Here is a 115,343-nt window from a genome sequence, read left to right as displayed (position 1 = left end):
CGAAACGCTGCGCCTCGTCCATGTAGGCGGTCGCCACGATCACGCTCATGCCGCGCCGCTGCGCGCGAATCTCGTTGATCAGATCCCAGAACTGCGCGCGCGCCAGCGGGTCCACGCCGGTCGTGGGCTCGTCCAGGATGAGCAGGTCCGGATCGTGGATCAGCGCGCAGCACAGCCCCAGCTTCTGCTTCATGCCCCCGGACAGCTTGCCCGCGGGCCGGGACAGGAAGGCCGACAGGCCGGTGCTGCGGGTCAGGCTGTCGATGCGGCGGCGGCGCTCGGCCGCGTCATGGCCGAACAGGCGGCCAAAGAACTGCAGGTTTTCTTCCACGGACAAGGTGGGGTAGAGATTTTTGCCCAAGCCCTGCGGCATGTAGGCGATGCGCGGGCAGACGGTCTCGCGGTGCCTTCGGCTGGCCATGTCGCCGCCCAGCACCATAACCTTGCCCTGCTGCACGGCCCGCGCGCCCGCCACCAGCGCGAGCAGGCTGGACTTGCCCACGCCGTCCGGGCCGATCAGTCCCACCATGCGTCCGGCGGGAATATCCAGCGTGATGCCGTCCAGCGCCTGGGTCTTGCCATAGCGCAGGCCGACATCGGACAGCGAGGCGACGGGCGGGACGGCCGGGGACATCAGGGCACCTTGACGTCAAGATAGCCGGGCCATTGGGCATCCGGGTCCAGTTTCAGCCAGGCCACGCCGGGCAGCCCTGTCTTGACCTGCGTCAGGTGGCGGCGCAGCAGGTCGGGGCTGATCTGCGCCTTGACGCGGAACATCAGCTTCTGGCGTTCGCTGGCGGTCTCGACGGTCTTGGGCGTGAATTGCGCGGTGCTGGCCACGAACGACACCGTGGCGGGGATGACGTATTCCGGCGCGGCATCCAGGATGATGCGCACGTCCTGGCCCAGCGCGACGCGGCCCGCGGCCTGCTCGGGCAGGAAGAACGTCATGTAGACGTCGGCCAGGTCGACCATGTTCAGCACCTTGCCGCCCGCGCCCAGCACTTCGCCCGGCTGCGCCACGCGGTACTGCACGCGGCCGGCGCGCGGGGCCCGTAACTCGCTGTCGGCGATGTCGGCATCGATGCGCGCAACCGTGGCCTGCGCGGCCGCAATCGCCGATTGGGCGCCGACCTGGGCGGCGCGCGCGGCGTCGATGGCCGCGGCGGCCGCCGTGACTTGAGCACGGGCCGCGTTCACCGCCGCCTGCATGCTGCGCACCCGGGCGCGGTCATCGTCCAGTTCCTGGATCGACGAGGCGCCTTCCTTGGACAGCGTTTCCGAGCGGGCCAGGCGCCGGCGCGCCGCGTCCAGCTCGCTTTCCCGCTGCACCACGACGGCTTCGGCGGCCCGCTTGTCGCTCTCGCGCTGCGCCACCTGCGCCGCCGCGCTGGCCGCGCCATTGACCGCCTGCTGATGCTGCGCCCGCGCTTCCTCGCGCTGCGCCTGCAGCGTGTCGATCTGCATGCGCGCCAGCGGCTGGCCCGCCGCGACGAAGTCGCCCTCCGTGACCAGCACTTCCTGCACGCGGCCCGCCAGCTTCGTGGCCACGTCGATCTCGGTGGCTTCGATCCGGCCGTTGCCGCTGACAAAGCCAGGCCCCGGCCCGGTGTCCGCCAACATGCGCCAGCCGTAGTAGCCAGCGGCTGCGGCAACCACAAGGGCAATCAGCAAGACCAGTTTTCGTTTGGGTAGAGGCATGTCGGCGTGTCCTTGATCTTTGGGCTTTTCAGCGTCGGGCCCGTCAGCGTTGGGCCGTGCCGGCGTCAGGCGCTTCAGGCGCCAGCGACCCGCCGCCCAGCGCGGCATACAGGCCGATGCGGCTGGACAGGAGCGCGCGGCGCGTTTCCACCAGCTGCTGCTGCGCGGCCAGCAAATCGCGCTTGGCGTCGAGCACTTCCAGGTACGGAGAGGCGCCATGGTCGTAGCGCAACTGCGCCAGACGGGTCCGCTCGGCCTGCGCCGCCACGGTGGCGCGCAGCACGTCCACCTGTTCGGCCAGCCAGCGGCGCGACGCCAGCGAGTCGGACACGTCCCTGAATGCGCTTTGTATGGTTTGTTCGTAGCTGGCGACGGCCAGATCCCGGCGCGCTTCGGTCAGGTCCAGCGTGGACTGCCGGCGGCCGGCATCGAAGATCGGCAGGTTGATGCTGGGCGCGAAATTCCAGGCGCGGCTTCCCCCCGCGAACAGTCCGTCCAGTTCGGCGCTGGCGGTGCCGAAGGCCCCGGTCAGCGTAATGCTGGGCAGAAAGGCGGCGCGAGCCGCGCCGATGTTGGCGTTGGCGGCCTTTAGCCGATGCTCCGCGGCCAGGATGTCGGGCCGGTCGGTCAGCAGGTCGGACGGCAACCCCGCTGGCAGGTCGCGCATCACGGCCTCGTCATTGAGCCGCGCCGGACCGGCGGGCAGATCCAGCGGCGCACCCACCAGCAATTCCAGGGTGTGCGCCTGTGCGGCGCGCGAACGTTCCAGTTCCGTGCCCAACGCCTTGGCCTGCTGCCACAGCGTCTCGACCTGCGTCAGGTCCAGCTTCGAGATGGCGCCTTCCTCGAAGCGGCGGCGGAAGATGCGCAGCGATTCCGCGCGCGAGTCGATGGTCTCGCGGGTGAGCTCCAGGCGTTCGTCCAGTTCGCGCAGCCGCAGGTAGCCGTCCGCCACCTGGGCGATGAGGCTCAGCGTGGCCGCCTGCGCTGCCGCCTGCGTCGATAGATAGTTTTCCAGCGCCGCATCGCTGAGGCTGCGCACCCGTCCCCAGAAATCCAGTTCCCAGGTCGCCATGCCCAGGCCCACCTGATACTGGCTGGAAACCTGCGGCTGGCCCGTCACATTCAGGTCGCCCGGCACGCGCGCCCGCGAGCCTTGCGCCTGCACGCCCACGGTGGGGAACTGGTCGGACCGTTGGATGCCGTACAGCGCCTGCGCTTCCTCGACCCGCAGCAACGCCGCGCGCAGGTCGCGGCTGTTTTCCAACGCGGTGGCGATCAGGCCTTGCAGCGCGGGGTCGGGAAAGTAGGACTGCCAGGCGATGCGGGCGGCGGCGGGCGCGGCGATGGACGCGGGCGCCGCCGCGGGCTGGGCGGCGTCCAGCTGTCCGACTGGAGGCTGGCTGTCGCGGGGATATGCCTGCGGCACCGGCAAGGCAGGGCGTTGGTATTCGGGCGCGAGCGAGGTGCAGCCGGCGGCCATCAGCAGCGTCAGGGCGGCGGCGGCTAGACGAGGAGGTATCGAAGCGGAAAACGCGGTTGCTGTCATGCGGCGGGTCTCCGGCTCGGGGGGCGGAAGCGTCTCGCGCGCGGCAGGCTTTTGGCCTTGCGGCACGGACGGTTCCGGCGCCAGGGCGTGTGCCTATTGTGCCCATCCGGCCGCAAAATTCCTTGACGCGAATCAATTTAGCGACTGACTGGTCGGTATGTAATGGGCGCATCGTGACCCTGGAGCAATCAGACATGGACAGGCCGCGCACTCGCCTGCCGCCGCCGGTACGGATCGGCCAGATCCTGGACGCCGCGCTGCGGGAATTCTCGCGGGCGGGCTACTCGGGCACGCGCATGGACGACATCGCGTTGCGCGCCGGCGTGTCCAAGGGCGGGCTGTACGCGCATTTCGCAAGCAAGGAAGCCATCTTCGAGGCGCTGCTCGAACGCCACCTCGCGCCCGCGCCCCTCGATATCCCGGCCATCGTCGACAGCGCCACCTCGGTGCAGGCATTGGCCCAGCGCATTGCCGATCATCTGCATGAAAGCCTCGCCAATCCCGCCATGATCAGCACGCTGCGGCTGCTGCTTGCCGAAAGCGGCAGGGTGCCGCATCTGGCGGCGCGCTGGCGCCACGAAACCGCCGAGGCGCATCTTGCCGACCTGGGCCGTCTGCTGGCGCTGGCCCGCCGGCGGGGGCTGTGCCGCGACGGCGTTGCGCTGCGCGAACCCTGGCTGCTGCTGGCGCCGGTGGTGCACACCGTCGTCATGGCCGCGCTGCTTGGGCCGCACGACGAGCTCGGCCTCGCGGCGCGTCGCGAGGCCCACGTGGCGATGATCGTCGAACTGTTGGCCCCGGGGGCCCGGCAGCGGCGGGCTGCACGCAGTTCTTGACGCCGCGCCGCGCATGGTGTCCCATCGCATCGATGCACCCGCACTAATGGCCCCTTTACTGCCGCGGAGACCCCTTGCCGACATCAGGCCTGATGGAACGCGTACCGTCGTGGCGTTATCTGCCCGTGGCCCTGGCGTTGGTCTTGCCGGTGATCGCCTGCGTGGCCTGGACCTGGTGGCATGCGCAGAAGGAACAGCGCCATGACGCCGAGTCGGCCGCGCGCATCGTTCAAGTCCAGACGCAACTCATCCTGACGCAGTCCTGGGAACTTCTGGACCGCGTGGCGCCGCTGACCGCCCTTTCCTGCGACGAGGCACTGCCCGATCTGCAACGCTGGGGTTCGCTGAACCCGTATGTCCGGTCCCTGGTGCTGGTCCGCGGCGAGCGCATGTATTGTTCGTCGGCGGTCGGCAAGGTCGATTACGCGGTGTCGGAATTTCGCAGATGGTCGGTGGGCGGTTCCCCGGACCGCTGGCTCATCACGGTGGCCGGGACTCCGCTGGCGCCGGAACGTCCCGCCGTGCTGTTGGGCCGGCCCGGGGTCGAAGGCCACAGCGCGGTCGTGGTGGTCGACGGCCGGTACGTGCAGGATCTGTTGAACGCGCTATCCAATCTGCGCGATTACCAGATCGACGTGCAAGTGGGAGAGGGCGGCGTGCCCATCCACAACGATCGCAAGGGGGCAGCGGGCGCGCCCCGCGAAGTGATCTACACCGAGACGACGAACCCCGACTGCCGCGCGCCGGTCACCCTCAGTGTCAGCGCGCCGGCCGAAGCGGTCGTGCAGGCGTGGCAGCAACTGCTGATGACCTACCTGCCCGCCGCGGCGCTGCTTGGCCTCGGCCTGGCCGTGGCGGCGTTTCGCCAGCAGGTCAACCGCCAGTCCTTCAAGGAACAGTTGCGCCGCGCCATCGTTGCCGACGAATTCCGGGTGCATTACCAGCCGGTATACGGCCATGCGGTGGGCCAGTGCAGCGGGGTCGAGGCCTTGTTGCGCTGGGACCGGCCGGGCGTGGGCGCCGTGCGGCCCGACGTCTTCATCGCCGCCGCCGAAACCAATGGCATGATCGTCCCGCTGACGCGCCATCTGTTCGCGCTGATCGAACGGGACATGCGCGACTGGGATACGCCGCCCGGCTTTCATGTGGGCGTGAACATTGCCGCCGCGCATTTGTCCTGCCCCGAATTCACCGGCGACATCGAGCGCTTTGCCGCCAACATCGCCCAGCGTGAACCGACCCTGGTGCTGGAGATCACCGAGCGCAGTCTGGTCACCGACGACGGGCAGGCCCGGCGCAACATCGAGGCCCTGCGCGCGCAGGGCGTGCGCGTGGCCATCGACGATTTCGGCACCGGCCATTGTTCGCTGTCGTATCTGCAGCGGTTTCCGGTGGATTACCTGAAGATCGACAAGGGGTTCGTGCATGCCATCGAACCCACGGGCGAAGACGCGCCGGTGCTGGACGTCATCATCACACTCGCGCACCGGCTGGGTCTGGCGGTGCTGGCCGAAGGCGTCGAAACCGACCTGCAGTTCCGCTATCTCAGCGGCCGCGGCGTGGCGTTCATCCAGGGTTACCTGTTTGCGCGGCCCATGCCGTCGGATCAATTCGTGGCGTGGTATGCGCGGCACGCGCCGTTGGGCGAGCCGCAGCTGCGGTCAAGCGGGCTTGGCGTCGGTTGATGGCTTGGCGAAGAACAGGTCGGTGATGGCCTGGCTGTCCATTGGCTCGCCGTTGATCGCGCGGGTCAGCATTTCCGCGCCCAGCAGTTGCACCGAAAACACCAGGTCGGGCTGCACCCGGCGGATCTTTTCGAGGTGCTTGCTGGTATTGACCAGCGCCACGGTCTTGGCGCCGTCCGCGCCGGTTGCTTCCTTGGCGGCCAGCACGATGAACGCATTCTCGGCGTCGTCGTCGCGCAGCGCCAGCACATAGCGCGCCCGCGCCACGCCCGCTACGTGCAGCACGTCCACGCTCGAGGGGTCGCCTTCGATCAGGTCGGTGGCGGCCGGGTAGTCGTGCGCCACGCCGGTCGGGACGATGACGGTGACTTCTTCGTTGCGGCTGCGCAGGCCCTGGTAGACGCTCAACGCGAGGGGCGTGGCGCCGGCGATGATGATGTGGTTCTTTCTCATGGCCGAGGAAAACCTGCCTTTGACGAGCCGTTTCAGGTTGCCGCCGATCACCGGGCCGGCGATCGCGCTGACGGAGGTTGCGAAGACGGTGATGCCGAGGATGATAATCGACGCGGTGAACAGCCGCGCCGTGCCGCTGTGCGGCGTGATGTCGCCATAGCCCACCGTGGACATCGAGACGATCGAAAAGTAGAGCGCGGTGCCGGCATCCAGGATCGGCGGATTGAATTCATTGCCCAGATATAGCGTGCCGAACACGGCGTAGATCATCAGCGACAGCACGCTCACCAGGGCGAAGAGCGACCCGGCCGTCACGCTGGCGCGGTCGAAACGGCGCCAGTACGCCACCAGCGCGATCACCAGCACCAAGGTATAGATGCCCAGCCCCGCGCGGCCGCCATCGCCCAGGATGGCGAACGTGCCGATGCCGATCAGCAGCACCAGCGAGAACGCCCACGCAATGCGCGCTTTCAGGATCAGGCCCAGCGCAATCACCTGCAGGCCCACGCCAAGCACCAGGCGCGGAATCTCCAGCAACCCGACCACGCGCATGATCTCGTGCCAGTTGTCCAGCGCAAGCCAGAACGAATATTCGCGTGCGCGGACTTCGCGCAGCACCGGGTGCATGAAGGCGTATCCGTCCAGCGCCACCAGGAAGGCGAGGCACCAGTTCGGCGGGAAGAACGCCAGTATCTTACGGAGCCGATGGCGCAGGGGAGGCTGGGGCAGGGGCATCGAGGGCACAAGCTTCCTATATCAATATGGTATGGAAGACTATCAACAAAGAATTACTGCAAACGCGTCCGAGGTCATAAACTTTCCTCATCAGGCGGCTATCCGGAAGGAACCCCGCCGATATGGCAGTAAAGCCTACCAGTAGTCAGGGTGGACGAATTGCCAGGCGTTGATCACGTTGCAGCCAGTGCAGGGACTAGAGACCCGGCGCGGGCCACGGTTGGACCGTGCGTGAGTAGTATGAGGCACGAATGTTGGAATCGCGTGATCCAGGTAGAAGGCATCGGTGCCGGCCGATGACTCCGGGTTCACGTGTTGTTTTAGCGCGGCGTCTTACCCTTCGGGGGCAGCGCCGCGTTTTTTTCGCCCGGCGATTCGCGCCGGGCCACCCTTGCAGCCACGCGTGGCGCGTCCGCTGCTGCGGTTACACGGACGCGTTCGCGTCCGCTTCTTCGCTGCGCCAGGCGTCTCGCCCGTCGGCGCGCGGGGTCGGCGCCGTGACCCGGTATTCCAGATCCAGCGTGATGTCGGCCGCAAACATGTAGCCCCATCCGTGCACCGCGCGGATCGGCAGCGTCATCTGGTTGGCCGCGGCCTTGCGCCGCAATCGGCTGATCATCACATCCACGAAGCGCCGGCGCGTGATGCCGCTGTCGGCTTCGTCTGCCCCATCGGCAAGAAATGCGTCGCGGCTGACCTTGCGGTCCGGCGCGTTGACCAGTCTGGACAGGAAGTCGCGTTCCCCCGTCGTCAGCCCCAGCGTCCTGCCCTTGGGACTGATGAGTGTCCACCCCTTGTTCGCCAGCCGCCAGCCTTCCTGGGCCGACTCCTCGGCCGTGTGCGGATCCGCGCCCGTCTCCAGACCATCCAGCCCGACCGCGCGACGCACCAGCGCCTGCAGGACGGCTGCGAGTTCCAGCCCCGTGACATCCGGCGGCAGACACGCGTCCGCCCCGCACAACAGCGTGCGGATGCGGCTTTCGGCGTCGAGGAATGGAGCGATGGCCACGATGCCCAGGCTGCGGTCGATCGCGCGCAGGCGCACGGCGGCGTTGTGGACATCGGGAAGCGGCGCTTCCAGGACCACCAGCGGGCTGGGCCGGCGGGAAAATCTGTCGTAGACGTCCACCAGATCGGGGCAGCGGCGGACGTTGAATCCCAGATGGGACAGGGACTCGACCAGTCTGGCATGCCTGGCGTCGTCGCTGCCAAGAAAAATGACATCCAGCGTGTTGTTCATTGATGCTTCCAATGAGGCGGCGCGGGCAGGCCGTGGGCGCCAGGAAAATGCCGGACGCCTGGCTCATGCCATGCCGTTGCCGGCCGTTGTGGGCGCGAGTCCTCATGGGAGGCACGCCTGTGTTTCATTTAAACACGGGCGTGTTTTTTTGTGAAGATACGTTTCTATGGTTTCGGACAGTAACAGTCCGTCCGGGGAGGAATTCGCCTGCAGCCATTGAAACGGCGTTTGATCCCCAATTTGCATCAGAAAAGTATTATGTATTACCGATACATTATTTTCTCTTCCGCCAGCGGCTGCGCTCATAAACTCATGCGTCTTTTTTGCTCACTGCGCTTGTCGCGGGCTCGCTCATGGGGCCGGCGCGATGACTGGTGAAGTATTGCAAGCCGATGAAATATATGAATTTTTTAAGGGCTGCTTGCATCGGAAGGGGCGCGTACGCAGCAGCTTGTACGCGGGGCCAGGGGGGCCTCACGGCGATTTATGGATTAGCCCGGAAATAGGGGCCTAATCCGTTTATTTGGCCGCGGAACTGAAATGCTTTAATCAAATAAAACCAAACAATTAATGTCTCGGGTTGATCGATTGGACACGTTTAGCCATCGTCTGCGCAACGCAAGAATGCTTCAGGGATGGACTCAAAAAGACTTGGCGGTCGCAAGCAACCTGTCGCAAAGCGCCATCGGCAACTACGAAAGCGGGCAGCGCCAGCAGCCTTCCAGCGATGCGCTGATCAAGCTGACGCGCGCGCTGCGCGTCAATCCCATGTGGCTGAGTACCGGCGAAGGCCCCATGGTGGACACCCCGCACGGGCACACTGCCGCGGGTTCCGCCGCCGAGACCCCCAACCCTGCCGCCTGGCCTTTCGAGACGATCTCGTATTCGGCCTACGCCCGCCTCAGCCAACAGGAAAAGCGGCAGATCGAGCTGGTGCTCAGCGCCTACATCAAGGCACGCGGTGAATAGTCCCTATCGGCTGCGCGGGCGCTTGCGGGCGCCGCGAGGCGTCCGCGGGCGCGGTGCCGCCCGCCGGATCGGCACGTAGACGGCTGCGCAGGCGCTCCACCGGATCCGCGATCAGGTAGTTCAAGACGGCCGAGAATCCGATGCAACCCGTGATCGACATGGCCGCAAACAGCATGGGCTGGTGTTCCTGCACGTCGTGCATCAGCCAGCTGAACGCCATGATCACCAGCATGTGACAGATGTAGAGCGGATAGCTCAACTCGCCGATTGCCTTGTCCAGCCGGTGGCGCGACTGGAACAGGAACGCCAGCGGCAGCAGCGCCGCAAACAGCAGGACAGCCAGGCCATCGCGCACGGTCGGATTGATGCCGATCGAGAAATGTGCCACGACGTAGAGGAACAGGATGCCCGTGCCCAGCTCGGGCAGGCGCTTGACGCGCTGTGTCCACGCCTTCATTCGCGGCAACACCACCTGGTGCGACAGCGAGCCGATCAGGAACAGCGCCAGCTCGGTGGGGAAGAACCGGTAGGTCCAGGGATCGGAACGCCCGACCCCGGTCCAGATCAAGATGGCGCGCAGGGCGAGCGATGCCGCCAGCAACGCCAGCAGCTTGCGCGGCGACCGCAGGATGAACGGGGCCACCAGGTAGAAACTCATTTCGACGCCCAGCGTCCAGGCCTGCGGCACCAGCAGGCCCTTGTACAGCGGCACGTCGCTATTCGCGAAGCTGCCCGTGAAGGCCAGGGCCGAGTCGCGGATGCCGAAGAACATCAGCCAGTCCTGGCCGAAGATGAAAAGGTTCGACAGGAACAGGAAGACTTCGGCGCTGAAGGGCAGGGCTTCGTAGATGCGGAAGAACGAGCCGCCGCTCACGATGTGGGCCGTGAGCGTCAACGCCGCCACCGACAGGTAGATGGGGAAAAGCCGCAGGAAGCGGTTTGCGTAGAATTTGCCGGTGGCGCCCTGGTAGTGGTCCGTGGCCGTCAGCACGTACGAGATCAGGAAGCCGGAGATGACATAGAAGAGCTGCACGGCAAGCCTGCCGCCGACCAACTGGTCGGCGTAGCCGCCACCCAGATGGTCCAGCACCACTGACAGTGCCAGTAAGGTTCTCAAAAAGCCCATCGCGCATCTCCCCGGTGGATATTGTTCTCAGGCCCGATGGCCGGACACTGCGCATGCGGTCGTCGCGGGCTCCGCTCCTCTTTCCCTGTATTACTTTTTAGGCCGGAGTCATCAACTGTCATCGATTCTGCGCGTCGGCCTGACCCCCCGCCATGCGGCATTCGATGCAGAACCGGAGATCATCAGCGTTAGAACCTCCGGCTCAATCGTGCATCTTTTGGATACCGCTGTCGGACGGAGAAAATCGCGTCTCTGGGCGAGGCCGGTTACAGTACGACGGTACGAACCATTGGAGTCCCGTCCATGCCCACCATCCTGTCCCCGCACGGCAGATTGCTCTGCCTCGCGCTGCTTACTGCGGCGTTGGCCGGTTGCGCCGGCACCGGCGGTGCGCGCCCTGAAGGCGCCGCAGCCGCCAGCGCCGCCACCAGCAAGGATTCGCTGGCGCAGACGAGTTGGGAACTGGTCCGCTGGGCGCAGCCCGGCGGCGCGCTGCGCGACATTCCGCACGGCGACAACGGCGAACCCATTCGCCTGACCTTTCTCGCGCAGGGCAAGCAGTACCAGGTCAACGGATTCTCCGGCTGCAACCGTTACACCGGCACGTACAAGCTCGAGCGCAACAAGCTCGTCATCGACGCGCCTGCCTCCACGCGCATGGCGTGCGTGCCCGCCGAGCGCGCGAAGCTGGAAGCCGATTACCTGCGCGCGCTGCGCGCCATCGACACGTTCACGCTGGATAGCGGTGGCGCGCCCCGCCACCTGACGTTCAATCTGCGTGGCGGCGACGTGCTGGAGTTCGAGCGCCGCCAGGATCCGCCGACACCCTGACCCGACGCCCAGGCGCGATTCGAGAACCTGCATGCGCAACCCAACTTTTCTGCGCCGCCTGGCGCCCGGCCTGCTGTGCGCGAGTCTCGTGGCCTGCTCGTCGCCGCCGATGCGCGCGGCCGATGGCCAGGATCCACGGTTCCAGCCGGCCTCGGCATCCGACGTTCTGGTGCAGACGAACTGGGAGCTGGCGCGCTGGACGCTGCCTGGGGGCGCGCTGCGCCCCGTGCCGCATCCTTCGGCATCGCAACGCCCCATCACGGCCGCGTTCATCCATGACCAGGGCTCGCCGCGCCTCATGGGTTTTGCCGGCTGCAATACCTACAACGCTCCCTACACCATTGCCAACGGACTGTTGATCGTGCGCGCCGATGCCGTATCCACCCGGATGGTCTGCGCCCCAAACGTCATGCAGATCGAGCACGCGTATCTGGCGGCGCTCACCCGCATCACCGCCACGTCGTTCGATAACACCAATAACCCGCAGCGCATGACGTGGAAGCTCAGCACCGGCGACACGCTGGATTTCGGACGGCGCGTGGATCCGGTCGCGGGTGGCCAGCTGGGCGCCGCCAAACTGGTCTATGTGAACGCCGAGCGCGTGCCTTGCCAGACCGGCGCTGGCCGCGCCCTGTGCTATCAGGTCCGCGACAGCGCATCGCAACCCTGGCAGGTCTGGCACGGCGAGATCACCGGTTTCAACTTCCAGCCCGGGGTGCGCTATCGCCTGCGTGTGGTGGAAATCGAGGATCCGAATCCGCCGATGGGGGCGTCCCCCCTGCGCTGGGTGCTGGACGCCGTCGTGGAGCAGCAGGTCGTCAGCCCTTGAGTGCTGCGGCCGGGCAGCGGCCGGGAAGGCGTGCGCCGCCCAGCGATTACTATTACGGTCTTCATCGCCCATCTTCACTGCTTTGCCATGACTGCCGTCGTCAATATCGCCGCTTACAAATTCGTTTCGCTGGATGACCTGCCCGACCTTCGCGCACGCTTGCTCGCCGAGGCCGCCGCCGCCGGGCTCAAGGGAACGATCCTGCTGGCCGAGGAAGGCATCAACCTGTTCCTCGCGGGGGCGGCCAACGGCATCGACGCCTTTTTGCGGGGTCTGCGTGCCGATCCGCGCTTCGCGGACCTGGAGGTCAAGTTCAGCCACAGCACCGACGTTCCGTTCCGCAAGCTGCTGGTCAAGATCAAGCGCGAGATCATCCGCATGAACCACCCCGCCATCCGTCCGGCGGCGGGCCGCGCGCCCGGTGTCGACGCCCACACGCTGGCGCGCTGGCTGGAGGCCGGCGTGGACGACGAGGGCCGTCCCGTGGTCATGCTGGACACGCGCAACGCCTTCGAGGTGGACGAGGGCACGTTCAAGAACGCCATCGACTGGCGCATCGACCGATTCACGCAGTTTCCTGCGGCGGTGCAGGCGAACCGCGCCCAGCTCGAGGGCAAGACCGTCGTCAGTTTCTGCACGGGCGGCATCCGCTGCGAAAAGGCCGCCATCTTCATGAACGAGGCCGGTATCGAAAACGTCTACCAGCTCGACGGCGGCATTCTCAAGTATTTCGAGGAAACGGGCGGACCCGGCTACGAAGGCAAGTGCTTCGTTTTCGACGAGCGCATCTCGCTGGATCCGGCGCTGGCGCCCAGCAACGCCTGATCCGATCCGGCGCTGCAAGGAAAAAGAGCCCGCATTTGCGGGCTCTTTGCATGGGGGGCGCCGCTTAGCGCACGCGCATGCCGGGCTTCGCGCCGGGGAACGGTTCCAGCACGTAGATGCCGGCGTCCACGGCTTCATCCGCATGGCTGGCAGCCAGCACCATGCCTTCGGACACGCCGAACTTCATCTTGCGCGGGGCCAGGTTGGCGACCATGACGGTCAGCTTGCCAATCAGGTCTTCGGGCTTGTAGGCCGACTTGATGCCCGAGAACACGTTGCGGTGGCGGCCTTCGCCCACGTCCAGCGTCAGGCGCAACAGCTTGGTCGAGCCTTCGACGTGTTCGCAATTGACGATCTGCGCGATGCGCAGGTCGACGCGCGCGAAGTCGTCGATGGAGATGGTCTCGGCCACCGGCTCGCCGCCGGGCACCACGACGGGCGCGGCGGGCGGCTCGAACAGGTCTTCCAGCATCTGCGGCTCGACACGCTGCATCAGATGCTTGAACGGCGCGACGCGCTGCGGCAGCACCGCGGCATCGGCCCACGTGAACGGCGCCTGCGCGCCAAACAATTCCAGCGCAACGCGTTCGGCGAGCTGGGGCAGCACGGGGGCCAGCATCACCGACAGGGCCTTGAAGCCGGCCAGCGAGCGCGAGCAGATGTCCTGCAGCGCGGCCTTCTGCGCGTCTTCGGCCGTGGCCAGACCCTTGGCCAGCACCCACGGCTGCGCCGTGTCGAACGCCTGGTTGATGCGGTCAGCGTAGGCCATGATCTCGCGGATGGCGCGGTTGTATTCGCGAGCCTCGAACGCGGCGCGGATCGACTCGGCCTGCTCGGCGTATTCGGCGGACAGCGCGGCCGTGTCGCCCGAATAACCCAGCACGCCGTCAAAGTGCTTGGTGATGAAGCTGGCGGCGCGGCTGGCGATGTTGACGTACTTGCCGACCAGGTCGCTATTCACGCGCGCGATGAAGTCCTCGGGATTGAAGTCCACGTCTTCGACGCGCGCGTTCAGCTTGGCGGCGATGTAGTAGCGCATCCATTCGGCATTCATGCCGAGTTCCAGGTAGCGCAGCGGCGAAATGCCGGTGCCGCGGCTCTTGGACATCTTTTCGCCGCTGACGGTGATGAAGCCGTGCACGTTGACGGCGTCCGGCGTCTTGCGGCCGGCGAACTTCAGCATGGCGGGCCAGAACAGCGCGTGGAAGTACACGATGTCCTTGCCGATGAAGTGAACCTGTTCGGTGTCGCCGTTGGGGTCGAGCAGGGCGTCGAAGTCCATGCCCTTGACCGCGCAATACGACTTGAGCGACGCCAGGTAGCCCACCGGCGCGTCCAGCCAGACGTAGAAATACTTGCCCGGCGCGTCGGGGATCTCGATGCCGAAGTAGGGCGCATCGCGGGAAATATCCCAGTCGCCCAGCTTGGCCTCGCCGTCTTCGCCACCCAGCCACTCGCGCGTCTTCGCCAGCATTTCGGGCTGCAGATGCTTGCCGCCGTGCCGGTTCGCGCCCGTGGTCCACTGCTGCAGGAATTCAACGCAGCGCGGGTCGGATAGCTTGAAGAAGAAATGGTCGGACGACTTCAGGACGGGCGTGGCGCCCGTCAGCGCCGAGTACGGGTTGATCAGGTCGGTGGGCGCGTAAACCGCGCCGCAGACCTCGCAGGAGTCGCCGTACTGGTCCTTGGCGTGGCACTTGGGGCATTCGCCCTTGATGTAGCGGTCGGCCAGGAACATGCCCTTGACCGGATCGTAGAACTGCTCGATGGAGCGCGTTTCGATCAGGTCCTGGGCTTTCAGGGCGCGGTAGATGTCCTGCGACAGCGCAACGTTTTCCGCCGAGTCGGTCGAGTGCCAGTGGTCAAAGCGGATGTGAAAGCCGTTCAGATACTGGGGGCGCTCGGCCGCGTAGCGCGCAACCAGCGCCTGCGGCGTGATGCCTTCCTTTTCGGCCTTCAGCATGATCGGCGCGCCGTGCGCATCGTCCGCGCCCACAAAATGCACCGTGTGGCCCGCCATTCGCATCGAACGAACCCAGATATCGGCCTGGATGTACTCCATGATGTGGCCGATGTGGAAGGATCCGTTGGCGTAGGGCAGCGCAGTGGTGACAAAGAGGGTGCGAGACATGGTTGTCGACTGAGGTTGAGGGGAAAAGGGATTTGGCGGCCATTTTAGGGCAAGCGCGCAGGCCTGCCCGCGGCGGGGCCCCGGAAAGCACACAACCCGCCCATCGCATCGATGCGAATCAGGCGGGTTGAGGGAAGAGTGGCCGTGGCGTCTGGTGCGACCTTGCGCAACACGAAACGGCCAGCTTGCGCGCAATGACGCGCAAGCCAGTGGAAAACCGCCGTCAGCGGATTTCGCGGGCCTCGACGTCGATCACGTCGCCACGCGGTTGCGTGGCAAACGGAGCGGTGGCGGACTGGAAGGGTCCAGGGCGGGCGCCTTGGCGCTGGCTCCAATAGGCGCGAACGCCGAAGGGCTTGCCGCGCACCTTGGCGACCACATAAAGGATCGCCACGGCGAATGCCGTGGAAAGCATGAACACCAGCGCCATCGCCATGCCGATCAAGGCCAGGGCGGCGAATAGGACGGCACGAAAGAAGCGGATAAGTGTGTTGGTCATGAATGTCGGATGCAAAACGCAGCGAAAGGTTCCCGTGTATCCGCTATCCTTTAGGGGATGGCGGCCCGCAGACGCCGCGCTGCCTACGGAACCATAGTGACATGAGTATAACGATAGAAAACATCCGCGCCGCACTGCGCGCCGCGCAAGACCCGAATACCGGTTTGGATTTGGGCGTTTCTGTAAAAGATCGTGACATTCAATTGGCTGGCGGCCGTGTCGCGTTGACGCTCGAGCTGGGATATCCCGCCGACGCCGTCCGCGAACAGGTCCGCGACATCGCCGTGCGCGCGCTGGCGCAAGCCGGCGCGCCCGATGCGCAGGTCACCGTCACCTGGAAGGTAGCCGCCCACGCGGTGCAGAAGGGCCTGAAGCCGCTGCCCAACGTGCGCAACATTATTGCGGTCGCTTCCGGCAAGGGCGGCGTGGGCAAGAGCACCACCGCCGTGAACCTGGCCCTGGCCCTGGCGGCCGAGGGCGCAAAGGTCGGCCTGCTGGACGCCGATATCTACGGCCCCAGCGTGCCGACGATGCTGGGCATCTCCGGGCGTCCCGAAAGCCTGGACAACAAGAGCATGGAGCCCCTGACCGGTCACGGCCTGCAGGCCAACTCCATCGGTTTCCTGATCGACGCCGATTCCCCCGCCATCTGGCGCGGTCCGATGGTCACGCAGGCGCTGGAGCAACTGCTGCGCCAGACCAACTGGCGCGATCTGGATTACCTGATCGTCGACATGCCGCCCGGCACGGGCGACGTGGCCCTGACGCTGGCGCAGAAGGTGCCGGTCGTGGGCGCGGTCATCGTCACCACGCCGCAGGACGTGGCGCTGCTGGACGCGCGCAAGGGCCTGAAAATGTTCCAGAAGGTCGAAGTGCCGATTCTGGGCGTGGTCGAGAACATGGCCATTCATATCTGCTCGCAGTGCGGCCACGCCGAGCACATCTTCGGTGAAGGCGGCGGCCAGCGCATGGCTGAGCAATATCAGACGCCGTGGCTGGGCAGCCTGCCGCTGACGCTTGCGATTCGCGAGCAGACCGACGCCGGCACGCCGACGGTGGTGTCCGACGCCGGCAGCGAGGCCGCGTCTCTGTACCGCGCGATCGCTCGGAAGCTGGCCGCGGGCGTTGCGGCACTTCCGCGCGACATGGCCGGAAAGTTTCCTTCCATCGTCGTCCAGCAACCGACCTGAAGCATGCGGTGGGCTGCCCGCGCCTTTTTGGCAGGACTGTGCATGCTGGCGGGCGAGGCGTTGGCCAAGCGCCCCGAAGTCATTGTGGACCCGGGGGGTGTGCCCCCGGCCGCGCTGCAGGCGATCACCCAGGCGGTCGATGCGATTGCGCGGCTGGCCGAAGACCAGGACGGCGGTGAAATCAACCGCCTGCGCCGGCGCGCGCGCGATGCGACGCTGGCGGCGCTGGCCACCCAGGGCTATTTTTCGCCCAAGGTCACGCTCGAGGCCGGCACCGATATCGGCGGCGAAACCTGGGACATCGCCATCGTGCCCGGCAAGCGCACGACCGTCGAATCCGTGGACCTGGCGTTCACGGGCCGCATCACGCGTCCCGAGTACGCGCAGCGCGTGCAGCGGCTGCGCGACGACTGGAGCTTGCGCAAAGGGCAGCCCTTCATCAATAGCGACTGGAACCGCGCCAAGGCCACGCTGCTGGACGAAATTTCCACGCGCGATTTCCTGCTGGCGCGCATGACGTCCTCGCGCGCCGACATCGATGCCGACAACGCGGTCGCGCATCTGCATGTCACCATCGACAGCGGGCCGCAGGTGCGCATGGGCGAACTGAACACGCAGGGCTTGAAGCGGGTGCCCGAAACGCTGATCGATCGCTACGTCCGCTACAACGTGGGGGCCGCGTTCGACCAGAACCGGCTCGATCAGTGGCAGCAGGACCTGCAATCGACCGCCTTCTTCCGCGGCGCGTTCGTTTCGCTGCAGGAGCCGCCCAGCCAGACCGATCAGCCCACGGACCCGATCTCTGACCGCGCCCGCGGGCCGGGCGCCGAAGACGCCGCCGCGGCCGCGCCGGCAGGCGATCCCACGGTGTCGGGCGGCCTGCCCCCGCCGCCCGCGCAGTTCGATTCGGACGGCGAAATCACGCTGCCCGTGCAGGTGCGCGTGGTCGAGGCCCCGCCCAAGCGCTTTTCCGCGTCGATCGGCGTGGACGACGAGGCCGGCGTGCGGGTGGAGTCCCTGTATCGGCAGAACGTCGTGTTCGGCCAGCCGGTCACGATGGAAACCGGCTTTGGCGTGGACCGGCTGCGCCAGCGCGCCTTCATGGATATCCTGCTGCCGCCGTCCGAGCGCGGCTACCGCGATTCGTTCGGGATCCTGGCGGACCGCTCCGACATCCAGGGGCTGGAGGTGACCCGCTACGCGCTGGGCGCCACGCGAACGCAGGAGCGCAAGGGCGCGGGCGACAGCCGGGTCGAATACGAAACGCGCTACGGCGTGCTGCTGGCGCAGGACCACGTCAAGATCGACGGCGGCGACAGCTACACGCTGCCCACCGTGACCACCACGGCCGAATGGCTGCGGCGCGACGTGGACAACAAATACGATCCGCGCGAAGGCAACCTGATCGCCGTGGGTGGCGGCGTGGGTATTACGCTGGATACGGGCGAGCCCTACACGCGCCTGCGGCTGCGCGGCCAGAAGTGGTGGCCGATCGGCAAGCTGGACGTGCTGACGATCCGCGGCGAAGTCGGCCGCGTGTGGTCCAACGGCGACGTGCAGGTTCCGGACGACTTTGGCTTTCGGACGGGCGGGGCGCGCACTATCCGCGGCTACCGTTACCAGAGCATTGGCGTGCACCGCGACAACGCCGTGGTGGGCGCGCCCACGCTGCTGGTGGGCAGCATTGAATACGACCACTATTTTGACGAGCGCTGGGGCATGGGCGTGTTCGTGGATGCGGGCGATGCCGCCGAATCGTTCGGCGACATGAAGATGTCCGTGGGCTACGGCGTCGGCGCGCGCGTGCGCACGCCGGCCGGCCCGTTGTTCCTGGACGTGGCCTACGGCCAGCGCGAACGCGACCTGCGCCTGCATTTCTCGTTGGGGATCGCGTTTTGAAGTTCGTGCGTAAATTCCTGCGCCATGTGCTGGTGTGGTGGCTGCCCGGGCTTGCCATGCTGGCCGCATTGGCGGCCGGATTCATCTTCTGGCTCGTGGCCTCGCAGAACGGCACGCGCCTCTTGCTGACGACGGCCGCGCAGCAGCTGGACGGTCAGGCGCTGGACGTGAATGGCTCGCTCTTGCGCGGGGTGACCGTGGGCCAGTTGACGTTGACGGCCGGCGGCACGCACGTCGATATCCATGATCTGGACCTGGCCGTGCATTGGCGCGCCCTGGGCGACCGGCTGCTGCACGTGCGCAATCTGTCGGCCAGTTCTGTGCGCGTGGACATGGTGTCCTCGCCCGAGGCGCCGCCTGCCGAAGACAACGGCGAACCCTTCACCCTGCCCAAGCTGCCGGTGGCCATCGCCGTGGACCGGCTGGCGTTGGGCGATTTCCAGTTCACTCAGGATGGCCAGCCGCTGCCCGTCACCTTGAACGACCTGAACGCCACGTTCGCCGCGGGCCAGCAAGGCGCGCAGTTGCGTATCGCCAGCTTGCGGGTCGGACACGAAGTGGGCGAGGCCGACGTGACGGGCCAGGCCCAATTGCAGGACCTGGCCGACCCGTGGCCGTTCGCGGCGCGCCTGGACGTGACGGCGCGCGGCGCGGGCCCCGATTCCCCTTTGTGCCAGGCCGACCGGTTGAGCGGCGTGTTCGGGCCGGTGGCGGGGCCGGCGCAGCCCGGCGCCAAGGCCAGCGAACCGGTGAAAAAGGTGGAAGCGCCCAAGGCCCAGAACGGCGCGAAGCGCGCAGGCGCGCGTGCGGCGGAGGCGGGGGGCAAGGGCGCGAAGGGCGCAACTGCCGTCAAGCCGGCAGCGGCGGCCAAGTCCCCTGCCGACGCCGCGGAAGGCGACAAGGGCAACAAGGACAATACCGCGCCCGCGCCGCCGGCGATGGGCCCGCCCGCGCCCACGTGCCTTGTCGTGCTGCGCGCCGACGCCGCTGGATCGCTCGACGGCATTCAGGCGAAGGTGGACGGCACGGGTTCGAATTTGGTGCTGGATGTGGTGGCCGATCTGGCGCCGCGCACGGCGCTGGTGCTGCGCAGCGCCCGGGCGCGCGCGCAACTGCCGGACAAGTCCACGCTGGCCGCGCAGTTCGACCTGCAGGCGGGCGACGCGCCGGGGCGCAACCGGATCGTCGGCTCGCTGGACGCGCAGCGGCTGGACCTTGCGCCGTGGACGGGCCCTGCCATTCCGCCGGCGCTCCTTACCGTACGCGCCGATGTACAGGCCGATATCGAGAACCTGAGCGAACTGCGCCATGCTGCCGTCAGCCTGCGGTTTGAAGAAGGCAGCCGCTGGAACCGACAAGCGCTGAGCGGGAATCTGAAGGCGCAGGTGGACGTCGCTGCGGCAGCAGGTGCTGCGGCAGCCGGTGCTGCGGCGGCCGATACCGCGGCAGCCCCTGCTGCGACCAATGCCGCGGCGACAGGCGCCCCGCCGGCGCCTGCCCGCAGCGCCGCGCCGGATCCGTCGGTAGACCCGCTGGCCGGCCTGCGGATCCACGACCTGGACGTGGATTTGCGGCTGGGCCGCAACCGCGTGCGCGCGACGGGTGAATTGGGGGCGGCAAACGGCGCGATCACGCTGGACGCCCAGGCCCCGCAGCTAGACGCCTTCTGGCCGGATGTGCCGGGCGGTGCGGAGGTGCGCGCCCGCATCGACGGCACGGTGGCCGCGCACCGCGGCGAGATCACCGCCAGCTACACGCCGCCCCGGCCCCGGCCGGGCATCATCGGGCAATCGCGCGCGCAGGCCAACCTGACCTTCAACGGCGGTTGGGGCAGGGGACCTGCCGGCCAGCCGGATGCGGCGCTGGTGGGCTGGCGCGGCACGTTCTCGCGGCTGGGCGCGGATACCGCCGGGTTCGCCGTCTCCTTGGACCGGCCGGTTACGTTGTCCTTCCTGCCTGCGGCGGTGGCGCCGCAGTGGCAATGGCAGGTGGGCCAGACCGCGCTGAGCCTCGTCCTGCCGGGCAAGGAGCGCCTCACCGTGGCGCACCAGGGTTCGCGCGGCGGCGGCAAGCGCTGGGAAACCGCCGGGCAGTCCGACAATCTGGTCATCACCGCGACCGTGGCGCGCCAGGTGATCGGCGCATTCGACCCGGAAGCCGCGGCCAAGCTGGGCCGCAATGCCGGCCGCGTGAACGCGATGGTGCCCGACGGCCAGCGCCGCATTGCGCTCGACCTGCTGTGGGATCTGAAATTTGACGGGCGCCTGGCGGGCCGCGCCCGGATCGCGCGCCGTACGGGCGATCTGCTGATTCCGGGCGACCCGCCCATCCCCTTGGGAGTGAAGACGCTGGTCGTCGACGTGACAGCCACGCCCACGTCGGCCAACGCCAGCCGGCTGGATGCCCGCCTGGATCTGTCGACGGACAAGATGGGCTCGATCAACGGCACCGGCACGGCGGTATTGCTGGTGAACGCCCAAGGCGGTATGGCGCTGGATACGCGCCAGCCGCTGCGGGCGCGGCTGAACGCGGATATCGCTGACCTCGCCTGGGTGGGCCTCTTCGTGGGCGACGCCATGGAGGTCGGCGGCACGCTCAAGGCCAACATCGACGTGCAGGGCACGCTGGCGGGCCAATGGGGCGCGACGGGCACCATCCGGGGCGACAAGCTGCGGCTGGTCCGCATCGACGACGGCGTGCGGCTGATCGACGGCACGCTGTCCGCGCGTCTGGACGGCCAGCGGCTGATCCTGGACAGCCTGCGCTTTCCGGCGTCGCTGCGCGTCATGCCGGCCGAATGGCGCACCAAGGAATGGATCACCACGAACCCGGGCGCGAAGGGCGGGTACGCGGAAGCCAAGGGCGACTGGAACATCATGGACGGCGGCGGCGCCATCCGGCTGACGCTGTTCCGCTTCCCGGCATTGCAGCGCTCGGACCGCTACGCCATGGTGTCCGGCACGGTCGACGTGCGGGCGGCCATGCCGCGTCTGGAAATCGTGGGTGACCTGAGCGCCGATGCCGGCTGGTTCAGCCTGGAAATCCTGCAGGGCGTGCCCACGCTGGACGATGACGTGCGCGTGATCCGCGCGGGCGACGAACCCGGCAAGGTGTCCACGCCCCTGCAGACCAGCATGGACCTGAAGTTCGACATGGGGCCGCGCTTTTATATCACCGGCATGGGGCTGGACGCCGGTCTGCTCGGCTCCATCCAGATCCGCCTGAATGAGGGCCGGCTGACGGGCTGGGGCCAGTTGCGCACGCGCGGCGGCGGCATCGAGGCCTATGGCCAGCGGCTGCGACTGAGCCGCGGCACGCTGACCTTCCAGGGCCGGCTGGACAATCCCATCCTGGACATCGAGGCCCTGCGCACGGGCGAACTGGTCGAGGCCGGCGTGCGGGTGGTGGGCACGGCCCAGCGGCCGCGCATCGACCTGGTGTCCTATCCCGAAGTCAGCGACGTCGAAAAGCTGTCGTGGCTGCTACTGGGGCGGGGGCCGGACGAAAGCGGCGGCGACGCGGCCCTGCTCGTGTCGATCGGCACGGCGTTGCTGGGCGGCGGGCAGCCGTTCTACAAGCAGTTCGGCCTGGACGACGTGGCCGTGCGCACCGGCAACATGGGCAGCTCGGGCAGCATCCTGCCCGACCGCACGGTGGCCGGCAACGTGAACCGCGATATCGGCAGCGATCTGTCCACGCAATTCCTGGTGGCCAGCAAGAACTTCGCCAATGGCATCACGCTGAGCGTCGAGCAGGCGCTCTCGGGCAGCGACACCGTGGGCCGGGCAAGTTACCGGCTGGCGCGTGGTCTGTCCCTGGATTTGAAGGGCGGCTCGGTCAACGGGATTTCGCTGGTCTATCGCACGCTGTTTGGCAATTAAGCGGGTGCTTGCGCTTGAGGCGGGACAAGCCTGTCCCGCCTTGGGCCGGGGGATCCGGCGCGGTCGGGATAAAATGACGCCCATTCAAATCCCTAGCACCACACCCACCATGAGCATCAAAAGCGACCGCTGGATCCGCCGCCAGGCCGAAGCCGGCATGATCGAACCCTTCGAACCGGGTCAGGTCCGGACGGCCAATGGCGGGCGTATCGTCAGCTACGGCACCAGCAGCTACGGCTACGACGTGCGCTGCGCCGACGAATTCAAGATCTTCACCAACATCAATTCCACGATCGTCGATCCCAAGAATTTCGACGAAGGCTCGTTTGTGGATTTCAAGGGCGACGTCTGCATCATTCCGCCCAACTCGTTCGCGCTGGCGCGCACGGTGGAGTACTTTCGCATTCCGCGCAGCGTCCTGACGGTCTGCCTGGGCAAGAGCACCTACGCGCGCTGCGGCATCATCGTCAACGTGACGCCGCTGGAACCCGAATGGGAAGGCCACGTCACGCTCGAGTTCTCCAACACCACGCCGCTGCCTGCCAAGATCTACGCCGGCGAAGGCTGCGCGCAGATGCTGTTCCTGGAAAGCGACGAGGTCTGCGAGACCTCGTACCGCGATCGTGGCGGCAAGTATCAGGGCCAGCGCGGCGTCACGCTGCCGCGCACCTGATCCCTCAGCCTGCGGCCGGCGGCCGCAGGTATTCGATGTCCCATTCTCCTTCGCCGGTCTGCACGAAGCCGTGCCGGCGATAGAAGCGGTTTGAATCGCTGCCCCGCAACGCGCTCAGGGTCACTGCCTGGCGGTCGCGGTCGGCGTCCCGCAAGATCCGGCGCAGCACCTGGCCGCCCACGCCTCGTCCTTGCGCACAGGGATGCACGTACAGATGATCCAGCCGCAACCCTTCGCCGTCCGGGCGCAGGCAATAAAACCCGATGCGATCGCCGTCTGCCTCGATGTGCCAGGTGCACTCGGGGCGGAAGGTGCCGCGCAGCCGCTCACGCGCCCGGTCCGGATCGAAGCGGCCCAGCCGCTCCAGGCTGTCCCGCATGGCGGCAATCCTCAGCGCCAGCAGCGCCTCGAAATCCGCCTGCGTTGCGGGCGTAAAGCGCAGCGGGGCGGCGCCAGCCTGTGCTTCGCTGGCCAGTTCGTCGTAGCCGCGCCCCAGGAATTGCAGGATGCAGATGCCGTGGCCGTAAGGGTCCGCCAGATGCGCGATGCGGCCCCAGGCGTGCGTGGCGGGCGGATCCTCCAGGCGCGCGCCGGCGGCCACCGCGCGGGCGACCGCGCTGTCCACGTCGTCCACCACCACGTCCAGATGCACGGGCGTCCAGTGCCGCGCATAGTCGCGCGGCTGGCGCACTGCGCCGGCCGCCGGTGTGCCTGCGGCTTTCTCGAGCAGGTAGATGGGGGCGTCGGCGCCCAGCATTTCGGCGCCCGTCGCGCCCAGCCGGCGGTTCAGCGTCAAACCGAAGGCGGCCTGATAAAAGCCGATGGCGTGTTCGAGATCAGGAACATCGATATTGACCAGGATTCTCATGGAGGCCTTGTGATGGTGGAGCGCCGCGTCGTTACGCGGCCTGCGCTAAAGAACCTCCCGCCGCGTCCGTAAAAAGATTACATGTGTTTGCCGATTTGGCGACGTCATTTCTGCAAGCGTTAGCAAGGCCCAATCCGTGCGTTACCCCCACATCCCCTGGCTGCCCCTGTTGTTCTATCCCGCGTTGCCGGTGGCCGCCGCGATCGGACTGCTGTTCTGGCGGGAATGGCCGCCGGCGGTGAGCCTGATCGTGCCGTTCGTGCCGTGGGTGATGGCGCTGATCGGCTCGGCAATCTGCCTGATGTATCAGCGCTCTCAAACGATGGCGCTGATGCTGTGCGTGCTGGCCGTCACGGCGGCATGGCCCACGCTGGTTCGGGACGCGCCCTGGGCGATGGGGCCTGTGCTGGCCTGGTGGTCGCTCGTCTACACCATCAACGCCATGTGGTCCGAACGGTCCAGCATGCTGATCGACGTGGCGCTGCGCGTCGGCCTGATGGCCGCGGGCGCGGCGATCATCGCGCTGGCCGGCAAGGACGGCGTGGACGAGCTGTTCAGCACCATTGCGCTGCAGGGCACGCTGGCGCGCATGGGCGTGCCGGCCGAGGCGCTGATTGCGCTGCTGGCCACCGGCCTGACATTGACGCTGTTGCTGTTGCGCTATGGACGTCCGCAGCAGGCGGGGCAGTGGCTGGGCTTTGTCTGCATGGCGTGGGCGCTGCCCCGCGGGGCGGCCCAGCCGCTCGAACTGGCCCTCATGTCCGCCGCGGCGCTGACGTCCCTGTGCATCTCGCTGGCGCATGAAGGCTTTCACATGGCGTTTCGCGACGAGCTCACCGGCCTGCCGGGCCGACGCGCGCTGAACGAACGGCTGCAGCGCATGGGCCGCGTCTACACGCTGGCGATGGCCGACGTCGACCATTTCAAGGCGTTCAACGACACGCACGGCCACGACGTGGGCGACCAGGTGCTGCGCATGGTGGCCTCGCAGCTGCGGCGCGTGCCGGGCGGCGGCCAAGCCTATCGTTACGGCGGCGAGGAATTCACGCTGGTGTTTCCCGGCAAGACCGCGGCCGAAGCCATGCCGCATCTGGAAACGGTCCGGCGCGCCATCGAGGCCTACCAGATGCGCCTGCGCGACAAGCCGGCCCGTCCCAAGGCGGACCAGATCGGCCAGCGCCGGCGTGGCGGCCGGGCTGGGCGCGGCGCCCGGCCCCTGCGCGTCACGGTCAGCATCGGCGTGGCCGAGCGCAGCGATGCCCTGCGCGCGCCGGACGCCGTCATCAAGGCGGCCGACCAGGCGCTCTACAAGGCCAAGGACGGCGGGCGCAATCAGGTATGCGCGTTCGGCGCGCGGCGCCGGGCAGGCGCGGGCTGACCCGCCGGGTCAGCCGTCCGACAACGGCATCGCCATCAGCGTTTCATCGTAGAGCTGTCCGTTCACGCAAAGCGCGTCGGGTTCGTGGCCATATACCGTGAACCCCAGGCTGGCGTACAGCGCGGACGCCGCGGTGTTGTTGGCGGTCACGCTCAGCTGCACCTGCCGGATGCCGCGCATGGTTGCCGCGTGGTCGATCGCCGCGCGCATGAGCAGCCGGCCGAGCCCTTGTCCGCGATGGGCGGGCGCCACATACATGCTCCAGATGTGCGCCTTGTGGCGCAGCTTCAGCTTGCGCTGGCGGCTGACGCCGACGATGCCGGCCAGCGTGTCCCCCAGGAACACGCCATACATGGCGCCGTCGTCGGCCGGCGAGATCCACGCGCGGATGTCCGCCAATGTCAGCGTGTGTTCCTCTTCGTAACTCGATCCGAAGGACTCGGGCGTTTCGACCAACGCGTTCAGACGCAATTGCCGCAGGGCGGCGGCATCGGGGGCGGTCAGGCGGCGGACGGCAGGGGCGTTCATGGCGGAATCAAAGTGTTGGGAATAGGGAACGTTTGGGCAGTATAGGAGGACGGGCTTGCCTATAATGGCCCCATCGCCGCTTGCGGTTTTGAACAAGGGGCCACTGATGTTCGGTTTCCTCAAGACAAACCAGGATGCGACGCGCCATGAGGTGCAGGAAGAGTTCGTGGCACGTGTCGCGGGTGCCGCGCAGGACTTTGTAGAGGCAGCCGGTTCCACCGGCGCCGTGCTGGACTACTCCCCGTCCAGCGTCCATGCGCTGGACGACGCGCTGGAGGCCGCCCATCTGGGCACGCTGCCTCTGACCCCCATGCAAACCGTCGGCGCCGCCGCCTATCTCTACGAAGTCGGCCGCCGCGCGCACGGCGGACTGTACGAGGTCTGCGACGACGAAGATCCGGTGGTTCTCGTCTGCGGAGAACCGGGCTCGGAAGTCTGCTTTGGCGCCATCGCCAAGGTCGAACGGCGCATCCGCTACGGGGCCGCCGAAGCCATCCCCGCCTACTTTGAAATGTTCATGACAGCCCTGCAAACGGGCGAAGCCCGGACCATCCGATAGGCCGATCCGGCGCTTCTGGGGATTTCCCTTAGGGCTGTAAGAAAAACAGCCCTACAATTCCGCAATTCCCGCCGCCGGCGGGTGCTCGCGCCGTCTGACTTCGGACGGTTTTTTACTCGCAGTACATTCGCGCCGCGATACGCGTCCGATTCGCCATGCCCCCAGGAGCGCCTGCATGAAATTCCGCTTCCCCATTTTCATCATCGACGAGGACTACCGTTCCGAGAACGCGTCCGGTTTGGGTATCCGTGCCTTGTCCGCAGCAATCGAGGCCGAGGGCGTCGAGGTGATCGGGGTGACCAGTTACGGCGACCTGAGCTCGTTCGCGCAGCAGCAAAGCCGCGCCAGCGCCTTCATCCTGTCGATCGACGATGAAGAGTTCGACGTGGACTCGCCCGAGGACGTGGCCAGCGCGATCAAGAACCTGCGCGCCTTCATCGGCGAACTGCGCTTTCGCAACGCGGACATTCCCATCTACCTGTACGGCGAAACCCGCACGTCGGAACACATTCCGAACGACATCCTGCGCGAGCTGCACGGCTTCATCCACATGTTCGAGGACACGCCCGAGTTCGTGGCGCGCCACATCATCCGCGAGGCCCGCAGCTACGTCGACAGCCTGCCGCCGCCGTTCTTCCGCGAGCTGGTGAAGTACGCGCAAGATGGTTCGTATTCGTGGCACTGCCCGGGGCACTCGGGCGGGGTGGCGTTCCTGAAGAGCCCGGTCGGCCAGATGTTCCACCAGTTCTTTGGCGAGAACATGCTGCGCGCCGACGTCTGCAATGCCGTGGACGAACTGGGCCAGCTGCTGGACCACACCGGCCCGGTGGCCGAGTCCGAGCTGAACGCCGCGCGCATCTTCCACGCGGACCACTGTTTCTTCGTGACCAACGGCACGTCGACCTCGAACAAGGTTGTGTGGCACGCCAACGTTGCGGCCGGCGACGTGGTGGTGGTGGACCGCAACTGCCACAAGTCGATCCTGCACGCCATCACGATGACGGGCGCGATCCCCGTGTTCCTGCGCCCCACGCGCAACCACCTGGGCATCATCGGGCCGATCCCGCTGGAAGAGTTCCACCCGGACAACATCCGCAAGAAGATCGAAGCCAACCCCTTCGCGCGCGAAGCGGTCAACAAGAATCCGCGCATCCTGACGCTGACGCAAAGCACGTACGACGGCGTCATCTACAACGTCGAAATGATCAAGCAGCAGCTTGGCAGCTACGTCGACACGCTGCACTTTGACGAAGCCTGGCTGCCGCACGCGTCGTTCCACGAGTTTTATCAGGACATGCACGCCATCGGCCAGGATCGCCCGCGCAGCCAGGACGCCATGGTTTTCGCCACGCACTCCACGCACAAGCTGCTGGCCGGCATTTCGCAGGCCTCGCAAATCATCGTGCAGGAGTCCGAGACCCGCAAGCTGGACCGCAACGTCTTCAACGAGGCGTACCTGATGCACACGTCCACCTCGCCCCAGTACGCGATCATCGCGTCCTGCGACGTGGCGGCCGCCATGATGGAGCCGCCGGGCGGCACCGCGCTGGTCGAGGAAAGCATCCGCGAAGCCCTGGACTTCCGCCGTGCCATGCGCAAGGTGGAATCCGAGTTCGGCAAGAACGACTGGTGGTTCAAGGTCTGGGGCCCGAACCGCCTGGTGTCCGAAGGCATCGGCAACCGCGACGAATGGATCCTGGAAGCCAACGACCACTGGCACGGCTTCGGCGAAATGGCCGAAGGCTTCAACATGCTGGACCCGATCAAGGCCACGGTCATCACGCCGGGGCTGGACATGTCGGGCAGCTTCGGTGAAACCGGCATTCCCGCGGCGCTGGTCTCCAAGTACCTGACCGAGCACGGCGTGGTGGTTGAAAAGACCGGCCTGTATTCGTTCTTCATCCTGTTCACCATCGGCATCACCAAGGGCCGCTGGAACACGCTGTTGACCGCCTTGCAGCAATTCAAGGACGACTACGACCGCAACCAGCCGCTGTGGCGCATCCTGCCGGAGTTCTGCCGCGACCATCGCCGCTACGAGCGCATGGGCCTGCGTGACCTCTGCCAGCAGATCCACGAAGCCTACCGCGAGCGCGACGTGGCCCGCCTGACGACCGAGATGTACCTGAGCGACATGGTGCCCGCGCTCAAGCCGTCGGACGCGTTTGCCCGCATGGCGCACCGCGAGGTCGAGCGCGTCGACATCGACAAGCTCGAAGGCCGCGTGACGGGCGTGCTGCTGACGCCGTACCCCCCGGGCATTCCGCTGCTGATCCCGGGCGAACGCTTCAACCGCACCATCGTGCAGTACCTGCAGTTCGCGCGCGAGTTCAACGAACGCTTCCCCGGTTTCGAAACCTACATCCACGGCCTGGCCGACGAAGTGGGTCCGGACGGCGAAAAGCGTTACTACGTTGACTGCCTGATCGAAGAGTAAGCACGGGCGGGCCGGAAATCTTGATGTTCGATGTTGCAGTGCTTGGCGCGGGCGCCGCGGGCATGATGTGCGCGGCGGTCGCTGGTCAACGCGGCCTGCGCGTGGTGCTGGTCGACCACGCGCAGCGCCTGGCCGAGAAGATCCGCATCTCCGGCGGCGGGCGCTGCAACTTCACGAACATCGGCGCCGGCCCCGCCAATTTCCTGTCGGAAAACCCGCATTTTTGCCGTTCGGCGCTGTCGGCCTACACGCCGCAGGACTTCCTGGCGCTCATCAAGCGCCACCGCATCGCCTGGCACGAAAAACATCGCGGCCAGTTGTTCTGCGACGACTCCAGCGAAAACATCATCGACATGCTGCGCGCCGAGTGCGGCGCGGGCAATGTCCAATGGCGCATGGGCTGTTCGGTGGCCGAGATCGCGCAGGGCGAGGCCGGCTTCGAACTGCGAACCAGCCAGGGTGTCATCCGGGCCGCCAAGCTGGTCATTGCGACGGGCGGCATGGCGATTCCCCAGTTGGGCGCAACGGACTTCGGGCTGAAGATTGCCCGCCAGTTCGGCCTGAAGGTCGTTGAGCCGCGCCCGGCGCTCGTTCCGCTGACCTTCGACCCCGTGCAATGGCAGCCGCTGTCGGAACTGTCCGGCGTGGCGCTGGAAGTAAACCTGCAAACCGGGCAGGGCAAGGCGCGCGGCGAGTTCCTGGAAGACCTGTTGTTCACGCACCGGGGGCTGTCCGGTCCGGCGATCCTGCAGATCTCCAGCTACTGGAAGCCGGGCGAACCCATCGTGATCGACCTGGCGCCGGGACGCGACCTGGCGCAGGAACTGCTGGCCTCCAAGTCCGGCAACCGCCAGCAGTTGCACACGGTGCTGGGGGGATTGTGGCCCAAGCGACTGGCCGACAGCTGGCTGCACCTGACCGAGCAGGGCGGCAAGCCCGGCCTGGCGGCCCTGCGCCTGGCCGACGCGCCCGACAAGACGCTGCGCGCACTGGCGCAGGATATTCATCAGTGGACGCTCGTGCCCAGCGGCACGGCGGGCTACAAGAAGGCCGAAGTCATGCGCGGCGGCGTGGACACGCGCGGCCTCGATCAGAAGTCGATGCAGGCCAAGTCGGTTCCGGGGTTGTACTTCATCGGCGAAGCCGTGGACGTCACCGGCTGGCTGGGCGGCTACAACTTCCAATGGGCGTGGGCGTCGGGCGTCGCCTGCGGACAGGCGCTTTGATTTCGCGGCGCGCTTAGCGCCAATCTGCGACGCGCATTCCGCTTTTGCGGACACCGCTGCGGCACGCATCGCCAATCCGGCATTGTGATATCAAATAAAAATACATATCATTTATGTTTTGATCTTTATCAAGCTCGTCCCGCCCGGGACGGATCAGCCGGAGACTCGCATGGCCTACACCCTTCCTCCCTTGCCGTACGCCTATGACGCGCTGGAACCCCATATCGACGCGATGACGATGGAGATCCACTACACCAAGCATCACCAGACGTACGTCAACGGCCTGAACGCCGCGCTGGAAGGCGCCGGCATCAACACGGACGAGCCGGTCGAGGCGCTGGTCGCCCGCATCAAGGAATTGCCCGACGCCGTGCGCGGCGCGGTGCGCAACCATGGCGGCGGCCACGCCAACCACAGCCTTTTCTGGTCCGTCATGTCGCCGCAGGGTGGCGGCGAGCCGAACGGCGCGCTGGCCGCGGCCATCGACGCCGACCTGGGCGGACTGCCCGCCTTCAAGGAAGCCTTCACCAAGGCGGCCCTGACGCGCTTTGGCAGCGGGTGGGCCTGGCTGAGCGTGACGCCCGCGGGCAAGCTGGTGGTCGAGAGCAGCGCCAACCAGGACAGCCCGCTGATGGACGGCAACACGCCCATTCTGGGGCTGGATGTCTGGGAACACGCTTATTATCTGAAGTACCAGAACCGCCGGCCGGAATACATCGGCGCTTTCTACAACGTGGTGAACTGGGCCGAGGTCTCGCGCCGCTACGCCGCAGCACGGGGCTGAGCGCATCTTCACGAAGGAGCGCAGCCGCCTATGAATACCTTCAGCCGTCATCGCGTACGGCCGGCAGCCACCAGCATCAGCGTCTGGACGCTGGCTGTGATGGTGTCCTGCCTGGCCCTGTACCAGCTCTGGGTTTACCTGGACGTGCGGGCGCCGCACGTGGCGGACGCGCTGCTTGGCGGGCTTGTCGCGGCCGGCGCCACCGCGCTCGGCACGTTGCCCATTCTCTTTGCCCGCACCATTCCGCAAAAGGCGCAGGACAGCATGTTCGGCTTTGGCGCCGGCGTCATGCTGGCCGCCAGCGCGTTTTCGCTGGTGGCGCCGGGCATCGCCGCGGGCGAGGACCTGGGTTACGGCCCGTGGGGCGCGGGCCTGACCGTGGGCGCCGCGATCCTGCTGGGCGCAGGCGTGCTGCTGCTCATGGACCGGACGTTGCCGCACGAGCATTTCATCAAGGGCAGGGAAGGGATGGAGGCGCACCGTCTGCGCCGCACCTGGCTGTTCGTGTTCGCGATCATGCTGCACAACCTGCCCGAGGGGCTGGCGATCGGCGTGGGCTATGCCGCGGGCGACCCAGTGCGCGGCACGGCGCTGGCCACCGGCATCGCCATCCAGGACATCCCCGAAGGACTGGTGGTGGCGGTCGCCTTGCTGGCCGCCGGCTACAAACGGACCTTCGCCGTGGCGCTGGGCATGCTGTCCGGGCTGATCGAGCCCGTGGGCGCGGTGCTGGGCGCCGCGGTCGTCGGGTGGTCCGCGCCGCTGCTGCCATGGGGGTTGGGCTTTGCCGCGGGCGCCATGCTGTTCGTCATCAGCCACGAGATCATCCCGGAATCGCACCGCAAGGGGCACGAGGTCTACGCCACCTGCGGGTTGATGCTGGGTTTCGTCCTGATGATGCTGCTGGACACGGCGCTGGGATAGCGCCGCCCCGCGCGCGACAGGCCTAGGCTTACCCCGGGCTTTCGTTGTATGCTTTCGGCGCTGTCACGCATGCTGCGGGAGAGAGTGGCCGAAGGCATCAAGCCCGGCCGCCGCCGAAGGCGCAATTCGCCCAGAATCGCTCAGGTAACCGATACCGCGCAGGCTTGCCCCGTCCCGCATTTGTTGCCTCATGGCCATGCGGATGCGGCAAAACAGTACTCTGGAGAGACCTGGCGCCGCCCCTGAAACAGGGACATGGCGAGCAGCCCAGGCGCCGAAGGTGCAAACCCGCCACGCGGGGCAACTCTCAGGCAAAAGGACAGAGGGGCGGAAGATTCAGCCGTTGCGCGGGCGCCATCCGCCCGCAATCAGCGGCATTCCGTAACCCTGGCATCACGCCGTCCCGGAGTTCCCCGCATGTCCGCACCCCTCAAACGCACCCCGCTGGCCGAAGAACACATCGCCGCCGGCGCCCGCATGGTCGATTTCGGCGGCTGGGACATGCCGCTTGCCTACGGCTCGCAGCTTGACGAGCATCACGCGGTGCGCCAGGACGCCGGCATGTTCGACGTGTCGCACATGCTCAACGTCGACGTGAAGGGTCCCGACGCGTTCGCCTTCCTGCAGCGCTTGGTCGCCAACGACGTGTCCAAGCTGACGGTGCCGGGCAAGGCCCTCTACAGCTGCATGCTGAATCCGCAGGGCGGCGTCATCGACGACCTCATCATCTATTTCTTCGCCGCCGACGAATGGCGCGTGGTGGTCAACGCCGGCACCGCGGACAAGGACGTGGCCTGGATGCAGCGCGTCAAGCAGGCCGGCGCGTTCGACGTCGCCATCACGCCGCGCCGCGATCTGGCCATGGTGGCCGTGCAAGGCCCCAACGCCCGCGCCAAAGTCTGGGCGGCCCGCCCGGCCTGGCAAGCCGCCACCGAACTGCTGACGCCCTTCGTCGCCGCCCGCCTGGGCGACGACACGCTGGTCGCCCGCACGGGCTATACCGGCGAGGACGGTTTCGAAATCGTCCTGCCCGCCGCCGACGTGGTCCAGCTCTGGCGCGACCTGACCGCCCAGGGCGTGCGTCCGGCAGGTCTGGGCGCGCGCGACACGCTGCGCCTGGAAGCCGGCATGAACCTGTACGGCCAGGACATGGACGAACTGACCCAGCCCGGCCAGGCCGGCCTGACCTGGACCGTGTCCTTCAAGAACGCCGAGCGCCGCTTCATCGGCCGCGATGCGCTTGAGCAATTCGCCACGCCCGCCACGTTCATTGGCTTGAAGCTCAAGGACCGTGGCGTCATGCGCGCGCACATGGCCGTGCGCACCCCGCAAGGGATGGGCGAACTCACCAGCGGCACCATGTCGCCCACGCTGGGCGTGTCGATCGGCTTTGCCCGCCTGCCGCAAGGCGTGGCCCCGGGCGATACGGTCGAGGTCGACATCCGCGGCAAGTGGGTGCCCGCCGTGGCGTGCAAGCTGCCCTTCGTGCGTAACGGCAAAGCCGTCGAACACTCGTAAACTCGAAGCTTCGCGCGTGCGCCGCCCCTGTCTGGGCGACGGCCGCCCGCGCGAGGCGCGCAACACCATTCATCTACCCGTATTCCCCTCAGGAGTTCCCATGAGTCTGCCCACCGATCGCAAGTACACCGAGTCCCATGAATGGGTCAAAGCCGAGGGCGACGTGTTCGTCGTCGGCATCACCGACACCGCCCAGGATCAGCTGGGCGATCTGGTCTTCGTCGGCGACGTGAACGTCGGCGCGAAGCTGAACGCGGGCGAAACCGCTGGCGTGGTCGAGTCGGTCAAGGCCGCCTCGGACATCTACGCGCCCGTGTCCGGCGAAATCGTTGCCTTCAACGAAGAACTGGAAAGCAACCCCAACCTGATCAACGAATCGGCCTTCACCGCCTGGATCTTCAAGATCAAGCCGGACAATGCGGCCGACGCCGACAAGCTGCTGGACGCCGCCGGCTACGAAGCCGTCGCCAACGGCTGATGCCGCCCGCGAGGGAGGCGGGCCGCCTCGGCGCCGCCGCCCTCGCCAGACGCAATACCGTCCGTCTCCAGGACGACACCCGCTACCCCGAGATCTCCCCATGTCGCGCGCCCTAGACACCCATACCGACTTCATTCCCCGCCACATCGGCCCCTCCGACGCCGACCAGGCCGCCATGCTTGCCGTGATCGGCAGCGACAGCCTGGACGCCCTGATCGAAGAAGTCGTGCCTCCCAAGATCCGCAGCCAGGCGCCGCTGGCGCTGCCCGCCTCGCGCAGCGAAGCCGACGTGCTGGCCGAACTGAAGCAGGTCGCGGGCCGCAACAAGGTCTACCGCAGCTACATCGGGCAGGGGTACTACGGCACGCAGACGCCCAACGTGGTGTTGCGCAACATTCTTGAAAATCCCGCCTGGTACACGGCCTACACGCCGTACCAGCCCGAGATCTCGCAGGGCCGCTTGGAGGCCCTGCTGAACTACCAGACCATGGTCGCCGACCTGACCGGCCTGGACATCTCCAACGCCTCGCTGCTGGACGAAAGCACGGCCGCCGCCGAAGCGATGACGCTCGCGCGCCGCAGCGCCAAGTCCAAGAGCCCGGTGTTCTTCATCTCGCGCCACGTGCATCCGCAGACCATCGAAGTCGTGCGCACGCGCGCCGAAGGCCTGGACATCGAGATCCGCATCGGCGACGAAGCCGAAGGCCTGCCCGAGTGCTTTGGCGTGCTGCTGCAATACCCGCACAGCACGGGCGCCGTGTCCGACTACCGCAAGCTGGCCGAAACCGCCCACGCGCAAGGCGCCGTGGTGGCGTGCGCGACGGACCTGCTGGCGCTGGCCGTGCTGGCCGCCCCGGGCGAGTGGGGCGCCGACATCGCCGTCGGTTCGGCCCAGCGCTTTGGCGTGCCGTTCGGCTTTGGCGGCCCGCACGCGGGCTTCATGGCCTGCAAGGACGCCTTCAAGCGCAACATGGCCGGCCGCCTGGTCGGCGTGTCCAAGGACGCGCAGGGCAACCCCGCGCTGCGCCTGGCGCTGCAGACGCGCGAACAGCACATCCGCCGCGAGAAGGCCACCTCCAACATCTGCACGGCGCAAGTGCTGCTGGCCGTGATGGCCGGCATGTACGCCGTGTGGCACGGTCCCGCCGGCATCCGCCGCATCGCCGAGCGCGTGCAGCGCGCCACCGCGATCCTGCGCGCCGAACTCATCAAGCTGGACATCAAGGTCGTCAACGACACCTTCTTCGACACGCTGCTGCTGGAAACCGGCGCCGCAACGCCTGCCATCCTGACGGCCGCCGACTGCGCCCACATCAACCTGCGCCGCGTCGACGGCGCGCGCCTTGCGGTTTCGTTGGACGAAACCGTGACCGTGGCCGACCTGCAGGCGCTGGTCAACGTCTTCGCCGCCGGCCTGGAGCGCGATGACGTCGAACTCGACATCGACGCGCTCGATGCCGCGGCCCCCAGTGGCATCCCCGCCGCGGTGGCCCGCGAAAGCGCCATCCTGACGCATCCCATCTTCTCCAGCGTCCAGTCCGAAACCGACATGCTGCGCTATCTGCGCAAGCTGGCCGACAAGGACCTAGCCCTGGACCGCACGATGATCCCGCTGGGTTCGTGCACCATGAAGCTGAACGCCACGGCCGAGATGATCCCCATCACCTGGCCCGAATTCGCGCTGATCCACCCGTTCGCGCCCGCCTCGCAAAGCCAGGGTTACGTCGAACTGATCGACCGCCTGTCGGCCGCGCTGTGCGAAATCACCGGCTACGACAACATCAGCCTGCAGCCCAACTCGGGCGCGCAGGGCGAATACGCCGGCCTGCTCGCCATTCGCGGTTACCACCAGGCCAACGGCCAGCACCAGCGCAACATCTGCCTGATCCCGTCGTCGGCGCACGGCACCAACCCCGCCTCGGCGCAGCTGGCCGGCATGGATGTGGTGGTGGTGGCCTCGGACGCCAATGGCAACGTGGACCTCACGGACCTGCGCGCCAAGATCGCGCACGTCGGCGACAAGCTGGCCGCGCTGATGATCACGTACCCGTCCACGCACGGCGTGTTCGAAGAAGCCGTGACCGAAATCTGCGATCTGGTGCATCAGGCCGGCGGCCAGGTTTACCTGGACGGCGCCAACATGAACGCAATGGTCGGCGTGGCCAAGCCCGGCAAGTTCGGCTCGGACGTGTCCCACCTGAACCTGCACAAGACCTTCTGCATTCCGCACGGCGGCGGCGGCCCCGGCGTGGGCCCCGTGGCGGTGCGCGCGCACCTGGCGCCGTATCTGCCGGGGGTCGTGAACGAACAGGGCAAGCTGCCCGGCGACGCCAAGGTCGGCCCGGTCTCGGCCGCCCCGTTCGGCTCGGCCGGCATCCTGCCGATCCCGTTCGTGTACATCGCGCTGATGGGCGCGGACGGCCTGCGCCGCGCCACCGAAGTCGCCATCCTGAACGCGAACTACATTGCTACCCGCCTGCGCGACCACTACCCGGTCCTGTACGCGGGCCGCAACGGCCGCGTGGCGCACGAGTGCATCCTGGACGTGCGCCCGCTCAAGGAAACCAGCGGCATCAGCGCCGAAGACATCGCCAAGCGCCTGATGGATTACGGCTTCCATGCGCCCACGATGAGCTTCCCGGTGGCCGGCACGCTGATGGTCGAGCCGACCGAATCCGAAGGCGTGGCCGAACTGGACCGCTTCATCGACGCGATGATCGCCATCCGCGAAGAGATCGCGCAGGTCGAACGCGGCGAACGCGACCGTGACGACAACGTCCTGAAGAACGCGCCGCACACCGCCCAGATGCTGCTGGCCGAGGAATGGCTGCACGACTACCCGCGCCAGCAGGCCGCCTACCCGGTGGCCACGCTGCGCGACGGCAAGTACTGGCCGCCGGTCGCCCGCGTCGACAACGCCTACGGCGATCGCAACCTGGTCTGCGCCTGCCTGCCGATCGAAGCGTACGCATAGTTTTTGGCAGCAGGATGAAAAAAGCCCCCGTCCTTCACAGGCGGGGGCTTTTGTCTGGGGCCGGCGTCAGGCCGGCCGCGCATTACTTCGCGGGCGCTTTCGCCGCTGCGCCGAAGTCTTCGGCGATGCTGATGAAGGTGTTGAGCAGGATTTGCAGGTTGTCCTTGCCCAGCCCGCCTTCGGCGTTCATGTCCATCTGCAGCACGGCCTGGTTCTTGTCATCCAGGTAGGCGCGGCTCCAGCGGTATTCCTGGTTCCAGGCGTTGATGGCCTTGAGCGACATCGGCTTCTTGGTGGCATACGTGGCGGTTGCCACGAGGTCCAGGCACTTTTCCGTGAAGTCGTTGCACAGGAACTCCAGGCGCAGATCCGTGGCGCCGGTGGTGCCCGGGTTCAGGACCAGCACGGGGCCGTCGGTGCCATCGGTGCGGGTGACGGTGTAGCCCATGTCGTCCAGCATGTTGGCGACGTCTTCCAGGTTGAAGTCCTGCATGACGCCCGCCACCGGTGCGGCGGCGGTGGATTCCTCGTCGGAATCCATGCCGATGCCCGACAGCTCATCGTCGTCGTCCATGCCGTTCATGCCGGTGGCGCCCAGCAGGCCGCTGAACAGTTCATCGGCGGGGATCTTCTGCCCGTTCAGGTCGCCCATGCCATCGGCGAACGTGAACTTGCCGACGATATTGTCGCCGTCGTTCTTGCCGACGTTCATCATTTCGGCCATGCCGGCCATCTGGCGGATGCTCTCATCGGCGTCGGCCGCGGCCTTCTCGGCGGTCAGGCCTTCCTTCTTCATGGCGTACTGCACCATCAGGTCCTGCACCATCGGCTTGGAGATCACCAGCGAGGCGTCGATCTTCTTGATCGCCTGCACCGCGATTTCCTGCGGGGTCAGGTCCTTGGCGTTGGCCGGGTTGGCCATTTCAAGCGTGAACGTCAGCTTGCTTTCGCCCTTGGCCGTTTTCCAGCTCAGCGGATCGATGCTGAACGACGGATTGCCGGCCAGCAGCTTGCCGGCGTTGTCCAGCAGGACGTCGAACTGTTCGTCCTTCAGGCCTTCGTCGCTGGCGCCCAGCATGTACTGGCGCATGAGCTGGTTGTAGGTGTCCGACAATTGCTTGACGGCCTGGCCGTCCAGGCGGGCAAGCTTCACCACGGCCTGGCCGTTGCCCAGCACGACGTCGTTCACGGTAAGGTCGCCCGTCTGATAGGCGGCCTGCACGTTGATCGCCTTGTCGTCCTCGGACAGCTTCACGCCATAGCTAAAGTTGTCCAGCGCCACCTTCATGTCGTCGGTGGGGCGCAGGACGTCCACGCGCTTGATCTTCAGGTCCGAATTGCCCATGGAAATGCCGAACTTGCCCATGCGGCTGTCGACGTCCATGGTCAGGCCCGCCACGGTCATCTTCACCGGGTCGCTGCTCTTGGTGCCGTCGACGGCCAGCTTGTCCATCACGCCGTGCGCGGTGACCGCCTGGGTGGCGCGGTCGAAGGTGCCTTCGATGCGCATGCCGCTGAAGTCGAGCGCGTTGCCGTCGTGCGTGACGGTAACGGGAGCGACCGCGGCGGTCGTCACCGCATTGCCGCTGTAGCTGACGATCGCGTCGCTCATCAGCGGGGACACGTCCTTGGTCAGCTCGAAGACGGGCTTGATGTTGTCCGTCTTGGCGATTTCGGTGTGGATGAACGCCAGCTTGGGCGCAATGGCGCCGCGCGCCAGGGCGCTCTTGGGGAAGGGGCCGTGCTCGACGTTTGCGTCGAACTCGATCATGCCGCCGGGCAGGTCGTCCAGGCCCTTGTCGTTCTTGATGAACGACACGCCATAGCGCGCCTGCGTGGAGAACAGGCCGCGCTCGTACTTGAGCTGGTCGATGCGCAGACCGAACAGGGGCGTGACCTTAGCCAGCTTCTCGTTGGCCTGCGCCAGGTAACGCTGCGCGTCTTCTTCGATGCGCTTGCCGGTGTACCACGTGGCGCCGACCCAGCTTCCCGCTCCCACTATGACCACGCCCAGGGTGATCGCTACGCTCTTTTTCATCGCTCTGCTTATATCGTTGATTGTCGAGTCATATCCGGCAGCGGCGGTCAACTGCGCCACTCGCGTCCGCGCGAGCGGAACCGTTCCTGGATACGCGTGTTCATCGGCCTGTCAGGCCCGCGGCGGAGTATACCGAGACACGTGTCCCGCCAAGCAGGCGCGCAGTTACCGAAGATTTCAAAATGAAAGCCGGCGCGGGTGCGCCGGCTTTTTTGTCGACAAAGTGCCTGGATTCAGATGGGGTCCAGCGGATAGATCGGTCGCCGAACGTGCTTGAAATCAAGCTGGGCATAGTCGGAGGTCGTGACGCCCACGCCGGTGCATTCGATGATCTCGGTGGCCATGTCCGAGAATCCCGCGCGCCAGTGGATGCGGCTCTTGAGCACCACATACCGCTTTTGCAGCGGATCGATGCCAGCCGACAGCAGGCAGTTGATGTCGAAGGGCTCCTGGTGGCGGGACACCACCACGATCTCCACCCGGCCGGTGTCGATGACCACCGTCAGCCCCGTGTCGTTGCGCACGCCGCGATACATGGGGCCCCGGTTCAGGTAGACGCCGTCGAACACCAGCTTGACGCGGCCGGTGACCTCCAGCGGTTCACTGGGCTGCTTGATGGCCGGCATGGGCAGCTTGCCGCCCAGCTTGAGCGTGATGGTGTTGCCCACGCCCGCGGCGGCGGCTTCGCGCGCGGCTTGCGGATCGCAGATGGCGTAGAAGACGACGTTGTCCAGTTCCTGGCGCAGGACCTCGGCCAGCACCGCCGTCGTGTCCATCGTGCCGCCCGAGCCCGTGTTGTCGTAGTGGTCCAGCAGCACGACCGGGCCCTGTTCGATGGCCTTGGCGCGCGCGATGGTGGGCGCCAGCGGCTCGGAATGGAACACCCAGTCGGCGCGGCCGCGCCACGCGCGGTCCAGCAATTCGTCGCGATGCTGTTCGGCTTCGGCCAGGTTGCCATCGGTACAGACGACGGCGCTCAGGCCCGCCTCGCGGATGTCCGCGTGGGGAAAGCCCACGAAAACCGAGGCCGCCAGCACGCCGCCGGCCTCCAGTTCCTTGCACCGCTCCTGCAGCGGCTTGTTGGGCGCGGCATGCGTGCCCTGGCACATGATGTGCGGCAGCATGGGCTTGTTGGCCCAGGTCATCACCGGCTTGATCTCGCCCTTGAGCGTGCGGACGATGACGTTCGCCGCGCGCACGCCCGCATCGCGGATGTCCACGTGCGGATACGTATGAAAGCCGCTGATCACCGTGGCGTTGCGCACGATGTCGTCGTAGATGTTGGCGTGCATGTCCAGAGTCACGGCGACGGGCGTCGTGGGATCGATCTCGCGCAGGCGGCGCAGCAGGTCGCCCTCGGCATCCTCGACGCCCTCGGCGACCATCGCGCCGTGCAGGTCCAGCAGGATGGCGTCGAAACCGCCGCGCTTGACCTCGTCCAGGATCAGCGTGCACAGGCGCTCATGCGTCTGCGCGCTGGCGGGACCGCTGGGCCAGGACTCGGCCGCGACCGGCACGACCATTTCCGCGCCTTCGCGGCGGGCGACCTCGATGTAGCCGCCCAGGCCGCTGTCGGTGTTCTCGTAGGCCTTGATGGCGCGCTCGCCGGCCAGGATTTCGGGGCTGCCGCGAAAGAAGCGCTCAAGGGGGGTGGGCACGGGCGAAAACGTGTTCGTCTCGTGCTTGATCATTGCCAAAAGCCAACGCATGGGATGTTCCTGTGGGTTGCCGTGGAAAGTCAGTGGGCCGACACCGGCTGCGGCCAGGGCCGCTGCGCGGGACGCATCCGTTCCCACGCGCGCGCCACGCGCAGCACGCCCAGATCGTCAAAGCGCGCGCCGGCGATCTGCAGGCCGATCGGCAGACCCGCCTTCGTGTAGCCGCAATTGACCGAAGCCGCGGGCTGTTCGCTCATGTTGAAGGGCAGCGTGAACCCGATGTGGTGCATCGTGGTGGCGACCTCGTTGGTGGGCGAGGGCCACTCGGCGTTGTAGGCCACCACCGGCGCCACCGGCGACAGCACGTAATCGAACGGCGCGCAGGCGGCGACCGTGCGCGCCCGCACGTTCAGCGTTTCGTAGTAGCTGCGAAACACGTCTTCACCGCTGTGGCCGCCGCCGCTTTCGGCCCAGGCGCGGATGAAGGGCAGAATCTTCGCGCGGCGTTCTTCGGACAGCGCAGCCAGGTCGATGGCCGAACGGGTGCGCCAGAAGCGGTCCACGCCGTCCAGCATGCCGGGCGTCATCCAGGGTTGCATGGGCGTGACGATGGCGCCCGCCGCTTCGAAGGCGCGCGCGGCGGCTTCGACCGCATCGCGGGTTTCCGGATCCAGCGGCAGTCCGCAGCCCGCGTCCAGCAAGAGGCCGATGCGCAGGCCGCGCACGTCCTGGTCCAGGTTCAACCAGTCGATCTCCTGGAAGGGCAGGCTCATGTGGTCGCGGGCGTCCGGCTGCGACAGCACGCCCATCATCAGGGCCGTGTCGGTGATGGTGCGCGTCATGGGGCCGGCGCAGCGGCCCATGAAGGGCGGATCGATGGGAATGCGGCCCAGGCTGGGCTTGAGCGTGGCGATGCCGCACCAGGCGGCGGGCAGGCGCACCGAGCCGCCGATGTCGGTGCCGATATGCAGGGGACCATAACCGGCGGCGGCCGCCGCCCCGGCGCCCGCGCTGGAGCCGCCCGGATTCTTGGTCAGGTCCCAGGGGTTGCGCGTCAGTTCATGAAAGCTCGACAGGCCGGAGGACAGCATGCCGTAGTCGGGCATGGTGGTCTTGCCCAGCAGGACGGCGCCCGCCTCGCGCATGCGCGCCGCCGGCGGGGCGTCGGCCGCCGCCGGGGTGAGGTCGGTGGCCGCGGTGCCCAGCGGCACGGGCACGCCGCGGGTGGCGATGTTTTCCTTGATGGTGGCGGGCACGCCATCGAGCGAAAACCCGCCGCAGGACTGCGGCTCGCCCTTCATCCAGCGGGCTTCCGAGGCACGGGCCATGGCCAGCGCGCCTTCCGGATCCAGCGCGTAGGTTGCGTGCAGCCGGGGCTCCCAGCGCTCGATGTGATCGAGCACGGCACGCGTGGCCTCGACGGGCGACAGGGTCTTGCTGCGATACGCCTGCAGGAGTTCCTGGGCGGACATTTCATGCGGTTGCGGCATCTCGGTTCCAGTGATGCGAAAAAGGCGTCAGGCGGCCGGGGAGTCGGCGGGGGGAGCGACGGGCAAGAGGCCAGGCGCGATCGGCCGGAAGTTGCGGAAGTCCCAGTCGCGCCCCGGGGCGGCATCGATCAGGGCGCGGGTATACGGGTGGCGGGGCTCGGTCAGCACGGTTTCGGCCGAGCCGGTTTCCACCACCTGCCCGCGCTGCATCACCATGATGGTGTCGCAGATCTGCGCGGCCACGCGCAGGTCGTGCGTGATGAACAGCACGCCCACGCCGGTGCGCTCGCGCACCTGTTCCAGCAGCTCCAGCACCTGGGCCTGCACCGACACGTCCAGCGCCGAGACGGCTTCGTCGGCCACCAGGATTTCCGGATCCATGACCAGGGCGCGCGCGATGCAGATGCGCTGGCGCTGGCCGCCGGAGAACTGGTGGGGATAGCGCCGCATCGCGTCGGGGCTCAGCCCCACCACGCTGAGGGTTTCGCTGGCGCGCTTTAGCGCCTCGTCGCGCGGCACGCCGAAATTCAGCAGGCCTTCGATGATGGACTCGCCGACCGTGCGGCGCGGATTGAGCGACCGGTACGGGTCCTGGAACACGATCTGGATGCGGCGGCGCACGGGACGCAGCGCCGATCCGGACAGCGTGCTGAGGTCTTCGCCGCCCATCATCATGTGGCCGGCGGTGGGCTCGATGAGCCGCACGATGCAGCGCGCGACCGTCGACTTTCCCGACCCCGATTCGCCGACGATGCCCAGGATCTCGCCCTTGCGCAATGTCAGGTTGACGTCGGTGGCGGCAATGACGTGCTGCGCCGCCTTGCGCGAGAACAGCGAGCCCTTGGCGCCATAAGTGCGGCCCAGACCCTTGACGTGCAGCACCGGCGTGCCGCCGGGCGGCTCGCGGCGCGAGGGCACCAGGCTGGGCACCGAGGACACCAGCCGGCGTGTGTAGGACTGCTTGGGTTCGGCCAGGATCTCGTGGCGCGAGCCGCTTTCGATCAGGTCGCCGCGGTTCATGACCACGATGCGGTCCGCGATCTCGGCCACCACGCCGAAGTCGTGCGTGATGAACAGCACTGCCGTCCGGTGCTTGACCTGCAGCTCCTTGATGAGCGCAAGAATCTGCTTTTGCGTGGTGACGTCCAGCGCCGTGGTCGGCTCGTCGGCGATCAGCAGCTTGGGTTCAAGGATCAGCGCCATCGCGATGACGATGCGCTGGCGCTGCCCGCCCGACAGCTGGTGCGGGTAGGCGTCGTAGATGCGCTCGATGTCGGGCAGGTGCACCGACTGGAACATGTCCAGCACCTTGGCCCGGCGCTCGGCCGCCGACATGTTCTTGCGGTGCAGGCGCAGCACCTCGTCGACCTGCTTGCCCACCGTGTGCACGGGATTCAGCGCGGTCATGGGTTCCTGAAAGACCATCGCCATGCGCGTGGCCCGCAGCTCGCGCAGCCGGCGTTGCGTGGCCGTGGCGACGTCCTCGCCTTCGACGCGGATCGAGCCCGCGCTGATGCCCAGGATGCCTTGCGGCAAGAGGCCCATGACGGCCAGCGACGTGACGGACTTGCCCGAACCGGACTCGCCGACCACGCACACCGTTTCGCCGGCATGCACGTCCAGGCTCAGGTTGCGCACGACGCGGTTGCCCGCGCCGGCGACTTCGACCGACAGATTGCGGATGGCCAGGATGGCGGACGAGGTATCGCCCGCGGGGGGATTGGGGGAATAGTTCATCGGCATCAGATCCTGCGCACCATTTTCGGGTCCAGCGCGTCGCGCAAGGCGTCGCCCAGGATGTTCACGCTGAGCACGGTCAGCGACAGGAACAGTCCGGGGAACAGGATCAGGCCCGGCAGCATGCGGAAGTACATGCGGCCTTCGGACATGATGTTGCCCCAGGACGCGATCTCGGGCGGGATGCCCGCGCCCAGGAAGCTCAGGATGGCCTCGGTCAGCATGGCGGACGCAAAGACGTAGGTGCCCTGCACCGTCAGCGGCGCGATCGTGCTGGGCACCATGTGCCGCCACAAGAGCAGCGGTAGCGGCGTGCCCAGCGCCAGCGCGGCCTCGACGTAGGGCTCGCCGCGCACGCTGAGGATCTGGCCGCGCACCAGGCGCACCACCCGCGGGATTTCCGGGATGGTGATGGCCACGAGCACGGTCGTGATGCTGGCGCCCGTGACCGACACCAGCGCGATCGCCAGCAGAATGCCGGGGATCGCCATGATGGCGTCCATGGTGCGCATGATCGGACCGTCCAGCGACCGGAACCAGCCGGCGATGACGCCGATGACCAGTCCGATGACCACGCTGACCACGGCGGCGCCCAGCCCCGCGATCAGCGAGATGCGCGCGCCGTAGGCGACGCGCGACCACACGTCGCGGCCGAACGCGTCCGTGCCCAGCAGATAGTCGGTGAAGGGCTGCTTCAGGCGCGCGCCCGGATTGAGGAGGGTGGGATCGACCGTGCCCAGGAGAGGCGCGAACACGGCGACGAAGACGATCGCCGCCAGCACCACCAGCGCGAGCATGACGGGCCAGCTCTTGAGCCCCTGGCGGATCTGCCGCCAGGCGGTGGTGTGCGGGGTGCCGCCTCCGGGGAGGTCGGCGGCCGCCTGCGCGGCGGCGTCGGTTGGCGTTTGCATGCTCATGGTGTCAGTACCTGATCCGCGGGTCGAACACCGTATAGGCGCAATCGACAACAAGATTGATGAACACGTAGACGAACGCGAAGAAAAGCGTCAGGCCCTGGATGACGGGGTAGTCGCGCGCCAGCACGGCTTCGACCACCAGCCGGCCGAGGCCCGGGATGTTGAACACCGACTCGGTGACGACGACGCCGCTGATCAGGAGCGCGATGCCCACGCCTACGACGGTGGCGATGGGCACGGCCGCGTTACGCAGCGCATGGCCAAGCAGCACCCCGGTTTCGCCCAGCCCCTTGGAGCGCGCCGTGCGGATGAAGTCCTCGCCCATGACCTCGATGACGCTGGTGCGCGTGATGCGCGCGATCAGCGCCACGTAGACCGTGGAGAGCGCCAGCGAAGGCAGGATGAGCCGGTGCAGGAACGGCCAGAATCCCTTTTCCAGGGGCACATAGCCCTGCACGTTGAACCAGCCCAGCTTGATGGCGAAGGCCCAGATCAGCAGGTAGCCGGTCACGAACACCGGCACGGAAAATCCCAGCACCGAGAAGCCCATGACGGCGCGGTCCAGCAGCTTGCCCTGGCGCCATGCCGCCAGCACGCCAAGCGGAATGGCGACGAGCAGCGTGAACACCAGCGTGAGCACGGCCAGGCTGAGCGACGGTTCAAGGCGTTGCGCGATGAGCTTGGTGACCGGCACGCCGGACATCAGCGAAGTGCCCAGGTCGCCCTGCAGGAGCTTGCCGCCCCAGATGAAGAACTGCTTGACCACCGGCTGGTCCAGGCCCATCGTCTGCCGTATCTGAACGATACGTTCGGGCGTGGCGCCGTCGCCCGCCATGATGATGGCCGGATCTCCGGGGCTGAAACGCAATATCGCAAAGACCACCACCGCGACCATCACCAGGACTGGGATGGTCGCGAGGAGCCGGCGTGAGACAAATGCCAGCATGTATTTCCCCCTGTACCAATTAGGCCTGCGCGGACTGCTTGCTGCGGCGCGCAGGCCCGGAGCCCATCAAGGGGCCTTTTTGACGTTCCAGAACGCGAAGACCGGCGCGTGCACCAGGCCCGACAGCTTGGTCGAGTAGACGGTGGGCACGGACATCTGGCCCAGCGGCACGTACAGGCCTTCGTCGATGCCGATGCGCTGCACTTCCTCGGAGATCTTCTTTTGTTCCGCCGGGTCCGAGGTCAGCGCCATCTTCGTGCGCAGTTCTTCGATCTGCGGGAAGTCGGGCCAGCCGAACCACGCGTTGTCGCCGTTGGCGGCCGCGGGGGCGGAGCGCACCGGGTCCATCACGTCGGTGGCGTACCAGTTGGTGTTGTGGATGTTCCAGCCGCCTTCGGCCGGTGCGGCCTTGGAGGCGCGGCGCGTGGCCACGCTTTGCCAGTCCATCGCCGCCAGGTTGACGTTGAAGCCCGCCTTGCGCAGCGCCGCGGCCATCACGACCGGTTGCGCCGACAGCGTGCCAACATCAGTGGCGTGCATGACCAGGATGGGCGTGTTGTCGTAACCCGCTTCCTTGAGCAGCGCCTTGGCCTTCTCGATGTTCGACGGGACGATCATGTCCTTGCCGATATCGCTTTCCAGCGGCGTGCCGCAGCCCCACAGCGAGGCGCAGGTCTTCCAGTACTTGGGATTGCCGACCAGCGCCTTCATCACGTCTTCCTGGCCGATCGCGTACATGGCGGCCTGGCGGATCTTCTTGTTGTTGAAGGGCGGGTACTTGAAGTTGAAGCGGTACATCGTGAAGTAGCCGACCGGGCTGAGCGACTCTTCCTTCAGGTCCGGGTTGCCTTCGATCATCGGCAAGAGGTCATACGGGAACTGCTCGACGAAATCGATCTCGCCGCCCAGCAGCGCGTTGGCGGTGGTCAGGGCGTCGGGCATCACGTCCCACTCGACCTTGTCCACGTGCACGACCTTGCCGCCAGCCAGGCCGCTGACGGGCTCCTTGCGCGGCACGTAATCGGTGTTCTTGACGTAGACGGTCTTTACGCCCGGCTTGAACTCGGCGACCTTGAACGGGCCAGAGCCCGTCATGTCGGTGATGGGCTTGCCGATGGCTTGTTCGGCGATGCGCTTGGGCATCATGAACGGCGCGGTGCCGGTGGGCTTGGACAGGGCGCGCAGCGCCAGGTCCGTGGGTTCCTTCATGACGATGCGAAAGCTCTTGTCGTCGATGACTTCGATCTTGTCGGTGAACTTGAGCAGCGTGCGGCCCATGCCGTCGCCGGCGGCCCAGCGCTTGATCGACGCCACGCAGTCCTCGGCGGTCACCGGCTGGCCGTCATGCCATTTTTGACCCGGGCGCAGCGTCATGGTGTAGGTCTTGCCGTCGGGCGAGACTTCCCACTTCTCAAGCATCTGCGGCTGCACCTTGTTGTCGGCGTCGGTGGCCAGCAAGGTGTCGTAGATCATGTAGCCGTGCCACGTCGTGATGTAGGCGGTGGTGGCGTGCGGATCGGTCAGGCGCAGTGGCGAGTGCATCACCGTCTTGATGACGGTCTCGGCGTAGGCGCCGTGAGCCATCGCGAGAGTGACGCCGGCCAGCGCGGCCGCTCGGACAAACTTGAGCATGTATTTCCCCTTGAAGCGTTGTGAGCGGCGCATGGGCCGCTACGTCGTTGACGCGTCGCGATGAAGCGGCGCGCGAGGGTCAGGCTGTCGCTGCAGACCGGCTGTCGAACACCGGCCCGCAAGGCGCCATTCTGATGCCGGGACGCAACCGTGTCCATGGTTGTTTTGCCGCATCCATCAGCATGGAACCGGGCGCCGCGCACACCAGGATCGTGTGCGCGATCGGGGTGAAATCGGCGCGAAAGTGCGCCGAACTCTTGACCCCAAGGATCGCGGCGCGCGTGGGTTCCACGCCGGCGAACCGGAACATCTCCTGGTCGGCCATTTGCACCTTGTTGGAGGCCAGAATGATGCGCACGCCGCCGATGCGCAGGCACGCGCTGGGGCCCAGATCCATGTGAAAGCCGCGATAGAACGCACCATGCGTATCGAAGCGTCCATCGGAAGTTTTCTCGACGATGAACTCGGTGTCCAGGGGTTCGTCGTGGGGAATACCCGAATGTCCACCCAGTGCAATCCGAATGGTATTTCCAGCGCCGGCGCGGTGCGCGGCCAGCGCGGCGGCCGGGTCCACAATCAGACCAATCGCCGTATCGCGCGCATCGTGGCGGATGAGCGCGCGCAGCACGCCGGTGGTGTCGGAACTGCCGCCCGCGCCCGGGTTGTCCTGCGCGTCGGCAATGACCACGGGCTTGGACGCATCGCGCGCCAGCCGCAACGCTTCCTGCACGGCTTCATCCGGGGTGTAGAGCTTGCCGCCGAAGTCCTGTTCCGCATTCTCGACGGCGCGCGCCATCTCGTCGGCAGCGGCATCGGCTTCGGCTTGCGTCATGCCGTAGGCCCAGACCGTGGGCGCGCATTCGGGAAAATCCGCGGCCGGGAACCCGGTCGCAAAGGAGATGCTGCTGGCCGCGCCGCGCGCCTCCAGATCGCCGAGCAGCTGGTACAGGCTGCGGGCCGGCTCGATGTCGGTGGACTGCCAGCACAGCGGAATCAGGAAGGGCAGGCTGCGCAGCGCCACGTAATGACGCGGCATGCCGCCCAGCCGCTGCGCCAGCAGGTTTGCGGCGCGCTGGCCGGTCTCGGCCATGTCGATGTGGGGATAGGTGCGATAGCAGACCAGTGCATCGGCATGGCGCACCATCGCGCGAGTCACGTTGGCGTGCAGGTCCAGGCTGGCGACGATGGGCACATTGGGGCCGACCAGTTCACGCACGCGCTTGAGCAATTCTCCTTCGCCGTCGTCCAGATGCTCGGTGACCATCGCGCCGTGCAGATCCAGATACACGCCGTCCAGCGGCATCGCCTGCGACAGCCCTTGCAGAATCATCGCGCTGATGCGCTCGAACGCATCCCGGGTCACATGCCCGGAGGGACTGGCCGCCGCCCACGTCGTGGGAATCAACGCATGCCCGCCCATCGCCTCGATAAATCCCGCCACCGGAATATTGGCCCCCGCCACCGCTTCGAACATCGCAGGGCCACTGACCAGCTTCGGCCACCCCCCACCCTTGTCCGCAAAATCCTCCCACGCCGCGCGCGACGGCGCGAACGTATTGGTCTCATGCTGAAAGCCGCCGATCCCGATGCGCATCAGGTTTCCCCCTGTCGTACAGATATTCGGAAGGCGCGGCGAGACGCCGCGCAGTGTCAGTGCTTCAAGCCAAGCCCCTCAATCCGAGGCAAGAACGACGCGCCCCGATTCAAGCAATCCCTTCCCAAGCGGGGTCGCGCGGATCCGGGCTCCGCCGGTCCGCTGCGACGCCCCTGGGGGAAGGCGCGAAGCGCCTCGGGGGGGCCATCTACTTCGCGACTGGCATCGTGAATTCGGCGCCCTTGGCGATGCTGTCGGGCCAGCGCTGCATCACGCTCTTGTAGCGCGAGTAAAAGCGGATGCCTTCCTCGCCATACGCATGGTGGTCGCCGAACAGCGAACGCTTCCAGCCGCCAAACGAATGCCATGCCATGGGCACCGGGATCGGCACGTTGATGCCCACCATCCCGACCTTGATCTGCCGCGCGAACGCGCGCGCCACGCCGCCGTCGGACGTGAAGCAGGCCACGCCGTTGCCGAACTCGTGCGCATTGATGAGGTCCACCGCGCTGGCGAAGTCCGGCACGCGCACGATGCACAGCACCGGCCCGAAAATCTCTTCGCGGTAGATGTTCATGGCCGGCTTGACGTTGTCGAACAGCGTGCCGCCCAGGAAGAAGCCCTTTTCGTTGCCCGGCACCGTGAGGTCGCGGCCGTCCACCACCAGGTCTGCGCCGCAGGCGATGCCGTCCTCGATGTAGCCCATCACCTTCTTGCGGTGCTGCGCGGTGACCAGCGGACCCATCTCGGCGTCCGATTGCATCCCGTCCTTGACCACCAGCGCCTTGACGCGCGGCGTCAGGCGTTCGACCACCTTGTCGGCCACGTCGCCCACCGCCACGGCCACCGAAATGGCCATGCAGCGCTCGCCCGCGGAACCATAGGCCGCGCCCATCAGTGCGTCGGTCACCTGATCCAGGTCCGCGTCGGGCATGACCACCAGGTGGTTCTTGGCGCCGCCCAGGGCCTGCACGCGCTTGCCGCGCTTGGTGCCTTCGGCGTAGATGTATTCGGCGATCGGCGTGGAGCCGACAAAGGACAGGGCTTCCACATCGGGGTGCGCGATCAGCGCGTCGACCGCCTGCTTGTCGCCATGGACCACGTTGAAGACGCCGGGCGGCAGGCCCGCTTCGGTAAGCAGCTCGGCCAGGCGCACGGACGCGGACGGATCGCGCTCGGAGGGCTTGAGCACGAAGGTGTTGCCGCAGGCGATGGCCACCGGGAACATCCAGCACGGCACCATCATCGGGAAGTTGAACGGCGTGACGCCGGCCACCACGCCCAGCGCCTGGCGCATGCTCCAGTTGTCGATGCCGCCGCCGATCTGGTCGGAGTACTGGCCCTTGAGCAGTTGCGGAATGCCGCAGGCGAACTCGACGATCTCGATGCCGCGCATCACTTCGCCCTTGGCGTCCGAGAACACCTTGCCGTGTTCGCGGGTGATGAGTTCGGCCAGTTCATCCTGGTGCTGGTCCAGCAGCGCCTTGAAGTTGAAGAGGATGCGGGCGCGCTTGAGCGCCGGGGTTTCCGACCAGGCGGGAAAGGCGGCCTTGGCGGCGGCCACGGCCATCGCCACGTCGTCGTTCGAGGCCAGCGGGATGGACGAGGCGATCTCGCCGGTGGCCGGGTTGAAGCCGTCGGCGTAGCGGCTGCTGCTGCCATCGTAGGGCTGGCCGTTGATGAAATGCGGAATCTTCTTCATGGGTGCAAGGCTCGATGCGGGAATACGTCAAAAAATGCAGCGGGGCGGCCGGTGGCCGCCCGTGTGCGGATGGCGCGCCGCCACGGGCGCGCAGGATGGCAACTCAGGCAACCTCTTTCAGAATCTTGCCGATCTGCTCGAAGATCTGGCCGATCTGGGCCTCGTCGATGATCAGCGGGGGCGAGACGGCGATGATGTCGCCGGTGTAGCGCACCATCAGGCCGCTGTCGAAGCAGCGCTGGAAGACTTCGGCGGCGCGTGCGCCCGGGGCGCCTGCGCGCGGCGCCAGTTCGATGCCGGACACCAGGCCCAGGTTGCGCACGTCGATGACGTTGGGCGCGCCCTTCAGGCTGTGCGCGGCTTCCTGGAATGCGCCCGACAGCTTGCGGGCGCGGCCGAACAGGTCTTCGCGGCGGTAGATGTCCAGCGTGGCCAGGATGGCGGCGGCCGCCAGCGGGTGCGCCGAATACGTGTAGCCGTGGAAGAACTCGATGCCGCCCGCCGGGCCGTTGACGATGGCGTCGTGCACCTCGCGTTTGACGGCGACCGCGCCGGCCGGCACGGCCGCGTTGCTGACGCCCTTGGCCATGGCGATGATGTCGGGCGTCACGCCGAAGAATTCGGATGCCGTGGCGGCGCCCAGGCGGCCGTAGGCGGTGATGACCTCATCGAAAATCAGCAGGATGCCGTGCTTGGCGGTAATTTCGCGCAGCTTTTCCAGATAGCCCTTGGGCGGAATCAGCACGCCCGTGGAGCCGGCCATCGGCTCGACGATCACGGCGGCGATGGTCGAGGCGTCGTGCAGGGCGATGATGCGCTCAAGTTCTTCGGCCAGGTGCGCGCCCCACGCGGGTTGGCCCTTCGAGTAGGCGTTCTGCTCAAGATTATGGGTGTGGGGCAGGTGGTCCACGGCGGGCAGCAGCGCACCGGAGAACGTCTTGCGGTTGGCCGAGATGCCGCCCACCGAGATGCCGCCAAAGCCCACGCCGTGATAGCCGCGTTCACGGCCGATGAGGCGCGTGCGCTGGCCTTCGCCGCGCGCGCGGTGATAGGCCAGGGCGATCTTGAGCGTGGTGTCGACGGATTCGGAGCCGGAATTGGTGAAGAACACGCGGTCCAGGCCCTGCGGCATCAGGCCTGCCACCGCGGTGGCGGCCTCGAAGGCGAGCGGGTGGCCCAGCTGGAAGCCCGGCGCGTAGTCCATGACGCCGGCCTGGCGGGCGATGGCCTCGACGATTTCCTCGCGGCCGTGCCCGGCATTGACGCACCACAGTCCGGCCGTGCCGTCCAGGATCTGGCGGCCGTCGGTGGACGTGTAATACATGCCTTTGGCCTTTGCCAGCATGCGCGGCTGGGCCTTGAACTGCTTGTTGGCAGTGAAGGGCATCCAGAGATGGGACAGGTCGGGCAACTGGGCGGGGGCGTTCATGGTGACTCCAGAAGAGGGACAACCGTGGCCGCCGCAACACGCGCGCGGCCAGCGGGATTCGGACGATTCTGGAACGTCCCGCCGGGAATGAAAATATACGATCCGCGCATTTGCCGCTAACTGTATAGTTGTCAGCACCACAACTGTACAGTTTGCTCGTGATCGACTTTCAACCCGTCCGCGGCCGCGGGGCCGCGCCCACCCTCGTCGAACAGCTGGTCGCGGCGATCCTGCGCGCCGTCGAGGCGCAGACCCTGCGTCCGGGTATGTCCCTACCCTCGGTCCGGGAGTTCGCGCGCCAGTACGGCGTCAGCACCTTCACCGTGGCCAGCGCCTACAGCCGGCTGGTGTCGCAGGGCTGGCTGGCTGCGCGGCCCGGCGCGGGCTACCGGGTGGCATCGCCCGACGCGCCCACGCGCCGCGCCGAACCGCTGTCCTGGGAGCCGCCGCGCCTGAACGCGGGGTGGCTGCTGTCGGACATCTTTGCCGACCACTCCATCCCCATCAAATCGGGGTGCGGGTGGCTCCCCGGCGAATGGCTGAACGAAGAAGGCCTGCACATGGCGCTGCGCCACATGGGGCGGGTGCCCGCGATGCGGATCGCCAATTATGGGCATCCCTATGGCTACGCGCCGCTGCGCGAGACCATCGCGGCCAGCCTGAGCGCGCAGGGCATGGAAGTCGAGGCGTCGCAGGTGCTGCTGACGCAGGGCGTGACCCATGGGCTGGACACGGTGATCCGCACGCTGCTGCGGCCGGGCGACACGGTGATCGTCGAGCAGCCGGCCTACGCCAATCTCTTGCAGATGCTGCGCCTGGCCGGCCTGCGCGTCATCGCGGTGCCCAGGACGGCCGACGGCCTGGACTGCGACGCCCTTGAGCAGGTGGCGACGCAGCACCGGCCGCGCGCGCTCTTCATCAACACCGCGCTGCAGAATCCGTCGGGCGCCAGCATCACCATGGCCAATGCGTTCCGCATCCTGCAAGCGGCCGAGCGGCACGGGCTGTGGGTGGTGGAAGACGACATCTCGCGCGAGCTGGCGCCGGGCGTCACGCCCATGCTGGCGGCGCTGGATGGTGCGCGCCGGGTCGTCTACCTGGGCGGCTACTCAAAGGTCATCAGTCCGTCCGTGCGTGTGGGCTATGTGGTGGCGCACCGCGATCTGGTGCGCGACATCGCCCGCACCAAGATGGCGGTGGGCCTGACCACGCCCGAGATCATGGAGCGCATCGTGCACCAGGTCATCCGGGAGGGCCGCTACCGCGCGCATATCGCGCGTACCCGCGAGCGGCTCGCCGAGGCGCATACGGAAGTGGCCGAGCAGATGCGTCAGCACGGCTTTGAAATCCATGGCAGGCCGCAGGGCGGCCTGTTTTTGTGGGCAAAGGTGGCGGGGCAGTGGCGCGAACGCGGCGCAAACGGCCTGGCGGAACTGGCGCTCAAGGACGGCATCTGGCTGGCGCCCGGCTCCTACTTCGAAGCGGACGAGGCCGACACGGCGTGGGTGCGCTTTAACGTGGCGTACTCGGCAGCGCCCGCGCTGTGGCGCTTCATGCGCAATGCGGGCGCGGCCTAGGGGGGAAGTCTTCAGGCGCGTTCGTACGTGACGAAGTCGTAGTCGTAGCCGTTTTCGGCGGGCTGCGGTTCGCGCGCCGTTTCCTTCCATTGGAACGCGGGCAGCAGCGGGAAGAACGCATCGCCCTCGACGTCGGCATGGACTTCGGTGGCCAGAACGCGCCTGGCCAGCGGCAGGGCCTGCGCGTAGATCTGCGCGCCGCCGATCACGAAGGCTTCGTCGATGTCGCCGCACGCGGCCACCGCCGCCTCAAGGGTGGGCGCAAGGATGGCGCCGGCGGCACTGAAATCGGGATTGCGGCTGATGACGATGTTGCTGCGGCCGGGCAGGGGACGGCCCAGCGAATCCCACGTCTTGCGGCCCATGATGATCGGATGGCCCAGCGTGCTGCGCTTGAAATGCGCCAGGTCGCCCGGCAGTTTCCAGGGCAGGGCGTTGTCGCGGCCGATGGCGCGGTTGGTGGAATAGGCGACGATCAGGGTAAGGCTGGCGGGCATGCGTGCTTTGAACGGGTAAGGATTTGGCCGGAAGAATGCCGTAAGCGTAGCAAATTGCGGCGCCGGCCCCGTCAGTTTTCCGCGTGTTCCAGGAACTCGGTGGCCGGCATGGGCTTGCCCAGCAGGAAGCCCTGCAGCGAGTCGCAGCCCAGCCCGGTCAGGAATTTCTGCTGCGCGGCGGTCTCGACGCCTTCGGCCACGATGCGCAGGTTCAGCTGCTGCGCCAGCGCGATGATGGCCGACACGACGGCCGCATCTTCGTTGTCGTTGTCCAGCTGGTTCACGAAGCCCCGATCGATCTTCAGCTCGGTCGCCGGCAGCCGCTTCAGGTAGAGCAGGCTGGAGTAACCCGTGCCGAAGTCGTCGATGGAGATCGTGACGCCCAGTTCGGACAGGCGCTTGAGCACCGTCAGGCTCGTCTCGGCGTCGCGCATGGCGGTCGATTCGGTCACTTCGATGGTCAGGCAGGCAGGCGGCACGTCATGGCGCGCCAGCGCCGACCGCACCGTTTCCACCAGGCTCGAATGCGAGAACTGCAGCGCCGAGATGTTCACGGCGATGGTCCAGTGCCCCTGGCCGACATCGATCCACTCGCGCATCTGGCGGCAGGCCTCGTTGATGACCCATTCGCCGATGGAGAGGATGAGGCCGGTCTTTTCCGCCGTCGGAATGAACTGGTCCGGGCCCACCAGGCCGCGCGTGGGATGGTTCCAGCGCAGCAGCGCCTCGGCGCCCATGATCGGGCCGGCCGGCGCCTCGTACTTGGGCTGGTAGTGCAGGACGAACTGGCCGCGCTCCTGCGCCAGGCGCAGGTCGTGCAGCAGCTCGATCTGCTCGTGCGCGTCCGCGTTCATGGACGGCTCGAAGAAGCTGTAGCCGGTGCCGCCCAGCCGTTTGGCGTGGTACATCGCCGCGTCGGCATTGGTCAGCAAGGAGTGGGTGTCCTCGCCATCGTTCGGGAAGACCGCGATGCCCACGCTGGAGGTCACCAGCACGTCGTGGCCGTACACCGTGACCGGACGGCCGATGGCCTCGATCAGCCGGTCCGCCACGTTGGCCGCGTCGGTCGGTTCAATGACTTCGCTCAGCACGATGAACTCGTCGCCGCCCAGCCGGGCGACGGTGTCCTGCGTGCGCAGCGCCTGGCGGATGCGCTGCGCCAGATCGATCAGCAGCGCGTCGCCGGTATGGTGGCCGTAGGCGTCGTTGACGGCCTTGAACCCGTCCAGGTCGAAGAACAGCACCGCGAAATGGCCGCGGCGGCGGGTCGCGCTTTCGATGGCCTGTTCCATCCGGTCTTCGAGCAGGATGCGGTTGGGCAGTTTGGTCAGGGTGTCGTGCAGCGCCAGTTGCACCAGTTCTTCATTGGCTTCGGCCAGGGACGAGGCCAGGGCGGACGTGCGCGCCTCAAGACGGTTGTCCAGCACGGCCACGACCAGGGCGATGGCCAGCACGCTTAGCGTGACCGCGGTCACGGCGATGGCCAGCCAGCCGGCCGAGATGCCGGCGTCGGCCGCCATGCAGATGCTGCCGGCCGGGAACCCCGCGGCTTCCATGCCCGTGTAGTGCATGCCGACGATCGCCAGCCCCATGACACCCGCGGCCGCCGGGCGCGACAGCGCCACGCGCGGCCCGTCCTGCCGAAGACGGTAGGTGATCCACAAGGCCGCGCCCGATGCGGCAACGGCAATCACCACGGACAGCGCGAACCATGTCGGGTCGTAATCGATGCCGGGCGACATGCGCATGGCCGCCATGCCGACGTAGTGCATCGCCGCGATGCCCGATCCCATCAGCAGCGCGCCGGCCGCCAGCCTGCGCCACGGCAGCTCGTCCTTGCAGACCATCCACAGCGCGAAGGCCGAGCAGGCGATCGCGATGGCGAGCGACAGCACGGTCAGCGGCAGGTCGTATCCCATCGGGATGGGCAGGCTGAAGGCCAGCATGCCCACAAAGTGCATGGACCAGATCCCGATGCCCATCGCGAACGCGCCACCCGCCAGCCAGAACTTCGCGGCAGGCAGGCCGCTCGATGCCTTCACGCGGTTGGCCATGCCCAGCGCCGTATACGACGCCAGGATGGCGACCCCTAAGGATACGAGGACGAGCGAAGGGTTATAAGTTCCAACGAGCATTTGTGGGGTCCTGTCCTAAGCGCATGCGGCGGCGGCGCGGGGCACGATTTTCAATTCAATTGGTAGTCAACAGTTGCATTACGGTCGCAAGGAGGATCCTGCTCTCGTCGCTGGCGATTCTCACACTCTCTTTATAGGGATGGGGGATTGGGCGGGGCAACGCCAGCGGTCGGCGCGGTTCGGGCGTTCGGCATGGCGCGCCGCGAGGGCCGGTCGATAGCGACGGGGCGCGCGGCATGCTGGACGCGCGTCCGAGGCTAAGGGATGGGTTATACCGAAATCACGCTTCCAGAAGCTCACCAATCTTCACCTGCTGCGGGACGTGCAAGGAATGGGGCGCCGGACGGTCGGCCGGCGGGTTGCGGATCAGCCCTGAAAGGCGGGCGCCGGGCCAGGCCGGCGCCGGGGTCAGACGGCCATTGCGGCCGTGAGGGGCGCGTGGTGCGTGTAGCCCGACAAAGAGAAATCGCCGGGTTCGACCTTCTCGAGCCACTCGGGCTCGTAGCGGCCGGTCACGGCGAAGTCGGGAATGCGGTCCGACAGCACGAGGCGGGGCGACTCATATGGCGTTCGCGTCAGTTGCTCGCGCAGCATCGGCAGGTGGTTCTCGTAGATGTGCGCATCGCCAATGAAATAGGTGAACCAGCGCGGGGTATAGCCGGTCAGGCGGCCGACCAGGTGCAGCAGCGCCGCGCCCTCGGTCAGGTTGAACGGCGTGCCCAGGCCCACGTCGTTGGAGCGGATGTACAGGCACAGCGAGATCTCGCGGGTCGTCGCGTTGGGCAGGAACTGATAGAGCAGGTGACAGGGGGGCAGCGCCATTTCCTCGATCTGCGCCCAGTTCCAGCCATGGAACAGGATCCGCCGGTCGCCCGGGCGTTCGTGGATGGTGTCCAGGCATTGCCGCAATTGGTCGACCGCCTTGTACAGCAGCACCTTCGGCTCGCCGTCCTGAACCAGATCGGCCACCTTGGCGTAGCCGCGCGACAACGCGTCCTCGATCTGCGCGGGGCGGTTGGCATCCAGCATCTTGTAGGCCGGCCATTGGCGCCATTGCACGCCGTAGACAGGCCCCAGGTCGTCCGGCCCTTCGCGATAGGGGTTCGCCAGCCACTGGGCGTTCTCGTTGGCATTCTGGTCCCAGACCTTGCAGCCCAGCTCGCGGAATTCCGCCGCGCTGCGCGAGGCGCGCAGAAAACCCACCATTTCGCCAATGGCCGACTTGAACGCCAACTTTTTGGTGGTGACGGCGGGAAAGCCCTGCTGCAGGTCAAAGCGCAGCGAGGCGCCCGGCATGCTGAGGGTGCGGATGCCGGTCCGGTTTTCCTGCCACGAGCCGGTATCGAGGATGGATTGAACGAGGTCCAGGTATTGTTTCATGGCGATCCTTGTGCCTGCTGTCCCGGGCCGGGAAGCAAGCGCGCCGCCACGAACGCGTCGCGGCGGCGCCTATATATAGTGAATGCCGAATTACACCACGGCCGCGCGAGGCGGCTCAGGCGGTGGCGGCGGCGTCCTGCGTGTCGACGATGTCGACGGAAAATGTCATGGCGGCCGTCTTTTCCAGCATGGCCGAGGCCGAGCAGTACTTTTCGTGGGAAAGCTGCACGGCGCGCTCGACGGCCGCGCGCGGCAGATTGCGGCCGGTAACGGTGAAGGCGAAGTGAATGCGGGTAAAGACCTTGGGGTCGGTGTCGGCGCGCTCGGCCTGCAGCTTGACGCTGCAACCGGTGACCGCGTGGCGGCCGCGCTTGAGGATCAGCACCACATCGTAGGCGGTGCAGCCGCCCGTGCCCGCCAGCAGCATTTCCATGGGGCGGGGCGCCAGATTGTGGCCGCCGCCGTCCACGGCGCCGTCCATCACGGCCACGTGGCCGCTACCCGTGCTGGCGGTAAAGAGCATGCCGCTTGGGCCGCCCCAGTCGATCGTGCATTCCATTTTGGTGAGTCCTTGAGCTTGAGCGCAGTCAATGGCTGATGATACCCGTTGCGTACAATCCCGGGCATGAGAACCCCGCCTCGCATCAGGGGTGCGGGGTGTCCGATTTGCCAGGAGATGCCATGTCCACCACGTTGTCCCAATCCGGTCCCGTTTCCCTGCGCCGCCGCCACGGCCCCCTGGATGCCCTGCTGGCCGAGACCGACCGGGCGTTGCGTGTGCTGTCCGGCAACGCCAGCGCCGGCCGGGCCTATCCCGCCACCGCAGAGGAATCGCCGCAAACCCTCTCGGCACAGGAAAAACGCCACGCCGCCGGGCTCATGCGGGTCAACCATGTCGGCGAGGTCTGCGCGCAGGCGCTCTACCGCGGCCAGGCGTCGGTCTGCAAAGAGCCCGCGCCGCGCGCGCTGCTGCTGAACGCCGCCGCCGAGGAAGTCGACCATCTGGTCTGGTGCAACGAGCGCCTGAACGAACTGGGCAGCCGGCCCAGCTTGCTCAATCCCGTCTGGTACGCAGGCTCGTTTGCCTTGGGCGTGATGGCCAGCGTGGCGGGTGTGCCCCGCAATCTGGGCTTTATGGCCGAAACCGAAAAGCAGGTCGAGGCCCATCTGGACGAACACCTGCGCACCTTGCCGGTGCAGGATGAGCGCTCGCGCCAGATCGTCCAGAAGATGAAGGACGACGAGGCCCAGCACCGCGCCAGCGCCGAGCAGGCAGGGGGCGTTCCGCTGCCCGCGCCCGTGAAAATGGCCATGCGCGCCATGTCCAAGGTCATGACGACCACCGCCTACTGGATCTGAAACCGCGCCTGCAAAAAATGTTGCAATGCGCAAATTCCGCCGCCTCATGGTGCCTGAGGCACCATTTTGGTGCGGCGGCCAGGGTGGGATTACCCGCGATGATTCAGGGTTATTCCGCAAGGGGTAAACCCGTTTCGCAAAAACCCGGTTTTGCACAAGGCCGTTGATTGGCGCGGCTTTGCGAGAGGGCTGCGAAAAATTTGCAGCAAAAAAGCAACGCGTCTCGGGCCGTCAAAAATAGATCAAAAAAAATCTTGCAACGCACAAAAAACGTAGGTACTATTCACACATCGGATGTTGAAACGCAGACGGCGCGGTGAAAACCCCGGAAGCGTAGCGAGCAGAAAGCCAGCTCCCAACATGCCACGGTTGTCTCCTCCACCCTCCTCCTTTGGTGGATTTAGCCCGAGATCTCACGATCTCGGGCTTTTTTTTGTCCCGAATCGTTGCGTCCCTATTTGTAAGCGATCGCGGCATTTTCCGTGGGTCGCGAGGTTGCGCGCGGGCCGTCAGGCCCCCGCGTTTTCCCTCGGATAATTCGCGTGCCCAGAGGCGGAACGCTCTACAATCTCCCACATGAAACCAGTACTGCCGGGCGCTCGCGCGCCAGCGCGTTCCAGTCACATGCGCGGCGGACGGATTGCCCGCCTGCGCGCGTTACGTTCTGTGCCGCGGAATTGCACTTCTTTATCCCTCCCATATATGGGCGTTACACCTGCCTCCGATAATGGCGGGCCTGTCTCGATAGACCAACCAGAGGTGATCCAGTGACCTGGCTGTACATATGCGTGGTCGCGTTCATGGTGGGGGGACTCATCGTGGCGTCCGAGCGCTGGCATGGCGCGTTTACCGGCGATAGCGACCTCAACAAGCCCCAAGCCAATCATTCCCGCGCGACGCCCCGCGTCGGCGGTCTGGCGGTGCTTGCCGGTACGCTGGCTGGCCTGCTGGTCCTCGGACCCAGCAACATGACCCTTACCTGGCTGTGGCCCGCGCTGTTCGTCGCGGCGTTGCCCGTTTTCGTGGCCGGCCTGCTTGAAGACATCACCAAGGACATCGGCGCCAGCAAGCGTTTGCTGGCCGCTTTTCTATCCGCGGCCATCGCGTGGTGGCTGCTGGGCGGCGTCAGCCGTGTCGGCATGGCCCCTGTGGATTACGTGCTTTCGTTCTGGCCAGTTTCGCTGCTGTTCACCATGTTCGCGGTGGGCGGCTGTACCCATGCCTTGAATATCGTGGACGGCATGAACGGCCTGGCCGGCATGGTCGCCACGCTGATGGCGGTGTCGATCAGCCTGGTGGCCCTGCAGGTCGGCGATGTGCCGATCTTCCTGGTCGCCGCGGCGCTGGCGTCGGCCACCCTGGGCTTTCTCGTGTGGAACTTCCCGTTTGGCCGGGTCTTCCTGGGCGATGGCGGCGCGTACTTCCTGGGCTTCATGCTGGCCGAACTGGCCGTGCTGCTGGTTGTGCGCAACCCGTCCGTGTCGCCGTTCTACGCGCTGGCGGTCCTGTTCTACCCCGTCTTCGAAACCGGTTTCTCGATCTGGCGCCGCCGCTTCAAGCGCGGCGTGCCGGTGGATCAGCCCGATGCGCTGCACTTGCACCAGCTCGTGTTCCGCCGGCTGGTCCGGGTCACCTTCAGCCGCGGCCGGCGCCACGCCGTCCCCGCGCTTTGCAATGCGCTGGCGTCCCCGTACATGTGGGTCCTGGCGCTGATCGGGCTGGTGCCAGCCACGATCTGGTGGGACAACGCCTGGGCCCTGAGCGCCAGCCTGGTTGTCTTTGCCAGCGTCTATATCTGGCTGTACGCGCGCCTGGTCTCCTGGCGCCGCCCGGGGTGGCTCTTGCTGCCGTCCGTGCTGCGAACCACCGATTAGTTTGAGTGCCCCGGCGATAGCCGCCGGGGGCTCGGTATCCATCACCAGACCATCTTTAAAATGCCGTAAACGTTCTACGGTGAAGGGAGAGTTATGTTGCGAATCCAGGATGTGAAACTCGCTGTCGTCGGCCTTGGCTACGTCGGTCTGCCCCTGGCCGTGGAATTCGGCAAGAAGCGCCCGGTCATTGGCTTTGACATCAACACGCGCCGCATCGACGCGCTGAAGGCGGGCCACGACCACACGCTGGAAGTCAGCGACGCCGAGCTGGCCGAGGCCAAGCAGCTGAGCTACACCGCCGATCGCGCCGAACTGGGCGAGGCCAACGTGTTCATCGTGACCGTGCCCACCCCCATCGACGAATACAAGCAGCCGGACCTGACCCCGCTGGTCAAGGCCAGCGAGACCATCGGCGCGGTGCTCAAGCGCGGCGACATCGTCATCTATGAATCCACCGTCTATCCCGGCGCGACCGAGGAAGACTGCGTGCCGGTGCTGGAGCGCGTGTCGGGCCTGAAGTTCAACGAGGACTTCTTCGCCGGCTACAGCCCCGAGCGCATCAACCCGGGCGACAAGGAACACCGCGTCAGCACGATCAAGAAGGTCACCTCGGGCTCGACCCCGGAAGTCGCCGACCTGGTCGACAAGCTCTACAAGGAAATCATCACCGCCGGCACGCACAAGGCGTCCAGCATCCGCGTGGCCGAAGCCGCCAAGGTGATCGAGAACACGCAGCGCGACGTGAACATCGCGCTCATCAACGAACTGGCCCTGATCTTCAACAAGATGGGCATCGATACCGAAGCCGTGCTGCAGGCCGCCGGCACCAAGTGGAACTTCCTGCCGTTCCGTCCGGGCCTGGTGGGCGGCCACTGCATTGGCGTGGACCCGTACTACCTGACGCACAAGGCGCAGTCCATCGGCTACCACCCCGAGATCATCCTGGCGGGCCGCCGCCTGAACGACTCCATGGGCAGCTACGTGGTGTCGCAGCTGGTCAAGTGCATGACCAAGCGCCGCATTCACGTGCAGGGCGCCCGCGTGCTGGTGATGGGCCTGGCCTTCAAGGAAAACTGCCCCGACCTGCGCAACACGCGCATCGTGGACATCGTCCGTGAACTGGGCGACTACAACGTCGACGTGGACATCTACGATCCGTGGGTGGACGCCGACGAAGCCATGCACGAATACGGCCTGACCCCGGTGGCCAAGCCCGAGGAAGGCAAGTACGACGCCGTGATCCTCGCCGTGGCGCACAACCAGTTCAAGGACATGGGCGCCGAAGGCATCCGCAAGCTTGGCAAGCCGCAACACATCCTGTACGACCTGAAGTACGTGCTGTCGCCCGCTGAATCCGACCTGCGTCTGTAAAGGATTTCGCCATGACCACACGATTCGAGACTGTCACCCAGGAACTGTCCGCCGCGCCGCGCAAGTGGCTGGTGACCGGCTGCGCCGGCTTCATCGGCTCGAACTTGCTGGAAACCTTGCTCAAGCTTGACCAGACCGTGACCGGCCTGGACAACTTCGCGACCGGCCACCAGCGCAATCTGGACGAAGTCCAGGCTTCGGTTTCGCCGCAGCAGTGGGCGCGCTTCACCTTCATCGAAGGCGACATCCGTGACCTGGACGCCTGCCGCCGCGCGGCCGAAGGCGTGGACTACGTGCTGCACCAGGCCGCGCTGGGCTCGGTGCCGCGCTCGCTCAATGACCCCATCACGACCAACGAAGTCAACATCGGCGGTTTCCTGAACATGCTGGTCGCGGCGCGCGACGCCAAGGTGAAGTCGTTCGTCTATGCGGCGTCCAGCTCCACTTATGGCGACCATCCGGCGCTGCCCAAGGTCGAGGAAAACATCGGCAAGCCGCTGTCGCCGTACGCCGTGACCAAGTACGTCAACGAGCTCTATGCCGACGTCTTCGCGCGCTCCTACGGCTTCGAGACGGTGGGTCTGCGTTACTTCAACGTGTTCGGCAAGCGGCAGGATCCGGACGGCGCCTACGCCGCCGTGATCCCGAAGTGGACCGCCGCGATGATCCAGGGCAAGGACGTCACCATCAATGGCGACGGCGAGACCAGCCGCGACTTCTGCTTTGTGGAAAACGCGGTGCAGGCCAACATCCTGGGCGCGCTGGCCGCACCCGAGGCCCGCAACCAGGTCTACAACGTGGCCGTCAGCGGCCGCAGCACCCTGAACCAGCTGTTCAGCTTCCTGGTGCAGGCCCTGGGCAATCAGGGCGTGAATTACACCAAGCAGCCGGTCTACGCTGACTTCCGCGCGGGCGATGTGCGCCACTCGCAGGCCGACATCGGCAAGGCCGGCCGCCTGCTGGGCTATGCGCCCACGCACACGGTGCTGCAAGGCCTGGAAGTCGCCATGCCCTGGTACACGCAGTTCCTGCGTTGAAAGCACTCGTCCGAAAACTCGGCAACATCCACCCGGATCATCAGCGCATCTTCAAAGGCGCGTTCCGGGTGGCGGTGTTTCTGCTGCTGGGCAAGGCTGCCGGCGCCATCAAGGAGATGGCGGTGGCGTACCGCTACGGCGTCAGCGACGCCGTAGACGCCTACCAGTTCACGATGACCATGGGCACCTGGCTGCCCGTCACGATCGTGGGCGTGCTGTCGGTGGTGCTGATCCCGGTGCTCGTGCGCCTGGCGCGCACCGGCGGGGCCGAGAAGGAACTCTTCATTCGCGAACTTCAGGGCTGGGTCGCCGCCGCCGGCGTCGCACTGGCCCTGTTGACGTGGTTCGCCTGGCCGTATGTGGTGGATTGGCTGGGGCAGGGCCTGTCGGCGCAAGTGCGCGCCATGACGGGTGACCTGCTGATCGCCTTTGCCCCCGTGGCGGCGTTGCTGCTGATCGCCGGCATCAGCGCCGCGCGGCTGCGCGCGCAGGAACGCCACGTCAACACGCTGTTGGACAGTGTGCCCGCCGTGGCAACGCTGGCCTGGGTCATGCTGGCCGCCAGCGCCGAGAGCGTGGGACCGCTGCTGTGGGGCACGCTGGTCGGATACGCCATCCAGACCGTCTGGCTGGCCTGGCTGGCCGCGCGCGCCGACGGCGGCTTCTGGGGCGCGCCGTCACTGACACTGAAGTCGCCGCATTGGCCTGAACTGATGGGCGCGGCCGGCGTGATGCTGATCGGCCAGGTCGCCATGAGCTTTGTGGGTCCGCTGGACCAGTACGCGGCCGCCAACCTGGGCGCCAATGCCAACGCCACGCTCGGCTATGCCAGCCGGCTGCTGTCCCTGCTGCTGGGCATCGGGGCCGTGTCCGTGGGCCGCGCCGCGCTTCCCGTGCTGGCCGACGTGCAGGCGCGCGGCGACACGGCGCGCGCGCGCAGCATGGCGCTCAAATGGTCGTTGCTGATGGTGGGCGCCGGCGCCGGCGCCGTGGCGCTAGGCTGGGTTTTGGCGCCCTGGGGCGTGTCGGTGCTGTTCCAGCGCGGCGCCTTTACCGCCGAAAACACCGAAGCCGTCGCGCACGTGCTGCGCTGGGGCCTGCTGCAGCTGCCGTTCTACTTCGGCGTGCTGATCCTGGTGCAACTCCTGGCCAGCCAGAACCGCTACCGCATCATGGCCGCCATCGCGGTCGCCAATTTTGCGCTGAAGGCCGTGCTGAACACCGTGCTGGCGCCCCGCATGGGCGCGGCCGGCATCATGCTGGCCACCAGCCTCATGTATGTGCTGTCCTTTGCCTGCTACCTGGCCGTGGCGATGCGCAAGGCCGAACCCAAGGAGGCCGATTGAATGTCCGTAGCCGACCCCGCCCGTCCGGCGCGCGTGTTGCTGTTCATCCATTCCCTGCACGGCGGGGGCGCTGAACGCGTCGCCGCCGACCTGAGCGCCCATTGGGCGTCCGAGGGCAGCGAGGTCATGGTGGTCACGCAGGCCAGCGCCGACGGCGATGTCTATGCGCTGCATCCCAAGGTGCGCCGCGAGGTCCTGCACACGGCGGGCGAGGGCGGCGGCCTGCGCGGCATTCTCAGCAACCTGCAGCGCGTGCGCGCGCTGCGCCGCGTGATCAAGTCGTTCCGGCCCGACATCGTGCTGGGCATGATGACCACGGCGTCGGTGCTGGCCGTGCTGGCTTCCGCGGGGCTGAACTGCCAGGTCATTGCAACCGAACACACCCATCCGCCGTCCCAGACGTTGTCGGGCTTCTGGCAGCGGCTGCGCCGGCTGACCTATCCGCGCGCCGCGCGCGTGGTCGCGCTGACCCGCGGCACCGCGCAGTGGCTGGAACAGCATGTGCCGGGCTCGCGGCTCGCAGTCATTCCCAACCCGGTACACTTCCCGCTGCCGCGCGCCGAACCTCTCTTGCAGCCGGCTCCCCGGGATGGCCGCAAGCGGCTCCTGGCGGTCGGGCGGCTGCACGGCGACAAGGGTTTCGACCTGCTGATCCAGGCGTTTGCGCAGCTGGCGCCGTCGCATCCCGGCTGGGATCTGGTTATTCTGGGCGAGGGCAGCGAGCGCCAGGCGCTTGAAGCGCAGGTGCGCGAGGCCGGGCTCGAATCGCGCATCTCGATGCCGGGGCGTGCCGGCAATGTCGGCGACTGGTACGACAGCGCCGATCTTTACGTGCTGACCTCGCGCTTCGAAGGGCTGTCCAACACGTTGCTCGAGTCCATGGCAAGCGGTCTGGCGGCGGTCTCGTTCGATTGCGACACGGGTCCGCGCGAGATCATCCGCCACGGCATCGATGGCGTGCTGGTGCGGCCCAACGGTGACGTGCCCGCGCTGTGCGAGGCGCTTGGCGTGGTCATGGGCGATGACAACGGCCGCGCGCGCCTGGCGCAGGCGGCAACCGACGTGCGCGACCGATTCTCGGCCGTGCGCGTGCTGCGGAAATGGCAGGAACTTTTTGACGGCGTGCGGGCGAAGGGCCGCTAGGGCCCCGCGCGCGCCGTTGCTACGGTGACCACGAGAATCTCATCATGTGTGGAATAGTCGGAATTTGGGGCCCCCTGGGGAACAAGGATCAGGTGCTGGCGGACAGCTGCCGGCGCATCCGCCACCGTGGGCCCGACAGCAATGGGTTCTGGGAAGATACTGACGCCGGCGTCGCGCTGGCGCACGTGCGCCTGGCGATCCTGGACCTGACCGAAGCCGGCCATCAGCCGATGACGTCCGCGTGCGGGCGCTACGTGATGGTGTTCAACGGCGAGGTCTACAACCATCTGGACATCCGCAAGCAGCTCGAGGACTCGGCGCGGGCGCCCGACTGGCGCGGCCATTCGGACACCGAGACCCTGCTCGCGGGCTTTTCCGCGCTGGGCATCGAAGCCACGTTGCAGGCCGCGGTCGGCATGTTCGCCATCGCGCTGTGGGACAAGGCCGCGCGCAAGCTCGTGCTGGCGCGCGATCGCATGGGCGAAAAGCCGCTCTACTACGGCTACTCCAATGCCGAACTGGTGTTCGCCTCGGAGCTCAAGGGCCTGATGCCGATTCCGGGGTTCGGGCGCAACCTGAACCGCAACGCGCTCGCATCGTTCATGCGGCACAACTACATCCCCGCGCCGCAGTCGATCTACGAAGGCATCGCCAAGCTGCCGCCCGGCACGTGGGTCGAGTTCTCGGCGGACGACACCCGCAGCCGCCGCATGCCGGAGCCGCGTGTGTACTGGTCGGCGCGCGAGGCCGCGGACACGGCTGCGCAGCACCGCCTGTCGTTCGATTCGGACGCGCAAGCCACCGATGCGCTGGAACGCGTGCTGTCCAAGGCCGTGGGCGGACAGATGCTGTCCGACGTGAGCCTGGGCGCCTTCCTGTCCGGCGGCATCGATTCGTCCACCATCGTGGCGTTGATGCAGGCGCAGAGCTCGCAGCCGGTGCGCACCTTTGCCATCGGCTTTCACGAGAAGGGCTACGACGAGGCGCAGCACGCGAAGGCCGTGGCCACGCACCTGGGCACCGATCACACCGAACTCTACGTCACCGCGGACGACGCGCTGGCGGTCGTGCCCACGCTGGCCGACATGTATGACGAACCCTTTGCCGACTCGTCGCAGATCCCCACGTCGCTCGTCACGCGCATGGCGCGCCAGCACGTCACGGTGGCCTTGTCCGGCGACGGCGGCGACGAACTCTTTGGCGGCTATTCGCGTTATTTCCGGGTGGACAACTGGTGGCGCCAGTTCGAACGCGTGCCCAGCCTGCTGCGAAAGCCGGCTGGCGCGATGCTCAGCGCCTCCACGCATCTGCCCGGCCGCGGCGCCTGGCGCGGCAAGGTCGGCAAGCTGGGCGAACTGCTGCGCGCGGACACGCAAGGCGAGTTCTACCGCCTGTTCGTGTCGTATTGGTCAGACCCCGCCCGTGTGGTCAAGGGCGGCGTGGAACCCGAGTCGGTGTTCGAACGCGCCATGCAGGGGTCGTTCTTCGAATCGATGATGAAGCTGGACACGGTGACCTACCTGCCCGACGACATCCTGGTCAAGGTGGACCGCGCGGCGATGGCCGTCAGCCTGGAAACCCGCGTGCCCCTCATCGACCACCGCGTCTATGAATTCGCCTGGAGCCTGCCGCACCAATACAAGGTGCGCGGCAATACGGGCAAGTGGCTGTTGCGGCAGGTCCTGCACCGCCACGTGCCGCAGGCGCTGGTCGACCGCCCCAAGCGCGGCTTTGCCGTGCCGCTGGCCGCGTGGTTGCGCGGTCCCTTGCGGGAATGGGCCGACGCGCTGCTGAATCCGTCGCGCCTGCGCCAGGAAGGGTGGTTCGAACCCGAGCCCATCCTGCGCAAATGGCGCGAGCACGCGTCGGGGCATCGCAATTGGGACAGCCATCTGTGGGGCGTGCTGATGATGCAGGCCTGGCTGGACCGCTACCGGGCGGGGATGGATCAAGGGGGACCGATTGAGGACCGTTGAGGAATGAAAATACTGATGCTGGTCAGCTCCATGCACGCCGGCGGCGCGGAACGCGTCGCGGCGACCCTGGTCAACGCATGGTCCGAGCGCGGAGACACCGTCATCCTGACGCCCACCTACTCATCCAAGGGCACCTGCTTTTATCCCCTGTCGGACAAGGTCCAGCTCGCGTGGCTGGCGGATCTGGCCGGCACCCGGGCGACGGGCGCGATGGCGGCGTTCAAGCGATTGCTGGTCCTGCGCAAGCATATCCGCGATTCCCGGCCCGACGTGGTCGTGTCCTTTCTCACCAACGTCAACGTGGCCGCCATCCTGGCCACGCGCGGCCTGAATGTGCCGCTCATCGTCTGCGAGCGCACCAATCCGATCGCCGATACCACCACGGGCTCTGTCTGGCGCAAGCTGCGCCGCGTGCTGTATCCGCGCGCCGACATGGTGACCGTGCAGGCGGAAGACACCGCGGGTCCTTTCGCGCGTCAGGTGCCCGGCATCCGGCGTCTGGCCGTCATTCCCAATCCGCTGCCCGCGCCGCTGCTGGATGCGCCGCTGGTGCAGCAGCGCCAGGACGCCGGCCCGCGCGAGCTGATCGCGATGGGACGGCTGGTGCCCGACAAGCAATTCAATCTGCTGATCGACATCTTCGCGCAGCTTGCGCCGGAGTTTCCGGACTGGAACCTGCGCATCTGGGGCGAAGGCCCCGAGCGCGGCGCGCTTGAACAACAGGTGGCGCGCCTGCGCCTGCAGACGCGCGTCAGCCTGCCCGGCCGCACGGAAGCGCCGTGGGAAGAACTGGCGCGCGGCCAGGCCTTCGTGCTCAGTTCGCTCGTCGAGGGCTTTCCCAATGTGTTGCTGGAAGCCATGTCGCTGGGGCTGCCGTGCGCGGCGTTCGATTGTCCCAGCGGTCCGCGCGAGATGACGCGCGACGGCCAGGATGCGCTGCTGGTGCCGGCGGGCGACCGGGTCGCAATGACCGATGCCTTGCATCGCCTGATGAGCGATGCGTCCCTGCGCGAGCAACTGGGTGCGCGCGCCGCCGCGGCCGTGCGCCAGCGCTACGCGCTTGCCAGCGTGCTGACCGAATGGGATGAACTGTTCGAAGCGGTGCGGGAGGGGCGATGAGCACCCGGCCGCTGCGCATTCTGCATGTCATCACCGGGCTGGGGCAGGGGGGCGCGGAATCCGTGCTGTTCCGCCTGACGACCTGGCCGCAGGCGGACGTCGAGCACACGGTCGTCTCGCTGACCGATGAAGGCCTGTATGGCGAACGCCTGCGCGCGGCGGGCGTCGCGGTGCACACGCTGGGCATGAAACGCGGGCGTGTCAGCCTGGGCGGTTTTCTGGCGCTTCGCCGTCTGATCGCCTCGACCCGTCCGGACGCCGTGCAGACCTGGATGTACCACGCCGACCTGATCGGCGGCCTGGCCGCCCGCCTGGCGGGCGTGCGCGCCATCGCCTGGGGCATCCGCAATTCCGGGGCACACCTTGAACGCAGCAGCCGCTCGGCGCGGCTGGTGCTGCGCGCATGCGCCATGCTGTCGGGCAGCGTGCCGCGCGCCATCGTGTGCGCCGCGCAAAATGCCGCGCAGCGCCACGCTGAAAAAGGCTACCGCCGCGACCGCATGGTCGTGATCGCCAACGGCTACGACCTGTCGCGCTACGCGCCGGATCCGCAGGCGCGGTCGCGCGTACGCGCCGCATGGGGACTGTCCGAGGACGTGCCCGTGATCGGCTGCGTGGCGCGCTGGGATCCGCTCAAGGACCACGCCAACCTGCTGCGCGCCGTGGCCGCGTTGGTGCGCGATGGCCGCGACGCGGGGCTGCGCTGCGTGCTGATCGGCCGCGACATGACCGAAGGCAACGCGCAGCTTGGCGCCTTGCTCGACAAACTGGATCTGCGCGACCGCGTGGTGCTCAATGGCCCCAGCGACGACGTGCCCGCCGTCATGAACGGACTGGACCTGCACGTGCTGTCCAGCTGCGCCGAAGGCTTTCCCAACGTGGTGGCCGAGGCCATGGCGTGCGGCGTGTATTGCGTGGTGACGGACGTGGGCGACGCCGCCTACATCGTCGGCGATACCGGCGTGGTAGTGCCGCCCGAGCAGGCCGAGGCCCTGGCCCGCGGCATCGAGTCCGCGCTGTGCGACGTGGCCGCGCGAGGCCGCGAGCGCGCGGGCGAGGCGGGACGCGCGCGCGTCCTCGAACATTTCGATCTTGCACGCATGGTGCAAAGCTATATCGCCGTCTGGCGCCGCATTTCTGGAGTCCAAGCATGAGCGCCGGACGCTGCCTGCTGTTTGTCGTCAACAACCCGGCGTTCTTCATGTCGCACCGCGTGCCGGTCGCGTTGGCCGCGCAGAAGGCGGGCTACGACGTCCACGTCGCGACGATGGACGGCCCCGCCGTGGCCGACATCCAGGCGCTGGGCATGACCCATCACGCCATTCCCATGACGCGCAGCGGCAAGCGCCCGCTGCAGGAACTGGGCACGTTGCTGGCGTTGGTCCGCCTGTTCCGCCGGCTGCGGCCCGACGTGGTGCACCTGGTCACCATCAAGCCCGTGCTGTACGGCGGCATCGCCGCGCGGCTGGCGCGTGTGCCGGGCATGGTGGCGGCGATTTCCGGATTGGGATTCGTGTTCCTGTCCAATTCGCTGAAGATGCGGCTGGTGCGCGCGGTGGTGGCGCGCCTGTATCGCATCGCGCTGGGCCATCCGAACAGCCGGGTGATCTTCCAGAACGCCAACGACCGCGACCTGCTCAAGTCGCTGGGCGCGGTACGCGATGAGCAGGTGGTCATCATCCGCGGCGCGGGGGTGGACCTTGACGCCTTCCGTCCCACGCCCGAGCCGCCTGCGCCGCCCGTCGTCGTCACGATGGTGGCGCGCCTGCTGCGCGACAAGGGCGTGCAGGAGTTCGTGCAGGCGGCAAGGCTGCTGCGCGAACGTGGCGTACCGGTGACGATGCAACTGGTGGGCGGCCTGGACGCCGGCAACCCGGCTTCCGCCACGCAGGCCGATGTCGACGCGTGGCAGCAGGACGGCTGCGTGCAGGCGCTGGGCGAGCGATCGGATGTGGCGGCGCTGTATGCAGCCGCGCACATCGCGGTGCTGCCGTCCTACCGCGAAGGCCTGCCGAAATCCTTGATCGAGGCCGCCGCCTGCGGACGCGCGGTCGTGACGACCGACGTGCCGGGCTGCCGTGACGCGATCGAGCCCAACGTCACCGGCCTCCTGGTGCCGGTGCGCGACGCCGCCGCCCTGGCCGACGCCATTGCCCGCCTGGCCAAGGACGCGGCATTGCGCCAGGCGATGGGCGCGGCGGGCAGGGCGCTCGCCGAGCGCGAGTTCGACATCAACCAGGTCGCGCGCATTCACGTCGCGCTGTACGACGCGCTTAGCGCCTGATCGCGTCGATCCAGAAGCGCGTGGACGGGTCTTGCTGGCTGGGCTGGGGCGCGTCCAGCTCGCGCATGATGTTCTTGGCCAACACCTTGCCAAACTCCACGCCCCACTGATCGAAGGGATTGATGCCCCAGATCACGCCTTGCGTGAACACCTTGTGCTCGTACAGGGCCAGCAGCGCGCCCAGCGTATAGGCTTCCAGGCGCGGCAGCACGATCAGCGACGACGGCCGTCCGCCCGGGTGCACGCGGTGTTGCGCCAGCAGGCGCGCGCGTGCCGGATCGCGTTCCGTGGCGGAGGTTTCCGCCAGGGCTTCTTCAAAGGTCTTGCCGCGCAAGAGCGCCGAACGCTGCGCCAGGCAGTTGGCGACCAGCAGTTCGTGGTGCCGGGCGTACGCATGGTCCGGCTGTTCGCACAGGATGAAATCCACCGGCGCGCCGGCCGCATCCTGATGCAGCCACTGGAAGAACGTGTGCTGGCAATCCGTGCCCGGCATCCCCCACACCGCGGGACCGGTCGGCACACCGGCGGGACTGCCGTCGGCCGTCGCGACTTTGCCCAGCGATTCCATTTCAAGCTGCTGGGCCCACGGCACGATGTGATGCAGCCGCGAATCGTAGGGCGCGATCACCAGCGAGTCATAGCCCAGCACGCTGCGGTTGGCCACGCCGGCCAGCGCCAGCTGCACGGGCGCGTTCTCGTCCGGGGGCGCGTTGCGGAAATGGTCGTCCATGGCCGCCGCGCCCGCCAGCAGCCGGTCGAAGGTGTCGTTGCCGAACGCCAGCGCGACCGGCAGGCCGATGGCGGACCATAGCGAATAGCGCCCGCCGACCCAGTCCCAGATCTGGAAGATGTGGTCGGGCAGGATGCCCAGGTTGAGCGCCGCCTCGACGTTGCAGGTGATCGCCACGACCTGTTTGATCGGATCGGCGACGCCGGCTTCGCGCAGCCAGTTCATCGCGACCTCGGCGTTGGCCAGCGGCTCGGTGGTGGTGAACGACTTGGAGGCGACGATGACCAGCGTGTTGTGCGGATCCAGGTGGCTCATCGCTTCGGCAACCGAATGCGAGTCCACGTTGGACGCAAAGCGCACGTCGCGGCGCGCGCCCTCGTGGCGCAGCGCGCGGGTGACCAGGCGCGGTCCCCAATCGCTGCCGCCAATGCCCAGATGCAGCACGCCGCTGTAGCGGCCGGCCGCGTCGGCGGTGCGCACGAATTCGCGCAGGCGTTCGCGCTCGGCAAGCACCGCCTTGGCCACCATTGCAGGCGGCTCGGCCGCGCGCAAGGCGGTGTGCCAGGCGGCGCGTCCTTCCGTCCAATTGGCTTGGCCGCCATCGAACAGGCGCGCACGCCAGGTATCGAAGTCCTGCTGCGCCAGCAGCGCCCGCGAGGCGGCCAGCAGTTCGGGCGATTGCGCCTGTGCGCTCAGGTCCAGGCGCAGCCCGGGAGCATTGATGACGCGCAGCTTCTGGCCATCCCGGGATGCCGTGCGTGTTGCGGCGGTGAACTGCTGCCACGCGGGGCTGTTGGCTAACGACATGAGCGGATCAGAATGGCAGTGTGGCGTTCGGGGCGAGCTTGCCCAGTTCGCGGCGGAAGTCGGCCTGGATGCGCGCGAGGGCCGCTTCGCTTTGCGCCTCGAATCGCAGCACGACGACCGGTGTGGTGTTGGACGGCCGCGCCAGACCGAAGCCGTCGGCGTACTCGGCACGCACGCCGTCGATCGTGATCACGCGCTTGGCGTTGGGAAACTGGCCTTGCTCCTGCAAGGACTTGACCAGCGTGAACGGCTGGCCTTCTTCCATTTCCAGCTTGAGCTCCGGCGTGGACACGTCTTGCGGCAGGGCCTCCAGCGGGGCGCAGGCGTCGGCTGCGCGCGACACGATTTCCAGCAGGCGGGCGCCGGTGTACAGACCGTCGTCAAACCCGTACCAGCGTTCCTTGAAGAAGATGTGGCCGCTCATTTCGCCGGCCAGCGGCGCGCCGGTCTCGGCCAGCTTGGCCTTGACCAGCGAATGTCCCGTCTTCCACATCAGCGCGGCGCCGCCGGCGGCCTCGACCGACAGGCCCACGTGGCGGCTGCACTTGACGTCATAGATGATGGTCGCGCCGGGATTGCGCTCGAGCACGTCGCGGGCAAAGAGGACGAGCTGGCGGTCGGGCCAGATGATCTGGCCGGATTTGGTGACCACGCCCAGGCGGTCGCCGTCGCCGTCGAAGGCCAGGCCGAGTTCGCAGTCGGTCTCGGCGACGTGCTTGATCAGGTCCTGCAGGTTCTTGGGTTCGGCCGGATCGGGGTGATGGTTGGGAAAGTTGCCGTCCACGTCGCAGAACAGTTCGTCGACCTCGCAGCCCAGCGCGCGAAAGAGCTGCGGCGCCACTGCGCCGGCCACGCCATTGCCGCAATCGATGGCGATCTTCATGGGACGCGCCAGTTTGACGCCCGAGGCCACGCGTGCGATGTAGGTCTGCGCCAGATCGAGCTGGCGGCGCGTGCCGGGTTCAGGGGCGGGGGCCGGGGCTTGCCCGTTCATGGTCTGCGCCAGCTGCTGGACGTCGTCGCCAAACAGCGCGCGGCCGCCCATCATCATCTTGAATCCGTTGTACTTGGGGGGATTGTGGCTGCCGGTAATGGCCACTCCCGAGCCGGTCTGCATGATGTTCGCGGCAAAGTAGACGAGCGGCGTGGGCACCATGCCAATGTCCAGCGTATCGACGCCGCCTTCCAGCATGCCTTCCTGCAGGGCCAGCGACAGCATGTCGCTGCTGAGGCGGCCGTCGCGCCCGACCACCAGCGTCTGCACGCCCTGCTCGCGGGCGCGGGCGGCAAGCGCCACGCCGAGCGAACGGGCAAAGGTTGCGTCGATCAGGTCCGGCACGGTGCCGCGAATGTCATATGCCTTGAAAACAGAGGCCGGAAATTGTGTATTGTTGCCCACGACGGTTCCTTGTTGAGGGGGACAGCGCGGCGGCTGCCGGGTAATGGTAAACCCGCACATCCAAGCCGCTATGGCAGGGGTCAAAGTTGGATTATCCCCCATCGGCGCGGGGGGCTTCATCCTTCGGGCGGAGTAGGGCATTTACCCGGTGCCGCCTGCCCCGCCGTGGTGCGGCGCCCGGCGCGCCGCCGCCTGTTTGCGGTGCACGGCGGCGGGCGCAAAGGCCCGCTCCCGGGCTGCCGCGCATGGCACAAAAGTTGCTCGTCATCCGAAGGTGATACGCTTGCCGGGCAAGCAGAAAGACCAGGAGGGGCCATGGGCGCCAAAGTATCCACAGTCATGTCATCGGGCGGCGCCACAAGCAGGCGGGGACCGCCCACGGACTTTGCCGGCCCGGCCGCGGGCCGCGAGCGCCGGCTTGATATCCACGTGTCTGCCGCCGCGACAGGCGAATTGGCCACCGGCCGCGCCTGGGAACGCAGCGTCTGGCGCGACGCGCGCGTCCTCATCGCGGAGTGCCCCGCGCCGCATCTGGCGGCCTCGATCGAAAGCGCGTTGCGCACGGTGGCCGCCAGCGTGGCGCGCGACCGCGGCTGGCAGGCCGCCGGCACCGTGTCGTTTTCGCTGGACGACCGCAGCGGCGTCTTCCGCGTCATCGACGCCCAGACGCAGGCCCGCGGGCACGACATGCCGCTTGCCGAACACGATCCCATTGCGCCGCACGTGCTGGAAGTGCGCATCGACGGTTGCGGCGACCGCCGCCTGCCGTGCACCCATTTGATGGTCTGCGGCGCCACCCGCGGCGAGGTCCTGCGCCGCGCCTATCGCGCCTTGTCCGAACTGCCCGGCCCCGCCGGCGTGGACCGCGCCTTCCTGATGGAGCGCATTGCCTCCCGCGCCTTCTGCTCGGGCATGACGGGCACGCGGCTGGATCAGGCGGTCGGCTGACCGCCCGGCTAAGCGGGGCTTCGGCGGGCGCCGTCCAGCCCCTACAATAGTCCGCACATCCGATGAACTGCGCCCGGCCCCAGCGGCCGGGCCGACTTCAAGTGCGGTATCCATGACATTGCTGAGCGATCTACAGGCCCTCCTGGGCGACTCCCACGTGCTGACGGGCGCGGACGCGGATTCCTATGTGCTGGATTGGCGCCGCCGCTATCGCGGCGCGGCGCTGGCGGTGATCCGCCCCGGCTCTACCGCCGACGTGGCGGCCGCCATCAAGGTGTGCGCCCAGCATGGCGTGCCGGTGGTGCCGCAAGGCGGCAACACGGGCCTGTGCGGCGGCGCCACGCCGGACGATTCCGGCACCGCGATCGTCCTGTCCACCGCCCGGCTCACCGCCGTGCGCGCGCTGGACACCGACAACGACACCATCACCGTGGAGGCCGGGTGCATCCTGCAGGCCGTGCAAGAGGCCGCGGCGGCCGCGAACCGCCTGTTCCCGCTGAGCCTGGCGGCCGAAGGCAGCTGCACCATCGGCGGCAACCTGGCCACCAACGCCGGCGGCACGCAGGTGCTGCGCTATGGCAACACGCGCGATCTCACGCTGGGCCTGGAGGTCGTGACCGCCGAAGGCGAGATCTGGGACGGCCTGCGCGGCCTGCGCAAGGACAACACCGGCTACGACCTTCGCGACCTGTACATCGGCAGCGAAGGCACGCTGGGCATCATCACCGCTGCCACCCTCAAGCTGTACCCGCGCCCGGTCGCGTCCTGCACGGCGCTGCTGACGCTGGACAGCATCGATAACGCCGTGGAAGTCCTGTCGCGCGCCCGCGCTGGGTTCGGCGCCTCGCTGACCGGTTTCGAACTCATGAGCGGCGCCTGCCTGCAAGGCGTGGTGCGCCTCTTTCCGCAGCAGCGCCTGCCCTTCGAAGGCGAATCAGCGGCCTCGCCGTGGTTCGCCCTGCTGGAGCTGTCCGACAGCGAGAGCGAAACCCACGCCCGCGAGCGTTTCGAGGCCGTGCTGGGCGAGGCCATCGAGGCGGGCCTGGTGAACGACGCGGCCATCGCCGCGAACGTCTCGCAGAGCAAGGCGCTGTGGCACCTGCGCGAAAGCATCCCGCTGGCCGAAGCGGAGCTTGGCAAGTCGGTCAAGCATGACGTCTCCATTCCCATCTCGTCCATCGCCGGATTCGTGCACAAGACCAACGCCTTGCTGCAGGCGCGCTTTCCGGGCGTGCGCCATGTGATCTTCGGCCATCTGGGCGACGGCAACCTGCACTACAACGTGGCGCATGCGCCGGGCCAGAGCGAAGCCGAGCTGCTGGGGTTGCAGGGCGAGATCTACGGCGTGGTGCATGACAGCGTGCACGCGCACAAGGGTTCCATCAGCGCCGAACACGGCGTGGGCCAGCTCAAGCGTGACGAGCTGCCGCGCTACAAGAATCCCGTGGAACTTGCGCTGATGCGCCGGATCAAGCGCGCGCTGGATCCGCAGGGGCTCATGAACCCCGGCAAGGTGCTTTCCACGTAACGCGGCCAGGATCGCATAACATGGCAACCCCTCCCGCAGCGGGCGCGAATCACCGGGTGCTGATCGTCGAGGACGACCATATCATCGCCGGCAACCTGTACAGCTTCCTGGAGGCGCGCGGCTTTCTTCCCGACGTGGCCTACAGCGGACCCGCCGCCTTGCAGCAGTTGCAGGCGCAACGCTTTGACGCCGTGCTGCTGGACATCGGCCTGCCCGGCATGGACGGCAACGCCGTGCTGCACGCCATGCGCACGGAACGGCGGCTGGCCGTGCCGGTGCTGATGCTGACCGCGCGCGACAGTCTCGAAGACAAGCTGGCGGGCTTTTCGCACGGCGCCGACGACTACCTGACCAAGCCGTTCGCGCTGCTCGAGGTCGAGGCCCGGCTGCTGGCGCTGATCCAGCGCGCCAAAGGGTCGACGGTGGACGCCGAGCGCACGTTCGGCCCGCTTCAGTTCGACGCGCGCAGCCGTGTCGTGTCGGTCAGCGGCGTGCCGGTCCACCTGACCCGCAAGGCAAGTCTCATCATCGAAGTGCTGCTGCGCGATCCGGGCCGCGTGGTCACGCGCGAGGAACTCGAATCCGTGTTGTGGGGCAACGAGCCTCCCTCGTCCGATGCGCTGCGCAGCCAGGTGCACCTCTTGCGCCGCGCGCTGGCCGACGCGGGCTTTGACGGCATCGAGACCGTGCACGGCACGGGTTGGCGCCTGGCTTTGCCCGGCGCCGCATCATGAGCCGCGCCGCCTCCGGCACCTTGACCCAGCGCGTCGTCTGGGCGCTGACGGGCGCGGTGGCGCTGTTTGTCACGGCGCTTGCGCTGCTGGCCTACCTGACGTTCGACCAGATGGAGGACGATCTGGTCAACGACATCCTCAACACCGAAATGGATCGCCTGGTCCAGCATGCGCGCAGCAGCGACGAATTCCTGCCGCGCCGGGGCGCGCGCGAGCTGGGCGGATCCATGCGCGCGTGGCTCAGCGTGGACGGCCAGCCGCCCGTCGGCATGCCGCCCGAACTGCTCTCGCTGGAAAACGGGCTGCACCTCATCGAACCAGGCGCGTACACGTGGCACGTGATGGTGGCCGAAACCGACCGCGGCAAGGTGTATCTGCTGTACGACGCCACCGATAACGAAGAGCGGGTGCACGACTTCGGTCTGATCGTGCTGGGCGTGGGCGCGCTGTGCGTGGTGTTGGCCTATGCGCTGTCGCGCCGCGTGGCGGCAGTCGCGGTCGGGCCGCTGCTGGACCTGACAGACCGGCTGTCGACATGGGCGCCCGGCTCTCCCGACATGGCGGTCACGCGCGACGACGAGGCCGGGCGGCTCATCGAAGCCTTCAACCGCGTGCAGGGCCAGGTCGACCGGTCGATCGCCCGCGAACGTGAGTTCGCCGGCAATCTCAGCCACGAAGTGCGTACGCCGCTGGCGGCGATCCGGTCCGACAGCGAACTCATGCTGCTGACGCAGGCGCTGACGCCGGACCAGCAGCAGCGACTGACGCGCGTGGTCGACAACGTGGACCACGTGATCGTCAGCCTGGAAAGCGCGCGCGCGATGGCGCGCGACCAGTTGCGCGAGCCGGAGCCCGTCGACATTGCCGCCTGCATGGAAGACGCCTGGCGCGGCTACGCCGCCCAAGCCGCGCTGGCAGACCTGCGCTTCGATAACCAGATTCCGGCCAGCCAGGTGCTGTCGCTGGACCGCTACGCCCTGCTGACCGTCCTGCGCAACCTCGTGCGCAACGCCATCGAGCACGCCGCGCCCGCCACGCTGACCGCGTCGCTGGATGCGCAGGGCGGGCTGGAACTGCGCGACGACGGCAAGGGCATCGCCGCCAGCGACCTGCCATTCCTGTTCCGCCGGTATTTCAGCGGCCGCATGCGCGATTCGGGCGCGGCGGGCAGCCACGAGGCGGCGCGCGGGTTGGGACTGGCGATCGCCAAGCGCGTATGCGACATGCAGGGCTGGTCGCTCACGGTCGAGTCCTCGCAAGAGGGGCCTGCGCGCGGCACCCGCTTTCTGTTGCGATTCCGGCAGGCCGAGACGGCAGCGCCTACCACGCGAATTTGACGAATTTTCGACTGTCGGCCGCGTAAAGTGCGCAGGCCCGAACCGTCCGGAGAATCCCGATCATGCCGTCCCCATTACTGCCGGCGCCGCACGCGCCGACGAGAGCCTTTTACCTGCTCACCCATGTCGGGGCCGTGACGCTGCTGCTTGCCTGCCTGGCGTGGTGGGCCAAGGAGTCGGGGCTGGACATGTACATCGCGCGTGCGCTCTTTGATCCGGTGATCGACGATTTTCCGCTGCACGGCAGCCGGTGGCTGGAGTTGCTGGGGCACCGCATCGTGCTCGCCCTGCCGATCGGCGTGGGCCTGGCCGCGGCCGGCATCGCCGCCGCCAGCTACCGCATCCCGGCATGGCGCCGCTGGCGCGGCGCGGCGATCGCCGTGGCGGCATCATGCCTGACCGGGCAAGTGCTCATCAATCAGCTCAAGCATCACACGACGCTGCCGCGTCCCTACGATCTGGAGACGCTGGGCGGCTACACGCCGTATCCGGTGCACTGGTGGACCTGGGCGCGTGCGCGCGCTGGCGGCGCCTTGCCCAGCGGCCATGCGGGCGCAGGCTACGCGCTGCTCAGCCTGTACTTCGCGGGATGGGCGCTGGGCCGGCCTGCGTGGCGCTGGAGCGGGCTGGCGATCGGGGTGGCGGCGGGCGTGGGCTTTTCCGTCGTGCGCATCCTGCAGGGCGCGCATTTTCTCAGCCAGACGCTGTGGTCCGCCGCCCTGATGTGGCTGCTGGCCGCCATCTTCTTCTATCCGGTGATCGTGGGACGGACCGCGCACGGCCCGTCCCGCGCGCCGCGCGTCAGTTGAGCAGCACGCCCGGCAGCCACAGCGAGAACGCCGGCACGTAGGTCACCAGCGCCAGCGCGGCCAGCAACGCGCCGTAGAACGGCCAGATGGTGCGCATCACAGTTCCCACCGATACCCCGCCGATGGCGCATCCCACGAACTGCGTGGTGCCCACCGGCGGCGTGTTCAGCCCCAGCGCGCAATTCAGCAGCAGCACCATCCCGAACTGCACGGGCCCCATGCCGTACTGCATGCAGATCGGCAGGAAGATCGGCGTGCAGATCAGGATGGTGGCGGCCATGTCCAGGAACGTGCCCAGCACGAACAGGATGATGTTGACCATCAGGAAGATGGCCCACGGCTCCGTCGAAATCGACGCCATCAGCTGCCCGGTCTTTTCGGCCACGCCATAGAAGCTGATCAGGTAGCCGAACGTGGCGGAGATGCCGATCAGCAGCAGCACCACGCCCGTGGTCTTCACCGCCTTGCTGGCCGCGCGGACGAACTGATCCCACGTCAGCGAGCGGTAGACGAAGATCGTCAGCGCCAGCGCATACAGCACCGCCACCGCCGCGGATTCCGTCGCGGTGAAGACGCCGCTCAGGATGCCCGCGATGATCAGCACCACCACGAACAGCCCCGGCGCCGCGGCCACCAGCGAGCGGAAAACGATGTGCCAGCCCGGGAAGGTGCCTGCCGGATAGCCCCGGCTGCGCGCCACGAAGTAGGCGGCCGCAAGGTTGCACGCGGTCAGGATCAGGGCGGGCACGACGCCTGCCGCGATCAGCGCCGCGATGGACACCTTGCCGCCCGCGGCCAACGTGTAGATGATGATGTTGTGGCTGGTCGGCATCAGCGCGCCCACCAGCGCCGCGTGGGTCGTGACGTTTACCGCGTAGTCGGCGTGGTAGCCCTCGCGCTTCATCATCGGGATCATCACCGACCCCATCGCCGACACGTCCGCCACGGGCGATCCCGACACCCCGCCGAACAGCGTGCAGGCCACCACGTTGGACATGCCCAGGCCGCCGCGCACATGGCCTACCAGCGACTTGGCGAACGCCACGATGCGGTCGGCAATGCCGCCGTACAGCATCAGTTCGCCGGTGAAGATGAAGAAGGGGATGGCCAGGAACGAAAACGCGTTCATGCCCGAGGTCATCTGCTGGAAGGCCACTGCCAGCGGCAGGTCTTCGTACATGATGGCCGTGATGGACGACAGGCCGATGGCGAAGGCCACCGGCACGCCGATCACGAGGAACCCCATGAAGGTGAAGGACAGCAGTGTCAGCGCCATGCCGGTACCACCTTCTGGTTGCGCAGGATCGCGATGATGTGCTCGACGGAAAAGAGCGCGATCAAGGTGCCCGACAGGGTTGCAGGAACGTACTTCCACGCGTTGGAGATGCCCAGGTTGGGAATCTTGTAGGCCGCGACGGATTCGGCCAGCACGCCGCAGTTCCAGGCCATCAGCACGCCGAACAGCAGGACGAGCAGATGGATGAAGATGCGCAGCCGCCGTTGCCCGGCGGCGGGCAGGGCGTCGAGCAGGGACTCGAAGCCGATGTGCCCGGCGTCGCGCACGCCAACCGCCGCGCCCAGCATGGTGACGTACAGCACCAGCAGGAGCGCCAGGCTTTCCGCCCAGGTCGGCGTGCTGTTCAGCACGTGGCGGCCGAAGATCTGCAGCGAGACGGCGACGATCAGGCAGATCAGCCCGAATACGCTCGTCCACATGCAGATCCGCGCCAATCGGGCGCAGGCGCGGGAGTAGGCATCCAGCGGGGCAGCCAGGGCTTCTTCCCGGCCCCCCGCGGCGACATCTGGTTCATTCGTGGGTGTGGCCAACATGATGTCCTCACTGCACGGCCTGGATCTTGGCGACCAGGTCCTTCATTTCAGGCGTGGTGACGAAGCGTTCGTACACCGGCTTCATCGCGCCCTGGAACGAGGGCTTGTCGACCTGCGAGATCTGCGAGCCCGCCTGCTCGACCACCGCGCGCGACTTCTGCTCGCGCTCGTCCCACAGCTTGCGCATGTAAGGCACCGATTCGCGCGCCGCTTCGCGCAGGATCTTCTGGTCGTCGGGCGGCAGCTTGTCCCACTGACGCCTGGAGAAGATCAGGATCTCGGGCGTCATCGTGTGCTCGGTCAGCGAATAGAACTTGGCGACCTCGTAGTGATGCGCGCTTTCGTAGCTGGGGAAGTTGTTCTCGGCCGCATCGACCAGCCCGGTCTTGAGCGACGTGTACACCTCGCCCATCGGCATCGGCGTGGCGTTGCCTCCCATCGCCTCGACCATCGCCACGGACAGGTCCGACTGCTGCACGCGGATCTTCAGGCCCTTGGCGTCGGCCAGCGTCTTGATCGGCTTCTTGGTCGTGTACATCGAGCGCGAACCGCTGTCGTACCAGGCCAGGCCCACAAAGCCGGCTCCCTCGCACGAGCGCAGGATCTGATCGCCGATCTCGCTGTCCAGCACCTTGTGCAGATGCTCCTTGGAACGGAACAGGAACGGCAGCGACGGCACGCGGGTGGTCTGGCAGATGTTGTGCATCGCCGCGCTCGACACGCGGGCCATGGCCAGCGCGCCCAGTTTCACCTGTTCGATCGAATCGTCTTCGTTGCCAAGCGCGCCGCCAGAGAACACCTTCACGGTGATGCGGCCGTTGGTCCGTTGCTTGACCAGATCGCCGAAGTGGCGCACGGCCTGCACAGTGGGGTAGTCGTCGGGATGGATGTCCGCGGAGCGCAGCTCGGCGGCGTGAGTGGCGGGAATCAGCGTCAGCAAGGCGGCCGCGGCCAGAACGGCGCGGCTCAGGTGAGGGTGCAGCATGTCTACCTCCGGATGGGGTACGGCGTTTCGTTGAGGACCGGGACGGCCCCGAAGCTCTTTGATATGCACTGACCTGCTCGGGGTGGGCGCAAAGGGGCGCGCCCGTCGGGTGCTAACCGGCGCTGGCGGTTTCCTCCAGGCCCTGCACGCCGGGGTGCAGGGCGAATACGGCGCCGTCCAGCGCGCCGGGCGCGGCATTGCCCGGGCGGATCGACGTCACGAAAAGCGTGTCCATGCGGGAGCCGCCGAAGGCGCACATGGCGACCTTGGCGGCGGGCACGTTCAGGGTGCGGTCCAGCCGGCCGTCGGGGGTGTAGCGATATACCTTGCCGGCGTCGTTGCCGCAAATCCAGTAGCAGCCCGCCGCGTCCACCGCGGCGCCGTCGGGACGGCCGGCGGGCAGGGCGTCAATGAAGACGCGGCGGTTGGCCGGCACACCCGTCTCGGTGTCGTAGTCGAACACCCACACAGTGGCGCGCGAGGGGTGCGAATCGGACAGGTACATCGTCCGGCCCTGCGGGCTGAACGCCAGTCCATTGGGCACGATCAGGCCGTCGAGCAGGACGGTCACGCCGCGCGCGTCATGCCGGTACAGCGCGCCGGCGGGCGAGGCCAGGGCCATGTCCATGACCATGGTGCCCGCCAGAAACCGGCCTTGCCGGTCGCAGCGGCCGTCGTTGAACCGCATGCCGGGCGCGGCATGGGCAACGGATGCGAGCGGGCGCGCAGCGCAGGCCTGGTCTTCACGCAGTGCGTCGCAAGCATAAAAACCATCTTCCATCGCCAGCAGCCAGCCGTCCCCCCGCATGGCGATGCTGCCCGCCATCTGCGGCAGCGCCCACTGCGCGAATGCGCCGGTCTCCGGCGTCCAGCGCCAAAGGGTCTTGCCGGGAATGTCGGTCCAGTAGAACGCCTGGTCGGCCCGGCGCCAGATTGGGCTTTCTCCGACGCCGCACAACACAGTTCCCAGACGTTCGGCGGTGGTGGACATGGGAGGCTTCAGGCGTTCGGGAAAGGGAAGGGGCCGGCCTTGACGAAAGCGCCACCCTGATACCGCGCGGCGGGGTCGTCCGCGGCCAGCGCGGGCTGCGCTTCGACCTTCGCGCGGAAGGGTTCCGACGAATCCCTGGGCGCAAAGCCCAGCACCGCCGCGCCGCTGTTGTCCCACCAGCTGTCGCGGTTGGCCGATGCGCCATACACGATGAGGTGGCCGACGTCCGGCGTGAACAGGGCGCGGACGACGAGGTCGGTCAGGTCGTCATGGCTGAGCCAGGTGACCAGCATGCGCCGGTCCTTGGGTTCGGGAAACGACGAACCGATGCGCAGGCACACGGTCTGGATGCCGTAGCGGTCGAAATAGAAGCGGGAGAGGTTTTCGCCATAGGCCTTGCTCAGGCCGTAATAGCCGTCGGGCCGCAGGGGCACGTCCGCGTCCAGCGTCTGGCCCTGCTCGTAGAAGCCGATGACGTGGTTGGAACTGGCGAACACCACGCGCTGCACGCCATGCAGGCGGGCGGCTTCGTAGACGTTGTAGACGCCCTGGATGTTGGCGGGAAGAATTTCCTCGAACGGGCGTTCCACCGAGACGCCGCCCAGATGCACGATGGCGTCCACGCCGCGCACCAGTTCCGACACGGCGGCGGCGTCGGCCAGGTTGCAGGGGACGACTTCCTCGCCCGGCTGCGCGGGCGCCATGGCGGCCACGTCCGACACGCGCAGAATGTCCGCATGGGCTTTCAATCGGGGACGCAGAACCAGACCCAGGTTGCCGGCGGCGCCGGTCAATAACAAACGATGACACCGGGAAGATGCAGGCATGTTGTTGACAGCTCGGCTCATGACGCAACGCTCTGTGAATGGCGCGGTGGAGTGGACTTGTCTGGTACGTTATCGTACAACTGTCGAGAAGTATAATGATCGCCATTTTCCAGCGTCAAGCGCTGCGCAACCGTCTTCGGATAATCCCTGATGAACGCTCCTGTCGATACCCCTGTCCTGCCGCAGCGTCGTCCCCGCAACCTGGCGCAAGGCCTGGTCGAGAACATTTCCGAACGCATCCGCAGCGGCGAAATCCGTCCCGGCGACAAGCTTCCCACCGAATCGGCCATCATGCGTCAGTTCGGCGTCAGCCGCACGGTCGTGCGCGAGGCGCTGTCGCGGTTGCAGGCCTCGGGCCTTGTTGAAACGCATCACGGTGTGGGCACGTATGCGCTGGAACCGAGCGGGGGCGGCGATTTCCGCGTGGACCCGGCTGACATCGCCACCGTGCGCGACGTGCTGGTCCTGCTGGAACTGCGTATCTGCCTGGAAAGTGAGGCCGCGGGCCTGGCGGCCATCCGCCGCAGCGAAGACCAGTTGCAGGCGATGCGGCGGGCGCTCGATGCCTTCAAGCTGGCGCTGGACAGCGGCGGCGACACCATCACGCCGGATTTCCAGTTCCATCTGCTGGTGGCCCAGTCCACCGACAATCGCTACTTCGCGGACCTCATGGCGCATCTGGGGTCCGCCATCATTCCCCGCACCCGCATCAACTCGGCCAAGTTTGCCCACGAAGACCGCGCGGCCTATCTGGCGCGCGTGAACCTCGAGCACGAAGACATCTACAGCGCGATCACGCGGCAGGACCCGGAAGCCGCGCGGGCGGCCATGCGCACGCACCTGAGCAACAGCCGCGAGCGCCTGCGCCGGGCGCAGTAGCGCTCGTGGCCTTGCTTGCTGCAAGTGCGATGTCGTACAACGTTTGAACATCACGGGCCGCCATCGATAAATCCAAAACCGCGTTACTCTTGGCGCGGTTATTTTTTTGATCATCGAAACGGCATGGTTTTGCGCGGCACACACGGCAGTACGCATTCTTCATGGGGGCAGGCATTGCCCCACGCGCGTGAGGGGCTGGCATGCGTCGCCTGACTCTTCGATTCATCGTTGCCATCCTGGCGCTCCTGACGCTGTCGCGCTTGGGGCTGGCCTTCTGGATGTGGGACCGCGTCGAAGCGGCCGGAGGCCTCGGCCCGCTTCTCTTTGGCGGACTGCGCATCGACGTGTGCCTCTTGTCGATGGTGATCGCGCTGCCGGCGGTGTTTTCGCCGTGGTTCGGTCACCGGCCGCTTGCCGTGCGCATCACCGCCTGGTGGTTCCGCGTCTGGTGGATGCTGTACGTGCTGCTGGAGGTATCGACCCCGCAGTTCATTGCCGAATACGACACGCGGCCCAACCGCCTCTACTTCATCTACCTGCTCAATCCGAAGGAAGTGGGCTCGATGCTGTGGCAGGGCTACAAGGGCGTGCTGCTTGCCGCGTTCGTGGTGCTGGTCCTTGCGGCGTGGCTGGCGGTCAAGTTCTTCCCGACGCGCTCGCGCGATTCCTTCATGGCGTGGTGGAAGCGGCCCATCGCGTCCTTCGTGATTCTGGCGCTGGTGTTCCTGGGCGCGCGCGGCACGCTGGAACACCGCCCCATCAATCCGGCCAAGGTGGCGTTCAGCTCGGACGCCATGGTGAATGCGCTGGCGCTCAATTCGCTCTACAGCGTGTTCGATGCGGCGTACCGCATGCGGGACGAGCGCTCGTCGGCCGCGATGTATCCCAAGATGGCCGTGGACGAGATGAACGCCATCGTGCGCGAGAAGGCCGGCATGACCGGCGCGCCCATGGACCCCAAGCTGCCCAGCCTGCATGAACAGAAGGCGACCGTGCGGCGGGACAAGCCGCTGAACGTGGTGATCATCCTGCAGGAAAGCCTGGGCGCGCAATACGTCGGCAGCCTGGGCGGGCGCGACCTCACCCCGAACATCGACCGGTTGGGCAAGGAAGGCTGGATGTTCCACCGCGCCTACGCCACCGGCACGCGCTCGGTGCGCGGCATCGAAGCCGTGACGGCGGGCTTCTTGCCCAGCGTGGCCGACGCCGTGGTCAAGCTGCCGCGTTCGCAGACAGGCTTTTTCACGCTGGCGCAGTTGCTGGGCAAGCATGGCTATCACTCGCGCTTCGTGTACGGCGGCGAGTCCCACTTCGACAACATGCGCGCCTTCTTCCTGGGCAACGGCTTTGACGAGATCGTGGACCGGCCCAAGTTCGTCGACCCCGTGTTCGAAGGATCGTGGGGCGCCTCGGACGAAGACATGTTCAATCAGGTCGACCGCCTGCTGCGCGCCGATGGCGACAAGCCGGTGTTCACGCTGGCGTTCTCGGTGACCAACCATTCGCCCTGGGAATATCCGTCCGGGCGCATCCAGCCCGTGGGCGATCCGGCCACGGTGGACAACACGGTGCGCTATGCAGACTGGGCGCTGGGCCAGTTCTTTGAGAAGGCGCGCAAGGCGCCGTATTGGGACAACACGGTTTTCCTCGTCATTGCCGACCACGATTCGCGCGTGTACGGGTCCATTCCCGTGCCGGTGCGGCATTTTCAGATCCCCGCGCTGATCCTGGGCGCGGGCATCGCGCCGCGGCAGGACGATCGCCTGGTCAGCCAGATCGACATGGCCCCGACGCTGCTGTCGTTGATCGGCCTGGACAATGTGAATCCCATGCTGGGCGTGGACCTGACGCAGCGCGATCCCGACCGCGCGATGATGCAGTACGCGGACAACTTCGGTTATCTGAAGGGCGATCAGCTGCTGGTGCTGGAGCCCGCCAAGGCGCCCCGGCAGTTCAGCTACAAGGCGGCGCCGGTGGGGCAGGATGAAACGTACGCGCCGGTCGAGCCTGCGGACCCGGCCTTGACCGAGGAGGCGCTGGCGCACGCGCTGTGGGCAAGCTGGGCATACCGCGAAGAGAAGTACCGCCTGCCTTGATCCTACTCAAGCCTCATTCCGCGGGCCGATAGCACACTGGCGGCCATGACAACGCCGAACCCCTCCACGGGAGCCTCCCGCGCCGCATCCCCGGCGCTTTCGCACGCCCAACCCGCGGCGCCGCAACCGCGGCGCCGCCTGGCCATCCCCGTGCCGCGCGGCCGGCTGGCGTGGATAACCGGCGTGCTCAGCACCCTCTGGCTGGCCGTCAACACACTGTTCTGGTGCCTGCTGCTGTTCCCGGTCTCGCTGCTGAAGCTGGCGTTGCCGTTTGCCGCGGTCAGGCGGCGCATCGATCCCATTCTCAACGGCATCGCCACGGCGTGGGTATCGTGCAATACGGGCTGGTTCATGCGCATTCAGCCCCAAGCCTGGGATATCCAGGGCAATCAGGGCCTGCGCTATGCGGACTGGTATCTGGTCAATTGCAACCATCAGTCGTGGGTCGACATCTTTGTGCTGCAGTACGCGCTTAACCGGCGCATCCCGCTGCTCAAGTTCTTCCTCAAGCAGCAGCTCATCTACGTTCCCGTCATCGGACTGGCGTGGTGGGCGCTGGACTTTCCCTTCATGAAACGGCACGGCAAGACGGCCCTGCGCAAGAACCCGGATCTGGGGCGCCAGGACCAGGAAGCCGCGCGCCGCGCCTGCGCCAAGTTTTCGCTGGTGCCCACCAGCGTGATGGTATTTGCCGAAGGCACGCGTTTCAGCCCAGCCAAGAGCGCGGCGCAGGGTTCCCCGTACCGCCATCTGCTCAAGCCCAAGGCGGGCGGGCTGGCGGTGTCGTTGAATGCGATGGGCGCGCGGTTCCGTTCGATGATCGACGCGACCATCGCCTATCCGGACGGCGTGCCCAGCTTCTGGGATTTTGCCTGCGGACGCGCAGGGCAGGTGGTGGTGCGGATGCGGCAATTGCCGGTGCCGCCGGCCTTCTGCGAAGCCGATTACTCGCGCGACAAGGCGTTTCGCACCACGTTCCACCAATGGCTCGGCCAGCAGTGGCAGGCCAAGGACGACGAGATCGAGGCGCTGGTCGCGCGGCCAGGATCGCCTGCCGCCGGACGGCCGGCCCCCGGATCGCCGGCCGCCGCAAACCCTTCCTCTAGCTAGCGGGTTTGCGGCGGGCGCAGCCTTAGACGCGCGCGGGCAGCACGATGCCCGAGCATTCCCCGAAGCCGATGCGCGGATAACCCGCCTTCACGCATTCGGCGCGGATGATGATCTGGTCACCGTCCTGCAGGAACGTGCGCTTCTCGCCCCACGGCAGTTCGATTGGCGCCTTGCCGCCATTGCTCAATTCCAGCAGCGAACCTGCTTCCGCCGGGCGCGGGCCGGACAGCGTGCCGGTGCCCAGCATGTCGCCCGGTTGCAGATTGCAGCCATTGACCGTGTGATGCGTGATGAGCTGCGCCACGTTCCAGTACGCATCGCGGAAGTTGCTGCTGGACAGCTGCACCGGCGGCGTGCTTGCGGCGCGGGATTGCTCGGTGGTCATCAGCACTTGCATCTGCACGTCATAGGCGCCCTTGGCGCGGTTGGCGTCCGACGACAGGTACGGCATCGGCTGGGGTTCGCCCGCGCCGCGGTTCCATTGCGTGCGGAACGGCTCCAGCGCTTCCATCGTGACGATCCACGGCGAGATCGTGGACGCGAAGTTCTTGGACAGGAAGGGGCCGAGCGGCTGGTATTCCCAAGCCTGGATGTCGCGCGCCGACCAGTCGTTCAGGATGCACAGGCCGAACACGTGCGAATCGGCATCGGCCAGTTCGATGCGTTCACCCTGGGCGTTGCCCGTGCCCACGAAAATCCCCAGTTCCAGTTCATAGTCCAGGCGCGCGCAGGGGCCGAACTGCGGCGTTTCGCCTTCGTTGGCGGGGCGGGTCTGGCCGACGGGACGCGGGAATTTCTGATTCACGCCGATGCTGGAGGCGCGGCCGTGATAGCCGATGGGCACCCACTTGTAGTTCGGCAGCAGGGGATTGTCGGGGCGGAACTGCTTGCCCACGGCGGTGGCGTGATGCACCGAGATATAGAAGTCGGTGTAGTCGCCGATGCGGGCGGGCGTGGTGTATTCGGCGTCGGCCTGCGCGACCAGCAGCGGCTCCACGGTGGCGCGCAGGGCGGCGCCTTCGCGCAGCGCGCGCGACAGGGCCAGGCGCAGCGCGCTCCAGTGCGATTGGCCCAGGGCCATCAACGCATTCAGGCTGTCGGTGGCGCAGGCGGCCAGGGCTTCAGCGGCCAGGCCTTCGAACGGCTGCTTGCCGGCCAGCGCGGCCAGGTCCAGGATCTGGTCGCCGATGGCCACGCCGGGCCGGAAGGATTCTTGCGTGCCCTTGCGGCGGAAAGCGCCGTAGGGCAGGTTCTGCACGGGGAAATCCGACGTGTCCGAATTGGCGCTGGCGACCCAGCTCTTCAAGGACGGGTCGTGGGTTTCGTTGATGGTGGTCATGGCTGCGTGTCTCGGTCAGTGTGGTTATGGGAGCCGGCCGGGCGCACGGGCCTGCCGCGCGCCGGATGCATGAAACGCCAAACGGCGATGCGCTCTTCGCGCATCGCCGCCGGCAATGAAGGCTGACGCGGGCGCGTCACGCCTTCTTGGGATCGAAGTGCTTTGCGATGCCCTGCCAGCACCGGTAGTAATCGCCCTGCAATTCTACCGACGCCAGCGCCTGCTCCGTCGGGCGGATCACGCGGCGGGTCTCGAACATGAACGCCATCGTGTCGCGGATGTAATGCGCCTTGCTGGTGTCCGCATGCGAGGCCTTCTCGAAGGTCTCGGCATCGGGGCCGTGGCCGCTCATGCAGTTGTGCAGGCTGGCGCCGCCCGGCGCGAAGCCATCGGCCTTGGCGTCGTACACGCCCTGGATCAGGCCCATGAATTCGCTGGCGATGTTGCGGTGGAACCAGGGCGGACGGAACGTGTTCTCCATGGCCAGGATGCGCGGCGGGAAGATCGCGAAGTCCATGTTGGCCGTGCCCGGGGTGTCCGACGGCGCCGTCAGCACCGTGAAGATCGACGGATCCGGATGGTCGAAGCTGATCGAGCCGACGGTGTTGAAGTTGCGCAGGTCGTATTTGTAGGGGGCGTGCGTGCCATGCCAGGCCACCACGTTCAGCGGCGAGTGGTCGATCGAGGCGCGCCAGAAGCCGCCGGTGAACTTGGCGATCAGTTCAAAGTCGCCGTCCACGTCTTCGTACCAGGCCACGGGCGTCTTGAAGTCGCGCGCGTTGGCCAGACAGTTCGAGCCGATCGGCCCCAGTTCCGGCAGACGCAGCGCCGCGCCAAAGTTCTCGAGCATGTAGCCGCGCGCCGTGCCGTCCAGCAGCTCCACGCGGAACCGCACGCCGCGCGGAATGACGGCAATCTCCAGCGGTTCCAGGTCGATCAGCCCCAGTTCGGTGGCCAGGCGCAGACGGCCCTGTTGCGGCACCAGCAGCAGCTCGCCGTCGGCGTTGTAGAAATAACGGCCCTGCATCGAGCGGTTGGCCGCGTACAGATGGATGCCCACGCCGCCCTGTTCGTCGGGGCCGCCATTGCCGCCCCACGTCTTTACGCCTTCCAGGAAATCCGTGGGCGCGTCAGGAATCGGCATCGGGCTCCAGCGCAGCTGGTTCGGCGTGACGGGGCCGTGGCCGAACGTGCTCAACCAACCGGTGGCGCCGTCGAAGGCTTCAAAGGGCTTGTGCTGCGCGCCCGGACGGATCCGGTACAGCCATGAGCGGCGGTTCTCGGCGCGGGGCGCGGTGAAGGCCGTGCCGGAAAGCTGCTCGGCGTACAGGCCGTAGGGACATTGCTGCGGCGAATTGCGGCCGATGGGCAGGGCGCCGGGCAAGGCCTCGGTGGCGCAATCGTTGCCGAAGCCGGTCTGGTATTGCAGTTCCATGGAATCCTCCTGGGGCGGCGGGCGCGGTGCTTGGCCGCGCGGCTTGGTGTGGTGGCCGGCGCGGGCGTTGCCCCAGCCGATGTGCCATTGTCGGAAAAAATCCCTGTTGCGGCTACGGGAATGCAAAAATAGCGACTATAAATTTTGTGAATAGTAGGGGGCCCCGATGGCCGAGTTGCGCGACGTCGACCTGAACCTGTTGCTGCTGTTTCAACACCTGCTCGAAGATCGCAACCTGTCGGCGGTGGCGCGGCGCATGGATCTGTCGCAGCCGGCGGTCAGCAATGCCCTGCGGCGCCTGCGCACGGCGTTCGGCGACGAACTCTTTGTGCGCACGGCGCAGGGCATGCTGCCCACGCCCCGGGCCCAGCGGCTGGCCGGACCCGTCAGCGAAGCGCTGGGCCTGCTGTCGCAGGCGTTGCAGGACCAGGACGTGTTCGATGCGGCCACCAGCAACCGGCGCTTTCGCGTGGCCATGACGGACGTCGGCGAAATCCACTTCATGCCGCGCCTCATGGAGGTCTGTGTCCAGAAGGCGCCGCAGGTCCGGATCGACTCCGTGCGCGTGCTGGGTCCGGACCTGCCGCGCGAGATGGAGTCGGGCCGGGTGGACCTCGCGATCGGGGCGTTCGATGAAATGGGGGCGGGCACGCTGCAGCGGATGCTGTTTCGCCAGGGCTACGCCACGCTCTTTCGCCAGGCGCATCCCACCGCGCATGCGGGCATGGGGATCAAGGCGTTCCGCGCAGAGCGTCACCTCATCGTGTCGCGCGCGGCGCCCTATGGGCAGGTCAACCAGTCGATGGAGCGGGCGGGGGTGGATCTGGCCGAGCATTTCAGCGTGCCGCATTTTTCCGCGGTGCCCTACATCGTCAGCGCCACCGACCTCTTGGCGACCGTGCCGGAAAAGCTGGCGGCCAGCGCCGCTGCGCCGTTTGGCTTGCGCTTCATGACGCCGCCGCTCAAGGTGCCGGCGCTGCAAACCAACATGTACTGGCAGCGCCGGGTGGACCGCGACGGCGGCAATCAGTGGCTGCGCGCCCTGATCGTCAACACCTTCGCGGTCGGTTCCTAGCGGCCCGCGTGGCGCCGCGCCGTGATGGCGGGGCCGGCCTCTCAGGCCGTCTGCGTCACGGAAGCGCGTGCGTGATGCAAGGCTTCCTTCAGCAGAGTCAGATCGCCCAGGTGGTTCGCCAAGAGCAGGATCAGCGCCGCATTCAGCTCCTGGCTCTGCTCGTTGGACAGGTCGCGGTGGGCGTCGATCAGCGCTTCGTAGAAGTCGTCCGGCGCGGCGAGGTTGGTGTCGGTGATAAGCATGGGGATAACCTCAGAAATCACGCGCGGCCCGTCGCGCGATGAACGGCGGCGGCGACGGCGTCGGGTTCGAAGGCGCGCCAGCGCGCGGCGATGTGCTGATCGGGGCGGATCAGGTAGGCGGTGCCCGCCTGCGCGTCGTAGCGCTTGGCCAGGCAGCCTTCGCTGTCCCGCACCACCGCCACCTCGGCGGGTAGCGCGGTCACGTCGCACTGCGCATCGGCCACCAGCACGGCCTTGACGGGCACCGGCGCCATGCGCAACGCCTGCAACGCGGCCAGCGTCTCGCGGGCGGGCAGCGTGGCGCCGCAGAACATCGCCAGCACAAACTCGCCATCCAGCTGCGACAACCACCAGCCCGGTTCGCCCTGCAATTGCACCGGCGCATCCAGCGCCACCGCGCCCGGCACCATGCGGCCGGTGAAGGCGTCGGCGTCCGGCGTGTTCAGCGGCGATCCGGCGTAGGTGGCCGGCAGCGACAGGCGGCCGCTGTTCACCAGGGACCGCGCGAACGGATGGTCCTTGGCCAGATTCAGCACCGCATTGCGGAAGCTCCGGCTGATCTCGCTCTTGGGCGTGATGAAGTCGGTGGCGCGCGACGAGTTCAGGATATTTTCGTCGGCGGCGAACTCGCGTTCGGCGCTGTAGGTGTCGATCAGCGTGTCGGGCGCAAGCCCCGCCAGCACCAGCTTGAGCTTCCAGGCCAGGTTCTCGGCGTCCTGCACGCCGCTGTTGGCGCCGCGCGCGCCGAACGGCGACACGCGATGCGCGGCGTCGCCCGCGAAGACGATGCGGCCGTGGCGGAACTTGTCCATGCGTTCGCACGCAAAGGTGTAGACGCTGACCCATTCCAGGTCGAACTGCGCGTCCGGCCCGAGCAGCGCCCGGATGCGGGGCAGCACGTTCTCCGGCTTGACGGCTTCGACGGGGTCCGCATTCCAGCCCAGCTGGAAGTCGATGCGCCAGACATTGTCGGGCTGCCGGTGCAGCAGCACGGATTGGTTGGGGTGAAAGGGCGGGTCGAACCAGAACCAGCGCTCGGACGGGAAATCCGCCGTCATCTTGACGTCGGCAATCAGGAACCGGTCGCGGAAGATGCGGCCGTGGCTTTCCTGGCCGATGAGCTTGCGCACGGGCGAGCGCGCGCCGTCGCAGGCGATCAGCCAATCGGCATGCAGCGAGTACGGGCCTTCCGGCGTTTCCACGGTCAGCGTCACGCCATCGTCGCCTTGCATGACGCCGGCGACCTTGTTCTTCCAGCGCAGCTCGATGTTGGGCTGCTGGCGGGCCGCTTCGTACAGATAGCCTTCGGCGTAGTACTGCTGCAGGTTGATGAACGCCGGACGCCGGTGGCCGGGCTCGGGCAGCAGGTCAAAACGCCACACTTCCTGCTCGCGGAAAAACACCTTACCCACGTTCCACGACACGCCCTTGTCGATCATGCGCTGGCCCACGCCCAGGCGGTCCCAGATTTCCAGCGTGCGCTTGGAAAAGCAGATGGCGCGCGATCCGGTGGACAGCCGGTAGTCGTCGTCCAGCACCACCACGTGCACGCCTTGACGCGCCAGGTCCAGCGCCGTGGTCAGGCCGACGGGGCCGGCGCCCACCACCACGACCTGATGGCGCGCCAGGCTGGCCGCCGTCTGGTCCGCGTGCTTTTCATAGGCGAACTCCATCGCCTGAAAGTCGATGTCTCCCACGGTTGTCTCCTGTGTGGGTCATTTTCTAGTTATGCGGACACGCTGCGCCGCAAGGGGTCGCGCGTGTCCGGTTCTTGCTTGTCGAGGCAGGGTGGGGGGATCAGCCTTCCAGCTGCGCCCACATTTCCAGGTCGCGCTTGTCGGTCCAGATGCGCGGGTGCGTGTGGCCCGTGGCTTCGTCGTAGGCGCGCGACACGTCGAACGGCATGCAGTGGTCGAAGATCACCCAGTCGCTGTAGCGCGGCTTCATGAAGTCGTAGACCTCGCGGTAGATCGTCTTCAGGTCCTTGCCTTCGGCCACGCCGCGGTTCACGGCGCCGTACAGGTCCGTCAGGAAGGCGCGCGTGCCGGCCAGGCCCTGGCGCACTTCGGTGGCGTTCTTGAGGGCGGGGCCGCGGCCCGGGACCATCTTTTCGGCTTCAAAGCCCGCCAGCGCGTCCAGCGTGGTGGGCCAATCGCGGAAGTAGGCGTCGCCGCAGTAGGGCGTGGACTGGTATTCGACCAGGTCGCCGGCGAACAGGATCTTCTGTTCGGGCAGCCAGGCAATGGTGTCGCCCTTGGTGTGGCCGCGGCCGACCTGCAGCAGCTTGACTTCCAGGTTGCCCAGGTTGACCGTCATCTCGCCCTTGAACGTCATGGTCGGCCAGACCAGGCCCGGCGGAATCGACTCGGCGTTGCGGAACAGGCGCGGAAAACGGCCGATCTCGCTGGCCTTGTCCTGCTCGCCGCGTTCGGCGATCAGGTCGTAGGTATCGCGGCTGGCCAGGATTTCCTGGGCGTTGTAGGCCGAGGCGCCGAACACGCGCACGGCGTGATAGTGCGACAGCAGGATGTACTTGATGGGCTTGTCCGTCACCTCGCGGATGCGGCGGATCACGTCTTCGGCCATCACCGGCGTGGCTTGGGTGTCGATCACCATGACGGCCTCGTCGCCGATGATCACGCCCGTGTTGGGGTCGCCTTCGGCCGTGTAGGCATAGGCGTTGTCGGACAGCTTTTCGAACGAGACGACCTTGTCGTCCATGTCCGCGTGCGAGGCGAATTGCTTGCTCATGGAGGCTCCTTCCACTTTTCTAGGAATAGGGTGTGTGGAAGGAAATATAGTCCTGCGTTAGTTTTCGTGCAATACGTTTGCTATAAACGAATTCCCGAGTTGTAACGGCGTTTTCGCCAGGCGCGTCGTCACGCCGCCCATCAGTTCCGTTGGCATTTTGGGCAGTAGTAGGTGGCGCGCTGGCCCTGGACAAAGCGGCGGATCGGCGTGCCGCAGACCCGGCAGGGCAGCCCTTCGCGCTCGTACACGGCCGCGTGGATCTCGAAGTAGGCGCCCGGTTCGCCGCTGGCGCCCACGTAGTCGCGCAGGGTGCTGCCGCCGGAGGTGAGGGCGTCTGCCAGCGTGGCCCGCACCATGTCGGCCAGGCGCTCGCAGCGGGCCAGCGACAGCTTGTTGGCCGGGGTCTTCGGGTTGATGCGCGCGCGAAAGAGGCTTTCCGACGCGTAGATGTTGCCCACCCCCACGACCGCCATGCCGGCCAGCAGCACCTGCTTGACGGCGGCGCCGTGGTTCTTGAAGTGCCGGTGCAGCCAGGCGCCGTCAAAGCGCGGGTCGAAGGGTTCGATGCCCAGCTTGGCCAGCAGCGGGTGGGCTTCGAGGGGGCCGTCGGCGTCGTCGTGCCACAGCACGGCGCCGAATCGGCGCGGGTCGTGCAGGCGCAGGACGGCGCCGTCGAAGATCCATTCGACATGGTCGTGCTTGCGCAGGAATTCACCGGGTGCCACGCTGCGCAGGGAGCCCGACATGCCCAGATGCACGATCTGGGTGCCATGTTCGAAGCGCAGGAGCAGGTACTTGCCGCGCCGCGCGCATTCCAGCACGGTGCGTCCGCCGATCAGGGACGGCAGCTCCGGCGGGATGGGCCAACGCATGCGGGGTTCGTGAACGACCAGTCGCGATAGCGTCTGGCCGGTGATGATGGCGTCGATTCCTCGGCGCGTGGTTTCGACTTCAGGCAGTTCCGGCATGAGCCAGTGTAAGATCATCAATTGCGTGTACGAAGATTGTGCCATCAACCGGACGGGCCGCGTGAAGTCGTCTTTTAAACAAATGAATATCGGGATCGCCGCGTTGGGGCTTGCGCTGGCAGCAATCATGGCCCCGCCGGCCCAGGCCGCCGACGGCCGGACGCGTGACGCGACGGGTCCACGGATGGCTCCCCAGAACCGCCAGCCTGAAACCGAAGTCATCCGCCTGCGCCCAGGTCAACTGCCTTATGTGTCGCTGACCGGCGATATCTTCTACCGCGTACTGGCTTCCGAGATCGCCGCCCAGCGGGGCATGTACGGCACCGCCGCCACCACCATGGTCGGTCTGGCCCGCGACACCGGCGATCCCCGCCTTGCTCGCCGCGGCCTCGAGTTCCAGCTTGCCGGGGGCAATCTGCCCGGAGCGCTGGATGCCGCCCGCGTCTGGGCCCGTCTGGCCCCCAACGACATCGAAGCCAGCTCCACCGAACTGGCGCTGGCCGCCGCCAATGGCCAGACCAAGGGCCTGGCCCAAGCGCTGCGCAAACGCATCGATTCCTCGCGCGACAAGCCGGCCGCCATCGGCCAGGCGCTTGCCGTGCTCAGCCGCCTGAACGACCGCCGCCTTGCACTGCGCATCCTGGACGAATCCCTGAGCGACAGCGTGCGCAAGCTGCCCGCCGCGCACCTTGCGCTGGCCGACGTGGCTTCCGCCGCCGGCGACTACGAGCGCGCCGCCCAGGAATCTCGCGCCGCGCTGGCCGCCGACCCCAAATCCGAAGGCGCCGCCCAGCGCGTGCTGGAGTACGGCTCCAAGGTCGATCCCAAGCGCGCTCAGACCGAGGCCCGCGCCTTCATCAACCGCAATCCCGGCGCGCGCAAGGTCCGCCTGATGCTGGCCGGCCAGCTGGCCGACAGCGGCGACTACGACGCCGCCCTGGCCGAGCTTCAGGCCATGTCGCGTCGTTCGCCCGAGGATTTCGACCTGCTCTTCATGCAGGCCCAACTGGCCTACAAGTCCGGACAACTCGCGCAGGCCAAGACCCTGCTGCAGCAGTATCTGGACGTCCAGAACCAGCGCCAGCGAGCCACGGTGCCCGGCGCCACCGACGCCGGAGCGGCTGCCGCCGATGCGCACGTGCTGCTCGCGCGCATCGCCGAAGACCAGGGCCGCTACGACGAAGCCATCGCCGAACTCGGCCGTATCGACGACCCCACGCTGCGCTATTCCGTGCGCATGCGCCAGGCCGCGCTGCGCGCCAAGAGCGGCCGCGTGGACGACGCGCTGGCCATGATCGACTCGGCCGGCCCGCAGGACGAAGAAGAACGCGCCCTGGGTTCGCTGACCAAGGCGCAGATCCTGCGCGATGCCGACCGCATCGGTCAGGCGGTCACTGCCCTGGAAGCCGCGGACCAGGCGCTGCCGGACACGGTTGAGATCAAATACGAACTGGCGATGCTGTACGAACGCCAGAACCGTCTGGCCGACCTGGAGCGCATGCTGCGCCAGGTCATCGCCCTGGATCCGGACCATGCCCACGCGTACAACGCGCTGGGCTACACGCTGGCCGACCACAACCAGCGCCTGCCCGAAGCCCTCGATCTCATCACGCAGGCGCTGGAGCTCTCGCCCAACGATCCGTTCATCCTCGATAGCATGGGCTGGGTCAAGTTCCGCATGGGCGACACCATTGCGGCGGCGGACTACCTGCGCCGCGCCTATAGTGTGCGTCCCGAAGCCGACATCGCGGCCCATCTGGCCGAGGTCCTTTGGGCGCAGGGCAAGCGCGATCAGGCCACGGACCTGCTGCGCGCCGCCTTGCAGAAGGATCCCAAGAACAAGACGGTCCAGGACGTCGTGAAGCGCCTGGGGGTCAATCTGTGACGGCAGTCTTTGCAGGATTTCGCGGCGCGGCGTCCGGCCTGCGCTGGGTGGCGCTGGCGCTGCTTGCCTTCACGCTTGCTGCCTGCACGTCCTTGCCCAAGCCCATCGAAGGGGCCGGCGACGACGCGTTCTCGCGCATTGGCCGCTTTGCCATCACCGTCAACGAAGAAGGCGGCAAGCAGAATGCCGTGCAGGGCGGCTTCTCGTGGTCCGACGATGGGCGCCGCTATGTGCTGGACCTGACCAACCCGCTGGGGTCGACCGAAGCCCGCGTGGAAGGCCGCCCCGGCGCTGCCAGCCTCACCAAGGCCGACGGCACCCGCCTGGTCGCCGACAACCCCGATGCGCTCGCCGAGGACGCCCTGGGCAGCAGCATGCCCGTGTCGGGCTTGCGCGACTGGCTGCGCGGCAAGCTGGCGGCAGATCCGCAGGCCTCTGACGTCAAGCGCGACGAATTGGGCCGCCCCATCGCCTTCGAGCAGGGCGGCTGGCGCGCCAACCTCTCCCGCTACGACGAAAAAGGGCCCCAGCTTCTCGTGCTGGAGCGCCTGGAGCCGGGCCGCCGGATCCTCGTCCGGCTGGTCGTCAATCAATCCTGATCCCGTGCGGCTTTACGGCCGCACGGTGCATCCGGCGTCATCGAACACGGGTTAACCCTTATCACATTGCTAGATTTCCAATCAAGCGAATAAGCGCCGCAAAACGGGGCGTGTTACCGCTTGAAATATATTGCCTTGACTGAATAATTCTCCCTGCCTTAGCGCGAGGTACATCCGCGCAGCAGCAATCGGGGTCGACGCGAGTCTGCCGCCCACCCTTTTGGAGAATGGCCATGTTCAGGAACACCCGCATCGCGACGGTGCTATTGGGAATCATCGCGATCTTTTTCACCTTCCAGCTGGTGATCGGCGCAATGGGCTTTGCCGCCCTGCGCCAGACCAACCAGGATGTCGCGCAGCTCTATCGCCTGTCGCAGCAGCAGGTCAACGCGGTGAACGCCGCTTCGCTGTCGCTGGTTGCGGCGCGTACCGACCTCAGCCGCTACGCCACCCGCGTCGCGCAAGGCAACACCGACGACAAGACCTCGCTCGTCGCGGCGCGCCAGCGCATCGTGTCGGCCGACCGCGCCTTCCAGGGCTTTTCCAGCGGCCTGACCGCCGAGGAAAAAGCGGAATCGGCCGCCATCATCGACGCCTACACCAAGCTCAGCACCAACCTGCAGAACGTGGGCCGCGTCCTTGAAGCGGGCGACATGGAGGCCTACTTCAAGCAAGGCACGCAGTCGGTGCAAGAGCGCCTGGTGAGTGAGCGCGATGCGTTCATCCAGCGCGCCGAGGCCACCGGCCAGGCGGTCATGGACGAAATCTCCATGTTCAACTCGCTCTTCACCGGGCTGCTCGCCGGCATTCTGGCGCTGGGTCTGCTGGTGGCCGTGGGCGCCCACGTACTGATCCGCCGCATGATCGTGCGTCCGCTAGTCGAGGCCGGCGAGGTCTTTCGCCGCATCGCCGAAGGCGACCTGACGCGCCGCGTCGCCGACTTCGGCAAGAACGAAATCGGCGCGCTGCTCAGCGCGCTCAAGGGCATGCAGGACAGCCTGGTGCGCACCGTGTCGGCCGTGCGCCGCGGCGTCGACGAAATCAACGTCGGCGCGCGCGAGATCTCCTCGGGCAACACCGATCTTTCCAGCCGCACCGAAGAGCAGGCCGCCTCGCTCGAGGAAACCGCGGCCAGCATGGAAGAGCTGGCCACCACCGTGAAGCAGAACGCCGACACCGCGCGTGAAGCCAACCGCATGGTCGCCGCCTCCGAGGCCGTCGCGCAGCGCGGCGGGCAAGCGGTCTCCAGCGTGGTCGAAACGATGCGCGCCATTTCGGGCAGCTCGTCGCGCATCGCCGACATCGTGGGCGTGATCGACGGCATCGCGTTCCAGACCAACATCCTGGCGCTCAACGCGGCGGTGGAAGCCGCACGCGCGGGCGAGCAGGGCAAGGGCTTTGCCGTCGTCGCCAGCGAAGTGCGCACGCTGGCGCAACGCAGCGCCGCGGCCGCCAAGGAAATCAAGCAGCTCATCGAAGACTCCGCGCAGAAGGTCGGGGTGGGTTCGGAGCAGGTTGAAAACGCAGGAGCCACGATGCGCGAGATCGTCGAGTCCGTGCAGCGCGTGACCAGCTTGATGGCCGAGATTTCGGCCGCTTCCGAAGAGCAGGCCACCGGCATCGACCAGGTCAACCGCGCTGTGTCGCAGATGGATAGCGTGACGCAGCAGAACGCCGCGCTCGTCGAAGAGGCGGCCGCCGCGGCCGGTGCGCTGGAAGAGCAGGCGCGCCAGCTGGCCGGCGCCGTGTCGGTCTTCAAGCTGCCCGACGGTCAGGTCATCGACGCGCCCGCAGCCAGGCTGGGCGCCAGCATGACGCCGCAACTCGCGTAACGTCACTTCGCAGTTCCGCCATCAGCGCGTGTCCGCACGCGTTGGGCGCACGGGCCGGCCCGCCAGTTTTCCTGGCGCGCCGGCCCGTCTCGCTAGAATGACGGAATCCTTTCGCACCGGTTATCTTTCGTGACTCTCTACGACGTTCCCGCTCCCGCCAAGCTGAATCTCTTTCTGCACGTCGTGGGCCGCCGCGCCGACGGCTATCACCTGCTGCAGACCGTGTTCCGCTTCATCGATCTGTGCGACACGCTGCACTTCGAGGTGCGCGCCGATGGCGTCATCAGCCGCGCCACCGACCTGCCAGGCGTCCCGGAAGATGAGGACCTCACCGTGCGCGCCGCGCGCGCGCTGCAAAAGGCCACGGGCACGCGGCAGGGCGCGCAGATCAGCCTTGAAAAACGCATCCCGCAAGGCGGCGGCCTGGGCGGCGGGTCCAGCGATGCGGCATCGGTCCTGATCGCATTGAACAAATTGTGGAACACGGGGCTGACGCGCCGCGAACTCATGGCGCTGGCGCTGCCGCTGGGCGCGGACGTGCCCGTCTTCGTCTTCGGCCAGTCGGCATTCGCGCAGGGAATTGGCGAAGATCTCACGGCCGTGACGCTGCCCGAACGCGCCTATCTGGTGGCGCAACCGGATGCCAGCGTGCCGACTGTTGGCATTTTTTCCGCACCCGATTTGACAAGGGATTCTTCTTACATCACAATAGCGGACTTTCTTGCTTCGCAAACATTTTTGCCTAGCGAATCTAGCAGTGAATTTGCCAGCGGTAAATTTGCCAAAGGATGCGCGCTTTACGGAAGAAATGATTTGGAGCCGGTGGTCTACCGTCTTTATCCTGAAGTACTTGGGGCATCGCGGTGGCTTGCTGAACGGGGTTTCCCTGTTCGCATGTCGGGATCAGGCGCATGTTTATTCGCCGAATTTTCCGAAACATCGCAGGCCGTTTTGGCAGAACAAGAAATAACCGCTATAATGCGCGGCGCTGATAAAGCATTCAGCCAAACGCATCCACGGTTTCGGTTAGTGCAGGCATGTACTGGGTTAGCTGAACATCCGTTGCGGAATTGGATTGCAAGATAGTTGGGGAGTCGCCAAGCTGGTTAAGGCACCGGATTTTGATTCCGGCATGCGAAGGTTCGAATCCTTCCTCCCCAGCCAACCGAATACATAAAAAAGCTGTTGAACACGCCTGTAAGACACTGGCCCGGGTTCAGCAGCTTTTTTATTTTCCGGATTCGCTGGTGCAAGTTGAATGTGCTGCACTAGGTCTCACCCGCAGGTACCACCCCGCATCACTCGTTAGTGTCTCAAACGACCATCGCATCATCCATCATGGCAAACGATAGCTTCATGATTTTCACGGGCACCGCCAACACTCGGCTGGCCGTGGACGTAGTCAACCACCTCGATATGTCCCTGGGAAAGATGACCGTCGGTCGTTTTTCGGACGGCGAGGTGATGGTCGAGATCAACGAGAATGTGCGCGGCAAGGACGTCTTCGTCCTGCAGCCCACCTGTGCGCCCACCAATGACAACCTGATGGAAATCATGGTGATGGTTGATGCCCTGCGCCGCGCGTCGGCCGGCCGCATCACCGCCGCGATTCCCTACTTTGGCTATGCCCGCCAGGACCGCCGCCCGCGTTCGGCGCGCGTGGCCATCTCGGCCAAGGTCGTGGCCAACATGCTGCAGGTCGCTGGCGTTGACCGCGTCCTGACCATGGACCTGCACGCCGACCAGATCCAGGGTTTCTTCGACATTCCCGTGGACAACATCTACGCCGGTCCGATCCTGCTGGGCGACATCTGGCGCCGCAATTTCTCGAACCTGGTCGTGGTGTCTCCGGACATCGGCGGCGTGGTTCGCGCCCGCGCGCTGGCCAAGCAGCTCGAAGCCGATCTGGCCATCATCGACAAGCGCCGTCCGCGCGCCAACGTGTCGGAAGTGATGAACATCATCGGTGAAGTCGACGGCCGCACCTGCATCATCATGGACGACATGGTCGACACCGCCGGTACGCTGTGCAAAGCGGCCCAGGCCCTGAAAGACCGCGGCGCCGGCGCCGTTTACGCCTATTGCACGCACCCCGTGCTGTCGGGCGGCGCCATCGACCGCATCGAAGCGTCGGAACTCGACGAACTCGTCGTGACCGACACCATTCCGCTCTCCGAGCAAGGCCAAGCCAGCAGCAAGATCCGCCAGCTGTCGTGCGCCGCGCTGCTGGGCGAGACCATCCTGCGTATTTCCAACGCCGAATCGGTCAGCTCGCTGTTTGTCGATTGACGCGTTCGCGTCGATCGGATCACAGCCCGAATTTCCAGTTATTTGCGCCTTGCTGGTCGCGGCAAGGTGCAAACAAGCACGGCGCGCCCTTTGCGCGCCGTGATTTCAACCGGTGAAGTCTCTTCACCTTTATTGTTTCGGAGTTATCCATGAAATTTACTGCCACTGCGCGTAGCGTCCAGGGTTCGAGTGCGAGCCGCCGCCTGCGCCGCGCGGGCCGCGTTCCCGCCATTGTTTATGGTGGTACGGCTGCCCCCCTGAACATCGAACTCGACCACAACGAGATCTACCACGCGCTGCGCAAGGAAGAATTCCACGCATCGATCCTGCAAATGCAGCTCGAAGGCGCCAAGGATGAGCAAGTTCTGCTGCGTTCGGTTCAATGGCACGCCTACAAGCCGCAAGTCCTGCACGTGGACTTCCAGCGCGTCGACGCCAACCAAGCCCTGCGCACCAAGGTGCCGCTGCACTTCGTGAACGCTGAAATCTCGCCGGCCGTGAAGCTGAGCGGTGCGATCATCAGCCACGTGACGACCGAACTGGAAATCACCTGCCTGCCGTCGGCGCTGCCCCAGTTCATCGAAGTGAACCTGGCTGACGTGCTGGCCGGCGGTTCGATCCACCTGGCCGACATCAAGCTGCCCATGGGCGTGACCTACGTCCCCCACGGCGGTGAAGACAACCCCCTGCTGGCCGCCGCGGTCACCAAGGGTGGCGCTGCCGCTGCCGACGAAGCCGAAGAAGCTGCTCCGGCCGCCTAAGTCCTGCCGGAAAGCCCTTGCGGCTTTCCCGCGGCTTACGCCCGAAACCCTGCGTGTGCATTTGCATGCGCAGGGTTTTTTGGTTTAAACACCCCCATCATGTCTACTCCCATACGCCTCATCGTGGGACTGGGTAATCCAGGTCCCGACTACGAAACCACCCGGCACAACGCCGGCTTCTGGCTGGCCGACCATCTGGCGGACGATCTGCGCACTTCTTTTGCGCTCGAGAAGTCTTTTTTCGGCATGGTGGCCAAATCACGCCAGGGCGCGGACAACATCCTGCTGCTCAAGCCCACCACCTACATGAACCGTTCCGGCCAGGCGGTCGGCGCGCTGGCCCGCTTTTACAAGCTGACGCCGGAAGAAGTGCTGGTGCTGCACGACGAACTGGACCTCATGCCCGGACAGGTCAAGCTCAAGCAGGGCGGCGGCCACGCCGGTCACAACGGCCTGAAGGACATCCAGGCCGCGCTGGGCAGCCCCAACTTCTGGCGCCTTCGCATCGGCATCGGCCATCCGCGCACGCTGGGCCTGGCCCAACAGGTCGCCGACTTCGTGCTGCACCCCCCGCGCCGCGAGGAACAAAAGGAAATCGAAGCCGTCATCGACCGCTGCCGCGCCGTCGTGCCCGCCATGCTGTCGGGCGACTTCGCGTTGGCCACGCGCCAGCTGCATAGCGGCAACGAGTCCTGATGAGCCAAGGCCAGCCCACCCGGAAGCTGCGCTTTCGCAGCGAGATCGCCGACTTCTGGCGCTTCGTCCGCCATCCGCATCCGGTGTCGCGGCTGCCGCGCCGCGCCTGCGGCAGCGGGCTCGCGGCCGACTGGTGGCCGGGCATCGGGCCGGGGCGCCTTCTGGCCTGGGCCGCCGTGCTGTGGGCGATCAACCTCTTCGCGCTGGGCCCCGTGGCCGTGGCCGCCGCCGGGCTGGGCGGCGTGACGCATCGGCTCGATCCGCACAACATTCCCTGGTTGACCGCGGTGCTGTGGGCGCCGCTGGTCGAGGAAATGCTGTTCCGCTACGGACTGCGCCGGCCGCGCCAGGCCTTGTGGTTGATACCTGCGCTGGTGCCTGTCGTGCTGTGGGGCCCCAAGCTCTGGACGGGGCTGCTGCTGGCCGCGTTCATTTTGCTGGCGGTGTGGGGGCTGCGCGCACGTCCTGAGCCGCTCAAAGGCTGGGACACCAACTGGCGCAGGTATTACCTGCAGCACTTCGGCGTCGTGTTCCATCTGGTCGCGCTGACGTTTGCCGCAGTGCATCTGACCAACTTTGTCTACAACAAGACGCCGTACTGGCTGCTGCCGCTGCTGGTGCTGCCGCAATGGCTGACCGGCCTCGTGCTGGGCTGGATGCGCGTGCGCCGCGGCATCGGAGCCGCGATCCTGCTGCATTCCGTGTTCAACGCCGGCCCCATCCTGATGATCTGGCTGGTCATGCGCTACGCGCCGGCCGCGGCCGGTTAAGGCTTCGGGCCGGGGCGCGCGGCCTGAAGGCAAGGGCGCATGTCCGGTAGCGATGTCAGCGTCGTTTCGCCGGCGGCGTCTTCGGGGCCGCATCACGTCCGCCAGGAAGGCGTCGTTTCACCCCGCCGGGGTAAACTACGCCGTTAACGCTCAATACCGTACTTACACAGGATTCCCATGGCTCTGCAATGCGGCATCGTCGGCCTGCCCAACGTTGGCAAATCGACACTCTTCAACGCTCTGACCCGCGCCGGCATCGCCGCCGAGAACTATCCGTTCTGCACCATCGAGCCCAACGTCGGCGTCGTCGAAGTGCCGGATCCGCGCCTGCAGAAGCTGGCCGAAATCGTCAAGCCCGAACGCATCCTGTCCGCCACCGTCGAATTCGTCGACATCGCGGGCCTGGTCGCCGGCGCGAGCAAGGGCGAAGGCCTGGGCAACCAGTTCCTCTCGCACATCCGCGAAACCGATGCCATCGTTAACGTCGTGCGCTGCTTCGAAGATCCCAACGTGATCCACGTCGCCGGCAAGGTCGACCCGATCGCCGACATCGAAGTCATCGAAACCGAGCTGGCCCTGGCCGACCTGCAGACCGCTGAAAAAGCCCTGCAACGCCATCAGAAGACCGCACGTTCGGGCGACAAGGAATCGCAACGCCTCGTGGCCGTGCTGGAAAAGTGCGTCGCCCAGCTCAACGAAGCCAAGCCCATCCGCTCGCTGGACCTGACGACCGAAGAAAAGGCCGACATCGCCCAGCTCTGCTTCATCACCGCCAAGCGCGCGATGTACGTGGGCAACGTCGCTGACGACGGCTTCACCAATAACCCGCTGCTCGACCGCCTGACCGAATTCGCCGCCGCCCGCAACGCGCCCGTCGTCGCGATCTGCGCCGCCATCGAATCCGAAATCGTCGACCTCGACGACGCCGACCGCGAAGCCTTCCTGAAGGACATGGGCATGGAAGAACCGGGCCTGAACCGCCTGATCCGCGCCGCCTTCAAGCTGCTGGGCCTGCAAACCTACTTCACCGCCGGCGTGAAGGAAGTGCGCGCCTGGACCGTGCCCATCGGCGCCACCGCGCCCCAGGCCGCCGGCGTCATCCACACCGACTTCGAACGCGGCTTCATCCGCGCGCAAACGATCTCGTACGAGGACTACATCACGTACAAGGGCGAGCAGGGCGCGAAGGAAGCCGGCAAGATGCGCGCGGAAGGCAAGGAATACATCGTGCAGGATGGCGATGTGATGAATTTCTTGTTTAACGTCTGACGCGCTGATGACAGGGACCCATCGCTTGCTACATCTGCGGCGCTGGGGCGCGATTGCCCACCCCACCCTGGTTGGAGCTTGGGGCTCGCGGTTAATCATTAGACAACGGGCGCCGTTCTGCGGCGTCCTGTTCATTTCGGCCTCCGGGTTATGGATGGCGTGTTGCGCTTGGCCATCGCCTAAAGCCTGGAACTGCTGCATACAAGAAGCTTGATCACCGTCGAGCACAAAAAATCTAGCGCAGACGGTAAGGAGAAAGTCGGTATGACGGGGAAGGTGCTCTATGAATAAGCATGCGCTTAGCGAACGCGATATCTGCACCAAGTTCATCACACCGGCTCTCGAGAAGTCCGGTTGGGACGTTCTGACACAGGTGCGCGAAGAGTTCCTGCTGACCAAGGGCCGAATCATCGTGCGTGGCAAGCTTCACACACGAGGTCAGCACAAGCGCGCCGATTATGTGCTGTTCCACAAGCCCAACCTGCCTATCGCCGTCATTGAGGCCAAGGACAACAAGCATGCCGTCGGTTCTGGCATGCAGCAGGCGCTAGGCTATGCCGAAATGTTGCAAGTGCCTTTCGTGTTCAGCAGTAATGGCGATGGCTTCCTGTTCCACAACAAGATCGCCAAGGATGGTGTCATCGAGCGCGAGTTGCGTCTGGATGAGTTCCCCAGTGCCGATACGCTGTGGCGATGGTGGGCAGAGCATCAGGGGCTGGACACCCAGCAGCAGGCCTTGGTGGCTCAGGATTACTACAGCGATGGTAGTAACAAGACGCCTCGGTACTACCAACTGCTTGCCATCAATAAAACCATCGAGGCGATTGCCAAGGAGCAAAAGCGCATCCTGTTGGTGATGGCAACGGGCACGGGCAAGACTTACACCGCCTTCCAGATCATCTGGCGGCTGTGGAAATCACGTGTCAAAAAGCGCATCCTGTTCCTTGCTGATCGCAACATCTTGGTCGATCAGACCATGACCAACGACTTCAAGCCGTTCGGCGCGGCAATGACCAAGATCCAGAAACGGCAGGCCGACAAGTCGTACGAGATCTACCTGTCTCTTTACCAGGCTGTCACCGGTAACGATGAAGAACGGAACATCTATAAGCAGTTCAGCCCGACTTTTTTTGATTTGATCGTCATTGATGAGTGCCATCGTGGGAGTGCCGCTGCGGATTCTGCCTGGCGCGACATCCTGGATTACTTCCATTCCGCTACCCAGATCGGCCTGACTGCGACGCCTAAGGAAACCAGGGTTGTTTCCAACATTGACTACTTTGGCGAACCCATCTATAGCTACTCGCTACGGCAGGGTATCGATGACGGCTTTCTTGCACCCTACAAGGTGGTGCGCATAGACCTGGACAAAGATCTGACGGGCTGGCGTCCTGACAGGGGCATGATCGACAAGCACGGCAACGAGATCGAAGACCGCATCTATAACCAACGTGATTTCGACAAGGCGCTGGTGTTGGAACAGCGTACGCAAGCGGTGGCGCGCAAGATCAGCGAATACCTGAAGGCCAGCAATCGTTTCGACAAGACCATCGTCTTCTGCGACAACATTGACCATGCTGAACGCATGCGCCAAGCGTTGGTCAACGAAAATTCTGACTTGGTGGCGCAGAACCATCGCTATGTCGTGCGCATCACTGGCGATAACGAAGAAGGCAAGATGGAGCTGGATAACTTCATCTTTCCGGAAAGCACGTACCCCGTCATCGCGACCACCTCCAAGCTAATGACCACGGGCGTTGATGCTCAGACCTGCAAACTTATCGTGCTTGATCAGCGTATTCAATCGATGACTGAGTTCAAGCAGATTATTGGTCGTGGAACGCGCATCAATGAAGACTTCGACAAGTACTGGTTCACCATTCTCGATTTCAAGAAGGCGACCGAGCTTTTTGCTGATCCGACTTTTGATGGAGACCCTGTTCAAATCTATGAGCCAGGCCCCGAAGATCCGCCGCTTCCTCCCGATGACGAGGGCGGGGAGGAGTCGCCGGACCATGATCTCACCGATTCCTCGCCCGATGATGAGCCGACTTCGCCGGGCGGCGTCGGTGATCCGCTGCCAGGCGAGGGCGGGGGCAACATACGCCGCTATGTTGTCGCCAATGTCGAGGTCAAGGTGGTGGCTGAACGAGTGCAGTACTTCGACGTCAACGGCAAACTGATCACCGAGTCCCTGAAGAGCTACACCCGCAATACTCTAGCCAAGGAGTTCGCGTCACTCGACGATTTCCTGCGCCATTGGAGCAAGGCCGACAAGAAGCAAGCCATCATCGACGAGTTGGCCCAGCAAGGCATATTTTTCGAGGCTTTGGCCGACGAGGTGGACAAGCAAGCGGGCAAAGATTTCGACCCATTCGATCTGCTATGCCACGTGGCATGGGATCAACCTCCTCTGACTCGCAAAGAGCGAGCCGAGCAGGTCAAGAAGCGCCATTATTTCGCCAAGTACGGCGAGCAGGCGCAAAAGGTGCTCGAAGCCCTTCTCGACAAGTATGCGGACGAGGGAGTGGCCGCCATCGAGGAAACACAGATCCTCGCCATCGCCCCTTTCAACCGCCTGGGCACACCGATCGAACTGGTGCGAGCCTTTGGTGGAAAGACTCAATATCAACAGGCCGTGGGCGAGCTCGAACGAGAGCTCTACCGGGCCTAATTCGCACTAGACTCAGGAAGTATTCATGTCACTTGCAACTCTCATTAAAGCCATTCAGGACATCATGCGCAAGGATGTCGGCGTCGATGGCGACGCCCAGCGCATCAGCCAGATCTGCTGGCTGCTGTTCCTGAAGATCTTTGACGATAAAGAACAGGAATGGGAACTGACCCAGTCCAACTACCGTTCGCCTATGCAAAGCCGCTTTCGCTGGAGCAACTGGGCCAAGGATTCGGAAGGCATGACCGGCGAGGAGCTGATTGACTTCGTCAACAACGATCTATTTCCTTCCTTGAAACAGCTTGCCACGAAGGCGGGCGTATCCGCGCAAGGTCGGGTGATCGGCTCGGTGTTCGAGGATGCGTACAACTACATGAAGTCAGGCACGCTTTTGCGCCAGGTGATCAACACCATTGAAGAGGACGTGGATTTCAACTCTTCCAGCGACCGGCACCTGTTTAACGACATTTACGAGAAAATCCTCGCCGACTTACAGTCGGCCGGCAACGCGGGAGAGTACTACACGCCGCGCGCGGTCACGCAGTTCATGGTCGATATCCTCGACCCGAAACTCGGCGAAAGCATCCTCGACCCGGCCTGCGGCACGGGTGGCTTCCTGACCTGCGCCATCGAGTACCTCAAGAAGCAGGTCAAGACGCCAGCTGACAACCAGCTCCTGCAAGAAAATATCCACGGCGTCGAGAAGAAGCCGCTGCCGCACATGCTGGCCATGACCAACATGATGCTGCACGGCATCGACGTGCCCACCCGCATCCGGCACGACAACACTCTCTCTCGCCCCTTCAAGGATTACGGCCCACGCGACCGGGTGGAGATCATCATCACCAACCCACCGTTCGGCGGCATGGAAGAGGATGGCATCGAAAAGAACTTCCTCGCCAAGCACCAGACCCGCGAAACTGCCGACCTGTTCATGGCGCTGATCATGCACCTGCTCAGGCACGACACCGGCCGCGCTGCAGTGGTGTTGCCGGATGGCTTCCTGTTCGGCGAGGGGGTGAAAACCACGCTCAAGCGCGAACTGCTGGAAGAGTTCAACCTGCACACCGTCGTGCGCTTGCCCAAAGGCGTGTTCGCCCCTTACACCGGCATCGCCACCAACATCCTGTTCTTCGAGAAGGGCGGCCCCACCAAGGACGTATGGTTCTTCGAGCACCCCTACCCGGCAGGCTACAAGAGCTATTCCCGCTCCAAGCCGCTGACCATTGAGGAATTCGATCTGGAGAAAACCTGGTGGGGCGGCCCGCAGCGTAAGGGGCGCAAGACCACCGAGCATGCCTGGAAGGTCTCTGCCAAGGATCTGGCTGCTCGCAACTACAACCTGGACTGCAAGAACCCGCACGAGGTGGCCGTCGAACTGGGTGATCCGGACGAACTGATGGCCGAATACCAGGACATCACCCGCCAGTTGCAGGCCGCTCAGCAAGCGCTGAAAACCGAACTGCTGGCCGCGCTCAAGGCCACCAGCGGGGAGGCGGGATGAGCGACAAGCCCGTGTCTCTCGTTACGGCCCCGGAAGGCTACGCCAACTGGTTGGGCGAGCTGAAGAGCCGCATCCACAGTGCCCAGCAGCGGGCCGCGCTGGCCGTCAACCGCGAACTGGTGCTGCTCTATTGGCAGATCGGCCGTGACATCCTGCAACGGCAGGCCGAGCAGGGCTGGGGGGCCAAGGTCATCGAGCGGCTAGCGCACGACCTCAGGACAGCCTTTCCCGAGATGAAGGGCTTTTCCCGCGCCAACCTGATGTACATGCGCTCCTTCGCCGACGCTTGGCCGGACGCGGCAATTGTCCAACAGGCTGTTGGACAATTGCCGTGGGGCCACAACCTGGTGTTGCTGGCCAGGCTGAAGCAGCCAGAACAACGCCTGGCCTATGCCCAGCGCGCCGTGGAACACGGCTGGTCTCGCGCCACACTGGAAATCCATATCGAATCCCGCTTGCTGGAGCGGGAAGGCCAGGCGATCACCAACTTCGCCGACCGTCTCCCTGCGCCGGGAACCGATCTGGCTCGGCAAGCCCTCAAGGATCCCTACCTGTTCGACTTCCTGGATGTCGGCCAAGAAGCCAACGAACGGGAAATCGAATCAGCGCTGGTCAAGCACATCACCCAGTTCTTGTTGGAACTGGGTGCGGGTTTCGCTTTCGTCGGCCGCCAGGTTCATCTGGAAGTCGGCGGTGACGACTTCTACATCGACCTGTTGTTCTACCACCTTAAGCTGCGCTGCTACGTGGTCATCGAGCTGAAAGCCGAGAAGTTCAAACCAGAACACCTCGGCCAGTTGGGCTTCTACCTTACTGCCGTCGATATGCAGGTCAAGGCCGAACAGGACCACCCCACCATCGGCCTGTTGCTGTGCAAGAGCAAGAACACCGTGGTGGCCGAATACGCATTGCGCGACAAGACCCAGCCCATCGGCGTGGCGGAATACCAAATGATCGAATCCCTGCCTGAAGAACTGCAAACCAGCCTACCCAGCATCGAACAAATCGAACGCGAACTGGGAGGCGAACATGAATAAGCACACCGCCGAACTCCTGGAGAAGCACTTCGACACTGCCTTTGCTGCACCCAACGGCATCAAGAAATTGCGCGAGCTGATCCTGGCGCTGGCCATGCAGGGCAAGCTGGTTCCGCAAGATCCGAATGACCAACCCGCCAGCGAGTTGCTGCAAGAGATTGAAGCCGAGAAACAGCGGCTGGTGAAGGAGGGTCAGATCAAGAAACCTAAGCCCCTACTGCCGGTGACAGAAGAAGAAAAGCCTTATTCGTTGCCACCAGGGTGGAGGTGGGTGCGTCTGGGAAATATTTCTACCAAATTAACAGATGGATCTCACAATCCCCCACGTGATGCTGGCTCTGGGATTCCAATGCTCAGTAGCCAAAACGTGGCAAATGAACAGATTGATTTTAATAATCCTTCCAGATATGTAAGCCAAAAGGATTTTGATCTTGAGAATAAAAGAACGGCCATTGAGGCAGGCGATGTACTGCTGACGATAGTAGCTTCACTGGGCAGATCGGCTGTCGTTCCGGAAGATGCGCCAAAATTTGTTTTACAGCGAAGTGTTGCTGTAGTGCGAACCGACATCGTTCCGTATTTTTTATGCAAGCTATTTCTATCACCTATTTGTACCGACTACTACGATGCGCATGCAAAGGGGACTGCGCAGAGAGGTATTTACCTTGGAAAACTTGGGGAAATGCCTATTCCGCTACCACCCCTGGTAGAACAACAACGTATCGTCGCCAAAATCGACGAGTTGATGGCGCGTTGCGACGAATTGGAAAAACTGCGTATTGCACAGCAGGGAGCACACCTGACCGTTCATGCCGCAGCCATCAAGCAACTGCTGAATATCGCCAAACCCGACCAGCACCAGCGCGCCCAGGCCTTCCTCGCCGAACACTTCGGCGAGCTCTACACCATCAAGGGAAACGTCGCCGAACTACGCAAGGCCATCCTGCAACTGGCGGTGATGGGCAAACTCGTCCCGCAAAACCCGGACGACCAGCCTGCCAGTGAACTGCTGAAAGAAATCGAAGCCGAGAAACAGCGGCTGGTGAAGGAAGGCAAGATCAAGAAGCCCAAGCCGGTACCTTCAATTGCTCAAACAGATAAGCCATTTCCTGTTCCTGATAATTGGCGGTGGGTGAGGATTGCCGAGCTTGCGGAGTCCGTAGATTACGGAACATCACAGAAAACTTGTGATGACTCCTCACTTGTTCCTGTTTATCGAATGGGAAATATTGTCGATGGTCGGTTGATAGACGAAGGATTCAAGTATATTTCGCCAAAAATCGACGAATTGCCTCGCCTTTTTCTTCAGCCAAACGATATTCTTTTTAACCGCACGAACAGCTATGAGTTGGTTGGAAAGTCGGCGCGATACACAGGCCATGCCGAGCAGGCGACATTTGCATCTTACCTGATAAGAGTCAGATTGCTTGATGCCTTGCTGAGTCCAGTTTTCATGAGCTTAGCCATGAATGCTCCCTATTTCAGATTAACTCAAATCGAACCTGAAATTGTTCAGCAGTGTGGACAAGCAAATTTTAACGGCACAAAGCTTTCCCTTTGTGTTGTTCCTCTTCCACCACTCGCTGAACAACATCGCATTGTCGCCCGCACCGATCAATTGATGGCTTTATGCGACTCACTAGAACAGCAGATCAACGCGACCACTGAAAAACAAACCGAATTGCTGAGCAATCTGATTCGTGCGCAATCGCAAGGCGGCGCAGCGGAAAGCCCCGAGCGAGCAACGCATACAAGAGCCCAAGTTATTGACCTCGCCATTTACCGCGCCAGCATCGGTTGCTATGCGATCAACAAGCTCGCCAACACCCAGTACTTCGGCCGAACTGCTGCTGCCAAGATAATGTACTTGGCTCAAGCTCATATTGGCCTAGCACTGGATATGAAACCCGAGCGTGAAGCTGCTGGGCCACTGGATACCTGGATTTATGATTTCGAGCGGCAAGGTCAAGGCAAGAGCTGGTTCGAGGTCAATGAAAAGACCTTGGCCAACGGCAGGAAAAAGACGGAGTACCGCGGTTTGTCGGCGTTGTCAGAACTTGCGGCCAAAGCTGAATCGCTGATGTCATCCGGGCAAAAGGCTGAATTTGATCGTTTGATTTATGCCCTGGCAAACAAGAAGACCGAAGAGGTCGAGATCCTCGCCACTCTTTTTGCCGTCTGGAACGATTTTCTGATCGATGGTGTTCAACCTACGGACGAGCAGATCATCGCCGATGTTCGCGAAAACTGGCACGAGCGCAAAGCACGCTTCACCCCAGCCGAGCTTGGCCGTTGGCTTGATTGGCTACGCAGAGAAAACATCATTCCTCAAGGACTGCCACCAAGAACCGTGCAGCAGTCAAGATTAGGCTTTGGTTAACGGTGAATTTTGCATGGCAATGAGAGGCACGTGCCCAAAAAAGACTCAAGCCGGTATTGAGATTATCAAATGACCAACCTGCAAGATCTCGGCCTCGCCTATCGCAAAGCGAAAGTAGATCTCTACTATTCGTCGCATGCTTCGTTGGATGCAATTGCGAGTTATGAAGAAAATTTGCACTCCAACCTTGCTGCGCTGCAGGACAAGATCAGTGGTGAGGATGAGGTCTGGGTGACATCGCCGGAGTTCATTGGTACTTGGGTGCTGGCCACCAAATCTGTCGAAATGGACTGCTGGGCGAAGCACAAGAAGGAAAATGGCAGTGGATTGATTTTCTCGTCACCTGCTGATGAGTGGGAACATGCGCTGAAAGCTTTGGCTGAGAAGGAACTGCCAGAAAAGCCCAAAGCCGAATTCCGAATAATGGCCCGATGCAGCCTGGACTTTCACGTGTTCTCCACCTTGTGGATGCTGGAAGTCGGGCAGTTATTCGACGCAAGATTAAGCGAGTGCGCATATGGCAACCGTTTGCGCCGTACTCAAGATGGCAAAGGGATCAATAAGCTGTCGCTTGGTTCGTTCCAGCCTTATCTGAAGCCTTTTCGCGACTGGCGTGACAAGGGCATTGCCGCCATGCGTACCGCGCTAGATGCCGACAAAAAGATTGTGGCATTAACGGCGGATGTCAGTTCCTTCTATCATGAACTGAATCCCGGCTTCATGCTTAACCCGGATTTTGTCACCGATGTACTGCAACTTGAGCTAACGGAATTCCAGGTCAAGCTCCATCGCTTGTTCATTCATGCCCTGCAAGCGTGGGCGGCGGCAACACCGTTGAAGAAGGGTTTACCCGTGGGGCTGCCAGCATCGGCCGTCGTGGCTAACATAGCGCTGGTTGAGCTGGATCGCTGTATAGAACAACAGGTTGCACCCATCTATTACGGGCGCTACGTCGATGATATCTTGCTGGTCATGGAAAACGGCGCGAACTTTGCTTCGACGGCGGTGCTGTGGGAATGGCTGTTTGAACGGTCGCAGGAGACGCTAGGCTGGGTGGATCAAGGCAAAAAGCATATTGGCTACAAGCCGACGTACCTCAGTGAAGGGGAAGGGAAAAGCCAGGTACATTTCGCCAATGGCAAGAACAAGGTATTCATTCTGGCCGGTGAGCCGGGCAAGACCTTGGTGGACGCCATCGCTCATCAGATTTACGAACGCGCCAGCGAGTGGCGAGCCATGCCGCGGTTGCCTCGGTCCGCCACGCATGTCGGCACGGATCTATTGGCCGCCACGCAAAGCGACGGCGAGGCCGCCGATAACCTGCGCAAGGCGGATGCGTTGACCATGCGTCGAGCTGGCTTCGCCATCAAATTGCGCGACTTCGAAGCCTATGAACGTGATCTGTTGCCCGAAGCCTGGACAGCCCATCGTCGTGCGTTCTTCCGTGCCTTCACCCAACACGTGCTCGTGTTACCGCAGTTTTTCGACCTGGCTGTCTATCTGCCCAGGGTCATTCGCCTCGCCACGGCCTGTGAAGACTTTGCGGATCTACGCCGGATCATCGAAGCGCTACAGAGACTCTGCGAGAAGGTACAGGAGCAATGTGACATCGGTGTAAAAGCGTGGCCCGAAGGGGGGGATAGACCGAACGCTGCGGAGATGCTGGGGCGCTGGAAAGCGCAGCTCGTTACCAGTATCCGAGAAAGCATCGCAGCCGCATTCCCACCTCGCTTGTCCAAAGCGGGCAAGCTGGCGTGGCAAACCTATATGGCCGACTATCATCCCTTCATCCACCGTGATGCCTTTCTGTCCTGGCCGTTGTCCGTCAAAGACTTTCAAACACAGCAGGCCCGCCTGTTC

90 protein-coding genes, 1 tRNA gene and 2 riboswitches (2 of these 93 running past the window's edge) are annotated in these 115,343 nt (G+C 65.9%); of the genes, 54 read left to right on the top strand and 37 right to left on the bottom strand.

The genetic code is table 11. The features are described from left to right. The 3 genes in view from rbbA to QEP15_RS22175 are tightly spaced (at most 43 nt apart) and all read right to left on the bottom strand, a layout consistent with a single transcriptional unit that may run on beyond the window. Positions 1-634 carry the start of a ribosome-associated ATPase/putative transporter RbbA gene (gene rbbA, locus QEP15_RS22185; RefSeq protein ID WP_175156102.1) on the bottom strand. The gene continues 2,102 nt to the left of window position 1, outside the view, so only the first 634 of its 2,736 coding nucleotides appear in the window; its start codon is at positions 632-634; its stop codon lies off the left edge, out of view. Continuing rightward, a complete protein-coding gene (locus QEP15_RS22180; protein ID WP_152382628.1) occupies positions 634-1,701 on the bottom strand; it encodes an HlyD family secretion protein in 1,068 nt (355 codons plus the stop codon). Before QEP15_RS22180 ends, rbbA begins: the two co-directional genes overlap by 1 nt. 43 nt (positions 1,702-1,744) lie before the next feature. Next, on the bottom strand, positions 1,745-3,250 hold the full coding sequence (locus tag QEP15_RS22175) for an efflux transporter outer membrane subunit (protein ID WP_280148073.1): 1,506 nt from the start codon (positions 3,248-3,250) through the stop codon (positions 1,745-1,747). A gap of 194 nt (positions 3,251-3,444) precedes the next feature. Here QEP15_RS22175 and QEP15_RS22170 point away from each other — a divergent pair, with 194 nt between their 5' ends. Together QEP15_RS22170 and QEP15_RS22165 are read left to right on the top strand one after the other, a co-directional pair. Beyond that, positions 3,445-4,086 (top strand): TetR/AcrR family transcriptional regulator, encoded by a 642-nt coding sequence (locus tag QEP15_RS22170; protein WP_280148072.1) that lies wholly within the window; start codon positions 3,445-3,447, stop codon positions 4,084-4,086. A 92-nt stretch (positions 4,087-4,178) separates the two neighbouring features. Then, on the top strand, positions 4,179-5,771 hold the full coding sequence (locus tag QEP15_RS22165) for an EAL domain-containing protein (RefSeq protein WP_280148071.1): 1,593 nt from the start codon (positions 4,179-4,181) through the stop codon (positions 5,769-5,771). Here QEP15_RS22165 and kch read toward each other — a convergent pair. Beyond that, complete coding sequence (gene kch / locus QEP15_RS22160; RefSeq protein ID WP_056325187.1) at positions 5,748-6,959, bottom strand: voltage-gated potassium channel protein; 1,212 nt, start codon at positions 6,957-6,959, stop codon at positions 5,748-5,750. The two genes, QEP15_RS22165 and kch, sit on opposite strands and share 24 nt — an antisense overlap. Before the next feature lie 424 nt (positions 6,960-7,383). Continuing rightward, entirely contained in the window at positions 7,384-8,199 is an 816-nt protein-coding gene (locus QEP15_RS22155; RefSeq protein WP_217618190.1) for a response regulator transcription factor, read from the bottom strand. A 624-nt stretch (positions 8,200-8,823) separates the two neighbouring features. On the opposite strand from QEP15_RS22155, the gene QEP15_RS22150 reads away from it, so the two are divergent. After that, entirely contained in the window at positions 8,824-9,168 is a 345-nt protein-coding gene (locus tag QEP15_RS22150) for a helix-turn-helix domain-containing protein (RefSeq protein WP_280148070.1), read from the top strand. On the opposite strand, the gene QEP15_RS22145 is transcribed toward QEP15_RS22150, so the two are convergent. After that, positions 9,149-10,294: an acyltransferase family protein gene (locus QEP15_RS22145; protein WP_152382624.1), complete on the bottom strand. Its 1,146-nt coding sequence runs from the start codon at positions 10,292-10,294 to the stop codon at positions 9,149-9,151. The two genes, QEP15_RS22150 and QEP15_RS22145, sit on opposite strands and share 20 nt — an antisense overlap. A gap of 303 nt (positions 10,295-10,597) precedes the next feature. Between QEP15_RS22145 and QEP15_RS22140 the strand changes: the two genes are divergently transcribed. The 3 genes from QEP15_RS22140 (at position 10,598) to QEP15_RS22130 (ending at position 12,779) form a co-directional block, all read left to right on the top strand. Next, entirely contained in the window at positions 10,598-11,125 is a 528-nt protein-coding gene (locus QEP15_RS22140) for an META domain-containing protein (protein WP_056325197.1), read from the top strand. 31 nt (positions 11,126-11,156) lie between these two features. Then, positions 11,157-11,954 (top strand): DUF4377 domain-containing protein, encoded by a 798-nt coding sequence (locus tag QEP15_RS22135; protein ID WP_425285969.1) that lies wholly within the window; start codon positions 11,157-11,159, stop codon positions 11,952-11,954. 87 nt (positions 11,955-12,041) lie between these two features. Beyond that, positions 12,042-12,779: a sulfurtransferase gene (locus QEP15_RS22130; RefSeq protein WP_152382623.1), complete on the top strand. Its 738-nt coding sequence runs from the start codon at positions 12,042-12,044 to the stop codon at positions 12,777-12,779. A 64-nt stretch (positions 12,780-12,843) separates the two neighbouring features. On the opposite strand, the gene metG is transcribed toward QEP15_RS22130, so the two are convergent. After that, on the bottom strand, positions 12,844-14,910 hold the full coding sequence (gene metG, locus QEP15_RS22125; RefSeq protein WP_062839969.1) for a methionine--tRNA ligase: 2,067 nt from the start codon (positions 14,908-14,910) through the stop codon (positions 12,844-12,846). Between the two features lie 223 nt (positions 14,911-15,133). Further along, positions 15,134-15,409 carry a hypothetical protein gene (locus QEP15_RS22120; RefSeq protein WP_056325207.1) on the bottom strand — a complete coding sequence of 92 codons (276 nt, stop codon included), beginning with the start codon at positions 15,407-15,409 and terminating at the stop codon, positions 15,134-15,136. A gap of 101 nt (positions 15,410-15,510) precedes the next feature. Here QEP15_RS22120 and apbC point away from each other — a divergent pair, with 101 nt between their 5' ends. The 4 genes from apbC to dcd all read left to right on the top strand — a co-directional run bounded on the left by apbC (position 15,511) and on the right by dcd (position 23,052). After that, positions 15,511-16,599 (top strand): iron-sulfur cluster carrier protein ApbC, encoded by a 1,089-nt coding sequence (gene apbC, locus QEP15_RS22115; protein WP_142053129.1) that lies wholly within the window; start codon positions 15,511-15,513, stop codon positions 16,597-16,599. Between the two features lie 3 nt (positions 16,600-16,602). Continuing rightward, the gene (locus QEP15_RS22110) at positions 16,603-18,498 is read left to right on the top strand and encodes an autotransporter assembly complex protein TamA (RefSeq protein WP_152382620.1); all 1,896 of its coding nucleotides are present in this window, start codon (positions 16,603-16,605) and stop codon (positions 18,496-18,498) included. Continuing rightward, positions 18,495-22,379, top strand: a complete 3,885-nt coding sequence (locus tag QEP15_RS22105; protein WP_425285968.1) for a translocation/assembly module TamB domain-containing protein — start codon at positions 18,495-18,497, stop codon at positions 22,377-22,379. The genes QEP15_RS22110 and QEP15_RS22105 overlap by 4 nt, the downstream gene beginning before the upstream one ends. A gap of 109 nt (positions 22,380-22,488) precedes the next feature. Beyond that, complete coding sequence (gene dcd, locus QEP15_RS22100) at positions 22,489-23,052, top strand: dCTP deaminase (protein WP_008166733.1); 564 nt, start codon at positions 22,489-22,491, stop codon at positions 23,050-23,052. 4 nt (positions 23,053-23,056) lie between these two features. Here dcd and QEP15_RS22095 read toward each other — a convergent pair whose 3' ends face one another. Further along, positions 23,057-23,920, bottom strand: coding sequence for a GNAT family N-acetyltransferase (locus QEP15_RS22095; protein WP_280148069.1), 864 nt, complete (start codon positions 23,918-23,920; stop codon positions 23,057-23,059). A 136-nt stretch (positions 23,921-24,056) separates the two neighbouring features. Here QEP15_RS22095 and QEP15_RS22090 point away from each other — a divergent pair, with 136 nt between their 5' ends. Continuing rightward, complete coding sequence (locus tag QEP15_RS22090) at positions 24,057-25,298, top strand: GGDEF domain-containing protein (RefSeq protein ID WP_280148068.1); 1,242 nt, start codon at positions 24,057-24,059, stop codon at positions 25,296-25,298. A gap of 9 nt (positions 25,299-25,307) precedes the next feature. Here QEP15_RS22090 and QEP15_RS22085 read toward each other — a convergent pair whose 3' ends face one another. Next, positions 25,308-25,826: a GNAT family N-acetyltransferase gene (locus QEP15_RS22085; protein ID WP_152382616.1), complete on the bottom strand. Its 519-nt coding sequence runs from the start codon at positions 25,824-25,826 to the stop codon at positions 25,308-25,310. 106 nt (positions 25,827-25,932) lie between these two features. On the opposite strand from QEP15_RS22085, the gene QEP15_RS22080 reads away from it, so the two are divergent. From QEP15_RS22080 to gcvP, 8 genes are all read left to right on the top strand, one after another. Next, entirely contained in the window at positions 25,933-26,385 is a 453-nt protein-coding gene (locus QEP15_RS22080; RefSeq protein ID WP_142053141.1) for a hypothetical protein, read from the top strand. A gap of 175 nt (positions 26,386-26,560) precedes the next feature. Next, positions 26,561-28,822: an arginine/lysine/ornithine decarboxylase gene (locus tag QEP15_RS22075; RefSeq protein ID WP_056325225.1), complete on the top strand. Its 2,262-nt coding sequence runs from the start codon at positions 26,561-26,563 to the stop codon at positions 28,820-28,822. 23 nt (positions 28,823-28,845) lie between these two features. Then, positions 28,846-30,048, top strand: a complete 1,203-nt coding sequence (locus tag QEP15_RS22070) for a BaiN/RdsA family NAD(P)/FAD-dependent oxidoreductase (protein ID WP_280148067.1) — start codon at positions 28,846-28,848, stop codon at positions 30,046-30,048. A gap of 169 nt (positions 30,049-30,217) precedes the next feature. Then, the gene (locus tag QEP15_RS22065; protein ID WP_280148066.1) at positions 30,218-30,832 is read left to right on the top strand and encodes a superoxide dismutase; all 615 of its coding nucleotides are present in this window, start codon (positions 30,218-30,220) and stop codon (positions 30,830-30,832) included. Between the two features lie 30 nt (positions 30,833-30,862). Then, the gene (locus QEP15_RS22060) at positions 30,863-31,756 is read left to right on the top strand and encodes a ZIP family metal transporter (RefSeq protein WP_062839978.1); all 894 of its coding nucleotides are present in this window, start codon (positions 30,863-30,865) and stop codon (positions 31,754-31,756) included. Positions 31,757-31,821: 65 nt separating this feature from the next. Next, positions 31,822-31,923, top strand: a riboswitch (glycine riboswitch). Positions 31,924-31,966: 43 nt separating this feature from the next. Then, positions 31,967-32,089, top strand: a riboswitch (glycine riboswitch). Between the two features lie 84 nt (positions 32,090-32,173). After that, positions 32,174-33,274 carry a glycine cleavage system aminomethyltransferase GcvT gene (gcvT, locus tag QEP15_RS22055; RefSeq protein ID WP_280148065.1) on the top strand — a complete coding sequence of 367 codons (1,101 nt, stop codon included), beginning with the start codon at positions 32,174-32,176 and terminating at the stop codon, positions 33,272-33,274. A 100-nt stretch (positions 33,275-33,374) separates the two neighbouring features. Then, positions 33,375-33,752, top strand: coding sequence for a glycine cleavage system protein GcvH (gcvH, locus tag QEP15_RS22050; protein ID WP_056325238.1), 378 nt, complete (start codon positions 33,375-33,377; stop codon positions 33,750-33,752). A 100-nt stretch (positions 33,753-33,852) separates the two neighbouring features. Continuing rightward, positions 33,853-36,726 (top strand): aminomethyl-transferring glycine dehydrogenase, encoded by a 2,874-nt coding sequence (gene gcvP, locus QEP15_RS22045; protein WP_280148064.1) that lies wholly within the window; start codon positions 33,853-33,855, stop codon positions 36,724-36,726. An 82-nt stretch (positions 36,727-36,808) separates the two neighbouring features. Here the strand turns inward: gcvP and QEP15_RS22040 are convergent, their stop codons facing one another. The 10 genes from QEP15_RS22040 to aptA all read right to left on the bottom strand — a co-directional run bounded on the left by QEP15_RS22040 (position 36,809) and on the right by aptA (position 51,869). Then, positions 36,809-38,764, bottom strand: coding sequence for a DUF945 family protein (locus QEP15_RS22040; RefSeq protein WP_056325244.1), 1,956 nt, complete (start codon positions 38,762-38,764; stop codon positions 36,809-36,811). A 233-nt stretch (positions 38,765-38,997) separates the two neighbouring features. Then, a complete protein-coding gene (locus QEP15_RS22035) occupies positions 38,998-40,473 on the bottom strand; it encodes a M81 family metallopeptidase (RefSeq protein WP_175234654.1) in 1,476 nt (491 codons plus the stop codon). Between the two features lie 29 nt (positions 40,474-40,502). Next, the gene (locus tag QEP15_RS22030) at positions 40,503-41,912 is read right to left on the bottom strand and encodes an amidase (protein ID WP_175156098.1); all 1,410 of its coding nucleotides are present in this window, start codon (positions 41,910-41,912) and stop codon (positions 40,503-40,505) included. A 27-nt stretch (positions 41,913-41,939) separates the two neighbouring features. Continuing rightward, positions 41,940-43,649 (bottom strand): ABC transporter ATP-binding protein, encoded by a 1,710-nt coding sequence (locus QEP15_RS22025; RefSeq protein ID WP_280148063.1) that lies wholly within the window; start codon positions 43,647-43,649, stop codon positions 41,940-41,942. A gap of 5 nt (positions 43,650-43,654) precedes the next feature. Next, positions 43,655-44,560: an ABC transporter permease gene (locus QEP15_RS22020; RefSeq protein ID WP_128829043.1), complete on the bottom strand. Its 906-nt coding sequence runs from the start codon at positions 44,558-44,560 to the stop codon at positions 43,655-43,657. 10 nt (positions 44,561-44,570) lie between these two features. Then, on the bottom strand, positions 44,571-45,512 hold the full coding sequence (locus QEP15_RS22015; protein WP_056325255.1) for an ABC transporter permease: 942 nt from the start codon (positions 45,510-45,512) through the stop codon (positions 44,571-44,573). 66 nt (positions 45,513-45,578) lie between these two features. Next, positions 45,579-47,144: an ABC transporter substrate-binding protein gene (locus QEP15_RS22010; protein ID WP_056325258.1), complete on the bottom strand. Its 1,566-nt coding sequence runs from the start codon at positions 47,142-47,144 to the stop codon at positions 45,579-45,581. Between the two features lie 79 nt (positions 47,145-47,223). Beyond that, positions 47,224-48,738, bottom strand: a complete 1,515-nt coding sequence (locus QEP15_RS22005; protein WP_280148062.1) for a M81 family metallopeptidase — start codon at positions 48,736-48,738, stop codon at positions 47,224-47,226. A 208-nt stretch (positions 48,739-48,946) separates the two neighbouring features. Continuing rightward, positions 48,947-50,440, bottom strand: coding sequence for a CoA-acylating methylmalonate-semialdehyde dehydrogenase (locus QEP15_RS22000; RefSeq protein ID WP_175156095.1), 1,494 nt, complete (start codon positions 50,438-50,440; stop codon positions 48,947-48,949). Between the two features lie 103 nt (positions 50,441-50,543). Further along, positions 50,544-51,869 carry an omega-aminotransferase AptA gene (gene aptA / locus QEP15_RS21995; protein ID WP_056325267.1) on the bottom strand — a complete coding sequence of 442 codons (1,326 nt, stop codon included), beginning with the start codon at positions 51,867-51,869 and terminating at the stop codon, positions 50,544-50,546. A 158-nt stretch (positions 51,870-52,027) separates the two neighbouring features. Here aptA and QEP15_RS21990 point away from each other — a divergent pair, with 158 nt between their 5' ends. Beyond that, complete coding sequence (locus tag QEP15_RS21990) at positions 52,028-53,446, top strand: aminotransferase-like domain-containing protein (RefSeq protein ID WP_152382605.1); 1,419 nt, start codon at positions 52,028-52,030, stop codon at positions 53,444-53,446. Between the two features lie 11 nt (positions 53,447-53,457). Here QEP15_RS21990 and QEP15_RS21985 read toward each other — a convergent pair whose 3' ends face one another. From QEP15_RS21985 to QEP15_RS21970, 4 genes are all read right to left on the bottom strand, one after another. Beyond that, on the bottom strand, positions 53,458-53,943 hold the full coding sequence (locus QEP15_RS21985) for a dihydrofolate reductase (RefSeq protein ID WP_280148061.1): 486 nt from the start codon (positions 53,941-53,943) through the stop codon (positions 53,458-53,460). A 71-nt stretch (positions 53,944-54,014) separates the two neighbouring features. After that, positions 54,015-56,078: a putative bifunctional diguanylate cyclase/phosphodiesterase gene (locus QEP15_RS21980; RefSeq protein WP_280148060.1), complete on the bottom strand. Its 2,064-nt coding sequence runs from the start codon at positions 56,076-56,078 to the stop codon at positions 54,015-54,017. A 408-nt stretch (positions 56,079-56,486) separates the two neighbouring features. Then, a complete protein-coding gene (locus tag QEP15_RS21975) occupies positions 56,487-57,458 on the bottom strand; it encodes a thymidylate synthase (protein WP_175234650.1) in 972 nt (323 codons plus the stop codon). 115 nt (positions 57,459-57,573) lie between these two features. Further along, the gene (locus tag QEP15_RS21970) at positions 57,574-58,017 is read right to left on the bottom strand and encodes an OsmC family protein (protein ID WP_152382604.1); all 444 of its coding nucleotides are present in this window, start codon (positions 58,015-58,017) and stop codon (positions 57,574-57,576) included. 122 nt (positions 58,018-58,139) lie between these two features. Between QEP15_RS21970 and coq7 the strand changes: the two genes are divergently transcribed. From coq7 to QEP15_RS21920, 10 genes are all read left to right on the top strand, one after another. Continuing rightward, positions 58,140-58,817: a 2-polyprenyl-3-methyl-6-methoxy-1,4-benzoquinone monooxygenase gene (coq7, locus tag QEP15_RS21965; RefSeq protein ID WP_062839989.1), complete on the top strand. Its 678-nt coding sequence runs from the start codon at positions 58,140-58,142 to the stop codon at positions 58,815-58,817. Between the two features lie 767 nt (positions 58,818-59,584). Beyond that, positions 59,585-60,691, top strand: coding sequence for an MraY family glycosyltransferase (locus tag QEP15_RS21960; RefSeq protein WP_056325286.1), 1,107 nt, complete (start codon positions 59,585-59,587; stop codon positions 60,689-60,691). Between the two features lie 93 nt (positions 60,692-60,784). Continuing rightward, positions 60,785-62,062: a Vi polysaccharide biosynthesis UDP-N-acetylglucosamine C-6 dehydrogenase TviB gene (tviB, locus tag QEP15_RS21955; protein WP_128828976.1), complete on the top strand. Its 1,278-nt coding sequence runs from the start codon at positions 60,785-60,787 to the stop codon at positions 62,060-62,062. A gap of 11 nt (positions 62,063-62,073) precedes the next feature. Continuing rightward, positions 62,074-63,099, top strand: coding sequence for an SDR family oxidoreductase (locus QEP15_RS21950; RefSeq protein ID WP_062839990.1), 1,026 nt, complete (start codon positions 62,074-62,076; stop codon positions 63,097-63,099). Next, on the top strand, positions 63,096-64,445 hold the full coding sequence (murJ, locus tag QEP15_RS21945; protein ID WP_280148059.1) for a murein biosynthesis integral membrane protein MurJ: 1,350 nt from the start codon (positions 63,096-63,098) through the stop codon (positions 64,443-64,445). The genes QEP15_RS21950 and murJ overlap by 4 nt, the downstream gene beginning before the upstream one ends. Further along, complete coding sequence (locus QEP15_RS21940) at positions 64,446-65,588, top strand: glycosyltransferase family 4 protein (protein WP_062839992.1); 1,143 nt, start codon at positions 64,446-64,448, stop codon at positions 65,586-65,588. Between the two features lie 44 nt (positions 65,589-65,632). After that, a complete protein-coding gene (gene asnB / locus QEP15_RS21935; RefSeq protein WP_280148058.1) occupies positions 65,633-67,564 on the top strand; it encodes an asparagine synthase (glutamine-hydrolyzing) in 1,932 nt (643 codons plus the stop codon). Between the two features lie 3 nt (positions 67,565-67,567). After that, positions 67,568-68,683: a glycosyltransferase family 4 protein gene (locus QEP15_RS21930; protein WP_280148057.1), complete on the top strand. Its 1,116-nt coding sequence runs from the start codon at positions 67,568-67,570 to the stop codon at positions 68,681-68,683. After that, entirely contained in the window at positions 68,680-69,837 is a 1,158-nt protein-coding gene (locus QEP15_RS21925; protein WP_253857533.1) for a glycosyltransferase family 4 protein, read from the top strand. Before QEP15_RS21930 ends, QEP15_RS21925 begins: the two co-directional genes overlap by 4 nt. Continuing rightward, positions 69,834-70,967: a glycosyltransferase family 4 protein gene (locus QEP15_RS21920; protein ID WP_056325306.1), complete on the top strand. Its 1,134-nt coding sequence runs from the start codon at positions 69,834-69,836 to the stop codon at positions 70,965-70,967. Before QEP15_RS21925 ends, QEP15_RS21920 begins: the two co-directional genes overlap by 4 nt. On the opposite strand, the gene pgi is transcribed toward QEP15_RS21920, so the two are convergent. Continuing rightward, the gene (gene pgi / locus QEP15_RS21915; RefSeq protein ID WP_152382599.1) at positions 70,957-72,504 is read right to left on the bottom strand and encodes a glucose-6-phosphate isomerase; all 1,548 of its coding nucleotides are present in this window, start codon (positions 72,502-72,504) and stop codon (positions 70,957-70,959) included. The two genes, QEP15_RS21920 and pgi, sit on opposite strands and share 11 nt — an antisense overlap. 7 nt (positions 72,505-72,511) lie before the next feature. Then, positions 72,512-73,903 (bottom strand): phosphomannomutase/phosphoglucomutase, encoded by a 1,392-nt coding sequence (locus tag QEP15_RS21910; RefSeq protein ID WP_253857534.1) that lies wholly within the window; start codon positions 73,901-73,903, stop codon positions 72,512-72,514. A 315-nt stretch (positions 73,904-74,218) separates the two neighbouring features. Here QEP15_RS21910 and QEP15_RS21905 point away from each other — a divergent pair, with 315 nt between their 5' ends. The 5 genes from QEP15_RS21905 (at position 74,219) to QEP15_RS21885 (ending at position 79,259) form a co-directional block, all read left to right on the top strand. Beyond that, a complete protein-coding gene (locus QEP15_RS21905; protein WP_152382597.1) occupies positions 74,219-74,851 on the top strand; it encodes a BPTD_3102 family carboxylase-like protein in 633 nt (210 codons plus the stop codon). A 112-nt stretch (positions 74,852-74,963) separates the two neighbouring features. Continuing rightward, complete coding sequence (locus QEP15_RS21900) at positions 74,964-76,379, top strand: FAD-binding oxidoreductase (RefSeq protein ID WP_152382596.1); 1,416 nt, start codon at positions 74,964-74,966, stop codon at positions 76,377-76,379. Positions 76,380-76,399: 20 nt separating this feature from the next. Next, positions 76,400-77,113: a response regulator transcription factor gene (locus tag QEP15_RS21895; RefSeq protein WP_142053178.1), complete on the top strand. Its 714-nt coding sequence runs from the start codon at positions 76,400-76,402 to the stop codon at positions 77,111-77,113. Next, entirely contained in the window at positions 77,110-78,450 is a 1,341-nt protein-coding gene (locus QEP15_RS21890) for a sensor histidine kinase (RefSeq protein ID WP_280148056.1), read from the top strand. The genes QEP15_RS21895 and QEP15_RS21890 overlap by 4 nt, the downstream gene beginning before the upstream one ends. 62 nt (positions 78,451-78,512) lie before the next feature. Then, positions 78,513-79,259 carry a phosphatase PAP2 family protein gene (locus tag QEP15_RS21885; RefSeq protein ID WP_082586359.1) on the top strand — a complete coding sequence of 249 codons (747 nt, stop codon included), beginning with the start codon at positions 78,513-78,515 and terminating at the stop codon, positions 79,257-79,259. Here QEP15_RS21885 and QEP15_RS21880 read toward each other — a convergent pair. The 5 genes from QEP15_RS21880 to QEP15_RS21860 all read right to left on the bottom strand — a co-directional run bounded on the left by QEP15_RS21880 (position 79,252) and on the right by QEP15_RS21860 (position 83,913). Then, positions 79,252-80,535 carry a TRAP transporter large permease gene (locus QEP15_RS21880; protein WP_056325325.1) on the bottom strand — a complete coding sequence of 428 codons (1,284 nt, stop codon included), beginning with the start codon at positions 80,533-80,535 and terminating at the stop codon, positions 79,252-79,254. The two genes, QEP15_RS21885 and QEP15_RS21880, sit on opposite strands and share 8 nt — an antisense overlap. Continuing rightward, positions 80,526-81,089, bottom strand: coding sequence for a TRAP transporter small permease (locus QEP15_RS21875; RefSeq protein WP_082586360.1), 564 nt, complete (start codon positions 81,087-81,089; stop codon positions 80,526-80,528). The genes QEP15_RS21880 and QEP15_RS21875 overlap by 10 nt, the downstream gene beginning before the upstream one ends. Positions 81,090-81,096: 7 nt before the next feature. Then, on the bottom strand, positions 81,097-82,074 hold the full coding sequence (locus QEP15_RS21870) for a TRAP transporter substrate-binding protein (protein WP_280148055.1): 978 nt from the start codon (positions 82,072-82,074) through the stop codon (positions 81,097-81,099). A 112-nt stretch (positions 82,075-82,186) separates the two neighbouring features. After that, the gene (locus QEP15_RS21865; protein WP_253857541.1) at positions 82,187-83,065 is read right to left on the bottom strand and encodes an SMP-30/gluconolactonase/LRE family protein; all 879 of its coding nucleotides are present in this window, start codon (positions 83,063-83,065) and stop codon (positions 82,187-82,189) included. 8 nt (positions 83,066-83,073) lie between these two features. Next, positions 83,074-83,913, bottom strand: a complete 840-nt coding sequence (locus tag QEP15_RS21860; protein WP_280148054.1) for an NAD-dependent epimerase/dehydratase family protein — start codon at positions 83,911-83,913, stop codon at positions 83,074-83,076. A 129-nt stretch (positions 83,914-84,042) separates the two neighbouring features. On the opposite strand from QEP15_RS21860, the gene QEP15_RS21855 reads away from it, so the two are divergent. The 3 genes from QEP15_RS21855 to QEP15_RS21845 all read left to right on the top strand — a co-directional run bounded on the left by QEP15_RS21855 (position 84,043) and on the right by QEP15_RS21845 (position 87,977). Further along, on the top strand, positions 84,043-84,771 hold the full coding sequence (locus tag QEP15_RS21855) for a FadR/GntR family transcriptional regulator (protein WP_056325338.1): 729 nt from the start codon (positions 84,043-84,045) through the stop codon (positions 84,769-84,771). Positions 84,772-84,971: 200 nt separating this feature from the next. Beyond that, the gene (locus QEP15_RS21850; RefSeq protein ID WP_280148053.1) at positions 84,972-86,867 is read left to right on the top strand and encodes an LTA synthase family protein; all 1,896 of its coding nucleotides are present in this window, start codon (positions 84,972-84,974) and stop codon (positions 86,865-86,867) included. A 150-nt stretch (positions 86,868-87,017) separates the two neighbouring features. After that, entirely contained in the window at positions 87,018-87,977 is a 960-nt protein-coding gene (locus QEP15_RS21845) for an acyltransferase (RefSeq protein ID WP_425285990.1), read from the top strand. Between the two features lie 22 nt (positions 87,978-87,999). On the opposite strand, the gene fahA is transcribed toward QEP15_RS21845, so the two are convergent. Next, a complete protein-coding gene (gene fahA, locus QEP15_RS21840) occupies positions 88,000-89,316 on the bottom strand; it encodes a fumarylacetoacetase (protein ID WP_056325344.1) in 1,317 nt (438 codons plus the stop codon). 136 nt (positions 89,317-89,452) lie between these two features. Further along, on the bottom strand, positions 89,453-90,751 hold the full coding sequence (hmgA, locus tag QEP15_RS21835) for a homogentisate 1,2-dioxygenase (protein ID WP_056325347.1): 1,299 nt from the start codon (positions 90,749-90,751) through the stop codon (positions 89,453-89,455). A gap of 166 nt (positions 90,752-90,917) precedes the next feature. On the opposite strand from hmgA, the gene QEP15_RS21830 reads away from it, so the two are divergent. Next, entirely contained in the window at positions 90,918-91,826 is a 909-nt protein-coding gene (locus tag QEP15_RS21830; RefSeq protein ID WP_062840005.1) for a LysR family transcriptional regulator, read from the top strand. Positions 91,827-91,867: 41 nt separating this feature from the next. Here the strand turns inward: QEP15_RS21830 and QEP15_RS21825 are convergent, their stop codons facing one another. The 4 genes from QEP15_RS21825 to mutM all read right to left on the bottom strand — a co-directional run bounded on the left by QEP15_RS21825 (position 91,868) and on the right by mutM (position 95,787). Further along, complete coding sequence (locus QEP15_RS21825) at positions 91,868-92,068, bottom strand: DUF2783 domain-containing protein (protein WP_416372790.1); 201 nt, start codon at positions 92,066-92,068, stop codon at positions 91,868-91,870. A 17-nt stretch (positions 92,069-92,085) separates the two neighbouring features. Then, positions 92,086-93,765, bottom strand: a complete 1,680-nt coding sequence (locus tag QEP15_RS21820) for an FAD-dependent oxidoreductase (protein ID WP_175156081.1) — start codon at positions 93,763-93,765, stop codon at positions 92,086-92,088. Positions 93,766-93,865: 100 nt separating this feature from the next. After that, on the bottom strand, positions 93,866-94,819 hold the full coding sequence (locus QEP15_RS21815; RefSeq protein ID WP_175156080.1) for an MBL fold metallo-hydrolase: 954 nt from the start codon (positions 94,817-94,819) through the stop codon (positions 93,866-93,868). A gap of 140 nt (positions 94,820-94,959) precedes the next feature. After that, positions 94,960-95,787, bottom strand: coding sequence for a bifunctional DNA-formamidopyrimidine glycosylase/DNA-(apurinic or apyrimidinic site) lyase (mutM, locus tag QEP15_RS21810; RefSeq protein ID WP_062840008.1), 828 nt, complete (start codon positions 95,785-95,787; stop codon positions 94,960-94,962). Here mutM and QEP15_RS21805 point away from each other — a divergent pair. The 15 genes from QEP15_RS21805 to QEP15_RS21735 all read left to right on the top strand — a co-directional run. Then, on the top strand, positions 95,786-97,672 hold the full coding sequence (locus QEP15_RS21805) for a tetratricopeptide repeat protein (RefSeq protein ID WP_062840009.1): 1,887 nt from the start codon (positions 95,786-95,788) through the stop codon (positions 97,670-97,672). The two genes, mutM and QEP15_RS21805, sit on opposite strands and share 2 nt — an antisense overlap. Further along, positions 97,669-98,271: a lipoprotein insertase outer membrane protein LolB gene (gene lolB, locus QEP15_RS21800; protein WP_152382587.1), complete on the top strand. Its 603-nt coding sequence runs from the start codon at positions 97,669-97,671 to the stop codon at positions 98,269-98,271. Before QEP15_RS21805 ends, lolB begins: the two co-directional genes overlap by 4 nt. A gap of 233 nt (positions 98,272-98,504) precedes the next feature. Further along, positions 98,505-100,103 (top strand): methyl-accepting chemotaxis protein, encoded by a 1,599-nt coding sequence (locus QEP15_RS21795; protein WP_062840011.1) that lies wholly within the window; start codon positions 98,505-98,507, stop codon positions 100,101-100,103. Positions 100,104-100,232: 129 nt separating this feature from the next. Next, positions 100,233-101,189 (top strand): 4-(cytidine 5'-diphospho)-2-C-methyl-D-erythritol kinase, encoded by a 957-nt coding sequence (ispE, locus tag QEP15_RS21790; protein ID WP_280148051.1) that lies wholly within the window; start codon positions 100,233-100,235, stop codon positions 101,187-101,189. A 1-nt stretch (position 101,190) separates the two neighbouring features. Then, positions 101,191-101,267, top strand: a tRNA-Gln gene (locus QEP15_RS21785). A 174-nt stretch (positions 101,268-101,441) separates the two neighbouring features. Continuing rightward, the gene (locus QEP15_RS21780; protein WP_056325372.1) at positions 101,442-102,392 is read left to right on the top strand and encodes a ribose-phosphate pyrophosphokinase; all 951 of its coding nucleotides are present in this window, start codon (positions 101,442-101,444) and stop codon (positions 102,390-102,392) included. A gap of 149 nt (positions 102,393-102,541) precedes the next feature. After that, positions 102,542-103,153 carry a 50S ribosomal protein L25/general stress protein Ctc gene (locus tag QEP15_RS21775; protein WP_056325375.1) on the top strand — a complete coding sequence of 204 codons (612 nt, stop codon included), beginning with the start codon at positions 102,542-102,544 and terminating at the stop codon, positions 103,151-103,153. 99 nt (positions 103,154-103,252) lie between these two features. Next, a complete protein-coding gene (gene pth / locus QEP15_RS21770; RefSeq protein ID WP_056325378.1) occupies positions 103,253-103,849 on the top strand; it encodes an aminoacyl-tRNA hydrolase in 597 nt (198 codons plus the stop codon). Then, positions 103,849-104,619 carry a CPBP family glutamic-type intramembrane protease gene (locus QEP15_RS21765; RefSeq protein WP_152382585.1) on the top strand — a complete coding sequence of 257 codons (771 nt, stop codon included), beginning with the start codon at positions 103,849-103,851 and terminating at the stop codon, positions 104,617-104,619. Before pth ends, QEP15_RS21765 begins: the two co-directional genes overlap by 1 nt. Before the next feature lie 177 nt (positions 104,620-104,796). Further along, positions 104,797-105,888, top strand: coding sequence for a redox-regulated ATPase YchF (ychF, locus tag QEP15_RS21760; protein WP_128828955.1), 1,092 nt, complete (start codon positions 104,797-104,799; stop codon positions 105,886-105,888). A gap of 283 nt (positions 105,889-106,171) precedes the next feature. After that, complete coding sequence (hsdR, locus tag QEP15_RS21755; RefSeq protein WP_280148050.1) at positions 106,172-108,562, top strand: EcoAI/FtnUII family type I restriction enzme subunit R; 2,391 nt, start codon at positions 106,172-106,174, stop codon at positions 108,560-108,562. Positions 108,563-108,587: 25 nt separating this feature from the next. Then, positions 108,588-110,066: a type I restriction-modification system subunit M gene (locus tag QEP15_RS21750; protein ID WP_280148049.1), complete on the top strand. Its 1,479-nt coding sequence runs from the start codon at positions 108,588-108,590 to the stop codon at positions 110,064-110,066. After that, complete coding sequence (locus QEP15_RS21745) at positions 110,063-111,103, top strand: PDDEXK nuclease domain-containing protein (RefSeq protein WP_280148048.1); 1,041 nt, start codon at positions 110,063-110,065, stop codon at positions 111,101-111,103. Before QEP15_RS21750 ends, QEP15_RS21745 begins: the two co-directional genes overlap by 4 nt. Next, positions 111,096-113,483: a restriction endonuclease subunit S gene (locus QEP15_RS21740; RefSeq protein WP_280148047.1), complete on the top strand. Its 2,388-nt coding sequence runs from the start codon at positions 111,096-111,098 to the stop codon at positions 113,481-113,483. Before QEP15_RS21745 ends, QEP15_RS21740 begins: the two co-directional genes overlap by 8 nt. A 69-nt stretch (positions 113,484-113,552) precedes the next feature. Beyond that, positions 113,553-115,343: the 5' portion of a reverse transcriptase domain-containing protein gene (locus tag QEP15_RS21735; RefSeq protein ID WP_280148046.1), read on the top strand. 1,248 nt of this gene lie beyond the right edge of the window; 1,791 of the gene's 3,039 nt are visible here — the first part of the coding sequence; the start codon lies at positions 113,553-113,555; its stop codon lies off the right edge, out of view.

This window comes from Achromobacter mucicolens (assembly GCF_029866465.1).
Taxonomy (GTDB): Bacteria; Pseudomonadota; Gammaproteobacteria; order Burkholderiales; family Burkholderiaceae_B; genus Achromobacter; species Achromobacter mucicolens.
The sequence above is the reverse complement of the archived record's forward strand: the minus strand, read 5'-3'. Positions and strand labels throughout refer to the sequence as shown.

Coding starts and splice junctions, on each gene's coding strand:
- QEP15_RS22180 (WP_152382628.1), bottom strand. CDS start 1,701: ATGCCTCTACCCAAACGAAAACTGGTCTTGCTGATTGCCCTTGTGGTT.
- QEP15_RS22175 (WP_280148073.1), bottom strand. CDS start 3,250: ATGACAGCAACCGCGTTTTCCGCTTCGATACCTCCTCGTCTAGCCGCC.
- QEP15_RS22170 (WP_280148072.1), top strand. CDS start 3,445: ATGGACAGGCCGCGCACTCGCCTGCCGCCGCCGGTACGGATCGGCCAG.
- QEP15_RS22165 (WP_280148071.1), top strand. CDS start 4,179: ATGGAACGCGTACCGTCGTGGCGTTATCTGCCCGTGGCCCTGGCGTTG.
- kch (WP_056325187.1), bottom strand. CDS start 6,959: ATGCCCCTGCCCCAGCCTCCCCTGCGCCATCGGCTCCGTAAGATACTG.
- QEP15_RS22155 (WP_217618190.1), bottom strand. CDS start 8,199: ATGAACAACACGCTGGATGTCATTTTTCTTGGCAGCGACGACGCCAGG.
- QEP15_RS22150 (WP_280148070.1), top strand. CDS start 8,824: ATGCTTCAGGGATGGACTCAAAAAGACTTGGCGGTCGCAAGCAACCTG.
- QEP15_RS22145 (WP_152382624.1), bottom strand. CDS start 10,294: ATGGGCTTTTTGAGAACCTTACTGGCACTGTCAGTGGTGCTGGACCAT.
- QEP15_RS22140 (WP_056325197.1), top strand. CDS start 10,598: ATGCCCACCATCCTGTCCCCGCACGGCAGATTGCTCTGCCTCGCGCTG.
- QEP15_RS22135 (WP_425285969.1), top strand. CDS start 11,157: ATGCGCAACCCAACTTTTCTGCGCCGCCTGGCGCCCGGCCTGCTGTGC.
- QEP15_RS22130 (WP_152382623.1), top strand. CDS start 12,042: ATGACTGCCGTCGTCAATATCGCCGCTTACAAATTCGTTTCGCTGGAT.
- metG (WP_062839969.1), bottom strand. CDS start 14,910: ATGTCTCGCACCCTCTTTGTCACCACTGCGCTGCCCTACGCCAACGGA.
- QEP15_RS22120 (WP_056325207.1), bottom strand. CDS start 15,409: ATGACCAACACACTTATCCGCTTCTTTCGTGCCGTCCTATTCGCCGCC.
- apbC (WP_142053129.1), top strand. CDS start 15,511: ATGAGTATAACGATAGAAAACATCCGCGCCGCACTGCGCGCCGCGCAA.
- QEP15_RS22110 (WP_152382620.1), top strand. CDS start 16,603: ATGCGGTGGGCTGCCCGCGCCTTTTTGGCAGGACTGTGCATGCTGGCG.
- dcd (WP_008166733.1), top strand. CDS start 22,489: ATGAGCATCAAAAGCGACCGCTGGATCCGCCGCCAGGCCGAAGCCGGC.
- QEP15_RS22095 (WP_280148069.1), bottom strand. CDS start 23,920: ATGAGAATCCTGGTCAATATCGATGTTCCTGATCTCGAACACGCCATC.
- QEP15_RS22085 (WP_152382616.1), bottom strand. CDS start 25,826: ATGAACGCCCCTGCCGTCCGCCGCCTGACCGCCCCCGATGCCGCCGCC.
- QEP15_RS22080 (WP_142053141.1), top strand. CDS start 25,933: ATGTTCGGTTTCCTCAAGACAAACCAGGATGCGACGCGCCATGAGGTG.
- QEP15_RS22075 (WP_056325225.1), top strand. CDS start 26,561: ATGAAATTCCGCTTCCCCATTTTCATCATCGACGAGGACTACCGTTCC.
- QEP15_RS22070 (WP_280148067.1), top strand. CDS start 28,846: ATGTTCGATGTTGCAGTGCTTGGCGCGGGCGCCGCGGGCATGATGTGC.
- QEP15_RS22065 (WP_280148066.1), top strand. CDS start 30,218: ATGGCCTACACCCTTCCTCCCTTGCCGTACGCCTATGACGCGCTGGAA.
- QEP15_RS22060 (WP_062839978.1), top strand. CDS start 30,863: ATGAATACCTTCAGCCGTCATCGCGTACGGCCGGCAGCCACCAGCATC.
- gcvT (WP_280148065.1), top strand. CDS start 32,174: ATGTCCGCACCCCTCAAACGCACCCCGCTGGCCGAAGAACACATCGCC.
- gcvH (WP_056325238.1), top strand. CDS start 33,375: ATGAGTCTGCCCACCGATCGCAAGTACACCGAGTCCCATGAATGGGTC.
- gcvP (WP_280148064.1), top strand. CDS start 33,853: ATGTCGCGCGCCCTAGACACCCATACCGACTTCATTCCCCGCCACATC.
- QEP15_RS22040 (WP_056325244.1), bottom strand. CDS start 38,764: ATGAAAAAGAGCGTAGCGATCACCCTGGGCGTGGTCATAGTGGGAGCG.
- QEP15_RS22035 (WP_175234654.1), bottom strand. CDS start 40,473: ATGCGTTGGCTTTTGGCAATGATCAAGCACGAGACGAACACGTTTTCG.
- QEP15_RS22030 (WP_175156098.1), bottom strand. CDS start 41,912: ATGCCGCAACCGCATGAAATGTCCGCCCAGGAACTCCTGCAGGCGTAT.
- QEP15_RS22025 (WP_280148063.1), bottom strand. CDS start 43,649: ATGAACTATTCCCCCAATCCCCCCGCGGGCGATACCTCGTCCGCCATC.
- QEP15_RS22020 (WP_128829043.1), bottom strand. CDS start 44,560: ATGCAAACGCCAACCGACGCCGCCGCGCAGGCGGCCGCCGACCTCCCC.
- QEP15_RS22015 (WP_056325255.1), bottom strand. CDS start 45,512: ATGCTGGCATTTGTCTCACGCCGGCTCCTCGCGACCATCCCAGTCCTG.
- QEP15_RS22010 (WP_056325258.1), bottom strand. CDS start 47,144: ATGCTCAAGTTTGTCCGAGCGGCCGCGCTGGCCGGCGTCACTCTCGCG.
- QEP15_RS22005 (WP_280148062.1), bottom strand. CDS start 48,738: ATGCGCATCGGGATCGGCGGCTTTCAGCATGAGACCAATACGTTCGCG.
- QEP15_RS22000 (WP_175156095.1), bottom strand. CDS start 50,440: ATGAAGAAGATTCCGCATTTCATCAACGGCCAGCCCTACGATGGCAGC.
- aptA (WP_056325267.1), bottom strand. CDS start 51,869: ATGAACGCCCCCGCCCAGTTGCCCGACCTGTCCCATCTCTGGATGCCC.
- QEP15_RS21985 (WP_280148061.1), bottom strand. CDS start 53,943: ATGCCCGCCAGCCTTACCCTGATCGTCGCCTATTCCACCAACCGCGCC.
- QEP15_RS21980 (WP_280148060.1), bottom strand. CDS start 56,078: ATGCTCGTTGGAACTTATAACCCTTCGCTCGTCCTCGTATCCTTAGGG.
- QEP15_RS21975 (WP_175234650.1), bottom strand. CDS start 57,458: ATGAAACAATACCTGGACCTCGTTCAATCCATCCTCGATACCGGCTCG.
- QEP15_RS21970 (WP_152382604.1), bottom strand. CDS start 58,017: ATGGAATGCACGATCGACTGGGGCGGCCCAAGCGGCATGCTCTTTACC.
- coq7 (WP_062839989.1), top strand. CDS start 58,140: ATGTCCACCACGTTGTCCCAATCCGGTCCCGTTTCCCTGCGCCGCCGC.
- tviB (WP_128828976.1), top strand. CDS start 60,785: ATGTTGCGAATCCAGGATGTGAAACTCGCTGTCGTCGGCCTTGGCTAC.
- QEP15_RS21950 (WP_062839990.1), top strand. CDS start 62,074: ATGACCACACGATTCGAGACTGTCACCCAGGAACTGTCCGCCGCGCCG.
- QEP15_RS21940 (WP_062839992.1), top strand. CDS start 64,446: ATGTCCGTAGCCGACCCCGCCCGTCCGGCGCGCGTGTTGCTGTTCATC.
- asnB (WP_280148058.1), top strand. CDS start 65,633: ATGTGTGGAATAGTCGGAATTTGGGGCCCCCTGGGGAACAAGGATCAG.
- QEP15_RS21930 (WP_280148057.1), top strand. CDS start 67,568: ATGAAAATACTGATGCTGGTCAGCTCCATGCACGCCGGCGGCGCGGAA.
- QEP15_RS21925 (WP_253857533.1), top strand. CDS start 68,680: ATGAGCACCCGGCCGCTGCGCATTCTGCATGTCATCACCGGGCTGGGG.
- QEP15_RS21920 (WP_056325306.1), top strand. CDS start 69,834: ATGAGCGCCGGACGCTGCCTGCTGTTTGTCGTCAACAACCCGGCGTTC.
- pgi (WP_152382599.1), bottom strand. CDS start 72,504: ATGTCGTTAGCCAACAGCCCCGCGTGGCAGCAGTTCACCGCCGCAACA.
- QEP15_RS21905 (WP_152382597.1), top strand. CDS start 74,219: ATGGGCGCCAAAGTATCCACAGTCATGTCATCGGGCGGCGCCACAAGC.
- QEP15_RS21900 (WP_152382596.1), top strand. CDS start 74,964: ATGACATTGCTGAGCGATCTACAGGCCCTCCTGGGCGACTCCCACGTG.
- QEP15_RS21895 (WP_142053178.1), top strand. CDS start 76,400: ATGGCAACCCCTCCCGCAGCGGGCGCGAATCACCGGGTGCTGATCGTC.
- QEP15_RS21890 (WP_280148056.1), top strand. CDS start 77,110: ATGAGCCGCGCCGCCTCCGGCACCTTGACCCAGCGCGTCGTCTGGGCG.
- QEP15_RS21885 (WP_082586359.1), top strand. CDS start 78,513: ATGCCGTCCCCATTACTGCCGGCGCCGCACGCGCCGACGAGAGCCTTT.
- QEP15_RS21880 (WP_056325325.1), bottom strand. CDS start 80,535: ATGGCGCTGACACTGCTGTCCTTCACCTTCATGGGGTTCCTCGTGATC.
- QEP15_RS21875 (WP_082586360.1), bottom strand. CDS start 81,089: ATGTTGGCCACACCCACGAATGAACCAGATGTCGCCGCGGGGGGCCGG.
- QEP15_RS21870 (WP_280148055.1), bottom strand. CDS start 82,074: ATGCTGCACCCTCACCTGAGCCGCGCCGTTCTGGCCGCGGCCGCCTTG.
- QEP15_RS21865 (WP_253857541.1), bottom strand. CDS start 83,065: ATGTCCACCACCGCCGAACGTCTGGGAACTGTGTTGTGCGGCGTCGGA.
- QEP15_RS21860 (WP_280148054.1), bottom strand. CDS start 83,913: ATGAGCCGAGCTGTCAACAACATGCCTGCATCTTCCCGGTGTCATCGT.
- QEP15_RS21855 (WP_056325338.1), top strand. CDS start 84,043: ATGAACGCTCCTGTCGATACCCCTGTCCTGCCGCAGCGTCGTCCCCGC.
- QEP15_RS21850 (WP_280148053.1), top strand. CDS start 84,972: ATGCGTCGCCTGACTCTTCGATTCATCGTTGCCATCCTGGCGCTCCTG.
- fahA (WP_056325344.1), bottom strand. CDS start 89,316: ATGACCACCATCAACGAAACCCACGACCCGTCCTTGAAGAGCTGGGTC.
- hmgA (WP_056325347.1), bottom strand. CDS start 90,751: ATGGAACTGCAATACCAGACCGGCTTCGGCAACGATTGCGCCACCGAG.
- QEP15_RS21830 (WP_062840005.1), top strand. CDS start 90,918: ATGGCCGAGTTGCGCGACGTCGACCTGAACCTGTTGCTGCTGTTTCAA.
- QEP15_RS21825 (WP_416372790.1), bottom strand. CDS start 92,068: ATGCTTATCACCGACACCAACCTCGCCGCGCCGGACGACTTCTACGAA.
- QEP15_RS21815 (WP_175156080.1), bottom strand. CDS start 94,819: ATGAGCAAGCAATTCGCCTCGCACGCGGACATGGACGACAAGGTCGTC.
- QEP15_RS21805 (WP_062840009.1), top strand. CDS start 95,786: ATGAGCCAGTGTAAGATCATCAATTGCGTGTACGAAGATTGTGCCATC.
- mutM (WP_062840008.1), bottom strand. CDS start 95,787: ATGCCGGAACTGCCTGAAGTCGAAACCACGCGCCGAGGAATCGACGCC.
- QEP15_RS21795 (WP_062840011.1), top strand. CDS start 98,505: ATGTTCAGGAACACCCGCATCGCGACGGTGCTATTGGGAATCATCGCG.
- QEP15_RS21780 (WP_056325372.1), top strand. CDS start 101,442: ATGGCAAACGATAGCTTCATGATTTTCACGGGCACCGCCAACACTCGG.
- QEP15_RS21775 (WP_056325375.1), top strand. CDS start 102,542: ATGAAATTTACTGCCACTGCGCGTAGCGTCCAGGGTTCGAGTGCGAGC.
- pth (WP_056325378.1), top strand. CDS start 103,253: ATGTCTACTCCCATACGCCTCATCGTGGGACTGGGTAATCCAGGTCCC.
- QEP15_RS21765 (WP_152382585.1), top strand. CDS start 103,849: ATGAGCCAAGGCCAGCCCACCCGGAAGCTGCGCTTTCGCAGCGAGATC.
- ychF (WP_128828955.1), top strand. CDS start 104,797: ATGGCTCTGCAATGCGGCATCGTCGGCCTGCCCAACGTTGGCAAATCG.
- hsdR (WP_280148050.1), top strand. CDS start 106,172: ATGAATAAGCATGCGCTTAGCGAACGCGATATCTGCACCAAGTTCATC.
- QEP15_RS21750 (WP_280148049.1), top strand. CDS start 108,588: ATGTCACTTGCAACTCTCATTAAAGCCATTCAGGACATCATGCGCAAG.
- QEP15_RS21745 (WP_280148048.1), top strand. CDS start 110,063: ATGAGCGACAAGCCCGTGTCTCTCGTTACGGCCCCGGAAGGCTACGCC.
- QEP15_RS21740 (WP_280148047.1), top strand. CDS start 111,096: ATGAATAAGCACACCGCCGAACTCCTGGAGAAGCACTTCGACACTGCC.